Genomic DNA, 115,343 nt, shown 5'->3' with positions numbered 1-115,343 from the left:
GGCAGATTATCCTCAATCCTGGTAATATTTTCATCATTAACAAGGTGGAGTTTCTGCTGCATCTTTTCACTGAAAAGCCTGCGGTAATCTTTCCGGGTATATTTTTTCGTCATGGTATCCACCGGCAGCGGGAAATTGACCATTCCGCGCAAGGTAGTGTCGTGCACGCCATCGGAGAGCTCGCGTAATGAAGTAAAATAAGTGCGGAACTCCTGTTCTTCCGTACTAACGGCCGGCGGATTGGCGCCGGTGGTCTGCAGTGCGGAATCTTCCGTGGGCGCTACGGCCACGGTGTCTGTATGATCTTGCTGCTGGCGGCTGGCGCAGGCGGTTAACAGGGCTGCGCAGGCGATGTAAAAAATGGGTTGTTTCATAAACCGGAGAACACAATTACCGTACCACCAGCGCCTTTGCGCCTTCGGTAAAATAAACAGCCGTACGGCCATTGTGATCTTTGTACAATAAAATGGCCTCCAGGCCCGGCTCTTTTTGCAACAGCCGTTTGCTTCCTTCAAACCCCAATACAAAACAGGGGGTATCAAAACCGTCCGCCACCACGGCTTCCCGCGCGATGATCGTTACGCTCAGCAGGGAATCGGGCAGCGTGTAGCCTTTCCGGGGATGAATGATGTGGCCGAAAGTACGGCCTCCGGAAGAATAGGAATTCTGATAATTGCCCGCCGTGCTGGCCGCCGCATCGCGGAGTTGTAATTTGAAGAGATCTTTCCCCGGTTGTTGCGGATCTTCAACGCCGATCTGCCAGCTTCCTTTACATCTCGCTTCACCGCCCACTTCCACCATGTAGTGCTGAACGCCTTTCGTTTCAAGGTATTCCGCCAGCACGTCCACCGTATAACCCTGCGCGATACCGTCCAGGTCGAGGCGCACGCCGGGTTTTGTTTTGTGAACGGCCTCGCGGTCGAAAACGATGTACCGGAAACCGACGTATTGCAGCAGCGAATCCGCTTTTCGCGTCCAGTCGGCGCCATGGCGCTTTCCTTCGCGGTAAGCTTCCACGAGCGGCATTACAGTGGGGTCGAAAGCGCCATCCGTGGCTTTGTATACTTGCCTGGCGCGTTGCAGCACGTTAAAAAAATGACCGGACTGAAACCGCCAATCATCAAACTGGTTGAAGGATGATATTTCGGAATCAGCCCGGTAGGTAGACAATGCCCTGTCTATTTCAAGGAATATGGAATCGGCCTGCGCCCTGAAGTTCCGCTGGCCGCCGTCTTCATACTGAACATGCCACGAAGTGCCCTGTGCAAAGCCCTGCAGCTTTATTACCGGGCCGCTTTGCAGCAATATCCATATCGCGGCCAGGTACATCATTTGGTCGCCGGCGGGTTTTGCAGTGTTTGCTGCGGCGGCGTTTCATCTTTGATGATGCCCATCAGTTCGCCGAGATGATCGGTGTAAACGCCCCTCGGGGAAGTGTTGTGTTTTTTCGCCACCGCGGCCGCAAAACCAACTACCTCGCCCATCATGCCGCAGGTGCGCATTACACGCGTACTGCCGAACGCAACGTGTGTGGTGCTGATATTTCTTCCCGCCATGAACAGGTTGGAAATGTTGCGGCTGTAAAGACAGCGGTACGGGATCGTGTAGGGCGCTACCCTGATGTGTTTGGTGCCCGCAAAAAATTCCTGTCCTTCGAAATATTTGCTGTTTTCCTTATTCGGAAAATGCAGGTCGATCGTCCAGGTAGCGGTAACGGTGCCGTCCGGGTAAAATTTACCTTCCTGGATGTCCATCTGCGTAAGCACATGATCGCCAAGAATCCTGCGCGATTCGCGTTTGCCGCCGATGTAAGCCACCCAGGCCAGTTCGCGTTTCGCGTATTTTTCGGGTTTGTTCTTTTTGAGGTAAGACCAGTTGCCGTAGATCGCCCGGAGGTTGTGATCGCGGATCTTTTCGGCGTCGGTAATGGTGTTGAAGTTGCCGAAACCAGTTTCCCATTCCCAGTCGGACCTTGCTTCGTCGATGTGATATTCATCGGAGAACTGCAGCGCCCAGGGCGTTTCGGGGAAACTGGAAACGGTGTCCTTTTCCAGCGACGCCCAAAGGTTAGACGTGCCGAGCGTAAAATTGTCAGACTTTTCAGCGGCCAGCGATTCGCCGGTTTCCGCTTTGCTTTCGCGGCCCATCCTGAAATCGGCGCCCGCCAGGTAACCGACCGTGCCGTCGCCGGTGCAGTCGGAGAAATAAGTGCCGGAGAAACGTGTTTCTTCGTTGGTGGAAATATTCCGGCCGATCACCGCCGCGATCTTTTTGTCTTTCATTTCCACTTTATGCACATGCGTGTTAAGGAAAAGATGCAGGTTCCTTTCCGCTTTCACAATGGAGATCTTGCGCGCGTCGCCATATTCACTCGCATCGGGGTTGCCGTTGCCGGGGTCGCCGTTGTCCATTTCACGCACGATGCGGCCCAGTTTGGGATAATGATTTTTATCGATATCGCCTTTCAGGTGTACGCGCACTTCGGAGCTGTTGTTGCCGCCCAGCACCGGGCGGTCCTGTATCAGCGCGGTTTTCAGCCCCATGCGCGCCGCGGAAATAGCGGCGCAGGTGCCGGCAATACCGCCGCCGATCACAACGAGATCGAACTGGCCCGCGTCTTTCGGCGTGGCGGAAGTGTGCAGTACCTTGTGACGGAAATCGTTCAGCGCCTGCAATGTATTCGGCGGCGTGAATTTCAGCGCGTCGGTAAACAGGATCGCGTCGCAACGGCCGTTGAAACCGGTAAGGTCTTTCATCACCAGGTTTATTTCCTCTTTGGAAATATCCACCACACCCGCATCGTACCATTTCCATGCATCGTCTCCGCTGGCGCCCATCACCTGCCCGGCCTGCCGGCCGTCTATGCTGATGGTGAATTTGCCCGGGCCGGTGGGGAACGGCGCCCAGTCTTTGGTGCGCACCCACATGCGGTATTTGCCTTTAGACGGGAATTTCACAGTGGTGGAAGCGTCTTTTACGGGCTTGCCCATGCCGTGCGCCATGAGGTACGACGAGCCTATCACGACGAACGACTGCTGGTCCGTCACCCAGCCGCCTTTGTCCGTAAACGATTCCGCTTCCACTAATACATGTTGCTGGGCAAAAGCCGCCATGTTAAAAAGCAACAGGAGGAACAGGGTTTTTATTTTTGCCATATCATTCGTTTTTCTTTTCGTAAGCTGATATTTTTTGCCGGACAGACGCATCCGCCTGTTTCAGCTGCTTTAATGCCTGGTAAATGTCTTCCCCCATGCCGGGGTGCGACAGTTGCTCCGCCAGCAGCTGCTGCGTTTTTACGGGCAGCTTCGGCCGGGCGGACAAAATTTTCAGTTTCGCCTTCAATTGTTCGCGATTGCCCTCCGTGATGGTAGCGGCTATTTTATTACAGAGCTTATCCGTTACCGTTATATCCGACAGTTTTTTGAGGATGGTCATCTGCAGCGGGTAAGATGCCTTGTGATAAGCCGTCCACAGCCAGTCCTGGCGTTTCGAGGGTTCGAAATAATCCGGGTGTACCTTTTGCAGGGCATACCGCGCGGTGAAGATATTTTTCCCGCGGATCACGCCGGCGATGTCTTCTTCATAACCCGGTTGTACTTTCCCGTCCGCATCCATCACCTTGTCCATAGCCCAATATTGGTAATGATGATTGCCGCTGCGCAGGAAATTATGCAGCATGGCAGGCGTTTCCAGCGAATCCGTGATGTTTTTGATCTGTTCCGTTGTGCCGCCGTGCGCAAAATGCCAGAGCGTGTAACAGGTGAACACCGCGCCTTCGATCACTTCGTTGCGGATGGTTTTTAAAGTGGCGCCGGTGCGAACGTTGGCCGAATCGGAAATATTCTCCGTTCCTTTCACCACGAGGTCTTCCATTTTTAATTCGGAGAAGATGGAAGATTCTTTGGCGAGAATGTCCTGCAGCTTGCGGTAATCTTCTTCTTTAAAATCGCGGTGATCGGTTTTGGTGAGCACTTCGTCGCCGGGAAGGTCGTAGCGGAGGTAATTACCGAGCAGGTCCCAGTAAAGATTGATGTACACGGGCCTGCATTCGCCGGTGTTGCACACGGGCGTAAAAATGTTCCTGAAAAAATATTTCGGCCTGCCCGCGCGGTCCAGCGCGAGGTTGAGCGTATAAGCGGCCGTGTCGCCCTCCCTGATCTCGTACCGCCGGAGGGTATCTTTCAGGGAGGGCAACGTGGCAGCCGCTTCAGCGGTGAGCAAACATAATAATGTGAGCAAACAGAGCCGCATGGTATCGTTTATTTGTATTCTAATATTGCCGTCGCTTCGCAATCGCGGTTCCCGGTAAACCGTATCCAGCGCGCCTGGATGCCGTCCGGGAAATGATGGCGGAACGTTTCGCCGGGTTTTACGGTCACTTCTTTGTATTTCATCCACACACCATTGCCCACCGGGTCCATTTCGACCGTGAACGTAACGGCTGCATTGCCTTTTTGCGACAATTGCAGGTCACGCTGATCGTAAAACCCGATCAGGTACGGGTCTGAAGGTTCGCCGGCTTTGATGGCCGTGGAAAACCACGGACCGCCTTTGCCGACGGGTTTGCCCATTTTCCAGAGATCGTCGATCACGCCGGCCCAAATGGCCGCTTTGCCGTCTGCCGAACGGATGATGCGCGGATTTTTCGCCGCAGCGTCTATTCCCGTCAAAATAAGCAAACCGCGGTAAGATGCATAATCATTGATGCGGAAATTATGTGAAGCTACCGGGCGAATTTTGGCATAACCGTCCGCATTCTCAGCGGGCAGCTCGTAAAAAGTACCATGGCAGTTCAGCAGGTCCCTTTCCGTGGCCACTTCGCGGCAAATGCGCAACGCGCCTTGCTCCGTGAGGCCCGTAAAAGCTTTATTGCCCAGCGGCAAACGCCAGCGGCGGCCGTTGTCGTCCGCGATCAGCACAGAAGCGGCTTCCACTGTTACGGCCTGTTTGGGAATGGCGAACTTTTCTTTGATGAACGATAATGTTTTTGCATCGTCTTTCCGCTGCAATTCCATTTTCTCATTCAGCTCGTAATAACCGTCGCCGGCGGCCATGCCCAATGCCCTGCGGTTATCGCCAAGGCCGTACAACAGCCCGCCGGAAGTATTGCCGGACGTGGCTTTGGAAAGACCGTTGAAAATAGCGGCGGGTGAAATGCCGCGTGCATCTTTCCCGGCGTAGTTAAACTGCACTGTCGCTTTTGCATCGGCATTGGTTTTTACGCGCACCCATTCGCCGGGCGTGCTTGCGGGGAACACGATCTGCGTGGCTTCCCCTGCCTGCAGCTGCACCGTTTTTACATGCGACCATTTTTGCCGTTCACCGCTTTCGAATATGAAGGTTGCGCCTGCAGTTCCGTTGTTCTTCACCCAGGCCGCGCGCTGCGGCCAACCGGCGAAGAGAAAAGGTTCCGAAGGTTCGCCTGCTTTTACGTTCTCATTCAGCCATACCGCGCCTTCCGCTGAGTTCGGGCCGAGCTGGTCGGGCAGCGCGAACGAAGTGAACCAGAGGTTGGAATTGGATTGCCCCGGCCCTTCGATATTTCCTTTCGCCTTGCGTTTGTTGAGAAATTCTTTTTGTGCGGAATCGTCGCAGCCGAACACCAGCTGGTTGTTCCAGCGCGTAAAATCACCGATCACTTTCAGGTAGGCCGAGCGCGGGCGGATACCCGCCGTTTGCGTGCTGCTGAAGTTGCCCGGGAAATGCCAGAACAAACCGTGCATGGTCATGAGATATTCCGGTTTCCCCGGCGTACCGACATCGCGGATGCGCGGCCATTCCGTGTTCCAGCCGTGCGCGCCGTCGTAACTATGACTGGCTTTGGGCAAACGGAAAAAGTGCCAGCTGCCTTTGTCGCGCACGCCCAGCAGCACCGATTTATGGTCCCAGCCGGTGGCCCAGATCGGGTCGGAAGCGGGATTCGCATTGCCGTGAATGCCGCCCGGGCCGGTAATTTCCACGAACTGGTTGCGGCGCACCACTTTCCAGTTCTTTCCGTCCCACTCAGACAGCGAGCCGGCTTCGATATCGAATTGTTTCAAAGCCTGCGGCCCCGGTTCCCCGTTGTTCGAATACACCATCACGCCCTGGCCGCTGTACACGCCTTTGCCATGCGCGCCGGGCAGCAGTTCGCCGCGGTGATTGTTGGCTTCGTCTTTTTCTTTCTTTTGTTTCACATTCCCGTCTTCGTACAACAGCGTGGGCTGAAGCGTTTTTACATCCACTTCATAAAACCCTTCTTCCATCGTTGCGTAATAGATCTTCCCCGCCGGATCGCTGAGGTGGCGGGCATTTCCCGTATGCCTTCCCGGCATCGCCGTGTAGGGGATCGTACGAACTTTGCCGCTGCCGTCTATCGCATAGGGGCCGATGAACAGCTGGTTGCTTTCTTTGTGTACCATGCGGTTGGCAGGCGTTCCGCCGATGCTTTCCGGTCTTACGGTCTGTTGAAGGGAAGAGGAAACTTCATACAGCTTGTCCGACGAACCGAACGGCAAATGCGGGCCGTAGGTGATCACCCACAATTTCCCCGCCCAGGGCACTACCGCGCCGGTGCCGCATTCCCCTTCGTTGTTGTACATGGCCAGGTGCGGGTAAACGCCGCTGTAGGAAGGATATTTCTGTTGTGCCATAGCGGGCAGTCCTGCAAAAGGCAGCACCGCCAGCAATATCATTTTCAAACGCTTCATCAATAATTCGGGTTTTGTGTGAGGCCGCTGCTCAGCACCTCTGAAGTTGGAATGGGCCAGAGATACTGGCGTGTCTGGTCGAATTTACGCAAAGCGATCTGTTTGATGAGACCCGCTTCGTACATGGGTTTTAGGTTTGCGCTGCCATTTTCGTCAACGTCAGGCGTTTGCGGGAAGAACCAAAGGCCCGGCTGCACTACCTTTGTGCGGAGATCCGCAGGGTCTAGCAGGCCGTAGTTCGGCGTGTTCAGCACTTTCTCCGCAATCTTCCAGCGGATGATGTCCATATAACGCACGCCTTCCAGCGCAAATTCCATCCTTCTTTCCACGCGCAGGATGCTGCGCAGCGCGGTCTGGCCTGTTTCCGTCACGGCGGGATATTCCGTAGTGCTGGTAACCGGCACGCCATAAGCGCGGGCGCGCACGGTGTTGATGGCGTCCAGCACGGACTGGTCTATTTGGTTCTGCTCGATCTTCGCTTCCGCATAGATCAGCAGCACATCCGCATAACGGATGATGATCTTGTCCGGCTCCGCCGTCCAGGAATTGAGCAGCCAGTCGCCGTCCACGCCTTTTTTCCATACCAGCCCGTTGTAGGAGGCAAAGATGGCAACAGAACGGGTATCTTTATTTTCAACGTATTTCTGGTCGGATTCTTTCCAAACCTTCACCGAATCGGGATGCGGCTGGTAAATGTAGCCCAGGAGCGGTTTCTGGAATTCCTGGATAGTGGCGGCGCAACGCGGGTCGCGGTTTTGGAAAGGCTTGTGCGGGTCGTACATCGGCGATTCGTCTATCGGCAGGCCGTCTTTACAAAGGAATGCGCAAAACAGGTCCCATGAAGGGTTTTTCGCGCCCCAGCCGCCGGCGTTGCGCGGCACATAGTTTTGCAGGTCGCCCAGCGTTACTTTCAGCGCCACCGATCTCGGCAGGCCGAAAATGGTTTCGACGGAGTTTTTCGTTTTGGACAAAAACAGGCTGCTGAAATCCGCGTGCAGTTTATACACGTTCTGGTCCATGCAGGCCTTGGCAGCGGCAGCGGCTGTGGCAAAATCGCCCATCTGCAGCGCGAAACGCGCTTTCATGGCCAATGCCGCGCCGGATGCCGCGCGTTTCAGCTCGCTGGCGCCGTATGTTTTGGGAAGATTTAAAGCCGCTTCATCGAAGTCCGCATAAATTTTCGGCATCGTCACGGTTTTGTCTTCCTGTTTTAATTTCATCGCCTCTTCAATATCCAGCGCGGTTTCGGTGTAGATGATATTGCCGTAATGAGACACCAGCCTGGCGTTCATGCAGGCGCGCACGAATTTTGCTTCAGCCGTGTACCGGCTGATCTGCGCGGCACTCAGTTTGTCCGCGGCGCGCCCGATGCTGAATATTACGTTGTTCGCGCGGGCGATGGCTTTATAAGTATTCACCCACCAGGTTTTCACGAAATCCGTTTCCCCGTTTAGGGTAGCGCCGGTAATGGCCGTGCTTACGTCGCGGTACACAAAATCGTCCGACCAGTCGTCCTGGTCCCCGGGCCAGAATGCGTCTTTATAAAGACCGTTCAAAGACATCTCGATCTCTTCCGCGTTGGAGTTCCAGGTTTCGCTGGAGCCGTCAGACAGCGGGTTGAGATCCAGTTTTCCGCAGGCGCTCAGCAGAACGACGCCGATGCAGATCCATATTTTTTGTTTCATAATTCGCTGTTTTAAAACTTGACAGATACGCCCATTACGTAAGACGCAGTGATGGGATAACCGAGATACAGGTTCTCAGGGTCCCATCCGCGCGGCAGGCGGTGCACAGACAAAAGGTCTGTAACGGAGCCGTATATACGAACATCCTGGATATGCAGCTGCGTGAGCAGATGTTTCGGCAGGCTATAGCTCAGGTTGATGTTCTTCAGGCGGAAATACGCGCCGTTGACCATCCAGAAGTCGGACATGGCGTAGTTGTTGCCGGCCGAAGTGTTGGTATACCGCGGGTATTTTGCGTGCTGATTCTGTTCCGGCGTGTTGTATTTGCTCCAGCTCTGGCCGTCGAGTATCGCAGGGAATCCGCCGTAGTTTTCGAGCAGCGGCCGCACGATGTCCGTTGTGAGGCGAACGTTTTGTTTGCCTACTCCTTGCAGCACGATGCCGAGGTTCCAGTTTTTGTAACCTGCCTGGAGGTTGGCGCCCCACATGTAACGCGGCAGCGAACCACCCAGCAGCACACGGTCGTATTCCGGGGAGATCTTCCCGTCTGGCACGCCGGCAGGACCGCTGATGTCGCGGTAATGGATGTCGCCGGGGCGTACGTTAGCGTTCAGCTTGGCGGATTTGTCCACTTCATCCTGCGTCTGGTAAATGCCTTCGGCGCGGTAGCCGTACCATTCGTTGAACTCGCTGCCGAAAGTTTTGATCGTATCGCCTAAAAATACGGTGCCGCCGAGATCGCCCATCTCCGTGATAAAGTCGGACACGTTTACGGAAACGCTGTAGGTGAAATCGCCTTTTTTGTCGTACCAGCCCGCCTGCAGCTCCCAGCCTTTGGTGAACATCCTGCCGGTGTTCTGGAAGGGATTGTCGTAGCCGATGTAATCCGGTATTTCAAGTTCCAGCAGCATGTCGCTGGTGGTTTTCTGGAAGTAATCGCCGGTAACGCGCAGGCGGTTGCCCAGGAAATTCACGTCGGCGCCGATGTCGAACGAACGGGTTGTTTCCCAGGAAATGTCGCGGATGGCGTATTCCCATTGCGCGGCAGACTGTGCGCTCACCGCGCTGTTTCCTTTGTAGAACAGCGAATTGTTTTCGAAGCGGAGCAGCGCCTGGTACGGGTAATCGCCGATCCTTTCGTTGCCCAGCGAGCCCCATGAGGCGCGCACTTTCAGGAACGACAGCCATTCCGCCGTACGGTGCATAAAGTTTTCCTGCGACACGATCCAGCCCGCGGAAATGGAGGGGAACGAGCCCCAGCGATAACCCGGCGCAAACCGCGAAGATGCGTCGTAACGGATGTTCGCCTGCAGCAGGTATTTTTCATCGAAGCTGTACATCACGCGCCCAAACCAGGAACGGTAGGCCGTTTCCCAGGCCCGGCCGTTGTTGTCGCGGAATTCCAGCGGCCCCAGGTCCAGGTAAGGATAATTGCTCAGGCCGTACTGGCCGCGGTACGCGCCCAACTCTTCGTTAAAAGCATGAAAATATTCGTAACCCGCCAGCAGGTTGAAGTTATGTTTGCCCAGCGTTTTTATGTAGTTCGCCATGAACTGCATCGTATAACGGTAATTGTCGTTACGGTCTTCGTCCAGCTTGGTTTCCGTGGCGCCTTCGATGTAACCGGAAGTGGAGTTCGGGTTGTTCCACGAAGTGTAGGGAAGCCTGCGGGTGAAATGTTTGAATTTGTTGAAGTTGAGAAAAGGCGATACGACCCCGGAGAACTTCAATCCTTCGATCGGCGTGAAATCCACGCCTATTTTGCCGCCGATCTGGTTGTACCAGTCGTTGTAAAAACCGCCTTCTTTCATCAGCGCGTAAATGTTCGCGCCGTCTTTACCCGCGCCGATGCGCCCGTCCGACCACATGGCTGCGTAGATCGGCGGCACGATGCCCATTTTGTACATGGGATTGGTTACCGGCTGTTTGATGATGGTGCGGCGGAAATTGATATCCGCGCTGGCGGAGAGGTATTTGGAAATGGTGATGTCGTTGTTGATGCGCGCGGTCAGCCGTTCGTACGTACGGCCGGGATACAGCGCTTCCGACTTGTCGTACCCGAGCGATACACGCGTACGGATATTTTTGCCGCCGCCGGAAAGGCTCATGATATGGCTTTGGCGCGGCGCGCTGTTGCGGAGAATGAGGCCGCGCCAGTCGGTATTCGGGTATTCGTCCGGGTTCTGGGCGTTCAGTTCGTAGTAGTTGTCGACAATATTTTTAGCGTAGGTGGGATACTCGTTGGCGTTGTTGCCGTTATCGTTCCAGCGCAGCTCGTTGGTGAGCTGCATGTAACGCACCGCGTCTACATAGGCGGGAAGTTTCGTCGCCTTTTCGATGCCGTACTCGTAAGTGTAGTCCAGGCTCAGCTGCCCGTTCCTGGCGCGTTTGCTGGTAATGAGAATAACGCCGGCGGCGGCCCTTGAACCGTAGATGGAAGCTGAAGCTGCGTCTTTCAGCACGGAAATATTATCTACGTCGTTAGGATTGATGGTGTTGATATCGTCGATGGGCACGCCGTCGAGGATGTAAAGCGGGTTGGCGCCGGCGGGGCTGATGGTGGTGATGCCGCGCACCCTTACGGCAGGCGTGGCGCCGGGAGCGTTGCCCGAGCGGGTCACCATTACACCGGGCATCGCGCCCTGCAGTGCGGAAGTGATGTTGGTGGTTTTCCGCGCGGTGATCGCGTCTCCCTGCACGGCGGATACCGAGCCGGTAAGGTCGCTTTTCCTGATGGAGCCGTAACCTACCACCACCACGCCTTCCAGCGCGGTGTTATCCGCCAGTTTCATGCTGATATCCAGCCTGCGGCGGCCGTTGAGCGGCTGCTCCTGTTTTTCGAAACCGATGTAGGAGAACACGATCGTGGCGTCGTCTTTTACGTCGGGGAGTTTGAACTCTCCTTTTTCATCCGTGATGGTGGCGGTTTGCGTGCCTTTGATCAGCACTGTTACCCCCGGCAGCGGCGCGCCGGTATCGTCTACCACTTTGCCGGTCAGCGGCACGGCCTGCTGTGCGGCGGGCATCAGCAGCCCCGGCACGGGCGGCAATTTATGGATCGAAATGGTTTTGTCCGTAATGGAATAACTCAGTCCCTGCCCCTGCAGCGTAGCGGAGAGCAGCGCATCTACAGATACGTCTCTCAGCGCCACCGATACCGGCCGCGAGGTATTGATCACATTGTTGTCGTAAAACACCACGTACCCCGTTTGTTTACGGATCGCCGAAAAGATCGTGGTCAGTTTTACATTTTTACCGGAAAAACTGACTGTTTGGGAACGTACCGTAGCACTTACGTTCAGGAACAGCACCGTCAGGAAAAAGCATGTTAACTTCATAGCTAACAGTATTTTGGTTGAGCATCTCTGGCGGCCCGTGGCGGCCGCATCGCCCGTTTGGAACCGGCGCCGCCAGGGTATGGCAACGGCCGTCCGCCCACGCAAAGCGATAAGTTTAAATTGCATACATTTGCATTGTTTGGTTGAATAATTAGGCTGTCTTACCGATTGTTCTGATATTCCCCGCCAAACGTCCGCCAGAGATGTTCGCAGCATTTCTGGCTTTTTTTTGACCGGGCAGTCCGTTCTATTTCATAACGTATATATTTCTTCCTTCCAGTCTGAATTTCACATTGCTTTCTTCGAGTATCTTCAGCACCTGCGCCAATGGCAGCGAACGCTGGATGGCGCCACCGAAACTTCTTTCGGGCACGTTCCCTTCGTAGATCACGTTCACGTCGTACCAGTTCTCCAGCTGCCGCATCACGGCCGGCATGTCCGCATCGGTAAACTGGAACAGGCCGTTTTTCCATGCCACCACTTCATCCACGTTCACATTGTTTTTGATGTTCAGCCGACCGTTCCCCTGCAAACCCGCCTGCTGACCGGGTTTCAGCAAGGCCTCGCTCCCTCCGGCGCGCACTTTCACAGCGCCTTCCAGCAATGTGGTCCTTATTGTTTTTTCCTCCGTATAAGCGTTTACGTTAAAATGCGTGCCGAGCACTTCCACCGTCATTCCCGCCGTTTTTACACGGAACGGCATATCGGCCCGTTCCGCTACTTCAAAATAGGCCTCCCCGGTAATAGACACTTCGCGGATCTCGCCGGCGAACATCGTCGGGTAGGTGACAGACGATGCGGCGTTGAGCCACACGCGGCTGCCGTCCGGCAGCGTCAGGCGGTATTCGCCGCCACGTGGCGTGCGCATGGTGTTAAACAATATCTCAGCGGGGGCCTGCCCTTCGCGCTCGTACGCCAGCTGGCCGTTGGCGAGCTTCACTACCTTCACGCTGCCCTGCTGCGCCACCACGCCGTTACGGGAACTGTCCAGCTCTATCACCGTGCCGTCTCCGAGCGTAAGCACGGCTTTGCTGCCGCCCGGCGCCACGTCGTGCACGGGCGCTTTTTGCACCTGTGCCACAGACGGTTGCTGAACGCTGGCAGATTGTTCGCGGCTCAGCCACAGCCCGCCTGCCGCGAGCAGCAGCAATACCGCCGCGGCCGCGGCCATCAGGGGCCGGCGTTTGCGGACGGGCACCACGGGCGCACCGGTCAGCGCCCGCTGTATGCGGCCGCTCATCGCTTCGGGCATGGGACTTTCAGGCTGAAACCGTTCCCAGGTATCGTCCAGCACTTCTTTCAGCAGGTCGTCGTCCTGCTCCGTACCGATGAATTGCGCCAGCTCCCTTCGTTCATCCTCCGTACATGCGCCTTGAAAGTACCTTTCCATGAGGTACAGCAATCGTTCTCGCAACATATTGAGTGGTTTACCCGGTTATATAGACAATCGGGGAGAAAAGTATACCTGGTTTTTTCAGAAAAAATTTTCCAGGAAGCAGAAAATGAGGATGGTAAAGGCTTCCGGCCGGGCGGCGAGCTGCTGCCGGATAAGGCGCAATGCCTCGATGAGATGGTTGTTGACGGTGGAAGGGGAAATATCCAGGAACCGGGCTATCTCCTCGTGTTTCAGTCCTTTGTCGCGGCTGAGCGTGTACACCAGTTTCTGCCGGGGCGTGAGTTTTTCAAGCGCGGAATGCAGGTTTTTGTTCATTTCATGCACATTCAGCCGGTCTTCCGCGTCCGTTCTTCCGGCCTCGCGGGTTTTAACCAGCTCGTCGAGAATGAGGGTCTCCCGGGCCATACGTTTCAGGGAATTGATCACCTGGTTGCGGGCCGCCTGGTAAATATATCCTTCAAAATGGGTGATTTCGGGAAGCTTTTCGCGGTTCTTCCACAGGCGCAGGAAAATGTCCTGTATAATGTCTTCCGCCATCTCGGGCGCACCCGTGGCTTTCAGCAGGAAACCGTATAATTTGTCCTTATACAACCTGAATAGCGCCGCAAATGCCGTAGCATCGCCGGAAGCAGCATAACGTACCAGTTCGGTTTCATTGTTCATCGGTTCCATGGGAACGGCATGTGGAATACTTAGAGCATAACGTAGTCATCCTAAAAATAGGAAAATTTCGATTCGGCCAAAGGAAATTTTCAGGCCATCGCCTTTTCATTAACATTGCAACCGTTCCCAAAACCTTGTTGAACAAAATAAAAAGCCCGTTGTCATGGCGGCGACAGCGGGACTTTCGATATGAACGGGTTAGTTTGAACTAGTTTCCTGCGCGGCGGCTTTCATCCGTGCCGCTTTGCCTTTCTTTCGTTTCCATTTTGGTATTGCCGAAACGGTAGCTGAAAGCCACGTTCAGCGTACGGTTCTGCCAACGGTTGTTTACGCTCAGGTAAATATTGTTGAAATCGGCCACGCCGCGGAAACGCTGCGACGCGAAAATATCGTTCAGGTTCACTTTGATGGTGCCTTTCTTTTTGAGCACGGTCTTCTGCACGCCGCAATTCACGCTCCACATGGCTTTCGAACGCCAGATGCCATACACGTTCGGCGCTTCGAACCAGCCGCTCAGCTCGAACTTGAAGTCTTTCGGCAGCGTGAAAGTATTGGTGGAGTTGAAGTTCCATGCCACCTGGCGCGTCGTGAAATTGCCCAGCGAATCCAGGATCTGGTATTCGTTGTAATACACCGAAGCGTTGTTGCTCGTGTTCCACCATTTTACCGGGTCGAAGGGAAGGGTGAAGTTGAGTGAATAGGAATTTTGTTTGCCCAGGTTTTTGTTCGTGCTGATGGTCACTTTTGTATCCGGGTTCAGGATCAGGAACTCGTCGTACACATCGTTTACGCGGCTGTAACCCAGCGTGGCGATGTATTTGTTCTTGAATGTGTACGTCAGTTCCGTATTGTGGATGTACTCCGGCGTAAGATAGGAGTTGCCGCGGAAGTACGTGTATTTGTCCAGGAAAAACATGAACGGGTTCAGCATGCCGTAGCCCGGGCGGTTGATCCGTTTGTTGAACGTTATGCCCAGCTTGTGATCGTCGGAGAATTTATGATCGGCCGTGAAGTTGGGGAAATAATCGAGATAGGTCCTTTTCACATTGCTTTTAAGCGAATTGCTCGTGGCGTCGGAAATGGTCTGTTCCAAACGCAGCCCGATCACGAAATCCGTTTTTTTGAACTGTTTTTTATAGATCAGGTAAGCGGCCAGCACATTCTCGTCGTAGAGAAACTCATCGTATTGTTCGGACACGGGCTGATACGTGCCGTTCTTCAGCGAATCGTAACGCATGTTGTTCTGCGTGGTCACAAAGCTGGCTTTCACGCCGGCTTCTATCTTGCTGGTTTTGTTCAGCGCTCTCACCAGGTCGCCTTTAATGCTGCGGATGGTAATGTCTGTGTACGGCAGCGTGCGCACGGAGTTATGGTCTTTCACCATGTTGGCGGGCAGCAGCAGGATGCTGTCGGACATCCATGTTCTCATATTGTTGTCGAACTGCATGTAATCTGCGTCCATAGTGAACTCGGAGCCGGAGGTGTCGATCTTTATTTTATAGTTGAGGTTGTATGAAGTGCTGTTGAAACGGTTGTTGCCTTCCACGGAGGAATACAGCACGGAATCGATCGCTTTTACACCCTGCCTCGAGATCTGCGTGGCGCTGGGCGCATCGCGCCAGAACGCGTTGCGGTAGGCGTTCACCATAACGCCCAGGGTATGTTTGTCGTTGATGTACCAGTCGATACCCGCTTTGCCGGAGCGGTTGAGGAAGTGGCCTTTCTGGAATACGTTCTGCTGGAAATGCAGCGGCTCGTCGCCGGGCGTTTTGCGGATCAGCTCGCGGGTGTTGAAAAACTGGCGGTCCGCCCAGTTGAGATTCGTAAATACGTTGAATTTTTTGGTGCGCCAGTTCAGGCTGAGACCGGTGGAAAAGAACATATACCGCCCGCCCCCGCCGCTCAGGGTGAGCGTGCCGTTAGTGCCGGTCATCTGCCCTTTTTTGGTTTTGATATTGATGATGCCCGCCGTGCCGGCCGCATCGTATTTCGCGCTGGGACTGGTTATTATTTCGATCTGTGAAACGGATTCGGCGGTCATGCTTTTGAGCAGTTCCGCGAGCGCTTCGGCGGAAAGATAGGTGAGCTTGCCGTCGAGCATAACGGTAACGCCCTGTTTGCCTTTCATGACGAGGTTCTCGTCTTTATCCACGGTAATGCCCGGCGCGCGGCGAAGCAGGTCGAGCACGGTGTTTCCCGCGGCGGCCACGCTGCTTTCCACGTTCAGGATGGTTTTCCCTTCCGACCTTTCGATAAAAGGTTTCTGCGCGGTCACTTCCACGGCTTTCAGGCTTTTGGGAGCGGCTTCCAGCGTGATGATCTTAAGGTCTACCAGCGCGTTCTTCACCTGGAACACGGCGCTTTTTTTGGGCGTAAATCCCATCTGGGAAATATCGAGGTAATATGAACCGGGTGCGATCTTTTCAAAGAAACATTTGCCGTCCGCATCGCTCATCTGGCCTTTCAGCAGGCTGCTGTCCGACGATTTGCGCACGGCCACGCTGGCATATGGAAGCGGGTTGCCGGAGGCATCGCCGATCTTCACGCTCACGGAACCCTGTGCAAAAACGATATTGCTAAGGGCCGTCAATAGCAGGAGGATTAATATGGATCGTGTCTTCATAAGCGGTACTAGTTCTATAGTTAGTTAAGTCGTAATTTGGAGCCAGAGGTTAATGCCGTAAAGTTCGGAGATGCCCCGCACAATCCGTTCCCGCTCATCCCTATTCTTACGCACTGGAGTACTTTATTACAAACTTAATTTCTGGTACGACGATATTATTTCGTTTTATACAAGAAAGACGACTGGCTTGACCATTAGTTGCATCCACTTGATAAAAGGTAACGGACGGGGAGGAATGGCGGCTAACGGGTAACACCGGCAAGGGCCGGAATTTTGATGTTGAAAATGTCCGATAACGCACACTTTGCCGCGTAAAAACCGCACATGCCATGCACGCCGCCGCCGGGAGGCGTGGAGGACGAACAGACATAAATGCCCTTTGCGGACGTGCGGTACGGCGAACGGCGCAGGGCCGGGCGGGTAAATAGCTGGCGGATATCGATGATGCCTCCGTTGATGTCTCCGCCGATATAATTGGGATTGTAGTTTTCCAGCGCTTCGGTGTTAAAAGTATGCCGCGCTAAAATGGTATCACGGAAGCCAGGGGCAAATCTTTCCACCTGGTTCTCGATGGCGGCGGTCATGTCTTTGGTGGAGCCGTTCGGTACATGGCAATAGGCCCAGGCCGTGTGCCCGCCTTCCGGCGCGCGCGTAGGGTCCGTTTCGCTTTGTTGCGCGAACAGCACGAACGGCCGTTCGGGATGCTGACCGGCGGCGGTTTCCCGTTCCGCCTGCGCGATCTCGCCGAGCGTATTGCCGATATGTACGGTGCCCGCTTCGCGGCAGGCTGCATTGATAAAGGGAACGGGAGAAGAAAGGGCCCAGTCGATCTTGAACACGCCCATGCCGTAACGGTATTTTTTCAACTGCCATTTGTAGATGGAAGAAAAACGGTGACCGGCGATCTCCAGCAGTTGTTTGGGCGTAACGTCCAGCAACAGGGCGCGGTGCGGGGGAAGCTGCTCCAGCCGGCTGATGTAGGTATTGGTAACGATCTCGCCGCCCAGGGAAATAAAATACCCCGCCAGCGCATCCGCGATCTGCTGCGAGCCGCCTTTGGGCAATGGCCAGCCTTGCAAATGCCCGGTGATGGTCAGCACGAGCGCAATGGCGGAGGTGGCGATATTTTCGAGCGGCTGGATGGCATGTGCGCCCATGCCCGCAAGCAAGCCACGGGCAAAAGGATCTTTAAAACGGCGCGCCAGCGTGGTAAGCGGCTGCAGGGCCTTCAGGCCGAAACGCGCCATTTTGAACGGGTGCGAAGGAAAATGCAAAGGCCCGAGCGAGTCGTTCGCAATGTATGGCCAGTCGCGCAAAAGCGGCGCGATCAGCTTTTTATAGGTCTCCGCGTCTTTCCCCAATGTGCTGAGCGTAAAACCGAGGTCTTTGCTTAGCACCGCGGCATGCCCCCCATCGAAAGGATGCGCGGCAGCGTATGTTGGATGAAGGAATTGAAGGCCGTGATCTGCCAGCGGCAACGTCTGAAAAAAAGGCGAGCCCGCGGCAAGCGGGTGAATGGCGGAACAGATGTCGTGCAGGTAACCGGGAAGTGTGAGCTCCGCACTGCGCAAGCCGCCGCCGACGGTAGCCTTCCCTTCGATGAGCAACACCCTGAGGCCTTGCTGTTGCAGCGCGATGGCGGCCGAAAGGCCGTTCGGCCCCGCGCCCACCACTACGGCATCGTATTCCGGGTTTTGCATTTTGTAAATATACGGTAAACTGTTTTTGTTTACCGTCTGTTTTGTTACCATTCACAAAAAAGTCATCTCAAAAAAACATCTCCATGCTGGAATTTCACGAAATAATCTCTATTTTTCGGTAACGTACCCGAAAACCGGGTATATCGGTCAGAACGCACGCTCCTTTTACCTGAAAATATTTATCAGCCAATGACAACATCCTGGAATGTTTCGCTCCTGCTCGTATGTTTTGTTGCGGGAAGCGCCTGCCGCCAGCAACCACGGAAATCCTTTTCACAACCCACAGAAAGCGCGCTGGCACTGGATGCTACCGTGCTCGGCGTAAGTACGGTGATAGAAGACCTCAACGTTCCCTGGGAGATCTGCTGGGGACCCGACGGCCGCATCTGGTTCACCGAACAAAGCGGCAGCATCAGCGCGGTAACGCCCGAAACCGGCGAGCGTAAAGTGATGCTTACCATCCCCGAAGTGTACCGCCAGCGCTCGCTCGGCATGTTGGGCATGGCGGTTCACCCAACCGAGCCTTACGTGTTCGTGGACTATACCCACCTTAAAAAAGATTCCACCATCGTGTCTAAACTCGTGCGTTACACCCGTACGGCGGATACGTTGAAAGACCCGCTGCTGCTGCTCGAATTTCCCGGCAACACCGGCCACAACGGTTCCCGGGTGACCATCGCACCGGACGGGAAAGTAATGCTCGCCACCGGAGATGCGGCGCGTTATCCCAATGCGCCGGACACCGCTTCGCTGAACGGAAAAATACTTCGTATGAATACGGACGGTTCCGTGCCCGCCGACAATCCTTATCCCGGCAAACTCATGTGGAGCCGCGGTCATCGTAATATCCAGGGATTGGCGTACACATCGAACGGTAATTTTTTCGCGTCGGAACACGGCGATGCGACGGACGATGAACTGAACCTTATCCGGCCAAAAGGATATTATGCCTGGCCGCACATTGAAGGGTACGCAGACCGGCCGAAAGAAAAAACATACGCGGACACATTCGCGTTCATCCCGCCCGTATTCTCCTGGACGCCCACCATTGCGCCCGCAGGTATCGAACATTATATGTCCGGCGAAATTCACGAATGGAGAAACACGATCCTCATGGGCACGCTGAAGAACGCCAGTCTCCGCGTGATCAGGCTGAATGAGCGGCAGGATTCGGTGCTGGGAGAAACCGTTTATCTCACCGGCATTTTCGGCCGCCTGCGCGACCTTTGCGTTTCGCCTTACGGCGATGTGTACCTTGCCACCAGCAACCGCGACTGGAATCCCGGCCAGGGTTTTCCAAAGGAGCACGACGACCGGATCATCCGTCTCTCTCCCATCCAATCCGCCGGCAATCTAAAGATGCTGCCCAAGTCCGTAAACCGCAATACCGCGTCGCTGGCGAAAGGCGCAATGTTGTACGCCAGTTATTGTGAAGCCTGTCATAAACCGGACGGGCGCGGTATTAAAAAAACCTTTCCCGCGCTGGACAGAAGCAAAGTGGTAACGGGCGATGCCGCCGCCTTGGTGCAGCTTGTTCTAAAAGGAAGCAAAAAAAATACGGGAGAACAAATGCCAGGTTTTGCATTTATGCCTGATGAAGACCTGGCCGCCGTTACCAGCTACATCCGCGGCGCATGGCGCAACCAGGCGGACAGTATACCGGCTGCGGACATACGAAAAATAAAGGAACAGGAAGGTTTATAGGTCACGCTTCTTCGTTTTCCGGTTCCAGGTCGGTGAGCTGGTATTTGATGGCGTAGTGCAGGGGCTGGATGGGCTTGTTGCTGGCATTGGCCCATACGTTCGCGAAAGATGCGCCGTAATAAAAGATCAGGGCCACGTAAAACACGAACAGCAGCAGCAGCACCGTGGATGCGGACGCTCCGTAAATGCTGTTGATGTTGCTGTACGTGAGCAGCCAGCGCAAAATAAGTTTCCCGATATTAAACAGCACACTGGTAACCAACGCGCCGGTGAAGAGTATTTTCCAGCGCGGCCTGCCGTCCGGCAGCAGGAAAAACACCAGGGCAAACCACAGCGTAACGGTAACGATGGAAATGCCGTACCGTAAAACGCCGTTGAAATAAATAGAAAGCGCGGGCGCATAATGCGAAACGTATTTCCCGATAAAGCCCTGCGCGGAATCGGCGAGAATGCCCATCACGAAAAGCACGCCGGTAAGGAGGATCAGCGCCAGGCCGCGTAAACGGCTGAGCATGATATGCCTGAAATTCCCCGCCGCAATGGGCCTTACGCGCCACAGCTGGTTCACCGAGCTGGTCATTACTTTCAGCAAGGTAGTGGCTACAAACACCAGAAAAACAAACCCCGCGATAGCGATCAGCCAGTTCTGCGCGATGCCCCTGAAGGCTTTCAGCGTTTCCACCACTTCATGCGTCACTTCCGGCCCGATGATCTCTATCAGTTGCGCGAACAACCGGCGTGAAATGACGCGCGGCTCGAAAAGCAGGCGCAGCGCCTGAAGAATGATAACCAGGATAGCGGGAAGCGCGAAGGTGGTGAAAAACGCGGTAGCGCCGGCCATGCGCAGGGGGTCGTTAGCCTGCAATTCTGTGAACGCATCCTTAAAAGACCATAAAAATACTTGCCAGCGTTTGAGATGCTTCCTTTTCCTGTTTACCATATGCTCCATTCCCGGCAAATACCAGGCCCGCCAAAATTAAGCATACGTCGCAAGGATTTCGTGGCGCTCAAAAAATACAACAGACCGTTCCCCCTCTTCGTCCAAACAAATCGATTCAAAAACGCTACCACACTATAAGATAAATGAATCGACCGTTTCACAAATCACCGTCTCATTTTCATCAATCCTCGAAAAGTACAATTTTTACCGCTATCTGCACAAGATTTAAAAGCCGCATCGGCCTAACTTTATGGTATGAATACAACAGCATATGAAGCCGCGATCGTCGGCGGTTCTTCCGCGGGATTGGCGGCGGCCCTTACACTCGGCCGCTTCGGCAGACGTACGATCGTATTTGATACCGGCGCGCCGCGCAACAAACCCGCAGCGCACGCGCACAACTTCTTCACCCGCGACGGCGAACCGCCGGCGGAACTGCTGCGCATCGCCAGGGAACAGCTTCAGCCCTACCCTTCCGTAGAGCTGCAACAGCTTTCCATCGCAACTGCAGAAAAAACCACGCATGGATTCCTGCTCACCGCGCTCAGCGGCGAACGTTTCGAAACAAGAAAGATCATCATCGCCACCGGCGTAAAAGATATTCTGCCCGCTATCGAAGGCCTGCAGGAGCTTTGGGGCGAATCCATTTTTCATTGCCCGTATTGCCACGGCTGGGAAATAAAAGGCGAGCCTGTCGCCATCATCGCGAACGGCGATAATGCATGGCATTTCGCGCAGATCGTTTCACAGCTCAACAAAGACATCACTTTCCTCACCAACGGCCCGTCCGCACTAAGTTCCGAGCAAACAGGAAAATTGCAGCGCAAAGGATTTTCCACTATCGAAATACCGATTGCCTCCGTGCAAAAGGAAAAAGAAAACGGCGGCATCCGCATTACGTTTGCAGACGGCTCGTCCATTCACAAAACAGCGGCGTATTACCGCGGGGAAACCTTACAATACCATAATGAGATCGCCAAACAACTGGGCTGCGAATTGAGCGGGATGGGATCGGTGGTTGTGAATTTTATGTATGAAACCACTGTGCCCGGCGTATTTGCGGCGGGAGACGTGAGCCACGACAGGCTGCACCAGGTGTCTATGGCCGCAGCGGGTGGTCATGCCGCGGCAGGCAGCTGCAACGGCCAGCTTTGCGCGGAAGATTTTGAAAAAGACATTTAATATTCTTTCGCCACTTTGCGGATATCTTTTACTTCCAGCACTTTTTTGCCGTAACCATGCATCGTCACTTTGATCATCGCCTGCCCAAGCTCCGCCAGGGTTCCGGCAAAAGACGGTATCAACGGGCCTAACAGCGGGTAGAGCCAGGAAACGAACTTATATAAAGCAGGCACGTTCTTCGCCCCTTTCGTGGCGTACAGGATGCCGGGGCGGAACGCATACACCGCTCTGAAGGGGAGTTTCATGAGATCGTTCTCCGTTTTTCCTTTCACGCGCGCCCACATCACCCTGCCATTCTCACTACTGTCCGTTCCCGAACCTGAAATATAACAGAAAGCCATCTGCGGGCTGGCTTTGCTCATCACTTCCGCGACGTGCAGGGTGAGCGTGTACGTGAGCCGGTAATACGTTTCTTCGTTTTTGCCGAGAGAAGTAACGCCCAGGCAGAAAAAACACCCGTCGTAACCTTCCAGTTGCGGGGCCAGTGAAGTAATGTTGAAAAAATCTTCGTGGACGATCTCCTTCAGTTTGGGGTGACTGAAGCCGGAGGGTTTACGGTTGATGATCAGTACGGCTTCCACCGCCGGGTGCTGCAGACATTCGTGAAGCACGCCTTCTCCCACCATCCCGGTAACACCGGTAACGATTACGCGGATCTTGTCAGGCATATGCGGATGATTTGTACCGGGAAATTAGGACTTTTTCCCCAGACCGGTCAGGCGGTGCCGAGCGGTGCTTCCGGTCGGATGTTCCTCCGGCAAATGAGCAATACGGCCAGCGCAACGCTTCCCGTCACTGCCATCACCAAAGCCAGCGGCAGCGCGCTGTTTGTTTTATCGAGACTTACAAACACCGAAGCGAGCCCGCCCGCGCCCATTTGCAATGCGCCCAGTAACGACGATGCAGTTCCCGCATTTCTTTCGAACGGGGCAAGCGAAAGCGCGGCGGTATTGGGGTTCACAAAACCAAGGCTGCACAGCAAAATGAACAGCAACGCCAATGTGCTCCAAAGGCTCAACCATCCGCCAGCGGCAGCGACGGCAAAAAGCAGTCCCACGGAAGACTGTACGCCCAGCGCCACCGGCAGGATCTGCACGCTCGAAAATCTTCGCAGCAACAAAGTATTCACCTGGCTTGAACCGATAAATCCAACGGATAATGCAGCGAAAATCCAGCCGTAAACTTTCTCGTCTACATGATACACGTCCATAAAAACTTTCGGCGAAGCGGACACATAAGCGAACAAAGCAGAAAAAGCGATTGCGCCCGTTATCGCATAAGTATAAAACCGGGCTTCCTTCGCTACTTGCCAGAAACCCCGGATAATAGGCCCCGGCGCAAGCGAAAGCGCACGGTCCGGTTTAAAACTGCCCGGGAGCCAAAAAATACTGGCTAACAGCATCAGTATGCCCATGATCGTTAAAATGATAAAGATCGCGTGCCATCCGATGGAACTGGTCACATACCCTCCCACTGTCGGCGCGATCATCGGCGAAGCGCCTACAACGAGCATCAGCAGTGCGAAAACCTTTGCATTCTCGCTCACAGGGAAGAGGTCGCGCACCATTGCCATGGCGGTCACTGTCGCGGCGCAGCTGCCGATTGCCTGGAAGAACCGCAACGCGATGAAATGATCAATATTTTGGGTGATCACACAACCGGCAGAAGTAAGGATATACACCAGTAAACCGATGTAAAGCGGGCGTTTGCGCCCGAATTTGTCCAGCAGCGGGCCGAACAGCAATTGCCCGGCGAAAATGCCGAAGAAATAACTGGACAAAGTAAGACCAACGCTGGATACATCCGTGTGAAGATCTTGTGCGATAGCCCCGAAGCCGGGCAAATACATATCTATCGTGAAAGGGCCGAGGGCAGTAAGGCTTCCGAGGATCAGGATCAGAAAAAAATAGGTCGAACGTTTCAAAGCCGGGGAAATTTCACGCGAAGATCGTGAGAAAATCCGGCTTTGAAACATAAAATAAATTGATCGGCGTATAGTTAACGCTGGTATTGCAAAATACCGTACTCCAGCCCGCGCAGTTCCGCCAATCCCTTCAAACGCCCGATGGCGCTATATCCCGGGTAGGTTTGTTTGCCGAGATCGTCGAGCATCTGGTGACCGTGATCGGGGCGCATGGGCAGCGAAATTTTCCGCCGCTGCATTACCTGCGTAAGCTCGGATACCACGGCGAACATGTTCACGTCGCCGTCGAGATGGTCTGCTTCGTAGAAATTGCCGCTACCGTCGCGGCGGATGTTGCGGAGATGAATAAAATGAATATGATCCCCATGACGGCGCACGATGCCGGGCAGATCGTTGTCTGCACGCACGCCCAGCGAGCCGGTGCAATAACATAAACCGTTGGCGGGTGAAGGCGCGGCGCTGAGAATGGCTTCCAGGTCTGCTTCGGTGCTTACGATGCGGGGCAGGCCCAGCAGGGGATACGGCGGATCGTCCGGGTGAATGGCGAGCTGCATGCCGAGGGATTCCGCTACGGGCACTACTTCGCGCAGGAAAGCAAAAAGATGTTCGCGGAGTTTTTCCGCGTTGATGTGCGCGTATTTGTCGAGCGCTGCCAGCACGGCTTCGGGCGTAAAACGGTCGTCGCTGCCGGGGAGGCCCAGCAGGGCGTTGTGAAAAAGCGTTTCTTTTTCCGTTCCGGTCATCGAAGCAAGGCGTTTTTCCGCGGCTTCGATCTCTTGTGCCGTATAATCTTTTTCTGCTCCCGGCCTTTTAAGCAGGTACAGGTCAAAAGCGATGAAAGCGTTGCGTTCGTAATACAAAGCGCGGCTACCGTCGGGCATTACATAATTAATGTCCGTCCGCATCCAGTCCATCACCGGCATAAAATTGTAAGTGATCACGGTGATGCCGCAGGCGGCGAGGTTTTGCAGGCTGACCTTGTAATTATCGATATACCGCGCATAATCGCCCGTGCCGCGTTTGATGTCTTCGTGCACGGGCAGGCTTTCCACTACGGACCAGCGCATACCGGCGGCGGCGATCAGGGCTTTGCGGCGGTTGATCTCCGTAACGGTCCATATTTCCCCGACGGGCACCTGGTGGAGAGCGGTTACGACGCCGGTGCAGCCGGCTTGCCGGATGTCCCAAAGACTAACGGGATCGTTAGGGCCGAACCAGCGCATTGTTTGTTCCATTGGCATATGTGCGGTAAGTTTAAAACGCGGAATTTTTTAACGGCGGCAATATCTGAAAAAATATGAAACGGTTGTTATGCCGCCGGAGCTACATCGTTGTAATTCGTTATTTCCCCTCCGGCAGCCCGCATAAACGCAAGAGCCGGGCCTCGTCCGTGATCGCGATCTCTTTGCCGGAGATTACGACCAGGTGTTCCTGGATCATTTCCTGCAAGATCCTGAACGTGGTTTCGTAAGTGGCGCCGATGTAAGACGCAAGGTCCTGCCGCGAAAGCGTGAAGCCGATAAAACCGTTCTCATTCCTGCCGAATTGTTTTTCCAGCGACACCAGGGCCTGCGCGATCCGTCCTTTCACCGGCATATGCGCAAGGTTGCGCATTTTTCTTTCGGATTCCTGCAGCTCGCGGGCGTAGAACAACATCAGTTCGTACAATAAAGGCTGGTTGACCTTTAAAGACGCTTCCCAAAAAACAAGATCGAAATAACAGACCGTTACCTGCTCCAGCGCGGTAGCCGTAACGGGGTACACGGGCTGCAGACCGATCCCGCGGTGACCGACAATGTCTCCTTTCCGGGCGAAACGAAGGATCAGCTCCTTTTCTTCGTCCCAATGTTTATGCACTTTTACGCTGCCTTTGTAGATGAAAAAGATCCCTTTCACCGGATCTCCTTCCCTGAACAGCTCCTGCCCCTTGCGGTAAGTGAAATGTTTGCTGCCGGCTTCCACGGCGGGCAGCCATTCTTTCATGCACAAACGGCACACCATGCAGGTTTGGGTATCGCAACCCGGTTTATCTTTCTTCATATATATAATGACCTTGCGCGCTGGCCACGATGCCCGCCAGCTGCTCCCGCCACTTTACCACTTCGCCGATCACGATCACGGCGGGGTTGCCAACGCCCTGCGCCTCCGCTTCCGCCGCAATGCCAGACACTTTGCCGGTGAGGATCTTTTCCTGGTCGGTGGTACCGTTCTGGATCACGGCCACGGGTACGTTCGTTTTCCCGGCTTCTTTAAAAATGTCCATGATGGCGCCGATGCGACTCATGGCCATTAAAATGACCACGGTGGCGGTAGACCGGGCGGCGAGATAAACGTCTCCGGAAATGTCGCCGCTGCGGGTGGTGCCGGTGGTTACCCAGAAACTTTCGGCCACGCCGCGGCTGGTGAGCGGGATCATTTGCATGGCCGGTACGGAAAGAGCGCTTGAAATGCCGGGCACCACTTTTACGCGAATGCCGGCGCGGGAGGCCGCTTCAATTTCTTCCACCGCCCTGCCGAATACGAACGGGTCGCCGCCTTTGAGCCGCACGACATGCCCGTATTGTTTTGCGGAACTGATAATCAGCTCGTTGATCTCGTCCTGCGAGAGGGAATGGCAGCCGAAACGTTTGCCGACGAATTGGCAAACGGCCTGTTTGGGCGCATATTCAAGCAACTGCGGGTTTACGAGGGCATCGTACAGCACTACATCGGCGGAACCGAGGGCGCGGATGGCTTTTAAAGTGATCATTTCCGGGTCTCCCGGCCCCGCCCCGATCAAAGTTAATGCAGCTTCAGGCATAGAATATCACATTATGATTAAATATATATAACTATTATCAGACCAAACATACCAAAATTTAAAACATTTTGCCGTAAATTTATGATACAGATCATACACCTAATTCAATTTCTACGTTTTTAAAGCTGATAACAATTATATTAATTATTTATTAATATATCTATTATGAAGATCGTAGTAATTGGAAATGGCATGGTCGGCCATAAATTTTGTGAGAAAATCACACAAAAACTTGGCATAAACACCGCCCGTATCGTCATTTTTGGCGAAGAAACCCTCCCCGCGTACGACCGCGTTCATCTCAGCGAATACTTTTCCGGCAAAACTGCAGACGATCTTTTCCTCGCCCCCGCCGGCTGGTACGTCTCCCAGGGCATCACCCTTCATCTTGGCGATCCTGTCCATTCCATCGACCGCGTCAACAAAACCGTTACTTCCCTGAAAGGCATTTCCGAAACATACGACTTTCTCGTGATGGCCACCGGCTCCGCCGCTTTTGTGCCTAATATAGCAGGAACGGATAAAAAAGGCGTATTTATTTACCGTACCATCGAAGACCTGGAGCTGATGAAAAGCTACGCACCCCGCACCAGCCGCGGCGCCGTGATCGGCGGAGGGCTGCTCGGGCTGGAAGCCGCCAAAGCCCTGCTGGACCTCGGCATTGCCGACACCAGCGTGATCGAGTTCGCCCCCAGGCTGATGCCCCGCCAGATCGACGATAAAGGCTCCGCCGTTTTGCAGTCCAAACTCCAGCAGCTCGGCCTGCAGGTGCTCACCGGCAAAAATACTTCAGCCATCCTCGGCGAAGATACTATCACCGGTCTTGCCTTCTCCGACGGCACCTCGCTGAATGCAGACATGCTCGTGATCTCCGCCGGCATCAAACCACGCGACGAACTGGCCGCGGCCTGCGGCCTCGAAACCGGCCCGCGCGGCGGCATTGTGGTGAACGACCTGCTGCAGACCACCGACCCTTTCATTTACGCCATCGGCGAATGCGCCTTATATAATAATATGATCTACGGGCTGGTAGCGCCCGGGTATGAAATGGCCGAAGTAGCCGCCACGCATATCACCGAAACTTCCAGGCAAGATTCATCCGCGCTGAAATCCTTCACCGGCTTCGACATGAGCACCAAACTGAAGCTCATCGGCGTAGACGTGGCCAGTTTCGGCGACCCTTTCCCCGGCCAGGGCCATAGCATCGTGATGGAAGACAGCATCAGCGGCGTTTACCAGCGCATCAACGTGTCGCAGGACGGTAAATACCTGCTCGGCGGCATCCTCATCGGAAATGCGGACGCATACAACATGCTGCTGCAAACCTGCAAGAACAACATGCCGCTGCCCGCCAATCCTGCAGACATCCTGCTGGGCCCACGCAACGGCAGCGCATCCGCAGGCGCGGGCGTAGACGCCTTGCCGGACGAAGCGGTGATCTGCAGCTGTGAAAGCATCACCAAAGCCGCCATCTGCCAGGCCGTTACAGACGGCCAAGAAACGTTGGACGCAGTTAAAAAATGTACCAAAGCCGGCACCTGCTGCGGCGGCTGCACGCCGATGGTGAAAGACCTTATTTCCGCCACCATGAAGGCGCAGGGCAAATACATCCGCAACGTGGTATGCGAGCACTTCGATTATTCCCGCCAGGAACTGCTCGATCTCATCAAAGTAAAATCGCTCCGCTCTTTCGACGAAGCGCTGGACCATTACGGTCACGGCGAAGGCTGTGAGATCTGCAAACCCGTGGTCAGCTCCATTCTCGCCAGTTTATGGAACGACATGATCCTCGCCAAAGGCAACGACACCGCGCAGGACAGCAACGACCGTTATCTTGCGAACATCCAGAAAGGCGGCACCTATTCCGTGGTGCCCCGCATCCCCGGCGGAGAGATCACGCCGGAAAAACTGATCATCATCGGCACCATCGCCAAAGACTATAATCTCTACACCAAAATTACCGGCGGCCAGCGCATCGACCTCTTCGGCGCGCATCTCGGCGACCTGCCTGCTATCTGGGAAGCCTTGATAGCGGCGGGTTTCGAGAGCGGGCACGCTTATGGCAAAGCGCTCAGAACGGTAAAAAGCTGCGTAGGTTCTACCTGGTGCCGCTTTGGCCTGCACGACAGCGTGAGTTACGCCATCCGCATCGAAGAAAGGTACCGCGGGTTGCGCGCGCCGCACAAAATTAAAAGCGCGGTATCGGGCTGCATCAGGGAGTGCGCGGAAGCGCAGTCGAAAGACTTCGGCATCATCGCCACAGAAAAAGGCTGGAACCTTTATGTATGCGGCAACGGCGGCTCCAAACCGCAGCACGCGCTGCTGCTGGCGCAAGACCTCGACAGCGAAACCTGCATCCGGTATATCGACCGCTTCCTGATGTTCTACATCAAAACCGCCGACCCCCTCACCCGCACCGCCACCTGGCTCAACAAACTGGAAGGCGGCATCGAATACCTCCGCAACGTGGTGGTGAACGACAGCCTGGGCATTGCCGCATCGCTGGAAGCGGAAATGCAGTCGCTCGTGGACAATTACAAATGCGAATGGAAAGAAGTGGTGGAAAGCCCGGAACTGCGCAAAAAATTCTCGCATTTCATCAATGCACCCGAAGAAAAAGACCCGACCGTAAAATTCGAAACGCTCCGCGACCAGAAAAAAGCCGCGGATTGGAAATAACCAAACTTAACTTTTATGTCTACCATCAGCTCAACCGCCATCAACTGGTTTTTCGCCTGCAAAACAACCGATGTGCCGCATAACGGCGGCGTTTGCATCAAATACAAGGACGAACAGATCGCGTTATTCTATTTTTCGCGCAGCGATACCTGGTACGCTACGCAGAACCTTTGCCCGCATCGCCGCCAGATGGCGCTGAGCCGCGGCATGACGGGCACGCACCAGGGCGAGCCGAAGGTAGCCTGCCCGTTCCACAAAAAGACCTTTTCGCTGAAAGACGGGCGCTGTCTTACAGACGAACATGAATGTTCGCTGACGGTATATCCTGTAAGACTGGAAGACGACCGGGTGTACATCGGCATACAATCCGGCGTGGAGGTTGGCGTGCCGGTTACGGTGGAAGCGCTGTAAATGCGAAAACCCGGGCAGTTTGCAGACCGTCCGGGCTTCTGAATTTTAATATGATGGCTCACTTAAAATTTCTCAAATTTACATGAAAAATCCATTCCCGGAACCTTTGCGGAAACTCTCGCTTTTCAGCCTGGGCACGGTGCAGATGCGCACTTTTCACATCACCTGGCTGATGTTTTTCACCTGTTTCTTCGGCTGGTTCGGCCTGGCGCCGCTGATGCCCACTATCCGGGAAGACCTTGGTCTTACCAAATCGCAGGTCGGCAACGTGATGATCGCGTCCGTGTCGGGCACCATCATCGCAAGGCTCATCATCGGCCGCCTCTGCGATACCTGGGGGCCGCGCAAAACCGCTGTACGATTGCTTTTACTGGGCTCCATCCCCGTTTTTCTCGCGGGCCTCGCCCATGACTATACGACATTCCTTTTATTCCGCTTCGCTATCGGCGCCATCGGCGCATCGTTCGTCATCACCCAGTTCCACACCTCCATGATGTTCGACGCCAGCATCAAAGGCACCGCCAACGCCATCACCGGTGGCTGGGGCAATCTTGGCGGCGGCGTCACCAACATCGTGATGCCCCTCATATTCGCCACCATCATGGGTTTCGGGTATACCGCAGGTCAATCCTGGCGGCTGGCTATGATCGTACCGGGCCTAATGATGCTGGGCGTGGCTTTTTTGTATCACCGTTATACAAAAGACACGCCCGCGGGCAATTACGATGAAATCGAACGCGACACGAAAAAAAATAAAACCGACTGGTCGGTATTAAAAGACTGGCGCATCTGGGCGCTGATGCTCGCTTACGCCATGTGCTTCGGAATGGAGATCACTTTCGACAACGTAGCATCGCTCCATTTCGTGGACACGTACCATCTTTCGCAGGCCAGCGCCGGGTTCTGGGCGGGCGCCTTTGGATTGATGAACCTGTTCGCCCGCGCATTAGGCGGCTTCGTGTCTGACCGCATCGGGCTTAAACAGGGCCTGAAAGGCAAGGGCATCCTGCTGGCACTGGTGCTGCTGGCGGAAGGCGGCGGATTGTTGTTGTTCGCCGGCGCGGCCAACCTGCAACTCGCCATCGTCGCGATGATCGGCTTTGCATTATTCCTGAAAATGGCGAATGGCGCCACTTACGGCATTGTTCCCTTTATAGATCCGCGTAACGTAGGACTGGTGAGCGGCATCGTTGGCGCAGGCGGCAACCTGGGCGGCATGCTGTTCGGTTTTCTGTTCAAGGCAGACAACATTTCGTACGAGCAGGCATTCACCTGGATCGCTTATGCGGTGATCGTTACAGGCTGTATTGTACTGTTCACAGGATTTTCAAAAGAGCCCTCCGCGAGGAGGGTTCCAAAACTTATCACCCAATAATGATGTCCAGCTTCAAAACCACCTGCTGCTACTGCGGCGTAGGATGCGGGATAGTCGTGCATCGCGACAGGCAGGGGAAACTCAGCCTGGAAGGCGATAAAGACCATCCCGTAAACAGGGGCATGCTTTGTTCCAAAGGCATGAACCTGCACTACACCGTGACGGACACGAGCGACAGGCTGCTGCACCCGGAAATGCGTTACCATCGCAACGCTCCCCGGATGCGGGTTTCGTGGGACCAGGCGCTGGACAGGACCGCAGCGGTGTTTACCAGCATCATCCGGAAATACGGACCTGACGCGGTGGCGTTTTATGCTTCCGGGCAATGCCTTACAGAAGAATATTATGTCGTCAATAAACTGATCAAAGGTTTCATCGGCAGCAACAACATCGACACCAATTCGCGCCTTTGCATGAGCAGCGCCGTGGCGGCTTACAAAATGGCGCTGGGGGAAGATACCGTGCCAGGCACTTACGACGACATCGAACTGGCGGACTGCATTTTCGTGGCCGGGGCCAATCCCGCCTGGTGCCACCCGATCCTTTGGCGGCGGATAGAAGCCGCAAAAGCCGCCAATCCTTCACTGCGCATCATCGTGAGCGATCCGCGCGTAACGCAGAGCTGCGCTTCCGCCGATCTTCATTTGCAGCTCAACCCGGGAACGGACATCGTTTTACATCATGCCATCGGCCGTTTGCTCATCGAGCAGGGCCATACCGATAAAAATTTTATACACCAGCACACCGAAGGTTTCGCACGTTACCGCGATGCCGTAATGCAGCGCAGCATTACTGAAGCCGCGATCGTTTGCGGTATCCCGGAGCAGCAATTGTATGAAGCGGCCGCGATCATCGGCGCGTCAAAAGGATTCATGACGATGTGGACGATGGGGCTGAATCAAAGCGCGGTAGGCGTTTCCAAGAATCTCAGCCTCATCAACCTCCATCTCATCACCGGCAAGATCGGCAAACCGGGCAACGGGCCGTTTTCGCTCACCGGTCAGCCCAACGCCATGGGCGGAAGGGAAACCGGCGGCCTTGCCAACCTGCTGCCCGGCCACCGTTTGCTGAACGACCCGAAACACCGCGAGGAAGTACAGGCATTTTGGGGAGGAACGACGATCTCGGAAAAACCAGGCCTTACCGCCACAGACATGTTCGCCGCCCTGCAAAACGGCAGCCTGAAAGCCATCTGGATCATGGGCTCCAACCCGCTCGTGTCGTTGCCCGATGCGCGGGCCATGGAAGCGGCTTTGCAGAAAGCGAGCTTCGTGGTGGTGCAGGAAATTTCCTCGAAACCCGAAACGTTGAAATATGCGGACGTGATTCTTCCCGCCGCGGCATGGGCCGAAAAAGAAGGCACCATGACCAACGCGGAGCGCCGTATCAGCTATCTCTCGAAGATCACCGATGCGCCCGGCGAAGCGCTGCCCGATTCGGAGATCATCTGCCGGTTCGCCCAAAAAATGGGCTACAAAGGGTTCGACTATTCGCATGCGGGCGAGATCTATGACGAACATTGCCGTCTTACCGCCGGCACGCGCATAGACATCAGCGGGCTTTCCTACAAAATATTACAGGAGCGCAGGAGCATCCAATGGCCTTACCGGGACGGCCAGGGAACGGCGCGCCTTTTCACCGACCATCGTTTTTACACGCCGCATCAAAAAGCGGTGATCCATACCGTCAACGACGAAAATACATCCGAAGCGCCCTGCGAAGATTTCCCGCTCATCCTCACCACCGGCCGCATCCGCGACCAATGGCACACCATGAGCAAAACGGGAAAAGTGAGCAAACTGAAACAGCACATCGTTTCTTCATTTCTCGAAATTCACCCGGACGACGCGGAAGCGCGCCATCTCCGGCAGGACGACCTGGCGGAAGTGAGCAGCGCGCGCGGGCAGGTGCGCGTAAAAGTGAAGATCAGCCGGGACATTAAGCCGGGCGTGGTGTTTATGCCAATGCACTGGGGTAAGATATTGCAGAACGATCTGAACCGGGCGAACAATCTCACGAACAACCTGACCGATCCCATTTCGCGGCAGCCCGATCTGAAATTCGCGGCCGTGGAAGTGCGGAAATATGTGAAACCGCCGCAGAAGATCGTTGTGGTTGGTGCGGGCGCCGGGGCCTGCGGTTTTGTGCGCTCGTACCGCGCGTTGAACAGGGTGGACGCGATCACCGTATTCAGCAAGGAAGATTTGCCTTTTTATAACCGCGTTATGCTGCCGGACTACATCAGCGGCGCTCAGCAATGGGCGCAGCTGGTGAAGATGTCCGACGCGGAGGAAGCCGCGCTCAACATCACGCTGCACCGGGGCGTAAGCATCGAAAAGATCGACCGGGAAAACAAACAGGTAACGGACAGCAAAGGCGGCGTACACGATTACGACGTGCTGATCCTCGCCACGGGCAGCCGCGCCGCCACGCTCAAAGACGTACCGTCGCTGGAAGGCATTTTCACCATGCGCACGCGGAAAAACGCCGACGATTTCATGCGGCATATTTCGCCGGGCAAAGGCAAGGTGGTGATCGCCGGCGGCGGCCTGCTGGGCATAGAGCTCGCCGCATCGCTGCGCGAAATGAACATCGGCGTGGCGGTGATACAACGTACTTCGCGGCTGATGGACCGCCAGCTGGATGCGCTCGGCGCGCAGCTGCTCAGTGAAGAATTACGCGAACGCGACATCGAGATATTTTTCAATGACGAAATAGAACAATTCTCCGGCACCAGGCAGGTGGAAGGCATCCGCCTGAAAAGCGGGCGGTTCGTGGATTGCCAGGCCGTCGTATTTTCCATCGGCACCATTCCGAACATAGAACTGGCGCAGGCTGCCAAGCTGGAATGCAACCGCGGCGTAGTGGTAAATCCTTACCTGCAAACCAGCGATCCGTCCATCTATGCGATCGGCGAAATTGCGGCGTTCGAGAACATACTGTACGGCATCACCGCCGCAGCCGAGCAGCAGGCCGCGGTGGCGGCGCGTTATCTCAACGGCGACATATCGGGGTATTACGAAGGGTCTTTATTCATCAACATCCTGAAAGTGCAGGGCATGGACCTTTGTTCGCTCGGTATGGTGGAAACGCCCGGCGATCCCGCGTATGAGGAAGTCGTATTCATCGACAAAGCAAAACGCTATTATAAAAAATGCATTATTCACCAGGACAAGCTCGTGGGCGCGATCCTCATCGGCGATAAAAGCGAGCTGGCGGAGTTCCGCGACCTGATCCGCCAGAAAACCGAATTGTCGGACAAACGCCTGGAGTTGTTGCGTTCCGGCAAAAAAGGAGCGCCCGTGCTGGGCAAGCTCATCTGTTCCTGCGGCAACGTGGGCGACGGCAACATCAAAGAAACGATCCGCGGCGGGCATACGGACCTGGACGGCGTTTGCCGCGCAAGCGGCGCGGGCATGGGCTGCGGCAGCTGCAGGCCCGAAGTGCTCCGCCTGATCGAACAGGCGCTTCCATCCATTAAAACCATGCACCATGGCGAAACAATCACATCTGGTACGGTTTAATTTCACCGGCGGGATCATTTCGCCGGGTTACCTGCTGGAAATACTCGAAGCAGCGGAGGCCGCACGTGTGGAAGACGTACGGTTCGGCCTGCGGCAGCAGTTGTTTTTACAGGTGCCTTACAAACATTTTGACGTTTTTGAAAACGTATGCCGCGAAAAAGGCGTGGAATTCCAGCTGGAAGACGGAACGCCGAACATCACCAGCTCCTACCCTGCAGCAGGCATCTTCATCACCGATTCCTGGTTAACCGAAGGCACCTACAAAGATATTTTCGACGCGTTCGCGCAGCCGCCGAAACTGAAGATCAACATCTGCGACAGCCGGCAAACGTTCGTGCCGCTTTTCAGCGGGCACATCAACTGGGTGGCTTCACCGCAGCCGCATTACTGGTACCTGTATGTGCGTTATCCCGGTCAAACCGAAAGCTGGCGCTGGCCCCGGCTGATCTACACCAACAGCATCCCGCAGGTAACGGCGCTGCTCGAAACGCGGATACTTTCGCAGGAAGAGCCGGCGTCGCTGCTGAACACGCCGCTGGAATGTATTCACCGCGACATCGACAAAGAGCTGGAATTGCCGGCCTTCCGCCTTCCGTATTATGAAGGCTTTAACCGGCACAACGATCAGTACTGGCTGGGCATTTACCGCCGCGACGAAACATTCGACGTGGATTTTTTGAAAGATATGTGCTCCGTTTGCCTGGAAACCGGCATCGGGCAGTTTTACGCCACGCCCTGGAAGTCCGTCATCATCAAAAACATCGAGCCCTCGCACCGCAAGCTGTGGGATTATGTTTTGGGCAAACACGGCATCAACGTGCGGCACGCGGCCAACGAGCTGAACTGGCAGGTGGCGGACCATTGTGAAGACAGCCTGATCCTGAAACGTCACATCATCCGGCATTTCGACACGGCAGACGTGCGTACGTACGGCCTGTGTTTTAATATCAGTCTTGATGTGGGCAAACACCACTTCGGCTCCATCGTGATCAGGCGGCAGGAAAACAAACACCGCAGCAAACTGAAATATTTACAGCGTTACGACGTGCTGTACACGCCCGATTTCAACCCGAACACGCACCAGCTGATCCCTTACCGCAGCGAAGTGCTGAAGGAACATCTGGGGCCTTACATCGCGGCGTTGTGCAGGCAGTATTATGAAAAAGGAACGGAGTGGAATGTGCTGCAGGAATATGTTTCAGGGCAAAAGGCCGCAGCGGTGAGCATCAGCCCGGAGAAAACGGTGCATCAATGCCCTTCGTGCATGACGGTGTACGACGAAACGGCCGGGGATGCGGAACATGGCATTGCAGCGGGAACGCCGGTTGTATCGCTGCCTGAAGATTATGCGTGTTACATCTGCGGCACGCCTGTGAAAGAGTTTGCACCGGTGGCTTTGTCGGCCCTGGCTGCGCCGCTTACCTGATCTTCCAGACAGGGAACACCGCGCCTTCGGGAAATACGTTTAGCTCAGGCGGCAATTCCATAAACGCATCGGCATGCAGCAGGGAAGCCATATCGCCCGAGCCGCCATAGGTAACGGGCAAAGCGGTGAGACGTGCGCCCGGCGCGTGCTGCAGCTGCACCGGCAGGAAATAAGTGAGGGGTTTATCGAACTTCACTTCTTTTTCCAGCGAGGCGAATAATTGCTCTTCCGGCATATGCTGCATTGAAGCGAGCAGCCATGGCTGAATGTAGCGGTAATAACAAAGCAGTACGGACACGGGGTTGCCCGGCAACGCAAACACCACCGGCCCGTTATTGACAGTACCGAACAGGAAAGGTTTTCCGGGCTTCTGTTCAATTTTATGAAACACGCGCTGCATACCGCAGCGTTGCAATACCTGGGGAAGATGATCGAATTTACCGGCAGAAACGGCACCCGAACAAATCAGCACATCCGCTTTGGAAAGCAGCGGGCGGAGCTGTTGTTCCATACTGGCCGGTTCGTCGCGCAGGTGAATAACGGACGCCGGAATGCCCAGCAGGTGCAGCGCCGCGGCAATGCTGTATACGTTAGACATGCGCACCTGGTGTTGTTCGGGCGTAGCGCGGATCTCCACCAGTTCGTCACCCGTAGCCACCAGGCAAATGCGCGGCAGCGCACTCACTTTCACTTCCGCTTTTCCCACGCTGGCCAGCACGCCCGCTTCCGGCGCGCCGATACGCGTACCCGGGCCCAGCAACACTTTACCGGCCGGTACATCGCTGCCCATGCGGTGAATGTTCTGTCCGGCCACCACATTTTTCTTGATGGTGAAACGTTTGAACCCTTCATGTTCCGCGGCTTCAAGATGTTCGTAAGGGATCACCGCGTCGGTAAGGTCGGGGATCACGGCGCCGGTCATTACTTCCATACAATCCGCAAGGTTCATCAGCTGCTTGCGCGGCATACCGGCGGCCTGCACTTCTTCGACGCCAAACACGCGCTGGCCGCGCGCATAGCTGTCGAACGCAATGGCGATACCGTCCATCGCCACACGGTCGTACGGCGGAAACGGCCTGTCTGCCAGCACCTGCTCACGCAAAATACGGCCGGCAGCGGCTTCCAGCAGCACGGTGGTGATCCCCGTGTCTTTCACGGTAGCCATTACTGCTTTAAATGCTTCGGAGACGGGCAACATGAGCTTGCAATTTTTTGTTACGATAAATTTATTCAATTATGAGCAATGCGTCAAATACCGCTTTCACGCATCTTGACGAACAAGACCGCCCGCAGATGGTAGACGTGGGTTACAAGGCGGACACAGAAAGAACAGCCGTAGCGGAAAGCCGCATCTACCTGCCGTCTGCTGTGCGCGCGTGTATCAGCGGGCAGGAGCTGGTCACAAAAAAAGGCGCCGTGTTCCAGACCGCGACCGTCGCCGGCATTATGGCCGCGAAAAAAACGCCGGAGCTGATACCGCTCTGCCATACCCTGTTGCTGCATCATTGCAGCGTAGACATTACACTGGAAACGGAAGAAGCCGTGATCAGGTGCACCGTAAAAACGTATGGCAAAACCGGCGTGGAAATGGAAGCCCTTACCGGGGCAAGCGTTGCGGCGCTCACCGTGTACGACATGTGCAAAGCGCTTTCCATGGAAATGGAGATCACCGGCACAAAGCTCATTTCAAAAACAGGAGGGAAACATGGCGCTTAAAGGATTGGTGTTGTGCGGCGGAAAAAGCACGCGCATGCAGCAGGATAAAAGCAAGATACAGTATCATGGTCTTCCGCAGTGGCAATACCTCTACAACCTGCTGAAAGGTTTTGTGCCGGAAGTATGGCTTTCCGCGCGGGAAGGGCAAAAATTCCAGGGCTGCAAATTCATTATCCGCGACAGCGTGGACGGCGCGGGCCCTTCATCAGGCCTGCTCAGCGCGCACGCGCAGGACCCAGCCGCATCGTGGCTGGTGCTGGCCTGCGACCTGCCGTTGATCAGCACGCAAAGCATTGCGCTGCTGGTGGAAAAACGCGACCCGAAAATGAGCGCCACTTCGTTCATCAGCCCTTTCAACGACCAGCCGGAACCGCTCATCGCGATATGGGAACCGGCGGGGCTGCAGCAGCTGGCGGAGGATGTGGGAAACGGAAAGACCTGTCCGCGTAAAACGCTGGCCTCGCTGGAAGTTGCGCTGCTGGACAATCCTTTCCGGCGCGAGCAGTACAATGCGAATACGCCCGATGAAATGGACAATGCGATGGAAAAATTAAAATGATGTCAGGGATGTGCGGCTACCCATACGGCACCGTCTTCAAAAAATTCCCGTTTCCAGATGGGAACGGTTTCCTTGAGCGTGTCTATCGCGTACTGGCAGGCGGCGAAAGCGGCGCCGCGGTGCGGGGCGGCCACGGCGATCACCACTACTTCTTCGCCGGGCAGTTTTTCGCCGGTGGCGTGAATGATAGCGATGTGCTGCACGTTCCACTGTACGGCGGCCTGCCGCGCGATCTTTTCCATTTCGAGCAGGGCCATGGGCTCGTAGCTTTCGAAGAAAAGTTTCAGCACGGGTTTGCCCTGCGTCTGGTTGCGCACGGTGCCGATAAAAGTGACGATGCCGCCGCTTTCGGGGGATTCAACGAAACGGATGGCTTCGTCGGTTTGTATATGCGAAACAATTTTGATCAATGATCTCATACGCCAATTTTTATCCGCCGCTCAAAGGAGGAATAACGGCCACTTCGTCGCCTTCGGCAAGGGGCTGCGCATCTCCGGCGTATGTTTTGTTCACCGCGATCATCACGGCGCGCAGGTTTTTCATGGCCGGGTACCGCTCCATCAGCCAGCCGCGAAGCTCGCCTACCGTTGCGGGTTGCAGCGGCACATCGAGCGAAGGGCCGCCCGCCAGCTCTTTCGTGATACCGAAAAACATAATCTTCATAACGGCATAAAGCTACAATAAAACCATTCATACATAAAATATCTCGGCATGAAAATCAGGATCAGGGGAAACAGCATCCGTTACCGGCTCGACCAGGCGGACGTAGCGGCGGTACAGGAAACGGGAAAGGTGGAAGAACACACGCAGATCGGCGCGAAGGCGCTTCATTTCTGCATCCGTTCGCGCGGGGATCTGGCCGCGCCCGCCATTCAGCTGGAAAACGCGGGCCTGCACCTGGGCATCCCGGTAAACATGCTCGATGGCTTGCTGGGCACGGAAGAAACCGGCATTCAGTTCAGCATACCGAATGCGGACGGATCGATGTTAAAAATACTGGTGGAAAAGGATTTCAAATGCGTGACAGTGCGGGACGAGGACGACAGTCATGCTTTCGAGAACCCAAACGCCGGCCAAAACTGCTGATATGCTTACAGACCAACATGACCGCCGGATCAGTTACCTGCGCCTGGCCGTAACCGACCGCTGCAACCTGCGCTGCACGTATTGTATGCCGGAGAAGATGCAATTCCTCGGCCGCGCGTCGCTGCTTACTTTCGAAGAAATATCGCGGCTGGTGCGGCTGCTGGCGGCGGAAGGCATCGAACGCGTGCGCATTACGGGCGGGGAGCCTTTTTTACGGAAAGATTTGCTTTCGTTATTGGAGATCATCGCCGCGCATTGTGAAGTGGCGGTTACCACCAACGGCGTGCTCACGGCCCCGTTTGTGCCCGCGTTGCGAAAAATGGGCGTTAAAAAAGTGAACCTGAGCCTGGATACGCTGCACGCGGAGCGTTTTCAGCGCATCACCCGCCGCGACGGGTTCGCTGCCGTCATGAACACACTGCAAACGTTGCTTGAGCATGAGATGGAAGTAAAGATCAACATGGTGGTGATGAACGGAGTGAATACGGACGAGCTGCATGCCTTCACGGAACTGACCCGCCAAAACCTTTTATCGGTAAGGTTTATAGAAGAAATGCCGTTTAACGGGCAGGGAAACGGTTTTTCGGGCATTGAATGGCATTACCGCCGCATACTTTCACACATCGGTGAAAAATTCGAACTACAAAAACGGCAGGATGCGCCGGGGAGCACTGCTCTCTCCTACCGTATTCCCGGCCATGCCGGCAATATCGGCGTGATACCTGCTTTCAGCAGAACGTTCTGCGGAACCTGCAACCGCCTGCGCGTCACGCCCACGGGCGGCGTCAAAACCTGTCTGTATGGGCACGATGCGATGAATGTGCGGGACTTGATGAGGGACGGTTTTTCCGACGGATCGCTGATCAGCGCTATCAGGTCGGCCATTGCGGGCAAACATGCGGACGGGTTCAGCGCGGAGCGCGCCAATGCGCGGAAGATGCTGGAAAGCATGTCTGCCATCGGGGGATGATTTAAGTCATGCCGCGGCCAAACATTCGTATTGAAAACAACTAAATTATCTATTTCAGCAAAAGCCTGATCCCCGCATACAGGATCAGCACGGCGGTAGCCACTTCCACCCAGCGCGGCTTCAGCACCGCGGCGCTCAGCCGTGAACCGATCTGCCCGCCCGCGATCACCGCCGCCAGCAGCGGCAACGTTATCTCCGCGCGGAACACCACCGCACTTTTCGCCCATTGGCCCAGCAGCCCGGCCAGTGAATTCACGAGGATAAAAAAACTGCACAGTCCTGCGATATGTTTAGGCGTATCGTATTTCCCCAACCGTAAAACCGGCGCCAGGTAAATGCCTCCGCCGATGCCCGTGATGCCCGACAAAAAACCGATACCGCCGCCCACCGCCGCAAACCGCCATCCTTTCCGGGTTTCCGGGGTATATTGTCTTTCTTTCAACAACTTCAGCGCCATCAGCAAAGCCGCGGATACCAACGCAATGCCCAGCAACAGGAAAAAAATTTCCTGCCGCAACGGCATATAACTGCCAATAAACGCCATGGGAATACTTAAACCCGTAAGCTGCAACGCTTTTTTCCACGGCAATTGCCCGCTGGCATGAAATTGCCACACGCCGCCCGCTACCACAGCCACGTTGCAGATCAGCGCGGTAGACTTCACCAGCTGAAAACCAACGCCATACAGGGCCAGCAACGCCAGGTAACTCGATCCGCCGCCAAAACCGGCGGAAGAATAAATCAACGCGATGAGAAAAAATATTACGCAGAGCTCTACAATCATCCCGACAAAATACGGCTTTCTTCCCGCAGATCAAATGGTGGTATGAACATTGCGCAGTGTGTAGCTGTTATAGAGAATTTACAGGCCTGTAAAACCAAAACATGAAAATTTACGATGCAATTGTTATCGGCGCCGGGCAGGCCGGCGTTCCGCTCGCTAAAAAACTCGCCGCTTCCGGCCGCCGCACCGCGATCATCGAAAAAAGGCTGATGGGCGGCACCTGTGTAAACGACGGCTGCACCCCTACCAAAACCATGATAGCCGTTGCGCGCCTCAGTTATCTTTCCCGCAGGGCGCAGCAATTCGGCATTCCGTCCGATCCTTCGCAGCTGCGCATCAGCACGGTGACGGACAAAAAGAACCAGGTGGTGGAGCGTTCCCGTTCCGGCATCGAAAAAAGTCTCGACGAAACAAAAGACCTCGATGTATTTCACGCGACTGCCTCCTTCACCGGCGCCAACACGCTGCGCGTGAACGGGGAAGAGCTTTCAGCCGGGCTCATCTTCATCAACACCGGCGCAAGGCCTTCGATACCGCCCATTCCCGGTCTTGCGGACGTACCGTATCTCACTTCCACCACTATTCTCGACATCGATACCATTCCCGCGCATCTTGTGATACTCGGCAGCGGCTATATTGCCATGGAGCTGGGCCAGATGTTCGCCCGCTTCGGCAGCCGCGTAACGGTACTGGAGCGCAACGCCGCGCCGCTGGAGAAAGAGGACGATGACGTGGCTGCCGCGATCAGGCAGATATTGGAAGAAGAAAACGTTACGTTTCTGACAAACGTGGCGGTTACCAAAGTATCCCGTAAATTAGACGGTGAAACGGAGCTGACGCTCACGCAGAACGGGGAGGAAAAACGTATTACGGGCAGTCATTTGCTGGTAGCCGCCGGCAGAACGCCCAACACGGAAGAGTTGAACCTTTCCGTGGCTGGCGTCAAAACCGGCCCTCACGGGCACATTGAAGTGAACGACAGGCTGGAAACCTCCGCCCGTGGCATTTATGCGCTGGGAGACGTAAACGGCGGCCCGGCGTTCACGCATATTTCCTATAACGATCATCTTATTGTGGCCCGGAACATTATAGACAGACAACATTTGAGCATTAAAGACCGCATAACGCCCTATTGTATGTTCACCGACCCTGAGCTGGGCCGCGTGGGCCTCAGCGAAAAAGAAGCGCTGAAAAAAGGCTACCGCATCAAAGTGGCGCGGCTGCCGCTAAACAAAGTAGCCCGGGGCGTCGAGACGGGCGATACGCGCGGCTTGATGAAAGCCGTGATAGACGCGGAAACCAAGCAAATCCTGGGCGCGGCCATTTTGTCCGTGAGCGGCGGCGAGGTGATGAGCGTGCTGCAAATGGCCATGATGGGCGGGATCACATACGAACAACTGCGGGATAACGTATTCGCGCATCCCACATTTTCAGAATCATTAAACAATCTTTTCTTTACGCTCGATAATGATTGAAGTACGGCATCTCCGGAAAAATTTTAACGGCACGCCCGCCGTGCAAGACGTTTCCTTCACCGTCGGGGAAGGCGAAAACCTGATCCTGCTGGGCACCAGCGGCTGCGGCAAAACCACCACACTGCGCATGATCAACCGCCTGCTGGAGCCCGATGGCGGCGAGGTGTTTTTCCGCGGCACGAATACCCGCGACCTGCAGCCGGAAACGCTGCGGCGGCAAATGGGCTACGTGCTGCAGCAAACCGGCCTGTTCCCGCATTACACCGTCGAAGAAAATATCGCCGTGGTGCCGAAGCTCGAGCATTGGGACAAACAGCGCATCCACGAAAGAACGGGCGCCTTGCTTGCCAAGCTGGGCCTGAGCCGTGAAACGCACGCGCATATGTTCCCGCACGAACTGAGCGGCGGCCAGCAGCAACGCGTGGGCCTCGCCCGCGCCCTCGCGGCCAATCCGCCCGTGCTGCTGATGGACGAGCCATTCGGCGCGCTGGACCCCGTTACCCGCCACCGCATCCGCAAAGATTTCGCGGAGCTGGACGAGTTCCGGGAAAAGACCATCATTATGGTCACGCACGACATTCACGACGCATTTACGCTGGGCGACCGCATCTGCCTGATGGACAAAGGAAAGATCGTGCAACTGGGCACGCCCGAAGAACTGCGCAGCAACCCGGTGAATGAATTTGTAAGCAACTTCCTGAAAGGACAATATGAACCGCAATGAACGGATTTTTTGAATTCCTGGTTTCGCAGTCAGACAAACTGCTCCAGCAAACGCTCACCCACATCAGCCTGACGCTCATCAGCGTGGGCATTGCCATTGCCGTGGGCGTGCCGCTGGGCATCCTGATCGCCAAAAGGGCGAAAATAGCCGGCACGGTGCTGGGTTTTGCCGGCGTAATGCAGACCATTCCGAGCATTGCGCTGCTGGGTTTTCTCATCCCCCTGCTCGGCATCGGGCCGAAACCCGCCATCTTCGCATTATTCCTGTACGCATTGCTGCCCATCATCCGCAACACTTACACCGGCATCAACGGGGTGGACGCATATGTAAAAGAAGCCGCCAAAGGCATGGGCATGACGCCCCGGCAGGTGCTTTTCAAAGTGGAGCTTCCGCTTGCCATGCCCGTGCTGATCGCGGGCATCCGCACCGCTGCCGTGATCAACGTAGGTGTGGCCACCCTCGCCGCTTACATCGCCGCCGGCGGGCTGGGGGAATTTATTTTCGGCGGCATCGCGCTGAACAATACCAATATGATCCTTGCAGGCGCCATTCCGGCCGCACTGCTCGCTTTGCTGTTCGACTTCCTGCTGTCGCGCATACAAAAGACCGACTGGCGGAAATACAAGCTGCTGCTGGGCGGCGCGGGCATCGCCATATTGTGTTTCGCCATGCTGCCTGCCGCCACCAAAGGTAAGCTGCTCGCGGGTTTCACGCCGGAGTTCATGGGCCGGCAAGACGGTTATCTTGGCCTTAAAAGCGTGTACCACCTGCGCATCCCAACCGTGGTGATCAACGACGCGGTGATGTACCAGGCGCTGCATGAAAATAAGCTCGATGTGGTGAGCGGCTACAGTACGGACGGGCGCATTAGGGCGTACAACCTCGTGATCCTCGGCGACGATAAATTTATTTTCCCGCCGTATTACGCTGCGCCGGTGGTACGGCAGCCCGTGCTGGAACAATATCCCGAACTGGAAAACGCGCTCGATCTTCTCGCCGGGCGCATCAACGATTCGGTGATGACCTACCTGAACTACAGGGTGGATTATCTCAAGGAAAGCCCGGAACAGGTAGCCGAATCCTTTTTGCAGGAGCAGCGGCTGTTGCTTCCGCCCCGGGCCGGCAACAAAGGCGTGGTCCGCATCGGCACGAAGATCTTCACCGAACAATACATTCTCGGGGAAATGTACAAAATGCTCATACAAGGCCATACCGACCTGCGGGTGGAATCCAAAACCGGGTTAGGTGGCACGAAAATTTGTTTTGATGCATTAACGAACAACCAGATCGACCTTTATCCCGAATATACAGGAACAGGCCTGCTGGTAATATTACAAGCGCCGCTCACGGAGCGGCTCAGGAACAAAGACAGTGTTTACGCCTTTGTGCAGGAACAGTTCAGCGAGCGTTACAGGCTCAGCTGGCTGAAACCCATCGGCTTTAACAACGCATACGCATTAATGATGAGGAGGGAAAAAGCGGACGAACTGCAGCTTCGCACCATCACCGACCTTACGCAATTGTTGAATACGCAAAAAGATTAACATGATTACCATTACCACGGCGGCACCGCTGTTACAACAGTACAGGAGCGTTCGCCAATGGACGGAAGACATTTGCCGCCCGCTACAGAAAGAGGATTATGTGGTACAACCTGTGGAGTTTGTAAGCCCTCCCAAATGGCACCTCGGCCATTCCACCTGGTTTTTTGAAACATTGGTGCTCAAACAATTTATGCCCGGTTATACCGAATACGACCCGAATTTCAACTTCGTTTTCAACAGCTATTACGAAAGCCTCGGCGCCCGCGTGATCCGCACGCAGCGCGGTAACCTGAGCCGCCCTACCGTGGATGAGATCTACCGTTACCGCGCTTTTGTGGACGCGGCCATGGAACAGCTGCTCGAAAACCCGCTGCCCGCCGAAGCGAAAACATTGCTTGAACTGGGCTGTCATCACGAGCAGCAACACCAGGAACTGCTTTGGTACGACATTAAATACATTCTCGGTCACAACCCGCTTTTCCCCGCGTATGCGGGGGAAGACGGCAGTGGGCGCCCCGAAGCGCGGCAGCAGGGTTTTGTGGAAATGCCCGGGGGCGTCTATGAAGCCGGTTTTTCAGGCCCCGGGTTTTGCTACGACAACGAGCTGGGCCGTCATAAAAATTATTTGCAGCCTTACGCCATTGCAAAAGAACCGGTCACCAACGGCGAATACCTTGAGTTCATCAAAGCCGGCGGTTATCAGGAATTTTCGTACTGGCATGCCGAAGGCTGGGATTGGGTGAAGAACAACGATGTGCGGGCGCCGCTTTACTGGCACAAGATAGACGGCCGGTGGCAACATTACACGCTGTACGGCCTGCAGGCCGTGCAGCCGGAAAACCCCGTTCAGCACGTCAGCTTCTACGAAGCCGCCGCATTCGCCGCCTGGAAAGGCCTGCGCCTGCCCACCGAATTTGAATGGGAAGCCGCCGCGGGCCAGTTCAACTGGGGCCGCAGCTGGGAATGGACGGAAAGCGCATATCTCCCCTATCCCGGATTCGAACGCGCAGCGGGGCCAGTGGGCGAATACAACGGCAAGTTCATGGTGAACCAGAAAGTGCTGCGCGGCGCATCCGACTACACGCCGAAAGGCCACAGCAGGGCCACTTACAGGAATTTTTTCCATGCGCCCATGCGCTGGCAGCTGTCTGGCATACGGCTGGCGAAAAACATCCAATAACTACTGTAAAACTACCGAGATGAGAGCAGCACAGGCATTCCAACATAACACCATCGTTGAAAAACAGCAGCTGACATTTGAAAAAGACGTATTGGCGGGGCTGCAGCTGCAGCCCAAACGCCTGTATTCAAAATATTTTTACGACGCCAAAGGCGATGCCTTGTTCCAGCAGATCATGCATTGCCCGGAATATTATCTCACCCGCTGCGAGATGGACATCCTGCGGGGGCAATCCGAAAAGATCGTGCAGGCCGTGCGCCGGCATGCGCCCGGGTTCGACCTGGTGGAGCTGGGCGCGGGAGACGCATCCAAATCGTTTTTCCTGCTGAAGGAAATGCTGCGCATGGGTGTTACGGACACTTATTTCCCCATCGATATTTCGCCCAACATCATCACGCAGTTGCAGCAGTCGCTGCCCGCAAAACTGCCGGGGCTGCAGGTGCAGGGGCTTAACGGCGAATACATGGAAATGCTGCAGGCAGCGGGGCAGATCACCGCGCAACAAAAACTGGTAATGTTCATGGGCTCCAGCATCGGGAATTTTACGCCGGCCGAAGCCGTGCAGTTCTGCACGCGGCTGCGCCAGCAATTGCGCCCGGGAGACCTGGTGCTGATCGGCTTCGACCTGCGGAAAAACCCGCAGACCATCCTCGACGCGTACAACGACAAAGGCGGCATCACCCGCGCGTTTAACCTCAACCTGCTGGAAAGGATCAACCGCGAGCTCGACGGCAATTTCGATATTTCTCAATTCGAGCATTACCCCACTTACGACCCGGTTTCGGGCGCCTGCAAAAGTTTTCTTATCAGCAAACGCGAACAGGCTGTGGAGATTGCCGGGCAAACGGTGCGCTTTGGCGCCAACGAGCCCGTGTACATGGAAATATCGCAGAAATACGATATGGAGGAGATCAACGAACTGGCCAGCCGAAGCGGGTTCAGGCCGGTGGAATTTTTCTACGACAGCAAACGCTGGTTCACCGACGTATTGTGGCAATGCCGCTGACGGACTGCCCGTCAACGGCATTGCTGAAGTTATTGCGGTAGCGAAAAATATCAATCAATTTTCAGGCTCCGAACCGGGTTGCTTCGCGCGGCGCGCAACGCCTGGAAACTCACGGTAAACAGCGCGATCAGGATAGCCCCGATCCCCGCAATGGCGAACACCCACCAACTCAGGCTGATGCGGTACGCAAAATCCTGCAGCCAGGCCCGCACTGCGAAATATGTAATGGGCCACGCAATCAGGTTCGCGATCAGCACCAGCTTCACAAAATCTTTACTGAGCATCGCCACGATGTTTTCCACCGTTGCGCCCAGCACTTTGCGGATGCCGATCTCTTTCACCCTTCTTTCCGCCGCGAAAGACGCAAGGCCGAACAAACCCAGGCACGACACGATGATCGCCAGCACTGCCAGCATCGTTATCACGCCGCTTACCTGCTGGTCTGAATGATAGATCTGCGCAAAATGTTCGTCGAGGAAACTGTAGCTGAAAGGATGCGTGTTGCCGTGCTTTTTCCAGACGGATTCCACCAATGCGATCGCTTCTTTTGTTTTGCCGCCGCTGATGCGGATGGACATTTCGCTGAAACCCCATTCCACCTGGTTCGTCAGCGCCAGCGTTTCTATTTTGTGATGCAGGGAATTGAAGTTGAAGTCTTTCGCCACGCCCACGATCTTGCCAGCCGTATCGAGCCCGTTAAAATTAAAGCCGAACCTTCTGCCTACGAGCGATTCCAGCGATCTGCCCTTTTCATCGTTTTTCAGCAGCTCATGCGCCAGCGCTTCGTTGATGATATATTCTTTGCCGTTGCGCGAAACGTCCTGGGAGAAATTACTTCCCGCCGCCAGCGGTATTTTGTACAGCGTCACGAAATCTTTGTCTACCACCACCTGCGAAGTAATCAGCGAACGGACCGGCCCGTCGCCGTGATACGTCATCATGGTCTGGTGAAAGTTGTTGCCCATGCGCTGCTGTGAGCCGCTGACCTTGCCGATCAGCGAACTGTTCTGCAGGTCCTGTTTCATGGCGAGGTATTTATAATTCGCCGCATTGTCCAGCGGAACGAGCAATACCTGGTCGCCGTTAAAACCGCGGTCTTTGGTCTGCATGAATTTCAGCTGCCGCAAAGCGAACAGCGTGGCGATGATGAGGAACACAGCGCCGGTGAATTGCGTCACTACCAATATATTCCTCATAGCGCCTTTATTTTTCCCGGCGAGCACGGAGCCTTTTAATACTTTCACCGGTTGGAAAGAGGAAAGGTACCCGGCGGGATAAAGCCCCGCCAGGACCCCAACCAGCATGGTCCCGCCTATTGTAACAAGTAGCAGTGTAAAATTGGAAAAGATGGGAAACTCAAGCGGTCTTTCGCTGAAATTCACGATCCATGGGAGGCTGAGTTTCACGATCATCACGGCGAACACCAGCGCGATCAGCGACAGCATTACCGATTCGCCGACGAACTGCCAGGCCAGCTGCCTGCGGTGCGCGCCTACCGACTTGCGGATGCCTACTTCCCTGGCCCTTTCCGCGGAGCGCGCGGTGGAAAGGTTCACGAAGTTGATGCAGGCGATCACGAGTATCAGGATGCCGATGAATGAAAAGATGTAAGTATAACGTCGGTCGAATTTCTGGAAGTTGTTGTAATCGTGCGTGATATGGTTAGACGCGGCGTGTACGTCTGAAAGCGGTTGCAGGAAAAGCTCATATCCTTTCCAGGCATCGTTTCGCGCGAGGTATTTTTTGAGAAAAGCCGGGAATTTATTGTTCAGCGCCGTTATGTCGGCGTTTTTCTCCAGCTCGAGATAGGTCACCAGCCAGTTGCCTCCCCAATTCTGCTCCCATTCCGGCCTGTAGAGCGTATTCATCGCGATCAGCGCTTCAAACTGCAGGTGCGAATTTGCGGGCACTTCCATTATACCGGTTACGGTAAGGGCGAGCGTATCGCGGGAATAACGCATCACTGTTTTGCCCATCGGGTCTTCTTCTCCGAACAATTTTTTTGCCGCGTCTTTCGTAAGCACCATGCTCCCGGGCTTCATCAGCGCCGAACGGCGGTCGCCTTCCAACAGCGGAAAATCGAATATCTGGAAGAATGTGGAATCTGCCAGGTTAAATTTTTTGAGATAATGTTTTTTGTCTTTATACCCCAGCCCAAGGTCTTCCCCGCCGCTGACCCGCACGAAGTTCTTCACCTCGGGGTATTCCATTTTCAGCGCGGTAGCCATCGGGTACATGCTGAGTGCAACGTTCTGCGGCGCCGCCATTCCCTCCGGTTTCTGCACTTCGCAAAGCCGGTAAAGGCTCTTTTTGTGCATGCCGTCGAAGTTCTTTTCATAAGAAACGAACAGCATGATCACGATACAAGCCGCCATCCCGATGGCCAGGCCGGTGATATTGATCAGGGAGAAGGTTTTGTTTTTCAACAGGTTCCTCCAGGCGATTTTCAGGTAATTGGTGAGCATGACCGGTAGCGGACAAATTAAATACCAAGGGAACATATATTGATTTTCAACATCATACAAACTTTTCAAGGGCCGGGAATGTCCGGAAATGTTACAACAACTGTCCGATAACGGACACCCGGCAACAATTTTTCCCGCACGATCCTTGTTAGTTTTTTTGTCTAAACCATCAATGTTATGAGAAATACATACCGGCTGATGTTATTCGCCTGCATGACGCTGGCCGCATGCAGCACCACTACCCGCGTTACCGATTTCTACCGCAACCCCGACGCCCCGAAGAAATCTTACCAGTCCATTTTTATTGCGGCACTGGTGCATAATGTGAATGCGAAGAACGCTATCGAGACCAACCTCGCCAATGCCGCGCAGGCCAGGGGTTACAAGGCTATAAAAAGCGCGGACATATTCCCTCCCAATTTCACCCGCGACAAGATCCCCAATAAAGAAACCATCCTCGACAAGGTGCGCGAACTGGGCTGCGACGCGATCTTTACCGTGGCGCTGGTAGATAAGACCAGCGAAACCCGCTACGTGCCCGGCTCCGGCCCTTACCGCCCGTATCCCGCTTATGGCTGGTACGGCAGCTTCTGGGGATATTACAGCTATTGGGGGCCGATGATGTACGATCCGGGTTATTACACGACGGACAAAACTTATTTCATGGAAGGCAACATGTACGATGCGCAAACGGAAACGCTGCTGTTTTCCATGCAATCGTCTACCATGAACCCCAACAGCGTAGACGATTTCTCGAAAAGCTACACCGCCGCGCTGGTAGGGCAGCTGGAAAGGGAAGGTTTGCTGAAGAAGTAAAAAATAGAGGCTGAAGGAAAACCCGTTCAGCCTTTTTAATTTGTTTTGCAAACACGCTCACACGTGCTGCGTATAATCTTTCACCGGCACTGCGGCGGTTAATTGTTCGTATTCCATTTCGTTCAGCCGCGGCGTTTCCTTCGCCAGTTCCAGCAGCTGTTCCATTGTTCTGATGCCCGTCACCGCGCTGGACACCACCGGGTGCATCAGCGCATATTTCAACGCCGTCTGTGCCGGGTTGCGTTCTGCGCCGGAAACCGCTGCTATCGTGTCTTTCGCTTTCTGCACTTCCGCTTCGCTGTAATCGAGATAAGCAACGGCGGGTTTATTCACCAATATGCCTTTTGCAAGACTGCCCCGCGCCAGCACGCCGATGCCATGCTGCTGCAACACGCCGAAGCAGGATACTTCCGGCCGCCGGTCCAGCAGGCTGTACTGCATCATCACGGTTACGATATTGGAGCGTTTTGCGTATTCGCGGATCACATTGGGCCGGATGGAAGAAATGCCGTAATAAAGGATCTTCCCCTGTTGCTGTAACAGTTCAAACGCCCCGATGGTCTCATCGATCGGGTCGTCGATAGTGCCGCCGTGCAGCTGGTACAGGTCGATACGGTCGGTTTGCAGCCGCTGCAGGCTTTTCTCCACGCAGGCGATGATATACTCCTTACGCGGGTTCCAGTCCCAGCCGGAACCGTCTGCCCGCCACTGGTTGCCCACTTTCGTGGCGATCACCGCTTTTTCCCTTTTTCCTTTCAGCGCCTTGCCCAGCGAGGATTCATTGAATCCTTTATCGTACAGGTCCGCCGTATCAAAAAAGTTGATGCCTTCGTTCAATGCGCGGTGGATCAGCTTTTCGTTAGCCGCATCGTCCATCCCGAGAGACATGCAGCCGAACGCCACTTCGCTCACTTTTAGCGGCGAACGGCCCAGTGTATGGTACTTCATACTCCTAATATACGATAATCTCGTCCGTGAAAATAAAACCCTTCTGCGTAGGCGCTTTCACACGGATGTACCGCGCTTCTTTGCCTTTGAGGCCGAACACAAAATCTTTAAGAAACCATAACTATCATGAACCGGCCGCCTCCGGGAGAGGCGGCTTTTTTATCAGCGTATCAGCACGACGGTACCTTTTTTCTGCACTTTTTCGCCGAGCTGGTCCGTGTATTCGATCATCCAGGCGTAGGTGCCCACTTCCGCGGGAGAGCCGTTGATCTTGCCGTCCCAGCGTTTGAGCCAATTGTTCGTTTCGAATACCAGCTGACCGCCACGGGTGTACACGGCAAGGCGAAGATCGGTGACTTTGTAGGCGTTCACGGGATAGAAATAATCGTTCACGCCGTCGTTGTTCGGCGAAAACGCGGAGGGAATTTCCACGTAACAGCTGCGGGCCGCCTTGATCGTATGTATGGCGGTGTCGCGGCAATGTTTGTCGTTCTCCACGATCAGCCGGATGGTATAATCCTGGTCGCGGAGCTGCGGAAAATAACGCATGGGAACGGCTTCCCTGCCGGTGGATGTTGCGTTGTTTCCATAGTCCCAGGTCCAGCGCACGATATTGCCAGTGCTCTGATCAACGGGGCGTACCATTTCCAGCGGGCAATACGGCCCGTAATCAACGCTGAAGCCTGCCGTCAGTTCGCTGACGATCGTGATCGCCGTGTCTTTCCTTGCGCGGCAAACACCGTTGCTTACTTCCAGCGTCACTGTTTTGGAGCCGAAGCTGTCGTACACTTTTACGGGGTGTTGTATGCTGAAACGGTCTGTGCCGTCCAGCAGCCAGTTCCACGAATCGACGCCGTTGCGGCCGTGGTGATGGAAATTGGCGGTGGTGAGCTTGCAGTTAAAATCAAGACCGAAAGTGAAGTCCGCATTCACCGTATCCGCCGCGTTGAATACCGCGATCTGCCCGGTGGCGGCGGGTTGCCAGCATTCGCTGAACAGGGTGTTGCCGTCTGTGCCGGAAGCGGAAACCACTTCATACGTTCCGCCGGTTTGAATGGGCGCGCCGAAACGCAATTCAATTGAATCCGCCAACCCTTCCGCGTTACAAATGCCGGTAGCGCCGGCAATCCTTACGGATGCATTGCCGCGGATCGTGAAATCGCTGCCGTCCGCCGCAATAGAGCTGCAACGCACCGGAACGCTCAGCCCGATCTTTACGGCCGAAGGCTCGCAACCCACAACGGGAATGCCGCGCAGCAGCACGGGCGGTTGCGGGGGAATATCGAAATCCGCTTCGCCGCCGGGCAGGCTGGGAATATGGCATTCGCTGAGCACGCTGCCCGCCAGGCGCACGGTGTAAGTGCCGGGCGTAATGATCCGCGCGTTCAGCCTGAGCGTAACGGTGTTGGTCAGATCGTTGGCGGCGCAGGCGGTAGCAGCCGCCACGATGCTCACCGCCGAAGGGCCGGTGATGGTAAAGTCGCTGCCATTGGCCGCTACGGAGCTGCAGCGGATAGGGTCGGGAAATGCCAGCACGATCTCGTTGGGCCCGCAATCGGGCGTTTGCACTGCGGCCATGCGCGGCGCGGGGAACGCGGGCATGGAAAAATCCATGCTGTTGCCTGCCAGCATTTGTTTGCTGCACACGTTGAGCAAGGTATTGTTGTCGCTGCCATTGCGTACGCTTACGGTATACTGCCCCGGCGCGGGGGGCCCGGCCAGGAAGAGGGTGATCGAATCGAGATCGAAGCCGTTGCCGCAGGTCACGCCTCTCGCTGAAACGATGGCGGGCGCGCCGGCGGAAAGCCGGAAATCGCTGCCGTTGGCGGCAAGACTGCTGCAGAGCACTTTTCTGCTCAGTTTAATGCCCACGGAATAAGATGCACAGTCGTATTTTACGGAAGTGATCTCCGGCAACACCGGGTCGATGATCTCGGCCGTACCGCCGCCGAAAGACAATTCATAACCGCTTTGTGTATCGCTGAAATGGCTGATCAGCAACAGGTATTCGTGCCCTTCCGTAAGCTGCGGCATTTCGCTGAACAGGGCCTGCCCCCGGCCGCTGCAGACGGTAACGCTGGTGCCGTCTACCGAAGCGCCGGTAAGGCCGTATTCCCCGGACCAGTTCATGGCGACGTACATCGTGCGGTCGAAATACACGTTTTCGGGGTCTTTGCCGGTGATGTCGAACAGCTGCCAGTCGTAGTCTTCTTCGAGTATCAGCGGTTTGATCAGGAAACCGAGCGTGCCGGTTTTGTAGCAGGTGAATTTATACCAGTAAGGATTTTTATTCCTGTGCTGCCCGGCGCCCGGGGTGTTGCAGGTAGGGCCGGGCACCTGCTGGTCCCCGCAAATGGGAACGGAACGCTGCAGGAAGGTTTGATCGCCGCAAACGGGGAATGCGGTGGACGGGTTTTGTCCGAGTGCGGTGCAATCCTGGGCCTGGGCGCGGCCGACGAAGATCAGCAGCAGGTATAGTAATAATTTTTTCAGCATGAATCCATTTTCATCCTGGAGGACAGTGGCTAAATGTACGGATTAAAACCTGCCGTTCATCCATCAATATTTTCATTTTACACTTTTTTATTATATTTATATCCGTTAATTCAGGCAGCTGGTTTCCCTATAAGCACATTTTTACGCACAGCAGATTTTAAGAACCACTAGAAAAATGTATGGTATGACAGAAGAAAAAGACAAAAACAAACCGCTGGACATCATTGACAAGCTGAAGCTGGGGCCGCCGGCAGGCCAGGCGTCTTCACCGCCTAACCGCAATTGCCCGGCGTGCGGCGCGAAAGGCGTGAAACAGGCGGGGCTGACGCATTGCCCTTATTGCGGGCATGAATTCATCAAAACCCGTTAAAAATAACCGGAAGCCCGGCCTGCCGCGCCCGGTTTTTTTTCATGGAATACGAAATGCCCTCTCCCTGAAAACCAACGGGGCCGCGCATTGGCGGCCCCGTACCAGGTTGTGTATGGCGTTCCTTTTTATCCCCATAACATAAAATAAGCGCCCGCGGGGTCCTGCACCAGCACATAACTTCCCATTTCACCCGCTTTTCTTTTTTCGCTCATGATCTTTCCACCCAGTTTCTCTACCTGCGCCAGGCTGGCGTCGAGGTCTTCCACCTGGATGTACGCGAGCCAGACCGGCGGAAGGTCTTTATTGCCGCCGCGCGCATGGCAAACACCGGCTATAATGTCGCCGGTAGCGGGGTTTTTCATGAAATAATCTTCGTAATCCCCCATTTTCTGCGCGCCTATTTCCCAACCGATCACTTTATGATAGAACTGGCTGACGGTTTCCGCGTCGTTCACCGTGAGGTCGAACCCAATGAGGGTGCCGGGCTTTTTTTGCATAACAGGTGGTATTTACTGCTAATTTACAATCACCTGCAGGGATTTTCGGAGGGCAGGATGGTCAATTTACCGGGTCATTTATGCCAAAATTTTTAGTAACTTGCTAAACCATTTCACCTGATTATGAAAAAGCTTTCTGTAATCCTCAGCCAGCATTACCGTCCTATCAGTATTGCCGCCATACTGGACGTTTTCCAGACCGTGAATCAGTATTACCAGGAACATACCGGCCTCCCCTTCTTCGACATCCGGCTGGTAACGCTCGAAGGCCGCGATACAGCGCCTTCTTTCCACGAAATGTACGAGGCCGTGCCGCTCTGCGAAGTAAACCATTCAGACCTGGTGCTGATCCCCGCTTTTGTGAGCGGCGACATTCCCGCTTACGTGCGCGAAAACGCAGGGTTTATCGGCTGGATACGCCAGCAGGCAGACAAAGGCGCGGAAGTGGCCAGCTTTTGCACCGGCGCTTTTTTGCTCGCCGCCACCGGCCTGCTCAGGAACAAAAGGGCCACATCACACGTTACGGCCGTTAAAGAGCTGGCCCGTGCCTACCCGGACGTGATCGTGGAGCCGGACGTTGTGGTGACGGACGATAACGGCATCTACACCAGCGGCGGCGCTACTTCCACTTTCCATCTTTTGCTGCACATCCTCGAAAAATATTGCAACCGAAAAACCGCCATCCATACCGCCAAAGTTTTTGCCATCGATATGGACCGCGCGCAGCAATCCTATTTCGCCAACTGGTCACCCTCGCGCGAGCACCAGGACGAGCTGGTGTGCGAGGCGCAGCAAAGAATGGAAGAGCGCTTTCGCGACAGGCTCACCGTGGAAGAAGTGATACGCGGCCTGCCTGTGAGCCGCCGCAATTTTATCAGGCGCTTCAAAATAGCGACCGGCGTAACACCCATCGAATATTTGCAAAGGCTGCGCATCGAAGCGGCGAAAAGAATGCTCGAACAGAAACAGGAAAACATCACCGGCGTGATGATGCAGACCGGTTATGAAGACGCGAAGGCCTTCCGCCAGCTGTTCCGGAAAATAGTAGGCCTTTCCCCCAAAGAATACCGCGAAAAATACGCGGGCTGAACAAAAACAACGGAATCCTGTTAATCAATCAGTAACCCTCTAGCATCAATCAGCACTCGTTAAATTGATTTCATGAAAATGAAACAGGCATTGATATGCGCTTCTTTAACGATCTAACGGAAACGGGTATGCCGCAACGTATGTACGTGCCGGAAGGCAGATGAAACACCTGGCAATATTATTTTTTGCTGTCTGCGCAGCCAAGCCATGCGATGCAGAAAAAGATTTTGATTTGATATGGGATTTTGAATGAGTAACCCGCCAGGCTTGTGCCGGCGGGTTACAATTTTTCAGAGAAAACGTTCGCTCACCACGAGGTCCTTACTGCCCGCGGTATATTTATAAAACCCTTCGCCGCTTTTGGCGCCCAGGTAACCGGCGGTCACCATGTTCACCAATAAAGGGCAGGGCGCGTATTTCTGATTGCCGAAGCCGTCGTACAGCACGTTGAGGATAGACAGGCAAACGTCCAGCCCGATGAAATCCGCCAGCTGCAAGGGGCCCATGGGATGGGCCATGCCGAGTTTCATCACCGTATCGATCTCTTCTACGCCGCCCACACCTTCGTATAAGGTGTAGATCGCTTCGTTGATCATCGGCATCAGGATTCGGTTGGCGATAAACCCGGGGTAATCGTTTGCCACGCTGGGCACTTTACCGAGTTTTTTGGAAAGTTCCGTGATGTGTTCCGTCACGCTTTTTTCAGTTGCGTAACCGTTGATGATCTCCACGAGTTTCATCACGGGCACGGGGTTCATGAAATGCATGCCGATCACTTTTCCGGGTTTTTGGGTAACCGCGGCGATCTTCGTGATGGAAATGGAAGAAGTATTGCTGGCCAGAATTACGTCCGGGCCGGTATGTTCGTCCAGCTCGCGGAAGATCTTCAGTTTCAGCTCCACGTTTTCCGTGGCGGCTTCCACCACCAGGTCTACGTTCTGCACGCCGGCGGCGAGGCTGGTGAAGGTATGGAGATTGGAAATGGTCTGCTGTTTGTCTGCCTCGGTAATGCTTTCTTTGGACAACTGGCGGTTGAGGTTGCGGATGATGGTGTCCAGCGCTTTATCCAGCGCCTGTTGCGACACATCTACGAGGTGAACCGCAAACCCGTGCTGGGCGAATACGTGAGCGATGCCGTTTCCCATGGTGCCTGCGCCGATCACAGCTACTTTCTGCATAGAAGATCTATTTTGGTGGTTGATCAATGAGCGGCAATTTAAGGAAAAAGGCATTCCGGGCCGCACATAGCCGCAGGAGTTTGGATCAGGATAACCGTTGATGTTTAATCTTTGCGCTTGAAATCGCCGCGTTTCCACGATTCGATGAACTGGGCCCAGGCCAGCGGGTTAAAGATGTTCTGCGGCGGGGTTTGCCCGGCGTAGTAGAGCGATTGCTGCTGTTTTTGCATGAACACGTTATAGGCGCCGCCGCCGTCTACCGGTATGTAACGGGCCATGGCGCGCAATTTGGCCTGTTCGTTGTTTTTTCGGGCCACTTCGTACATATCGTTGGGGATGTCCATATTCACGAACATCTTTTCAAATTCGCGGCGGGTGGGATATGGATGGATCACGGTTTCGGCGAGGTAAAGCGTGTCTTCCGTCATCAATTGAATAAGGGAATAGCTGTTCCCGACCAGTTCCACCGGAATCCTGTAGTCTTTTTTACGGAAACCTACGGCGCTGAAAGTAAGGGTGTCGCCTTTGAAGGCCACGATGGAAAACACGCCCTGGCTATTGGAAATAGTGCCGCGGTTCTGGCCTTTCACGAGGATGCTCACCGCGGGGATCGCGCGGAGGCTGTCGGCCGTCATGGTAATACCGGAAATTTGTATAATGCTGTCTTTGAACGCTTTCAGCTGCGCTCTTAGCAAAAACGGCATAAACAGCAGGGAAAATAGTATGATCAGTTTCTTATGCATGCAGCTACTAAGATATATGTTCCTCCCGGAAACACGAATATAAAACCAACAAATTAAACATCAATTTAGGTTAACTTTGCAGATCGGAAACAATTTTAACATCAATTTATGATCACAAAAGAAAAGGTCCTCGAGGCACTGTCGAATGTGGAAGAACCCGATCTGGGCAAGGATTTGGTGACCCTTAACATGGTGAAGGACATTGAGGTCGACGGCAATAAAGTAAAATTCACGGTAGTGCTCACCACACCGGCCTGTCCGCTGAAGGAAATGATCAAAAACGCCTGTATAAACGCGATCGTTCACCTGGTGAGCAAAGAGGCTGAGGTAGAGGTAAAAATGACCGCAAACGTAAGCTCCAACCGTAAGGACGGCAAATCGCTGCTGCCGAACGTTAAAAATATCATCATGGTGGCCTCCGGCAAAGGCGGCGTGGGCAAATCCACCGTAGCGGCCAACCTGGCCCTTGCGCTCGCGCAGGATGGCGCCAAGGTAGGCCTGATGGACGCCGATATTTACGGCCCTTCCGTGCCCATCATGTTCGGGGTACGCGGCGAGCGCCCGATGATGGTGAACGTGGACGGCAAAGGCATGATCGTGCCGATGGAGAAATACGGCATCAAATTCATGTCTATCGGTCTACTGGTAGACGAAAAACAGGCCATCGTATGGCGTGGCCCCATGGCCAGCAGCGCGCTGAAACAATTCGTGAGCGATGTGTACTGGGAAGAACTGGATTACCTGATCATTGATATGCCTCCCGGCACCGGTGATATCCATCTTACGCTGGTGCAGACGGTGCCTGTTACGGGCGCGGTGATCGTAACCACGCCGCAGGACGTTGCCCTGGCGGACGCCAAAAAAGGTATCAGCATGTTCAGCAGCCCGCAGATCCGCGTGCCGATCATCGGTTTGGTGGAGAATATGGCGTATTTCACGCCGGCCGAGCTGCCGCAGAACAAGTATTATATTTTTGGCAAGGAAGGCGGCAAAAGGCTCGCTGAAGAACTGGAAATTCCCTTCCTGGGACAGATCCCGCTGGTGCAAAGCATCCGCGAAGGCGGCGACGAAGGCGTGCCCGCGGTTGCAGGCAACGATTCCGTTACCAAAGAAGCGTTCGCCGAATTTGCAGGCAATACCGCCCGCAGCATCGCGATGCGCAATGCCAACATCGCCCCGACAAAGATCGTGGAGATCGTAGTTTAAGCTCTTTTTATAATCATTACACTCCCGGCGCCGAGGTCATGAATGGCGCGGCGTTCGGGATTGGAATGAATCGTTAAAAAAGACAACCAGCCCAGCGCAGCCTTCAGTATATAGCGGATGTACGCCTTCCCCAAACAGATCCTCTTTCCCGGATCTTTCACGTCCCTCACCCGGATGCCGCACACCAGGTTGCCGGCGGTACAGGCGAAAGCCGTGCAAAGCGGCTCATATACGCCCCATACCGCGATAAAAAGAACGATATTCACCCAGTCGGGCCTGTCTTCACCCAAAGCCTCCAGCAGCTTGGAAGCAACCAGCATCAGCAAAATAATCACCAGGAAATCGGCGGTCGCCGACTGTATCCTTTTAATCAAAAGGGGATATTCGATAACTTCGAGGTCAGACGAATGTTTCATGGTACAGGTATTATTAAGGGGAATAGAAACGGGAAAACGATATCACTAACATACATAAAATCAAACACAACAAAAAATGTACGCTCCACGCCTTCACCAGGAACAGGATTGGGAAACCATCGCGGCGTTTATCCACCGGCATAGTTTTGCGCTGTTGATCAGCGTGCAGGACGGCCTCCCCACAGGTACGCACCTGCCGGTTGAGCTGGCGGAAAAATCTCCCGGCGAGTTCGTGCTCCGCGGTCATATCGCGAATGCCAACACGCAGGCCGCGGCTTTCACCAGCGGGCAAACTTTCCTCACGGTATTCTCCGACCCCCACGCCTACATTTCTTCTTCCTGGTACGAAAAAGATAAGATCCCCACCTGGAATTATATTGCAGTGCACGTATACGGCACACTCCGCATCCAGAGCGAAAACGAGCTTATCGAATCGCTCGGGGCGCTGATGAACAAATACGAAGCCGCCAGCCGGCGCCCCGTAACCATGTCAGACATCGGCGAAAAAGAGATCCGCAACAATCTCAAAGCCATTACCGGTTTCGAGATCGCTATCACGCGCATCGATACGCGTTTTAAGCTCAGTCAGAATAAAAGCGATAAAGATTATGCCAGCGTGGTGCAGCATTTACAGCAGCATCCCTCATCCGGCGCACAGGAGATCGCTGCTGAAATGATTAAACGGCGCAGCTAAAAAGAGATCATTCAAATTTTTATAAAAAGAACTTTGTCTTGCATTTCGGGGCAGGATGCACAGCTTTTTATAAAAATTTGAATGATCTCTTTTCCCCGGGGGAAATTCCATGAAAAAAGATGGAGGATGAAAATTCGTCATGCCACAAACATTCACCTGATTGAGATCCCCAATGCCAATGCAAAAAAAGAAAACACTCCCCCAACCCACCAATTTCCCCTGCTCCCACCAAAAAACACTAAAATTTTCCAACGCAGTCAAAAAAGAAGGGCCGGGTTGAAATATATATTTTAAGAAAATACTGAGCACGATAAAAAGAAACACACAGCCCAGTTTATTTTCTTAAAATATATATTTCAACCCGGCCCACCATAGCGCGGGGAAAATTATAGTGTAAACACCTTCCCTCCTACGATTACGTCTTGTTTGGCTTCGTCGAATGTTGCTTTCATGCCCGTTCTGTAAGCGGCGGTGCCCATGATGAGCGCGATGGAATGGGAATATGCGGCTTCGATGGGCGCATTCGTTTTCACGTCCTGTTTTCTTACGCATTCCATCCAGTTGCGCACATGCGCGTTCGTGGTATCGTCGCCGCCGGTGTTGGCGCCGGCTTCCACTGCAGCGGCGTTTTTGCTGAGGTCGAGCTCCGGCAGCAGGTTCGCCTTCATGCCCATTTCTTTCGCTTCCCTTTCGCGAAGGCCGCCGGTAGGACTGATCTTATTCGTGCTCATATCGATCATGCCGCCGTTGGAAAAATACAATTCCTTGGTGCCGCCTGCCGAATTGTGGAAGCGGGAGCTGTATACCACCTGGAAACCGTTGGAGGGGTCGTTTTGCGGGCCATAGTCGAACACTGCGGTGAGCGTGTCTGCGTTTGTGCGGCCGTCTTTCCACTGGTAGATGCCGCCGTTGGCAACGGCGCTGCGCGGGTGTTTGAGACCGCTGAACCAGTGGACCGTATCGATCTGGTGCGTCATCCACTGGCCGAAAATGCCGGAGGAATAAGGCCAGAATAGGCGGAACTCGAGGTATTTGCGCGGGTCCCAGCTGTCTTTGGGGCGCGTGCAGAGAAAACGTTGCCAGTCTACATCCGATTCTTTGATGGACCCCGTAAGGTCCGGCCTGCGCCAGCGGCCCGGCTGGTTTACGTTCCAGGTCATTTCCACCATGGTGATGGGGCCGAATTTTCCCTCTTGTATGAATTTGGCGGCGGCGTGATAGCTTGTCCCGCTTCTGCGCTGCGTGCCTACCTGGAACACTTTGCCGGATTCTTTCACTGCTTTGAGCGCCATCCGCGCGTCGGCCATGGTTTCGGCGAAAGGTTTTTCACAGTACACATCTTTTTTGTTATTAACGGCTTCGGTGGCATGAAAAGCGTGCTGGAAGTCTGCCGTGGCGATCATCACCGCGTCGAGGTCTTTGATCTTGTACAGTTCGTCGTTGTTCACGCAGGTCTGTATGCCGTGCCCCAGTTGTTTTTCAAGAATGGCTTTCCCTTCTTCGCGGCGCCTGTTCCAGATGTCGGACACGGCCACGATATCAAAGTTCAAATCTTTGCGGTTCCCCATAAAACAGGGCATAAGCGCCTGTCTGAAACGGTCTGAAAAACCCACCACGCCTACGTTTACCCGGTCGTTGGCGCCCATGATGCGGGCGTAGCTGCTGGCCGGCATCCCCATTGCGCTGAGTGCAACGCCCGCGCCGCCCATCAGGGACAGTTTCAGGAATTCGCGGCGGTCCTTTTTAACTTCGGTCATATCGGATCATTTTTTTGTTGTAGTGATTGTGCTATGCTGTGTTATTGATAGGCTTCTTTGAGCTGCTGCTGCATGAATACCAATGCGGGCCTGCATTCTTCCTTCATGTTTTCCCACCTGCATTCGATGGTGATGCGGCCTTTGTAGCCGGCTTTTTTCAGCGCGGCGAAATAAGGCCTGAAATCTTCCGGCAGCGTGCCCGGCGCGCGGCGGCCTTCTTTTTCGGCGATGTGGCAATGCACCAGCCAGGGCGCGGCTTTCACGATATGTTCCGGATCTTCCGATTCTTTTTTCATATGATAGATGTCTGCCGTGATCCTGAAATTCGGATGGTCCACGGCTTTCACCAGGCTGGTGACCATTTCGAGGGTGGTAAGGAAATTATCTTCCGTGCTGTTCAGGTTTTCAATGGCGATGATCCGGTCGTATTTAGCGGCCACCTGTGCCATTTTGCGGGAAATGGCGACCAGTTCTTTGACGGAAGTTTGCCGGTCCATGCCGTCGAGCAGTTTGCGGGAGCCGGCGCTGCCGAACACGATGATCTTGATGCCGGCTTCACGGGCGTGAGACATGAGGGTGTCCACATACCCGAGAATTTCTTTTTCGGGCGTGGCGCCGGGGCCGATGAGGCGGATGGTGCCGGGCAGGAAAAGGTTGCAGGAGCGTACTTCGAGCTTCATGGCTTTGAGGCGGGCCAGCTGGTGGCGGTAGGTGGAATCGGGCACACCGGGGGCAAGCAGTTTACGGGCTGATTCTTCGATATACACGTAACCGGCGCTGCTGAGCAGGCTGTCGTTGTCGAAAGAAGTGGCTACGCCGATCTGCGGCAGCGTTTGCGCATTCGATTGCAAAAAAGGCCATACGAGGGCGAATAACAGGCTGAACAACGCGGATAATTTCATGGGAATCTAGTTTTTACATACCGTGGCACAGCAAAAAATAAGCACTTAAATCGGAAAATCAAAATGGGGATTTGGCAAAAATGCCTGAAATTCGCTGCTAATTGCAAATTACACTATGAACAGACAGGAATTGGTGCAGCTCATCAGGGACAGGAAGTCTTATTTATGTGTCGGTCTCGATACGGACATTCACAAGATCCCCAAACACCTGCTATCCCACCCCGACCCGATGTTCGCCTTCAACAAGGCCATCATCGACGCTACAAAAGACCTTTGCGTTGCTTACAAGATCAACACGGCCTTTTATGAATGCCAGGGCATCCGCGGCTGGGAAAGCCTGCAGCGCACCGTGGAATACATCCCGAAAGACATATTCACCATCGCCGACGCCAAACGCGGCGATATCGGCAATACTTCCACTTATTACGCCAAAACCTTCTACGAAACCTACGGCTTCGATTCCGTGACCGTGGCGCCTTACATGGGCCGCGACAGCGTGGAGCCTTTCCTCGCCTTCCCGGAAAAATGGGCGATCGTACTGGGGCTTACCTCCAACGCGGGCAGCGCCGATTTCCAGAAGCAGACGCTGGGAAAGGAAAAATTGTATGAAAACGTGATGAGAACATGCGCCTCATGGGGCTCGCCTGATAATATGATGTTCGTGGTAGGCGCCACGCAGGCCAGCGCCGTGGCAGATATCCGCAAGGTGGTGCCGGACCATTTTTTCCTCGTTCCCGGCGTGGGCGCGCAGGGCGGAAGCCTGAACGACATCTCCGAAAAAGGGATGAACCAGGATGTAGGCCTGCTGGTGAACGCCAGCCGCGCGGTAATTTATGCGGGCAACGACGAGCGGTTTGCCGACGATGCGCATGCCGCCGCGTTGCAGTTGCAAAAAGAAATGGCAGGTTATCTCTAAAAAAGAAAGAAACAATATTCATGGGCGCCTCGCGATTGCGGGGCGCTTTTTTTAGCGGAACAGGCAGTTCTTCACCGTCCACCAGGGTTTGATCGTGTAGGTCAATCTTCCCGTCATTACCGCCGTATCCGAATCGATCAGCGAAACGGCTTCGAGGCTGTCTTTACAATTGAGAATAAAGATCCCGCGCAGGCTGTCTGCATGTCCGAAAGGCCCCGCGGCCAGCAGTTTGCCGTCCGCCGCCATTTTCCGGATGCCCGCGATGTGTTTTTCCTGGATAAGCGCGGTGCTGGCAGCGTCCTGCCCGCGGTTGGGCCCGGCTTCGAGAAATACCATCCAGTATTGTTTCACTTCCACCTGCGGTTCCGCATCGATACCGGCCACCGGCTGGTTTTGTTCGGCGGTAAAACGGAGGGTACGGGAAGAAAAAGTGGCGATCACGAAAGTCAGGAACACCGCCAGCAGGAACACAGGCATCAGTTTGGCCATACGGAACAGATTTGCTCTGCCCTAAGGTAGCAACTTTGGTGTAATTCCGTAAATTGGAACCATACACAAAATCTTTACCCATGCACCAGGACCTGTTTCAATCGCCGGACTATTATCAACTGGACGAATTGCTTACCGAAGAACATCAACTCGTGCGCGCTTCCGTGCGGGAATGGGTAAAGAAGGCCGTCACTCCCGTCATAGACGACTATTGCCAGCGGGCCGCCTTTCCCGAGCACATTTTACCCGGCCTGGGCCAGCAGGGCTGCTTCGGCCCTACGCTTCCCGTGGAATACGGCGGCGGCGGACTGGATTATATCTCCTACGGCCTGATGATGCAGGAACTGGAACGCGGCGACAGCGGCGTGCGCTCGACCGCTTCCGTACAGGGTTCGCTGGTGATGCACCCGATCTTCACTTACGGCAGTGAAGAGCAGAAACGGCGTTTCCTGCCCAAAATGGCCACCGGCGAGATCATGGGATGTTTCGGGCTTACCGAGCCGGATTTCGGCTCCAATCCCGCCGGGATGCTCACTTATTTCGACGACGACGGCGACCACATCCTGCTCAACGGCGCCAAAATGTGGATATCGAACGCACCCTTTGCGCATATTGCCCTCGTATGGGCCAAAGACCCTGCGGGAAAAGTGCGCGGGGTGATCGTGGAACGCGGGATGGAAGGGTTTTCCACCCCCGAGACCCGCAACAAATGGAGCCTGCGCGCCAGCGCTACCGGCGAACTGGTGTTGGACAACGTGCGTGTCCCCAAAAGCAACATCCTTCCCGGCGCTTCCGGGCTGAAAGCGCCCCTCTCCTGCCTTTCCAGCGCCCGCTACGGCATCGCCTGGGGCGCTATCGGCGCGGCCATGGACTGTTACGATACCGCGCTCCGTTATTCGAAGGAACGCGTTCAGTTCGGCAAACCCATCGGCGGTTTCCAGCTGATCCAAAAAAAACTCGCCGAAATGATCACCGAGATCACCAAGGCGCAACTGCTGAACTGGCGGCTGGGCGTATTGAAAAACAACAATAAAGCCACGCCCGAACAAATATCCATGGCCAAACGCAACGCCTGCGAAACCGCCTCGCACATCGCACGCGAAGCCCGGCAGATCCTGGGCGCGATGGGTATTTCCGGCGAATACCCGATCATGCGGCACATGATGAACCTGGAAAGCGTACTCACCTATGAAGGCACACACGAGATACACCTGCTCATCACCGGCATGGACATTACCGGTCAAAATGCATTTTCCTGACGATTTTATTAAATTGTGCGCATGAAGGGTTTATTATTGCTGCTAAGTATATGCATCACCGTTAGTTCGTACGCGCAAAAGGCCATCACCGTTTCCGGCAAAGCGCAGGGCACTTATTACGTGATCAAATACCTCAGCAGGGATACCGTTTCCCTGCAGCCGGAGATCGAAGGGCTTTTCAAACAGATAGACCGCTCCCTTTCCCTGTACCTGCCCAGCTCGCTGATCAGCCGCTTCAATAAAAGCGGCAAGGTGATCATGGACGATCATATGCGCACGGTGATCAAAAAAGCGCAGGAAGTATCGCGCGTAACCGACGGGCTGTTCGACATTACCGTGAAACCGCTGGTAGACCTCTGGGGCTTCGGTGTGGAACGGCACAACAACGGCAAACCCACGCCCGAGGCCATCAGGCGAACATTGCGGCATGTGGGCTATCAAAACCTTACATTACGCTCGCGGTACCTGCTTAAAAAAGAGCCCGGCGTTGAAATAGACTGCAACGGCATTGCGCAGGGATATACGTCAGACGTGATCGCCAAATTCCTGCTGTCGCGCGGTATCTCCAATTACCTCGTGGACGTGGGCGGCGAACTGGTGGCCTTGGGGAACAACGAAAAAGGACTGCCCTGGAGCGTGGGCATCGAAAGGCTGGAACAGGGGGCGGGCCATCAAAACCTGCTGATGATGACCAGCGGCGCGGTGGCCACCAGCGGCAATTACCGGCGTTTCTTCGACGAAGGCGGCACGCGTTTCGCGCATACCATCAATCCGCGCACCGGCGAAGCCGTCCACAACAACATCATCACCGTAACCGTAACCGCGCCAGACGCTATCACGGCCGATGCCTACGACAATGCGCTGATATTGCTGGGCGTGGAAAAAGGACTGGATTTTATCCGCGATCATCCCAAACTGAAACTCGGCGCCCTGTATATCTACAAGGATGCAGACGGGCAGGTGCGCGAAAAATATTCCGAAGGGTTCTTCGAACAACGGTAAAAAAATGGGGCCGCCCCTGGCAGCCCCTCACACTCACATGTTCCGTCAATTGTGGTTACTGGATATGGAACTTCACGCCAATATTTGCTTGTATCGAATTGAAGTTTGAGATCTCGTTCACTTTAAACGGCGCGTAATTGTACTGAACGTTTGCATTCAGCATTACCGGCGAATATTTTCCGAAAGGCACGTTAACGCCCAGTTCGGGGCTCACCTGGAACGCCCATTTATTTTCTTTCTCCACGAACTCGCCCCAGTATTTTTCGTAGTTCATGTTGGCGGTACCCACGCCCAGGCCGGCATACGGCATCACCCTTGCTTCGGGGGAAGCCAGCGTGTACTGCACGGTAGCGAGGATGGGAATGGTTTGCAGCGTGTGGGTTTGCATGGCGCTCACATCTTCGCCTTTGCCGGGATATACGGCGCGGGGCACTCTTTCATAAAAATCGCTGAAACCGGTTTTGAGGCCCAGCGCCAGGCGGTCGTTGAGCGCGTATTGCAGGCCTATCTGCCAGCCGCGGAAGCTGGTGTTTTTGGCGTAATCGCTCAGGGAGCCGAGCGGCTGCGCGATGGAATAGTTCAGGTTGAGCGACAACGGCGGCCTGCTGCTTTGCGCGAAAGCGCCGCTTACGCCCAGCGAGCCGATCAGCACGAGTATGATTGTTTTGATACTTTTCATTTTTCTTCTTTTTTAACTTTCACCAATCAGTTAGTTAGATGTTTTCAGGTACTGGCTCTGGTCGAACACCGCCTTGAGCATGGAATCAAGGTTATTGCCGTTCCACACGCCGGTGCCGCGCAGCTGCGCGTTCCAGATGGCGGTAAGCTGGTTGCCATGACTGGCCGCATTTTTCAGGTCCACAAGGTCTACCGCCACCGATTTTTCATTGTACTGGAATACGGTGTAATAAGACGGGAACCAGTAGTTCCAGCCCGGGTAGCCCCAATAGCCGGTATCCCAATACCCGGGCCATCCTGCCCAGTAACCGGGGTCGTAGCCCACCTGTGTGGTAGTGTTGTCGATACGGGTAACGTTCATGGCGAGATCGGGTTTCGCGCTTTTGTCTACCAGCGTGTACCCGCGCGACTGCATGGACGATTTAAGGTTCGTCAGCAGCGCCTGATCGTAAGCCGTCAGTTCTTTTGCGGCGCCCTGGCGGTTGCTGATGACTGCAACGGAATCTACTATGCTGAAAGTTTTGTAAGAGGAGAAATCGGCTTCTTCGTCGTAATTCGTTACATAAATACGGGATTCTTCAGCCGTCATGTCTTTGAGAGGGTCCTTCCTGCAACTGCTTACCAGCAATGCGCCCGCAGCCAACACGCTTAACATAAATCCTGTTCTTTTCATATGTGTTCAATTTTTATCCGGTTTTAGGGAATGGCCGGAAGATGCAGTCCGTTCACACACTGTTTCTACCCTGCATTACTGTCAATTTGGTAAACGGACCCACATCATTCTCCATATTCTCACGATATCAACGTCACTCCGGCTGTCTTTTTATTGAACGCTATAGACAGGAGAAAGTTACTGTTGGTTTACAGTAGAAAAGTTAAAATACCGCTAAAGAAATGTTAAAGCAAAAGCCGCCCTGGGGGCGGCTTGCATGGGGGATTTACCTTATATATTCTCGAAAATAAATGTTATGTTTTTGCGTTGTAGAACGCCGGAAAGGTCAGTTTAGTATGCCACGGCTGGAGAGTTCTTCCTGCAGTTGCGCGGGGCTGAGAAAATGGATGGATTCGATGCCGAATTCTTCAGCGGCTTTTACGTTCCTGGAATTATCGTCGATAAAAATGGACGTTGATTTATCGACGTTATAACGGTCGAGCAGCAGCTGGTAGAACGGGTGATGCGGTTTGCGGAGTTTTTCCTTTCCGGACACCACGATCCCGTCGAACCATTGCAGGAACTGGTATTCCATGAGGGCGATGGGAAAGGTTTCGTTGCTCCAGTTGGTGAGGGCGTAGAGTTTGAAGCGGCCGCTTTCCTTGAGTTTTTTGAGAATTTCCACGGTTTCCGGGATGGGGCCGCCCAGCATTTCCTTCCATCTGCCGTAAAAAGCGCGTATCTGCGCTTCGTACTGCGGGTGCTGCGCGATGAGCAGGTCGGTGCCTTCGGCGAGACTGCGGCCTTCGTCCTGGGTCTCGTTCCAGTCGGAGGTGCAGACGTTTTCGAGGAAATCTTCCACTTCTTCCGGCGTCGCGAAGATCTTGCTGTACAGGTAACGGGGGTTCCAGTCAACGAGCACGGCGCCGAGATCAAATATGATGGAGTGGTAAGCGTGGTTTTTCATTGAATCTTATCTTTATTGGTTCCGGGAACTGGGGCCCGGTTTCATAACGGTAAATGTATTGCACGGTTCGCTGGCAAGCAAGGCTTTATATCAATTTTTTTTATAAAATATCTAAGACTGGTCGTCCGGCTGCCGGCCGGGGCCTGTCAGCAGGGCATCGGCAGCTTCGTCGAGCAGTTGGAGGTCTACCGAGTCGCTGCCGGCGATGCCTTCGATGGAACCTTTGATGTGTGCGGCGTTGAGCAGCACTTTTTCCAATTGTTTTTCGCGGGCTTTCCAGAGTTTCTCCATGGCTTCGCGTTCCTTCTGGATAGAGGCTTTCATGGCGCGGAAACCTTCGCGGATGGCGCTCCATTGTTCTGCGAATTCGCCGCTGGTGAGGTAATGATAGAGGAGGTGCATCTTATCGCCTTTGTTTTCCTGGCTTTTGGCGGAGCTGTAGATCTTCAGGATGGCGTCGCGGAGCACGTAGGTGAGGCTTTTCACTTCGTGGAAAGAGCAGATCCATACGCCTTCCTTTTCGCCGAAGCGTTCGAAGCCGGGGGGCATGGTGCGGGTAACGAGCACGGCTACGTCGGCGCCCTGGCTGCGCATGTCGGCTTTCAGCTTTTCGATCCATTCAGGGGAAAAGCTGCTGGTGCGTTTGCTTTCGTAGATAATCTTTCCGCATTCCTGGCCGTACTGGTTGCGCACGGTCTGGATACAGTCGGCCCCGCGCACGCCTTTGCCCACTTCGCTGACGGCGTCGAAGGGGAAGGTGGCGCGCAGCATTTCTTCGAGCGCGAGCTCCTGAACTTCGCCCTGGAGCTGCATGGAGCCTTGTTCGGCTTTGCGGCGCATTTCTTCGGCGAGGCGGCGCTGGTCTTCCAGTTGTTTTTCCATTTCGCGGATGCGCATCTGGTGCTCGGTTTCTTTCAGGTTATTGCGTTCGGCCTCGTCTTTGCGGATCTGTTCGGTGAGGCGGGTACGTTCTTCGAGGATCCGTTTCTGGAGGGAAAGTTCGAGTTCCTGTTCGCGGTTTTGGAGGTCCTGCGCTTTTTTGAGGAATTCCAGCTCTTTGAGGCGGGCTTCTTTGAGTTTCTCTTCGTTGTCTTGCTGTGACTGTCTGAGCAGTTGCAGCTGGTTTTCGAAGTCGGCGGCCACGTCTTTGCGGATGGAAGCGGACATTTGTTCCTGCAGTTTTATTTTTTCGGCCTGGAGGCGTTTACCAAGCTCTTCGTCTTGTTGCTGGCGTTGCCGGAGGATGGTCTCGCGGTCTTGCGCGATTTGCTGTCGTTCTTTTTCCATCTGGTTTTTGGCGGCCAGTGTTTGTTGCTCTATTTCGTTTTTCTGCGCCTGCAGTTCATCGAGTTTTTTTCGCCATTCGGCGGCCATTTTTGTCCGCATTTCCCGTTCGATATCTGCTGCGAAAGCATCTTCCATGACGAAATGATGTTTGCAGGCCGGGCAGGTGATTGAAGTTCCCATAGTTCACATGATTAATAGCCGGTTTAAATCTCCGGCGGCGAAGCGCAGTGTATCTGCGTGCGTGGGTGTAAAGTTAGCCGATTTTTCAGTAATGCCGTTTCCCGCGGCGCCCTATTGCAAATTTCATTTTCCATCGCCTTTTCCGGGATATTCTATTCTAATCCGGAGATTTCCTCAGCCTGTTTTTCATGTTTTGATCCTTCTCCTTCCGAAATTTGGTTTCGGAATTTGGAAACAGAAAACAAAAGGACGAGGCATGTTTCCACATGCTGAAAGTCGCGATAATTAAATTACTGATTCATTTTGGGGAACTCTGACACGGGGGACCGTATCCACGGGCATACCCGGATTTTGGTAAACATTGTGCATTCTTCAACAAGTGCATTGGAAAATTAAAAACCAACCTGCTTTTCCTGGCGGGTTCTGTTTTGTTTTGTTGGAAGGGGTTAACACGGTTCTGTTTGTTTGATGGAAGGAGCTAACACGGGTTCTGTTTGTTTTGATGGAAGGAGCTAACAGGGGTTCTGTTTGTTTTGATGGAAGGAGCTAACAGGGGTTCTGTTTTGATAGAAGGAGCTAACACGGGTTCTGTTTGTTTTGATGGAAGGAGCTAACACGGGTTCTGTTTTGATAGAAGGGCTGAGTACAGTCTTGGGTTGATCACGATCCACCATAAAGCAAAGCTTTTCGTGCCGGCGCGGGCCAGCAGTGAATCCAGGTAGTCGTCGATAAGATCATTGAACTCCCTAAAACGATCCTTCCCGGAAGCGTTGTAATATAAAGCGTGCGTTTCCGCCGAAGTACCAGCCATGGAAGGAAAGGCATCAAAAAAAGCTTTCGCGCGGCTGCACGGCGTAAGCTGCGACATGGCCGGGCAACCGGTCAGAAAACAGAATGCAATGCATAATAAACGTAACATGAACTGTATTTTGATCAAAAAAATAGCGTTGTGCAAAGCCCAGCGGGCGGACGATAACCTGGAACGACCTATTCTACGTTCTGAATGTTGTTTAACGATGTTGGGATGAGGCAGGGTTGCGCGGACCTGTGCAACTTTTCCATTACCCGGTCGTCTTTATTGATAAAAGTTGTTTTACATGATAAAATATTACCTGGCGCTGGTAACGGGCGTGCTTTTAACCCAGAGCGCCAAAGCCCAGGCGCCTTACCCCAGCGATCCCGACAGCGCTGTTTTTATTACGAAAGACATCAATAATTTCTGGAAGGCCTTTGACCTGTTCAAACAAGACACCACAACCAATCCTTTTGGCAGCGCTTATATTGATATCGGCAGCGCCGGTGTGAAAGGATTTATACCAAACAGGATCAAAAGCGCGGAGCATTTACTGGAGGTAGTTAAAAAGCGGGAAAAAGATTACGGGAAAGTAAGGGACATCACCATGCAGATGACCACGAAAGAAAAACAATGCAGAAGTACATTTTATGCCTTGAAATATTGGTATCCCGAAGCAAGGTTCCCTCCCGTTTATTTTGTGATAGGCGCATTTAATTCGGGAGGCACGGCAGGTGAAACCGGCGTGTATATCGGTGCCGAAAAACAGGCTGATGCGGAGGGCGTTCCCTATGTTGTGGCACATGAGCTGATCCATTTCCAGCAAAAGAACTGGCCCGAAAACCCGACCTTACTGCAGCAAAGCATTATGGAAGGCGTCGCGGATTTTTTAGGGGAGCTGATCTCCGGCCGCGCCGGCGACGATAAGGCAATGGCATACGGCGATCAACATGAAGAGCGGCTGTGTGAAGAATTTGTCCGGCGGATGGATGGTACGGATTATCAAGACTGGCTGTATGGCGTTTCAGGGAAAGACGACCGGCCCAATGACCTCGGTTATTGGATGGGCTACAAAATTACGCGGCAATATTTCCGGAATTCCCCCGATAAAAAACAGGCGGTGCGTGAAATGCTCAACATTAAAGACCATAAAGACTTCCTGGACAAGAGCGGGTATTTGAAGAAATATATGCGGGCCGGCAAATAATAAATACCTACTTATGCACCAGCAGTTTGCAGCTGATCTGGATGTGCTGCACCGGGCGGCCTTCTTCCGGTATTTCTTCGTGGATCGTGCGCAGCAGCAGCCGGGCTGCTTCTTCTCCCATTTCGTACGAGCTTTCTTCTATGGACGCTACCGGTTTGTGATCGAGGTATTGCAGCAGCGGCAGGTTCCCGAAGCCGGCAAAATCGATCTGCTGCAACAGGGCCGGATGTTTCCTCTTGAGATATTCTATAGCGTCCAGCGCGATGTAATTTTTGAACGCGAAAAATGCCGTGGGCGGCGTCGCCATTTTCATGAAACGCCGCATGGCGGCAAACGTGGCCTCCTGCGTAAAATCGACGGACTTTACCAGCGCACCGTTGTACGGCAGCTTATACTTATCCAGCGCGCGGCGGTAGCCGTCCAGCCGCGTATAACTTACGGACATGGATTCCGGGCCCATAATGTACCCTATCTGCTTATGCCCTTTTTTGATCAAAAATTCGGTGGCTTTAAAAGCGCCGTGCTCATTGTCTGAAATAACGGCGTCAAAACCGTCTTCTTTCGGCGGGCGGGCGAAAAATATGACCGGGATACCGGTGTAAGCGGTTTTTTTGAAAACCGACATATCTTCTCTTTTTTTGGAAATAGCCACCAGCAAACCGTCTACACGATTGCGCAACATCAGGTCCACGATCTCATCTTCCCGCCCGGGGTCTTCGTGAGACTGTGCGATGATCACATTATACTGATGCTGGCCCGCCACTTTTTCCGCGCCGTTGATCGCCAGCGCATAATACTGGTCCATCAGGTCGGGAATGATGAGGCCGATGGTAGACGTTCTGCTGAGCTTAAAATGCCGCGCCGCTTCGTTCGGGATATAATTCCATTCATCCGCCAGCTTCTTTACCCGCGCCCTGGTCGGCAGGCTGATGGTGGGATCGTTGCTCAGCGCTTTGGACACCGTGGAAACAGACATATTAAGCTTACGGGCAATATCTTTCAGTGTAACGCCTCTTTTCATGTGGAATTATTTTACCGGTTATCTGACAAAAATATCCTAATTGAAACAGGAATATACCGCTACATTTTCAATTTCAATCGTTATAGTAGCCATTCAGCCGCTTCCTGCTGGTTTTCCACGGAGTTTGTACATAAATTAGGTTATCGGAATGCAACCAAAAATTACCGACCGGACTAATCTCACCATCATTATTTACTTATTTTAAACGATTGCCTATGTCGATCTCCGCCACGTTAAGAATTACCTTCATGGTATTGCTGATCATTCCACGGCTGGCCTTTTCGCAGACCACGCACATCAAAGGGCGGGTAGCAGATACGGATGGAAACTCCATCCCAGGCGCCACCGTGGCAGTTAAAGGCACTTCGTCCGGCACCACCACACAGCCGGACGGCACATTTTCTCTCCAGTTGACTAAAACAACCGGCGTTGTACTCGTTATTTCTTCCCTTGGTTTTGCGGAAAAGGAAATAACGCTTGGCAGCGGCACATTTTACGATGTGCAGCTCGAAAAATCCGAACAGTCCCTCAACGCCGTAGTGGTAGTAGGCTACGGCACGCAGCGCAAAAGGGATGTAACCGGGGCGGTAGCCTCCATCCCCAAAGAAAGATTGACGCAGCTCCCCAACACCAACGTAGCAGAGGCTTTGCAGGGCTCCGTGCCCGGCCTGCAGATCAATACCAACGCCGGCGGCGCCGAAGGTAACGATCTTTCCATACTGGTAAGGGGCCGCAACTCCATCAGCGCCAGCAACAGCCCGCTCATCATCTGGGACGGCATCCCCTATACCGGCGGTATTTCAGAGATCAATCCCAACGACGTGGAATCGATAGAAGTGCTGAAAGACGCGTCCGCAGCCGCTATTTACGGGTCAAGAGGCTCTAACGGCGTTATTCTTATCACCAGCAAACAAGGCAGAAAAGGCAAGGCGGATATTACCTACGACGGGTACTACTCCACCCAAACCCTCATCAACAAACCCCGGCTGCTCACCGGGCCGGAGTTCTACGAGTTCAAGACCACCCGCCTCAACGCTAATACCAACATATTGAGCCCACAGGAGCAGGAAGTGTACGACGCCGGCAAATGGGTGAACTGGTATGACCTGGCTACCCGGCAGGGCAGCAAAATGCAGCATTCTCTTTCTTTACGCGGCGGTACGGACAAAGTAACTTATTACGTAGGCGGAACTTATCTTGATGTAAAAGGCGTAGCGCAAAACGACCGTTTTAAACGTTATTCCTTCCGCCCGACATTAGACATTAAAATTACTCCGTGGCTCACCATGGCCACGAGCACACAGATTTCTTTCCAGGACCGTTCAGGCCTACCCGTAGAGTTCGACGACAGCCGCAATGCAGGCGGCGGGGCCAACTTCTTCAACCCGCTTACCGCGCCGTATAACGAAGATGGTACTATTGCCGTATATGCTTATCTTGATAACAAGCAGGCCCGCAACCCGCTGGGCAGCATGCTGGTGAAGAACCAGGATAATTCCTACCGCATCTTCAGCACCAACAGCCTGAAAATAGATGTTCCTTTTGTAAAGGGCCTTAGCTACAAGCTGAACACCGGTGTGGAATATGAGAACGTGTCGCGCAAAACCTATTATGGCAGGGACGTGGCCGTTGGACTGGAAAAGAACGGCAACGCCATCAATTACACTTCCCTCGGCCGGAACTTCACCGTCGAGAACATCTTGAACTACTCCCGCGAGTTCGGCGTGCACAGCCTCAACGTTACCGCGCTGTACAGCAGCCAGAGCGAGGATTTCGACCGCGATCAGCTCGAAGGCGTGGATTTTCCGAATGATGTGCTCACCAACTACCAGATGAACCAGGCCTCGCTGCTCACGCCATCGTCTACCAACTTCAAGCAGAACCTGCTCTCGCAAATGGTCCGCGTGAACTACGGCTACGACGGCCGGTACCTGTTAACGCTTACCGCCCGCCGCGACGGTTATTCCGCTTTCGGTAAGGACAAAAAATACGGCATATTCCCTTCTGCCGCGGTGGCCTGGAATATTTCCGAAGAAAATTTCATGAAGCAGGCGGAAGTTATCAGCAACCTCAAGCTGCGCGCTTCTTACGGCCTCAACGGCAACCAGGCCGTATCCAGCTACAGCTCGCTGGCTACCATGACCAGCGCGCCGTACATCAGCGGCACCACGTTGTACCCGGGTTATATTCCCAATAAATTATCCAACGAAAACCTCGGCTGGGAATCTACCCGCTCCTTTTCGCTGGGCCTGGATTTCGGGCTGTTCAACGGCCGCATCCAGGGTACGGTGGATATGTACTCGGCCCGCACGGAAGACCTGCTGCTGCTGCGGAGCATTTCTTCCGTACAAGGCATCACCGAGGTGCTGCAGAACATCGGCAAAACATCCAACAAAGGCATAGAGATCGGCATTACTTCCACCAACATCAAATCCAGGAACTTTAACTGGAACACGAACGCCAACTTCTCCAGCAACCGGAACAGGATACTGGACCTGTATGGAGACGGGAAAGACGATGTGCTGAACGGATGGTTCATCAACAAACCCATCCGCATGATCTACGCCCTGCAATACGACGGCATTTTCAAGTCTGAAGAAGAAGTGGCGGCCTCTGCCCAGAAAGACGCGCAGCCAGGCTGGGTAAGGGTGAAGGACGTAGACGGCAGCGGCACCATCAACACCGCCGCCGACCGTACCTTTATCGGCCAGCGCGATCCCAAGTTCACCTGGGGCCTCACCAACACTTTCCGCTACAAGGAATTCAGCCTGATGGTGTTCCTGTTCGGCGTACAGGGCGTTACGAAAGACAACCCGCTGCAAAGCGATAACGTATTTGCCGATACCCGCCGCAATACGGTGAAAAAAGACTGGTGGTCTCCCAAAAATCCCAACGGCACGCATTTTTCCAACGACGCCAATGCCAACAAGCTGAGCGTGCAGCAGTATGAGAACGGCAGCTTTATGCGCCTGAAAGACGTATCACTGGCCTACGAGCTGCCTTCATCCCTCAAAAAGAGGCTGCAGCTCAATGCCGCCAAATGTTACGTAACTGCGCGCAACCTGGCCACGGTTACCAGCTACAAAGGCCTGGACCCGGAGCTTTCAAACCAGTATGGCATTCCGCTTCAGCGGGAAATTGTAGTGGGTCTTACCATTGGGTTATAATCGGTTTTTTATCAGAAAACAATTGTTATGAACAAATTCACCAAGCTATCGCTTTCCATCATATTAGTCCTCAGCAGCGTGCAGTGCCGCAAGGGTTTTCTCGATGAAGAACCCAAAGCAATCATCGCGCCGGATAACCTGTATGTAAACAAGGCGGGTTTCGACGCGGGCCTGTACGGGCTTTACAGCCAGGTACGGTCAGAGCGCAAAGGTATCAACGGCGCCAGCAACGATCTTACCAGCACTGCTGCCATCATTGGCGTAGACAATGCTTACAGCCTCTACCCTGCTGGCGGCGCGGCGGAATCCGTATTCAACGATTTCGGCGTGCGGATGAACCCTACTGCCGGATACATACGCAACCTGTGGGAATATCTCTACCAGACCATCAACGCCGCCAACACCATCGTAGACCGGGCGGACAATCCCGATGTGGAATGGACGGAAGACGAAAAGAACCAGGTGCTCGCGGAAGCGCGCCTCATCAGGGCATGGGCGTACCGCCACCTCACCTACCTCTGGGGCAACGTGCCGTTAAACCTTCATGAATCCGACGGCAACAGCATCCGCACAGACTGGGAGAGAACGCCGGTAGCCGAAGTACGCGCCGCCATGGAGCAGGACTGGCTGTTCGCGGAAGCGCACCTGCCCGATGTACCCGTGATGGACGGCAGAGCCAGCAAAGTAGTGGCCCAGCACTATCTGGCGGAACTGTATCTCGCCATGGGCGAAAATGAAAAAGCCAGGGAAAAGGCGCAGGCCGTGGTATCCAACGGCAACTACAACCTCATCACCGCCCGGTACGGCGTAAACGCCAACCAACCCGGCACGCCCTTCACCGACATGTTTCTCGACAAAAACTCCAACCGCAGCGAAGGCAACCGGGAAGTGCTCTGGACCTTCCAGAACGAATACCTCACCGTAGGCGGCGATGTGAATATTATGAGAAGATGGTGGGTGAACCGTTACAACACCATCAAAGTAAACAATAAAACGCCCATTACTTTCTCCGTAGAGAACGGCGGGCGCGGCATCGGCCGGTTTGCCGCCACCAAATACGCGTTTTCCGTGTACGGCCCCGGCGACGACCGTGGTTCTTACCATGCATGGCGTTATTTCTACCTCATCAACAACCCGTCGTCTCTGCCCACGGGATCGAAGCCCACTGCCACCTGCGCCGCGCCTGGCTGGACCGGCTCCGCGCTGGGAGATACCATAAAGCTCAGCATCGACTGCGAGGAGCCGAACCCGAGCGCTACCACGGCACAGAACTGGCCGAGCACCCGCAAATGGGACTGGGCGCCGCCTCCGCCGGATGTAGAAAATTCTTCCAACTATAACGACCAGGTGTACCTCCGCCTGGCGGAAACATACCTGCTGCTGGCGGAAGCCCAGTTCAAGCTGAACGATCCTTCCGGCGCGGCTACCACCATCAATGCCCTGCGCAACCGCGCACATGCCACGCCTATCGACGCTGCGGATGTCAACATGAACTTTATCCTGGATGAACGTTCCCGCGAGCTGTTTTCAGAAGAGCACCGGCGTTACACATTGCTGCGCACCGGCACCTGGTTTGCCCGTACGAAACAATACAACCGGTTCACCGGCGCGAAAATAGCATTGAGAGACACGCTGCTGCCCATTCCGCAGAGCGTGATAGACGCAAACCTTACCAAGCCCATGGAACAAAATTTGGGATACGACCAATGATGATACAATATTCCTTCAAGCTGGCAGCCGCCTGTTGCATGGCGCTGCTGGCGCTAGTAAGCGGCATTAAAGCACAGCAGCGGACGGATTATGACCTTTACCTGCTGATCGGCCAGTCTAACATGGCGGGCCGTGGCGAAATAAGCGGGGCGTACCAGGCAGCGGCGCCCCGCCATGTTGTGATGTTTACCAAAGCCCTGCAATGGGTACAGGCCAAACACCCGCTGCATTTCGATAAACCGAAAGTGGCGGGCGTTGGCCCGGGCCTTTCTTTTGGGGAGGCCATGGCCCAAAAAAAGAAACGGAAAACCATTGCGCTGATACCCTGCGCCGTAGGCGGCAGCTCCATTGAATCGTGGACGCCCGGCGGCTTTGACAAACCTACCGGCACGCATCCGTACGACGATATGCTGACCCGGTTGCAGGAAGCCATGAAAAGCGGCACGCTGCGCGGCGTGATCTGGCTGCAGGGAGAGGCGGACACGAGCCCGGAAAAGACCAAAGCCTATCTCGCCAAACTGCAGGCGCTGATAACGCGCATCCGCACGGTAGCCGGAAACCCGCAGCTGCCCTTCGTGGCGGGGGAGCTGGGTGCTTTCCGGGAAAACTACCGCCAGTTCAATACCGAGCTGGATAAATTGCCGCAACTGGTACCCTTCACGGCGGTAGCCACTTCAGAAGGACTGAACCATAAAGGAGATAACACACATTTTGATGCCGCGTCTGCCACCGAATACGGCAAACGTTTCGCGGCAAAAATGAAAGCCTTGCAAAAGCACAGGTCTTAAAACGTAAAATTGATGAACGTATTCAGGAAACTGGCTTTGTTACACATGGCCCTTGTATTGTACTGCCAGCTAAGCGCCAACGGCGTGCCGCAGCGCATTACAACTTTTACCACGCTCAGCTCGGTGAAGCTCGAAGCCATTTTTGACGGATTACCCGCAGCTGGCGCGCAATACAGGATCAGGATAACGGACAGCCTCACGGGCACCACCATCTTTGACCAGGCGCTGACGCCTTCGGCCGTGCTGGCGGAAGAAAAAAAACTGGTCTTCCACACCGGTCATATCAACGCCAGGAGCTGGACGCCCTCCGTGCCAAACCTTTACCAGCTCAGCTTCACGGTGAGCGAACCCGGCAGGCAGGAACAAACGCTGCAACGGCGCATCGGCTTCCGGTTCTTCGAATCCCGCAACGGGCAGCTGTGGCTCAACGGCAAACCGGTGTTCCTCCGCGGCATCGCCATCAATCCCCCCGGCCGCGGTATTCCCGATTCCATCGAAAAAAGCCGCCGGTTTGCGGAAGAATACGTGCGGTTCATGAAAAGCCTGCACGTCAACATCATCCGCATTCCCAATAACGAAAACTGGTATGACGTATGCGACGAGCTGGGCATGATGGTATTCGGCGGCAACTACAGCAGCACCGTGATGGGAGAAAAACCGCCCGCCGCTTATGATAAAGCCGTAAACTGGTATAAGAACGAAGCCTATGCAGATATTGCCAGTCACCCCAGCCTGATGGTATACGCCATGACGAATGAAGTGCCCTACACAGGCGAGATCAGCGAACGCTGGGAAAAATTCCTGTCTTACGCCCATCCCGCACTCCGCCGCTGGGACAGCACGCGCCTTTACATCGCCAATGCCGGTTACGGCTACGGCAAATCCGGCGACATCTGCGACCTGCACCGTTACTGGGGCTGGTATTACTGCTCGCCTTTCAACTTCATCAACATCCGCAACAACGCAGCCATCGTGCCCTTTCCCAAAAAAGTGCAGCCTGTTACTTTTACCGAATGCGTGGGCAACTATACCGGTCCGGACGGTAAGTACAACCTGACGCCTGACCATAAAAATCCCGGCTCGCAGCTGAACTGGACGGGCCACGCACCCTGGAACGAACAGGCCAGGCTGGCGGACGAGCACCAGTCCTTTACCTTCAAAAAAGCGACGGAACTGTTCAGGCGCCTCCGTGTGATCAATCCCGAGCTGAGCGGCGTATTTCCTTTCACCATTCTTTTTTATAACTGGAACAATGTGCAGCAGTTCGTAGACATGGACCCGAAGCCCGTTACCCGGCAGGCCCGTCTCTCCTACCAGCCGCTGCTGGTAAGCTGGGAAAACTGGACCACGCAGGCATATGCCGGCGCTACCATTCAACCAGTGCTGCATGTGGTAAACGACGACGACCGGTTCGAAGACCTGCGTAACGCGAAGCTGGTGTATCAGCTGCGCAGCAACGGTCACATCACCATACTGAGCGACACGCTGCAATTACCTGCCGTGGCTTATTACAGCACCTGGCAGAAAAAGTTGTCCATTATTTTGCCTGCAACGCTGCAAAGCGGCAATTACGAACTGGTGGGAAAAATATTGCGGGAAAACAAAGTCGTATCAGAAAATTACGATGCATTATACATCGGCATCAAAAGCGCGACGCCAACGGTATCCAATATCTACCTCTACGACCCGTCCGGCAAAACCGCGGCCGCGTTTAACCGCGGCAATATCCCGTTCAGAAAACTTGCTTCCCTGCAGCAGCTGCCTGCGGGCGCTACCGTAGTATTAGGTGAAAACAGCGCGCAGACGCAGATGAGCAGTCTGCGTTCATTTGTGCGGGCCGGCGGCCGGGTGTTATGTCTCCGGCAGGATAGTGCGCACATGCCCGCATTGAACAGCCTGTTGCCCGTGCCGGTCAAAAATATCACCGCGCAGCTGGATGTGCCCACCTATCCGCCGCCACCGCGCCCTTCCCGCAACGGGCTTTACCTGAACCCTGAAAGACCGGAGCATCCTGTGTTTAACGGCATCGCAAGAGAACGTTTACGCGTATGGTCGGACTATACAGGCTGGAATGAATCCCAACCCGGTTTTCCCGCGGTGTACCCCGTTACCGATGGTTTTGTGCCTGTTCACAAAAAAGACCTGGAACATATTGCAGTGCTGGGCAACTACGGTGTTGCGCTGGAAGGCATGGCCCTTGCGGAATTCTTTGATGGCAAAGGCAGCCTGCTGCTCTGCGGCCTCGACCTCGCGGCCCGCGCAGGCATAGATCCTGTGGCGGACCGTATGCTGACCAACCTGGTGAACTACATGGCCGGCAAACCGGGCCACGACCGTTACCCGCTTATTACCGCGCCTATCGTGTGGGGAGACTATGATACTGAAAAAGGCGTACTGACGGGCGTTAACAGCGGCCTCATGGTACACGCCGTACCACGTGCGCCGGCCAATATCAAAAGCACGGTACGGGTCACCCGCGAAGGCAACCGTTTCCAGGGCGCCGGCGGCGGCTTCAACACCAGGCCCGGGGTGCAGTATGTGGCCAATGGCCGCCGTATGTACGGCCCTTATATTCTCCGCGGCTTTGGCAATGTGCCCGAACCGATCGATACCACCGGCAATATAGGCGAAGGATTTTTCTGGTGCCGTGTGCCGGAAGGCCGCAAAACCGCCGCCACACTGGTGTGGAACCAAGCGGACGAAGCTTTGCCGATTACCGTACAGGTAAACGGCCAGGCCCCCGTTCGCAAAGAAATTGCCGCAGGCGCCAGCACATGGGTGGATTGCCCGCTGAACAGCACTACCGTGAAGATGCAATACAGCGGGGACAGGAGGCTTGTATTGCTGGAAACCGCATTCAGATAAACGCGGCGTGTTATCATTCTTGAAAATTTCAGACAGTCACATGAACGCAAAAATTCTTTTTTTCTCATACAGCCTGCTGGCCGGTTTGCATGCTGCCGCACAGCAGCAGAACCTTGCCCTGCATAAGCCCGTGGCAGTTACTTCACAGGCTCCCGGCAGTTCCGCCGCCAATATCGTTGACGGGAAAATATCCCGCCATGCGCGCTGGGAGGCGGCCAACGGCAAAGCGCCGCACATCATCGAAATAGACCTGAAAAAATATTATAACATCAACGAACTTCGCATCCATACCGGTATTGCCGATGCGGAAAAGCGGCCCGACGAAACCACGCAGGCAGCAGGCTTCTGGTCGATGAAAAATTTTAAGATGCAATATTGGGACGATGCCAACTGGAGCGATTTCCCTAAAAGCGAAGTGCATGAAAACCGCCTGGTGACCGTGGTTTTCAAATACAGTCCTACCGTTACCACTTACAAAATACGGCTGGTATGCGACGACGGCGAGCCCGTGAACGTGATGGAAATCGAAGCCTTCGGCACACCTGCCGCCAATATGCCCGAACCGCCCGCCGCCACCTCTTCGCTGCAGGTGCAGGAAGTTTCCACCGCTCCCCGGCAGGCCGTTATCACCGTGAGCAACCAAATAAGCGGCGCTTCTCTTCAATACGTAGGTTACAACCAGGGTTATTACATGCCGCGCAGCAATGTATCCGGCTGGGTGGAATACTCGCAGGTAAACAGTTTCAGGGTATGGGCCTCGATGAATGCTTTTGTGCCGGAAAAAAGCGTGCAGGTAGATAAAACGCTGCAATCCGTAGAAGAATTCGATAAAAGAAAAGCAGAATTACGCGCCAACCCCGAGCACAATCGCTTCATCAAATGGGAGCAGTTGCTGCCGCTGTACGATCTGCCGGATTCTTCTTCCACCAACGCCATGGTGTTCAACTATGCGCTCACGGAGCTGAAACGGCTGGATGTTGACGTGGTGCTGCAAATGGGCAGTACCGACTTTAAAGACAACTGGGAAAATAAATGGAAACAATGGCAGCGTTATTATGCGCTGGCTTACCATGCCGCCCGCAAAGGCAACGTGGCGATGTTTGCCATGCAGAACGAGCCCAATCACCGGAACTCCGGCCCTATGCAGCTGGATCAGTGGATCATGGGCATGCAGGTCGTGTCCGATGCTATTCATGCGGCGGTGGAAGATGTGAACAAAAAATACGGCACACGCCTCGTACCTAAATTCGTAGGCCCGGTGACCGCCGGCCAGAATACAGACTGGTGGGCGGGTGTAGCGCGTGCTATCCGCACGGATTATCACGGTAAAAAAGTAGGGAAAGACCTGCTGGAAATTTTTTCCACCCATTCCTACAACTCCCCCGCAGTGGGTTACGCATCGCGCATCAATAATATCCGCAGCATTATACAGGAAAATCATCCCGCCGGTAATCCGTTGCCCATTGCCTACACGGAAATAGGCCGCTGGATGAACGCTTACCTCATAGACAAAGAAGAAACGATGGATTCCCCGTCCCTCTTTACCGAATGGGCGGGCATCTACACCAACAATATGAAAAACGGCGGTTACGGCATGTGGGCCTTCAAATTTGCCAATACCGCCAGCGGCCCCTATCCCAGGGGTATCAAATCCGGTCATCATTTCATCTGGCAGGGCCGGCGCATCGTGGAAGACGCATACCGCAACCTCGCGCTCAACAAGCCAGTACGCAGCTCCGGCGGCGATGCCGCAGCCGTAACGGACAACGACAAATCCAACCAGTCGGCATGGACCTCAGATTCCTCCGCTGCTGAAAAATGGCTGGAAATAGACCTCGGAACACCGCAAACGCTGGGCAGCGCCGTGATCTACACCGGCAGCGACGGCGGCGTATACACCGCGCCAGACCGCATCCGCAATTTCAGATTGCAGTACGCCGCGGCCGACGGCTGGAAAGATATTACCGGCACGGCGGTGGAAAATAACAAATACGCCCAGGTATTCAGTTCCTTCACCCAACCGGTAACCACCGGTAAAGTGCGTTTCATCAGCACAGACAAAGGCAGTCTCACCGTTCGTGAAATAAAACTGTTCGCCGCCGGCGACGGGCCTTCTTTACAACCCAACTACAACGTGTCCGGCATTCAGCGTACCGGCGAAGTGGTGCGCCTCTTCGCAAAAGGTTTCCGCGGCAGCAGACCGCTGTACGAAACCATCACGTCCGTGAACGACAGCGGCCTGGACGCCTGTACGGCTTACGATGAAAAAACCGGCAACTACTATATCTGGCTGGTACAACGCGGCCCGTTTGAATACCGCCTGCAACTGGATGTTTCCGCGCTGGGCATAACCACCTCCACGCCAGTCATCGCCGAAACCGTAAACGCCGAAAAATACGGCGAGGCCAGCCTGCTGGGACCGCTTGCCGCCAACAAAAAAATAGACGTGACATTACCGCCGCAAACGGTCATGCTGCTCACCATTCCCAAACATGCAAAAGCCGCGCGCCCGCTGAAAGCCGCGGCAGAAGCAGGCATCAGCATGCAGGGCGGCCCAAAACAATTGCAGGTGCAACTGGATGCCGCCACACCTTCCAACAACCAGGTAACTTACCTGCGTTTTAACCTCGCGGGCCAAAACATTCCACAGGCAGCACGCGTGTTGCTGCGCGTAAATGGCCGCAGCAGCGACAACAGCCGTCCGTTCCGGCTGCATGTATACGGCATCCCCAACAGCAAGTGGAGCGCCGCGTCACTAAACTGGCAAAATGCGCCGCTGCTGAACCGTAAGGAAGCGCTGGTAGAAGAAGTAGGCCGCAATGCTTTTGTGGCGGGCGAACTGGCGTTTACCGGCACTGCGGCAGATCATTGGCTGGACGTTACCGAACTGGTGAAAAAACACGCCGCATCGGACATTACGTTTGTACTGGTGCGGGAAACAAGACAGTTGGGAGACGATGAAGACAAGGGGCGCCGGGTGATTATAACGCCTGGCAGCGCAGAGATTTTTGTTTGGGGAAAGTGACGGGGCTGTTGTGTTAATGCATTGAAACGGGGGAGCCTTTGGGTTCCCCCGTTTTGTTATTTCGATAAGCCGGCGTTTGCATACATGCGGCAACTTAAACGAAAGATCCGCTACAGTGTCAAGCCGTAGCGGATCTCTGTTCCAAAAACTGCTATCCCTTTTTCACTTATGCATTCAGCTTGCTTTTCAGCACGCCCATTGTTTCACGCTGTTTATCTTCTACGAACTGCTGCCCCTTCTTTGCCAGCTGCTTTGCTGCGGCGGGATCTTTGGCCATGGCCAGTGCGGCGGGCAGTATTTTGGGGATGTCTGCCTCATTGTCCATATCAAACAGCCACTCGCCCAGGCCAATGTCCAGCCACATTACGCCTTTGCTGGTTTGTTCATGAAAGCGGCCTACCATGGCCGGAATGCCGTTGCCGATGCACATAATGGGAGAGTGCATTTCCAGCCCGAACATGCCGGCGGAGCGGCGGTAAGTGCTCACAGCTTCGTCTGTCAGCCAGTAACGGTCCCTCCAAACCACTTTCGCTTTTACATCTTCCGGCAATTTATCGTACAAAATTTCTTTACCCAGTTTTACCTGTGTTTCATCTTCGGGGCAGATGAGTATTTTCATGGGTGTTTGCCGCACCACTTCTACAATGGCTTCGCGTATGGGAGCGTTATCATGCTCTCTCATTTCCTGGTTGCGTGCGTTCTTTTTTTCGTCTAATGGCCGTTTTTTAGAAGGTATTTCCCAGTAGGGCGTGAAACGCTGCCGGGGTATCACGCAAAGGAACTGGCCTGCTTCCAGCCCGTGTGCTTTCATGAAAGCCTCTGCCGCTGCATCGTTCTGCAGGTCTACTGCAAAAGCGCCGTCTGGCGCAAAGCCCATAATGGGGCATTTCACGCCATGATCTTTCGCAAACTGCAGGGAAATGGAATCCCGGAAATAAGCAAACTGCGCTTTGGTGAGCAGCTCCACTTCCGTGGGGAAAGCTGCTTTGGTGGCGGCAGACGGCTCTCCGTAGTAGCCGGGAAATGTAATGCCGTAAATGCCGTAAGGCTTGCCGGTGGCGGCCCAGCGCGCTACGTCTTTACGAGCTGTCAGGGAAGGGCCGGAGCCATGCACCAGAAAATCAGACTGGGCAATGGCGGCTTCTATTTCTTCTTCACCCTGCACTATTTTTACTTTCGGGAAACGCAGCTCCAGCATTTCTTTCACGCCGTTATCTACACTGGAAGGCCAGAGTATGACGTCCGCATCGGGAATATGTTTTTCCAGCAGCGCGAGCACGCCGGGGGTATGGCCAATATCCCCGATGTTGACGGTTTGCCATGAAGAGCGGAGCAAGATGGTTTTCTTTTTGCTGTTGCAGGAGCTGGCCAGTGAGGGCAGGCCCGCCAGCAATGCCAGCATGGCCGGCGTTTGGGTCAGAAAGTGTCTGCGTGTATACATGATGTTGTTGTTTTAATGGATTAATAGCCTGGGTTTTGTTCCAGCGTGGGGCTGGCGTCCATAACAGACAGGGGGATGGGAAACAGTACATGGAAGGGTTGTATCTCCGCATTCCGGTTGTAGCTGTTCTCCGCTTTCACGGCGTCTAACAGCCTGCCCGTGCGCACCAGGTCAAAGCGGCGGTTGTTCTCAAAAGCCAGCTCCAGCCTTCTTTCCAGCCAAACGGCCTCTTTGAAAGCCTGGTAGCTCAGTCCGTTCAGGTCTGCCAGTCCGGCACGCGCGCGCACGTCGTTCAACGCGGTATAGGCTTCAACGGTAGGTGCGCCGTTAGCTTCATTGGCGGCTTCGGCGTATATGAGCAACACGTCTGCATACCGCAATACCGGCCGGCTGGTGCCTTCGCCTCCATTGGTTTTGGCGGTTCTGTCCCACAGCTTCTGGAAAGACACGGCTTTGCTGGGATCGGGGTCTGTGATGGAAAGATTGGTAGTAACGCCGTTGTAGGTATAGGAGGTCATGAAGGTAACAGGCTTCCGCTTGTCGTTAGCCGCGTAAGCGTTGAAGAGGCTTTCCGTGGGCCTTGCAATGGCAGAGCCGCCGCCGGGGAAAATAGGCGCTGCGCGCGGCCCATAGCCCCGCCCTGTGCCGTGACCGTAAACGTCTGTGAGGTATTGCACTTCCAGCATGTTTTCCTTGCCGCCGCGGGCGGTGAGTGCAAAGGCATCCGCAAAATTGGCGTGGAGGCCATACACCCCCTGGTCTATCACTTCTTTGGCCTTGGCGGCCGCCCGGGCCCAGAAGGGAGAGTTTTTGTCTGTACCCGCGCGGGTGAGGAATACTTTTGCCAGCAACCCTTTGGCGGCTCCTGAAGTCACCCTGCCGGCGTCCGCGGCGGGATAGCTGGGCGGCAGTACGTTTTCCGCTTCCGTGAGGTCTTTTTCTATCTGCGCATATACTTCGTCAACGCCTTTACGTGGTATGTCAAGCCCTTCCAGTGTAGTCGTTTCCGTTATAGTGACGGGCACGCCGCCATAGAGGCGTACCAGGTTGAAGTAGTGCAGGGCGCGCAGCACCTTGGCTTCGGCTATGTACCTGTTTTTCAGGTCTTCGTTCATGGGAATGCCGGGCAGCCTGTCTATCACCGTATTAGACCGGTTGATGCCTGCATACGCGCCGCTGTAAATGTTGATGAAAGAATTGGAAGGCGTGAGGTTGTACCGCCAAAGCAGCACCCTGTCTGCGGCGCCGGAAAGGAAAGGCACAGCGTCGTCTGTAGTCACCAGGTCCGGGAATGGGTCCAGCACGCCCATGTTCTTGTAACACACGCCCAGGGCGGACTTGGCGTCTTCCGCTGTTTTATAGTAGGTGGCGTTGGTGAGGTTGGTAACGGATGCAATGTCCAGCTGCTTTTCGCAGGCGGTGCCCGTCAATAGTATCCCCACCATCAGCATATATATTGTTTGTTTGATCATCTTCATAAGATTAAAATTTCAGGTTAATGCCTGCCAGTACGGTTTTGGCTGCCGGATAGGTACCATAGTCGAGCCCCTGGCTGAGAGAGGAGCTACCGAAGCGGTTCACCTCCGGGTCGTAGCCATTGTACCGGGTAATGGTGAACAGGTTCTGCGCGGCAATGTACACTTTCAGGGAGTTGACATGCAGACGGCCGAGCCAGCTCTGCGGCAGGTTGTAGCCCAATGAAATATTCTTGAAGCGGAGATAAGAGCCGTCTTCCACCTGGAAGCTGCTGAGCACGCGGGAGCCGCCTGCCGCGTTGGCGCGGGGCATGTTATTGCTGGGGTGCTGCGGCGTCCAACGGTCCAGCACGCGGGCGCTCTGGTTGTTGCCGGCGGTAAGGTTCAGCAGGTCAAAGTTGCCGTAGTTCAGTATCTCGTTCCCATAGTTGCCCTGTATGAACACGTTCAGTTCTATCCCCCTGTAAGTGAAAGTATTATTAAGGCCGCCGAAAAGATCAGGGTTGGAATTGCCGATAATGTCCCTGTCGTTATCATTGATCACACCGTCATTGTTGCCGTCTTTGTAACGGATGTCTCCGGGCTTGGCGGTTTTCTGGGCGGAGGCGTCTATTTCTTCCTTGTTCTGGAAGATGCCATCCATCACCAGCCCGTAAAAATTGCCAAGGGAGCTGCCTACCTGCAGCAGGATGGGATTGATGGCGGTGTTGAAAAGGCGGGCGTCTGCACCGGCGGTAAAACTTTCCCGGCCATCCAGCCGCAGTACCTTGTTACGGTTGAAGGTGATGTTGAAATCGGTGGTCCACCGGAAATCATGCCGGTCTATATTCACGCTGGCCAGCGCCAGTTCCACGCCCCGGTTGCGCACGCTGCCGATGTTCTTGAGCGTGGTGGTGAAGCCGGAAGAGGTGGGCACGCTCACGGAAAACAGCAGGTCAGCGGTTTTTTTATTGTAATAGTCGGCCGTGAGCTGAAGGCGGTTGTTGAAGAAGGCCAGGTCGATACCGGCATCGAACTGCGCGTTCTTCTCCCAGCGCAGGTCAGGGTTGGCAATGCCGGAGGTGTGGGCGGAAGACTGCAGGGTACCGCCCAGTACGTATTGGGAAATGACAATATTGGCCAGGTATTGATAATCCCCGATTTCCTGGTTGCCGGAAAGGCCATAGCTCACGCGCACTTTGGCGTCGGAGAAAATGGACTGCTTCTGCATGAAGCGCTCGTTCATCAGCTTCCAGGCCAGCGCGCCGGAGGGGAAGACGCCGAACTTGCGCCGCGGGCCGAAGCGGCTGGAACCATCACGCCGGGCGGTAAGGGTGAGCAGGAAACGATCGTCGAACCCGTAATTGACGCGCGCGATGTAAGAGATCAGTTTCCAATTGCTGGCGTCCGAACTGGGGGCTACGAGCGTAGAGCCCGCCTCCAGGTTGTTGTACCGGGCAAAGTCGTCAGAAAAAGTATTGGCCCTTGCCGTCGCGTTTTCTGTGCTCAGGCCCTGGATGGTATAACCCAGCAGTGCGTTGAGAGAATGATAACGACCCAGTTGGCGGGTGTAATGCAGTGTGTTTTCATTGAGCCAGTTGATGCTCTGCGAGTTGGCCACAGCGGCGGAGCCGCCCAGGGAAGCGCCGGCCAGGGCTTTGCGCGTGGTGTAATTGTTGGTTTTGGAGGCTTGCAGGTCTGCGCCAAGGCTGGTGCGGAAATGCAGCCCGTCAATGATCTCATAGTCCAGGTAAGTATTGGCCAGCAGGCGCAGCACGGAATTTTTGTTGATGATCTCGTTGGCAACGGCCAGCGGATTATCTACCCCGTACCCGTTCAGCGAGCCCTGGTTTTTATAATAACTGCCGTCTTCATTAAACACAGGAAAGGTAGGGGAATAGCTCAGGGCCGAGCTGGTAACGCCGCCGCCTTCTGTACCGTCTACATCCGTTTTGGCGCTGTTGCTCTGTGTGTAGGCGCCCTGCATGGAAAGGCCGGTCTTTACGCGGGAACTGATGTCGTTAGCGAGGTTCGCGCGCAGGGTATACCGTTTGAAGCCGGAGTTTTTGATGATGCCCTGCTGGTCGTAATACCCTGCTGAAATGGAGTAGCGGGATTTTTCAGAGCCGCCGCTCACGCCCAGCTGGTGGTTCTGGATGGGCGCATTGCGCAATATAACATCCTGCCAGTCTGTGCCTTCTCCGAAAGTTTCCGGCAGCGCCCTTTCCGGCGTGCTGCCGTTAAAGTAAGGCGCCGCGCCGTTGTTGGTCAGCGCTTCGTTCACGAACAATGCGAACTGCTGCGCGTTCAGCAGCGGAATAGTTCTGCGTGCGGATTGGGAGCCATAGTAGCCGTTGTAGCTCACCACGGCCTTACCCGGCCTGCCTTGTTTGGTGGTGACCATCACTACGCCGTTAGAGCCCCTGGAGCCATAGATGGCAGTAGCGGAAGCATCTTTCAGTATTTCGATAGATTCTACGTCGTCTGCGTTAATAGAATTAAGCCCGCCGGATACGGGGAAGCCGTCTATCACGTACAAGGGGTCGTTGCCGGCATTCACGGAGCCGGAACCGCGTATGCGGATGGTGGCCGCACCGCCTGGCCGCGCGGAATTGGTAGTAACCTGTACGCCCGCGGCGCGGCCCTGCATAGCCCTGTCTAAAGACGGGATGGGGGTTGATTTGATGGCCGCTTCTCCTACTTTGGCCACTGCGCCGGTGAGGTCGCTTTTCTTCACCGTGCCGTACCCTACCACCACCGTTTCGTTGAGGCTGCTGGCGGATTCTTTGAGCATAATGCTCACCCCGCCGCTGCGGGCCGCCAGCTCCTGCGGCTCAAAACCCAGTGAGCTGACCTGCAGCACTGCGCCGGGCGGCACGCCCTTCAGGGAAAAGTGGCCGTTACCGTCTGTGTTGGTGCCATGCATGGTGCCTTTCACCAACACGGTAGCGCCCGGCACCGGCTCGCCTTTGGAATCTGTAACCCTGCCGGTGGCTGTGATCAGCGAGTCTGCCGCGGCGGCCGGCGGCGCTTCGGGCGGGTTGCCGGCAGGCCGGCGTTTAATGATGATGCTGTTGCCTTCAAGGGTGTAGCTGAGCGGCTGGTCTTTTATACAAAGGTCCAGCACCTGCTTCAGTGAGGCGTTCTTAACAGAAAGCGTAACCGGCGCTGTATTGCGCAGCACCGTTTCGCCATAGATCACAGACACGCCGGTGCGCGCGGTGATTTCCTTGAACAGTTTTTGCAGCGGTACGTTTTTGACCGACAGCGTTACCTGCTGTGAAAGACCGGTTGCACTCACATGCATGCATGTTACAAAGAGGATAAATGCAGTGATCTTGATCATTTTACACAACGTAGTTAAAAGCCTGTGCCGGTGCAGGGCTTTTTCATTCGCATTAAAATACATACTTTAGCGGTGTTTGGTAGTCTAACAATAGTCCTTCTCAGATTATCGGGAATACCAGATGCAGCCGGGAGTGATGCAACCACTTCCGGTTTTTTTGTGTATTCCCGTAAAAGTTTTATTTACTGTTTTTATTTGGTTGAAGTAATTACGTGGCGTTTTTGTGTTGTTGTATGATTATGGCAGTACCGTTATATTTCTCCCTTCCAGTTGCAGGTGGTTAAATCCGCTGCCCTCCAGCATATGCAGTACGGCTTCCAGGCTCATGCTACGGCTGATGGCCCCGCCGTACAGCTCTGCGCTGGGTTTTACATGGTACACTACTTCTACATTGTACCAGCGCGATACCTCTCTTAATATCGTTTCAAGGTCCATGTTGTCAAACAGGAAAAGGCCGTTCTTCCAGGCAATGGCTTTGGCCGTATCTGCCTGCTGCACGGCAATGCGCGTGCCGCCGCCTTCCAGCACCGCCTGCTGCCCCGGCCGCAGCGTTTGTGCAGCCGCCGCGTTCCTTACCCTTACAGCCCCGCTCAGCAGCGTGGTGTTAACGGCCTTTTCATCTTCATAAGCCATCACGTCAAAACGGGTGCCCAGCACTTGTACCTCCATATCATTCACCTTTACCACAAAGGGTTTGGAATACGCCGGCGTTATTTCAAAATAACCCTGGCCTTTCAGCTCTACCACTCTTTGCTGCCCGGTGAAGGCGGTGGGGTAGCGGAGGGAGGAGGCGGAGTTGAGCCATACCTTACTGCCATCCGGCAGGGTGATGCCAAAGCGGCCCCCTTTAGGCGTTACCAGGGTATTGATCTGGGAAGCCTGGTCGCCCGCGGTATAATGCAGCTGGCCGTTGCTTTGACGGATGTTCCGGCGTATCTGCTGGTTGCCCGTACTGTCTAGCGGTACGGTGGTGCCGTCTGCCAGTACCAGCGTGGCCTGGTTGTAACCGGGATGTACCTTGCTGGTTACACTGCCGGTCTGCATCGGGGCCGCGGGCCGTTCCTGCCGCAGCATGTACAGCAACCCGGTACCCGCTATGGCCAGCACAGCGGCGGCTGCCAGCCAGTAAACAGGGCGGCGGCGTTCTGCGCGGCGCGCCCTGCGGAGGATCGCGCCGGCCAGCTCCGCTTCTTTTTCAGGGGGTAATGGTGGATGATCGGCCGTTTCCAGCAGATGCTGCACCGCGTCAGGGAGGCGCAGGTCTCGGTCTCTCATCAGTTGCAGGAACTCCTCCACCTCCGGCGGCGTAAGCGTACCGGTAATGTAGCCCTGCAGCAATATCTCGAATCTTGTAGGCATGTGTTATGTATAAAGACACATCCCGGCAGGGATATTACTAGTCTCCCGCAATTTTTTTTTCAGAAGCCTGCCTGTAACAGGCAGAAAAGCAGTAAGGTGCCCGTGGTGGCGCGTTCGAGGAAGTGACGAATATTCACCAACGCCTGGGCCAGGTGGTTACGTACGGTATGTTGGCTGATGTTGAGCCGGGCGGCTATCTCTTCCTGCTTCAGCCCTTTTTCCTTGCTCAGCCGGTAGATGAGGCGTTGCCGGTCAGGCAGGTGGGCAATGGCCTGGTGGAGAAAACCGCGGGACTCCTTTCTCAGCAGGGCCTGCTCAGGATTGTCCGCAGACTCGCTGAAGTATTCCAGTAAAGCATCGGTAAACTGCAGGTTGTGGGATTTTTTGCGCAGTTCGTTCAGGATATGATGCCGCGCGCTGGTATAGAGGTAAGCTTTCAGGTTTTCCACGCCGGCAAGGCTGGCGCGGCTGAGCCAGATCTTGAGGAACACTTCCTGCACCATGTCTTCCGCCAGCCCGGCAGATTTGGTCATGATAAAAGCAACGTTGTAAATGTGGTGGCTGTACAGGTGAAAGAACTCGCGGAACGCAGATTCATCACCTTCGGAGAGGCGTACGGACAATGATTCCGGGTGGTGATGACGGTCCATTTTCATAACGTTGCGTGGAGTACTAAAATATATAAAACTTTTCAGCATTCGGAATAGTCCAAAGAAAAAGTACCGTTCACGGCGTGCAGTTTGTCTATGGGAATGTGTACAAGTGGCGCCAACTATGATACTGAAACAATATCAGGCCAACAGGCGGGAAAAAATAGTGCTTCCTGACGCAGGAAAAAACACATGGGCTCGATACGATCGTGCGGCTGCAGGCACTCAGGAAACAACGCAACAACCTGTTGCATTCTCCGGTTGAACCGTAACGATGTGGTAGTGGCTCGTAAGAAACTGTTAAAAGATGGCATTGATGGAATTGACAATTTCTTAATTCGATTTATCCCGAAAAGTTGACTTTTGACGGACGAAATTTTCGAACTAAAAGAGTGAATGAGGCCATTCGGCTGATATATATGCTGGATATGGAATTCCGCTAAAAAGAAAACGAGACAAACAAGGATTTCCCTCATTTGTCTCGTGTGTGCGGAGGAGGAGATTCGAACTCCCAAGCCCTTTCAGGCACTACCACCTCAAAGTAGCGCGTCTACCAATTTCGCCACCTCCGCGCTTGTTTGTGGGTTGCAAAAATAAAGCCTTTTTAATAATAAGCAAATAAATTTATTTCCGGAGCAAAATACGGAACGTCGTGCCCTTGTTCGCCTCGCTCCATTTCACCGTCAGGCGGCCTTTGTGATAGTCCTGGATGATCCGTTTCGCCAGCGACAGCCCCAGCCCCCAGCCCCGCTTTTTGGTGCTGAAACCGGGATTAAATACCTTGTCCTGCAAACTTTTCGGTATCCCCTTCCCCGTATCCGTTACATCGATACAAATATGCGCCGGGTGATTTTCGATCAGCACCGTAATGTCTCCCTTCCCTTCCATCGCGTCCAGCGCGTTTTTCAGCAGGTTTTCCAGCACCCAGTCGAACAGCGCCGGCGAGATCATCGCCATTACTTCCTCCTCGGCCGACTGCAAAGTGAACCGCACTTTTTGCGGCGCCCGCTTGCGGATGTACGCCACCATATTCGCCACCTGCTCCACCACGTTGCGCTCTTCCAGGCTGGGCACGCTGCCGATCTTGGAAAAACGCTCGCTGATCAGCTTCAGCCGGTCTACGTCTTTGCCCAGCTCGCTGGCGATGGCGACATTTTCCTCTTTGTCTTTCAGTATTTCCAGCCAGGCCTCCATCGAGCTGAGCGGCGTGCCCAGCTGGTGCGCCGTTTCTTTCGCCATGCCCACCCACACCAAGTTCTGCGTGGCCCGGTTGGTGCTGGACAATGCGAAAAGTACGATGCCGATGAACAAAGCCACCACCAGCAGCTGTATGTACGGGTAATAACGCACCTGTTTAAGGATCAGGGAATCGCCGTAATAAATGTAGTAATTGGTTTTGGCGTCGATGGCCATAATGAAAGGCGGATGCTGCTTGCGGAAAGCGGTGAGCTGCCGCGGCAGGTACTCCTTGTCGTTCATCACCTTCGCCGAATCCATATTACGATGGTCGATGATCTGGCCGTGATCGTCCGTCAGGATCAACGGAATGGTGGTATTAGTGGTAACGATCCCCACGGCCAGGTTGAGGTTCGCGTCATCCGGGGCCTGCAGCAGTTCGCGGTTGGCTTCCACCCAGGTGGCCACGTTCTTCGTTTCTTCGTGCTGTATTTTCTCGGACAGGTTGTTGACAAACCAGATAGTGGTTACAATGATGACCACCGCCACCGCTACCAGGGTAAATTTCCAGCCTATGTACTGTTTAAACATCAGTGAGTTTATAAACCACAATCGGTACCGACTGTTAACAATGAACTAATTTAGTAATATTTGGAGGCTTTGTTGCATATTTGCAACGCTAAATTATTACGTCACGGATTAAACGGAACTCTTTTGACAGTATTGCCCTCGGTAGCGGTCGTGATCCTCAATTGGAACGGAAAAGCCTTTCTCGAACGCTTTCTTCCTTCCGTATGCGCTTCCGTATATGATGGCAACCTGGAGATCTACGTGGCGGACAATGCTTCTTCAGACAACAGCGTTGCTTTCACCGAATCCGCCTTTCCACAGGTAAAGATCATCCGCAACCCCACCAACAGCGGTTTTGCAGGCGGTTACAACGAAGCCCTCCAACATGTGAAGGCCGATATTTACGTGCTGCTCAACCAGGACGTGGAAGTGGAGCCCGGCTGGATACCGCCGGTGGTGGCGCAGATGCAGGCAGACGAGCGTATTGCGGCATGCCAGCCCAAACTGCGGGCTTACCACGACCGGGAAAGTTTCGAGTACGCGGGCGCGGCCGGCGGCTGGATGGACATTCTCGGCTACACTTTCTGCCGGGGCCGCATTCTTTATACAACGGAAGAAGATAAAGGGCAATACGACAATCCGCAGGATATTTTCTGGGCAACGGGCGCTGCGCTGTTCATCCGCTCGTCCGCTTTCTGGGAAGTGGGCGGCTTCGATCCTTATTTTTTTGCGCATATGGAAGAAGTAGACCTGTGCTGGCGATTGCAGCGGGCAGATTACCGGATATGTTTCTGCCCTTCGGCCGTGGTGTACCATGTGGGCGGCGGCAGCCTTCCGCAGGGCAATCCCCGCAAATTATATCTCAATTTCCGAAACAACCTGATCATGCTCTGCAAAAACCTGCATTTCGGCGAGCAATGGATCATCCTCACACAACGCCATGTGCTGGACCTGATGGCGGCTATTAAAAGCCTGGTATCAGGCAAACCGAAAGACATGATGGCCATCTTCCGCGCCTACCGCGATTATTACCGCTGGCGCAGAACGGAAGAAAAAAACATCCGGGACACGATCCCCCGCAAACGCCTGTTCGACCTCAACGGCGTGTTTCACGGGATCATGATCTGGCGCTATTATTTCCTCAACAAACGCACTTTTTCGACCCTTTGGCACCCGAAGAAGAAATAAAAGCGATTTGGACTTTAAAAATTTGCTTTGTAAGTTTGCAGAGCGAAAAAAATGAATATGGACCAGCATACAGTTGAAAATACGAACGATTTTACCCGCGACTGGGTATCTTCCTCCCGCTTCCTGTTTTATTTGAAAATTGCCTGCATCCTGGCATTCCTGGTAGGCGGAAGTTATGCGCTCTTCGGGCACCGTTATAAAGGCAAACCTAAAGTGGCCGTTCCGGAAAGCTCCCTGTACGATCCGAAATACAAATAAATTACAGCTAAGGATATTGAGAAAAGCTGCGCAATGGCGCGGCTTTTTTTGTGCCCGGAGGGGTTATATAAAGGATAATTTTAATTGCTTTTGTAATGAAAGGGAATGGTTGTTGAAATGGCTGTTTTTTTTTTGACAGGCCCCGGAAACAGGCCGCTCGCGGCAGATCTTAAAAATACTGCTGATGAAGAAGGTTAAATGCTGATTTACCCTGGGCCGTACAGCGTTGTTCTTTGTTGTGTTTCGGCATTAAATCGCATAAAAAAGCCCGGTTGCAACAACCAGGCTTTTTGTTTTTTGAGCGGAAGACCGGGCTCGAACCGGCCACCCCGACCTTGGCAAGGTCGTGCTCTACCAAATGAGCTACTTCCGCGCTTCCCGTTTTGGGATTGCAAAAATAGGAAACAGTTTGAAATCAGCAAATAATATTTCGGATTCACGCGAAAAATTTTCTCCAACACAATATAGGCGCGGTAATGTTGTTAAAATTAAACTTTATCATTGCAGTTCATTAACGACCATTCCACCGCTATCTCATGAAAAAATATGTGCTCTACGGCACACTGTGCCTGGCTGCCTGCGGCCCCCGCAAACAACCGGCACAGCAGCCCGCAACACAGCCGCAACAAACCATATCCAGGCCGGAGAACTTCGGGGCGGACGTTGCATTCCTGGAAGAACATACCGAAACCATCGTATTGACGGACAGCACCAGCAAATCCGCCATCGCCCTTGCGCCGGCGTGGCAGGGCCGCGTGATGACCAGCACCGCCGAAGGCGACAAAGGCAAAAGCCTCGGATGGATCAACCATTCGCTTATCGCGGAGAAAAAACTGCAGCCGCACATCAATGCTTTCGGCGGGGAAGACCGCTTCTGGCTCGGCCCGGAAGGCAGCCAGAACAGCTTTTATTTCGCGCCGGGAGACACCTTCGATCTCGCACACTGGCAGGTGCCCGCAGCATTGGATTCAGAGCCCTTCAACGTAACCGCCCGCAGCAAATCGGCCGTTACCTTCGAGCGCAACATGCAATTGCCCAATTACAAAGGCCATATCTTCGATATCAAAGTTACCCGCACCGTTACGCTCATCGCGCGCCGCGACCTGCGCAACTATCTCGGCACAGACCTTCACCGCAGTGTTCACGCCGTCGGCTTTCATTCCGCCAACACCATCGTAAACGCCGGGCAGCATAAGTGGGACACGGCTTACGGCATGCCCTCCATCTGGATTCTCGGCATGTTCCCCGCCGCGGAAAAAAACACGGTGATGATCCCGCTTCGTACAGGCGGTACCGTTAAGGATGATTATTTCGGGAAAGTGCCCGCAGAAAGGCTCAAAACCAACAAAAACATCGTTTATTTCCGGGCAGACGCCAACCACCGCAGCAAGATCGGCCTGCGCCGCCAGGCCTGCTACAACGTGCTGGGCAGCTACGATGCAGCCAATAAAGTGCTTACGGTGGTGCAGTTCACCATGCCTTCGGCCTCGCACCGATACGTCAATTCTTCATGGGGCATACAGGCGAAGCCTTTTGCCGGCGATGTGATCAATGCTTACAACGACGGCCCGGCAGGCGATTCAGGCGCACAAATGGGGCGTTTCTACGAACTGGAAAGCTCTTCCCCCGCGGCCGCACTCAAACCCGGCGGCCGCCTGGAACATTATCACCGCACCATCCATCTGCAGGGCAGCGAAAAACATCTCGATCCTGTCGTGAAAAAATTATTCGGGGTCAGCCTCAAAGAAGTGGAAAATGCTTTCCGGTAGTTACATCGCCTTCACCTCGAGGTTGTAAATATCCTTCAGGCGCAGGAGGCAAAGGTCCAGGCTGGATTTGGGGATGCCGATCTCCATGCTGCAGAACAACTGGATGTCCTGGTTGAGTACGGTGCAGTTGTTCTGTTTCACCACTATCATCACATCGTTCAGGATGGTATAATCGAACACCAGCTGGTAACGCGCTTCAACGTTTTTTTGTACGGCGGGTATCAGCTGCAGCACCAGCGCGCAGGACATTTTATAGGCGTTGATCAGTCCCGGCACGCCGAGCAGCGTACCCCCGAAATAACGCACCACTATCACCAGCACGTCCGTAAGCTGTTTGCTGTCTATCTGTCCCAGGATGGGCTTGCCCGCGGAGCCGGAAGGCTCGCCGTCGTCTACTGCGCGGTATTGCAGCCCGTCTGTTCCCAGCCGGTAAGCGTAACAATGATGGGTGGCTTTGGGGTGTTCTTTTTTCACTTCCTGCAAACACTCTTTCACCTGTTCGGTGGATTTTACGGGGAACGCGAAAGCGAGGAACTTGCTTCCCCGGTCTTTAAACTCCGCTACTGCCTTCTTTTCGATCGTATAATAAACTTCCATTTTCCTGTTTTTTATGCCGGCCGGCCATACACGGCCACTTCGTCTCCCGCCACGTCCAGCTTTTCCAGCAGCCGCACTTCCCCCGTCTCCGGCGCCCGCAGGCCCTGGCCCAAAGGCTGCTGCCCGGTGATCACCCTCATTTCGTCCCAAAGGCCGCTGTGGATGAATTGCTGTAAAAGGTTCGCTCCGCCTTCCACGAGAATACTCTGCACCGATTCCGCATGCAGCAGCGCCAATACCTGGGGCACGAGGGCCTTCGAACGGTCGATTTCGTTCGCGGTGAGGAAGATGGTGCGCACCGAACCGTCGTGCACGTGAAAATCGCGGGGTATTTTGCCCCCGAGGTCGAGAATGATGCGGACGGGGCTTTTACCCGGCCAGAGCCGCGTATTCAGCCTCGGATTGTCGTTCAAAGCGGTGCGCGTGCCCACCATGATGCCCGCTTCGCGGCTTCGCCATTGATGCACCAGCCTGTCTGCATAGGGCCCGGAGATCCTCACCGGCGCGCCGTCCGGCGGAGCGATATACCCGTCCGCGCTTTGCGCCCATTTGAGCACCACGTAAGGCCGCCGCTGTTCGTGGAAGGTGAAAAAACGGCGGTTCACCTGCCTGCATTCGTCTTCCAGCAGGCCGGTGGTCACTTTTACGCCGGCGGCCCGCAGTTTTTCGATGCCTTTCCCGGCCACTTCCGAAAAGCTGTCCACACAGCCGATCACCACTTCCGGAATGTTGCGGGCAACGATCAGGTCCGCACAGGGTGGCGTTTTGCCATGATGCGCGCAGGGCTCCAGGCTTACGTACATCACCGAATGCGGGATCAGCTCCTGCAATTCCGGCTCCACGCTGTTCACGCAGTTCACTTCGGCATGGGATTCGCCGTACACCCGGTGAAAACCTTCGCCGATGATCTTTCCTTCATGCACCAGCACCGCCCCCACCATGGGATTGGGCGCTACCATTCCTTCCCCGTTGAGAGACAGGCTGATACAACGCTGCATAAAAATTTCGTGCGGATGGGCGTGCATGATTGCGGCTGAAATAATAAGTTTGTGCAAAAATATCGTTTCAACGGCGATTTTCCCGTTGATCATCCGAATATCATGACTATTCAATCTGCATTCGCCGGGGTAACGGCTGCCATCAGGCACCTGTACGACGCCCGCGAAGCCGCGAACATCGGGCACTTGCTGATGGAGCACATCACCGGCCTTGGCAAGCTGGACCGCATCGTGCATAAAGACGGCGACCTTACCCCCGCCCAGGAAAACCTTTACCAGCAAGCGCTTGCCGACCTGCTGGCACACAAGCCCATACAGCATATCACCGGCAAAAGCTGGTTCTACGGCCTCGAACTGCAGGTAAGCGACCAGGTGCTGATCCCCCGGCCCGAAACGGAAGAGCTCGTGGAATGGATCCTCAAAGACCACCCCTCCCAGCCCGCCTGGCGCCTGCTGGACATTGGCACCGGCAGCGGCTGTATTCCCATCGCCCTCAAAAAACACTGGCCCGCGGCAGACGTGTGGGCCATGGACGTGAGCCCCGGCGCCGTCAGCCTGGCCACCCGCAACGCCAGCGCGCAGCATACGCCCATCCGCTTCGTTACGCAGGACGTGCTCAGCGCGGACGCTTCGCAGGTGCTTCCTTCCCTCAATATCGTCATCAGCAACCCGCCCTACATTCCCGAACAGGAACGCGCTGAAATGCAGCCTTTGGTCACGGAATTCGAGCCTTCCCTGGCGCTGTTCGTGCCCGATAAGGACCCGCTGCTCTTCTACCGGCGCATCGCGCAGCTGGCACAGGAAAAGCTGGAACCGGGCGGCAAATTGTATTTCGAGATCCACGAATCTTTCGGCAAAGCAGTAATAGACCTGCTGGAAAAAGAAAAGTTCAGGGAAGTGGCGCTGCGGCAGGATATGTTCGGCAAAGACCGGATGATAAAAGCCGTAAAAAAATAATCCCGGCAACGCGTGCCGGGACCGGTTATTTCCGTTTGTTATACTGACCTTTTATTTCGCCGTCGGCGCATTCTGCGGGTTGGCAGTGCCCAGCACGGTTTTGGCGCCCAGTTCCCTCGCGATCTGCATTACGCCTACCACCAGCCCGATGGGCACGGTTTCTTCGGCGTTGATCACGATGGTGGGGTCTACTTCTCCCGGCGGAAGTTTGGTAACCAGCACCTGGCGCAGGCTGGGGAAATCCACCTTATTGGTGCCCACGTAATATTGCTGCCCCGCGTCGATGCTTACCACTACCGTTTGTTTTGCTTTGGTATTGCTTTTGGCCTTGGGCAACATCAGCTTGATAACGTTGGGATTGGCCAGTGAAGACACGATCAGGAAAAACAGGAGCAGGATGAACAGGATGTCGTTCAACGCGCCGCTGTGCAGTTCCGCCGTACCTTTTTTAGTCCTCCGCAAATTCATATTTACCAGTTTCGAATTATCAATGAATTATTTAGAAGGCTCCAGCAGCACGTCGATGAACTCTGAAGACGAGCCTTCCATTTTATTGATCACCTTGTCTATCTGCGCCTGCAGGTAACTGTAGCCGATATAGGCCACGAGGCCGATGATAAGGCCCGCCGCGGAGGTCACCATTTTTACGTAGATGCCGCCCGCGATGGTGCTGAGGGTGATATCTGAAGTCTGGGAGATGTTGAAAAAGGTCTGGATCATCCCGGCGATGGTGCCCAGGAAGCCGAACATCGGCGCAATGCCCGCGATGATGGCGAGTATCACGAGGTTCTTTTCCATTTTATAGATCTCCAGCTTGCCAACGTTCTCCATGGATTTTTCGATGGCGTCCGTCGGTTTGCCGATACGCTGGATGCCTTTATCGATCATCCGCGCGATAGGCCCGGCGGTGTTTTTAGACAAAGAGCGCGCGGCGCTGATATTGCCGGAGGTGATGTGATCGCGCACCATCGGCATGAAATTGTTTTCCAGCTTACCTGCCCGGGAAATAGTGATATACCTTTCCACGAACACGTATACGGCTATCACGGAAAGTATGCCCAGCGGGATCATGAGGGGGCCGCCCTTTACGATCATATCCCAGAGTTTGATTTCCTGGGGCGCTGCGGCGGCCGCATTGATGCCCGCGGCCACGGTGTCCGCCTTTGCCTGCAAAAGCGTGTCCTGCATAACTGTAACGAGTCCTAGCAACATGTATTGAATTTTATCCTTTCAAATGTGTATACCCTGAAGTATAACAAGGGTTTAAAGTAATAATAAAAACGGATTTGCCCCTGAAAATATTATCAGCTGCGTTCTTCCCAAACCTGGACGAGTTGGATGATCGTATCTACGGCCTTCTGCATGTCCTGCACGCTGATGTATTCATGTTTGCTGTGCAAAGCCATTTCGCCGGTGAAGATGTTCGGGCAGGGAAGGCCCATGAAAGACAGCCTGCTGCCGTCCGTTCCGCCCCTGATGCTCATTTTCAGCGGATCGATGCCCGCCCTTTTTATCGCTTCCTCCGCATTGGCCACTACTTGCGGATACTTATCCAGCACTTCTTTCATGTTGCGGTATTGCTCCGTCACCCTGAACTCGCCTTTCGCACCGGGGTGTTTCGCCACTTCCGTTTCCATGATCCTGCGCAGGAAAAATTCATGCCCCTGCAGCTCAGCCGTGGTGAAGTCGCGGATGATAAAATCGATCTCCGCTTTTTCGGTGATGCCCTCGATGCGCACCGGGTGTATAAAACCCTGGCGGTCTTCGGTGGTTTCGGGAGACAGGATGTCTTTCGGCAGCGCATGCAATATGTCCGCCGCGATCTTGATAGCGCTCACCAGTTTGTTTTTCGCCGCACCAGGATGCACGCTTACGCCGTGGATCACGATCTTGACGCCGTCTGCGGAAAACGTTTCGTCTTCCAGCGCGCCCAGCTCGCCGCCGTCCATCGTATACCCGAAGTCCGCTCCCAGCTTTTCCATGTTCACATGTTCCACGCCGCGGCCCACTTCTTCGTCCGGCGTAAACAAAATCCTGATCTTTCCATGTTTGATCTCCGGGTGCTGCACAAGATATTGCGCGGCATCCATGATCTCGGCCACGCCGGCTTTATTGTCCGCCCCCAGCAGCGTAGCGCCGCTGGCGGTGATGATGTCGTCTCCCTTTTTTTCCGCCAGGTAAGGATGCTCCTTTACGGAGATCACCTGTGTGGCGTCGCCCGGCAGCACGATGTCCGTTCCGTCGAAAGCCTTATGCACAATGGGTTTCACGTTGGCGCCGCTGCAATCGGGCGCCGTGTCCATATGGGCGCAAAGACAGATCACGGGCACGTTTTTATCCGTGGTGGCGGGAATGGTGGCGTACACGTAACCGTATTCGTCAGTTTCCGCGTCGGAAATGCCGATCTGCTGCAATTCCTGTACCAACAAACGGGACAGGTCTTTCTGTTTTTCGGTGGAAGGGAACGTTTTGCTGAGAGGGTCAGACTGCGTATCGATCTGCACATAGCGCAGGAAACGCTCCGTTACTGAATACACGTAATCTTTGTTCATGGCGTAAAAATAAAAAAGAAAAAAGCAGGACGATGCCCGCTTTTTTACTTTCAATATTTGTGTTGAATTGAATGCACTAAACTATTTCCACCAGTTCGATCTCGAACACCAGCGCTTCGCCGGCGAGAGGGTGGTTAGCGTCGAGGGTGATGAACTCCGCGCCGATGGCCGCCACTTTCACGGGGAACACCTGGCCCTGGGGGTTGCTCATCTGCAGTTCCATGCCTACCTCAGGATTGAGATCAGCCGGGATGTTGGCTTTGGGGAACTCCATGATCAGCTCGTCGCTTTTCGGGCCGTACGCTTCTTCCACGGGGATGTTCAGCGTTTTTTTATCGCCTGGCTTCATATCCAGCACACCATTGTCGAACCCTTTGATCACCTGCCCGGAACCTACCGTAAACTCCAGCGGGTCTCTACCTTCCGAGGAATCAAAAGTGTTGCCATTTTGTAACCGGCCGTGATAGTGAACCCTAACCTTATCTCCGGACTTAACTTGTTGCATATAAAATATTTAAAATAAGATAATAGACAGTGAAGGTACAGATTTTGTTTTTGATTTACGGTTCAGCCTCGTTATTTTGTTGCATCCAACAACCGAACGTTATGAGGATCTTCGTTTGCATACTGCTGCTAACCAGCTGTTTAACCGCATTTTCACAGAAAACGCCGCCCGTCGTTACCGGCGCGCAACGTACTGAAGCCTATATGTCTTTCCTGGAAGGCAGACGTGTCGGCATGCTCGTCAATCAAACCTCCGTGATCGCTCCCGGAATGCATCTCGTGGATTCACTGCTGAAACGCAGGGTGAACATCGTGAAGATCTTCAGCCCCGAGCACGGTTTCCGCGGGCAGGCCGATGCAGGCGAAAAAGTGAACAACAGCACCGATGAAAAAACAGGCATCCCCATTATTTCCCTTTACGGCAAACACCGCAAAGCGGATTCAACAGATCTTGCGGATGTGGACGTGCTGGTGTTCGACGTGCAGGACGTTGGCACGCGTTTCTACACTTACATTTCCACCCTCCAGGAACTGATGGAATCCGCGGCGGAAAATCATAAACCGCTCATCGTGCTGGACAGGCCCAATCCAAACGGTTTCGCCGTTAGCGGCCCCGTGCTGGACACGGCTTTCCGTTCCTTCGTGGGCATGCAGCCCATTCCCATCATGCATGGCATGACCGTTGGCGAATATGCGAAGATGCTGAACGGGGAAGGATGGCTTTCAAACAAGGCGCAATGCGACCTTACCGTCATCACCTGCCAGCATTACGATCGCAGGCTTCCTTTCGGTTATGAGATCACGATACCGCCGTCGCCGAACCTTCGCACCATGAACGCCATTCATCTTTACCCCGGCCTTTGCCTGCTGGAAGGCACCGCCGTGAGCATGGGACGCGGTACGGATAAACCTTTCGAGGTATATGGCCATCCGTCTTTCCCGAAAAATCTTTATTCGTTCACGCCGCGAAGCACGCCCGGCGCCAAATCGCCGGTGCTGAAGGGTTCCGTCTGTTACGGCTACGATCTCTCCGTCCCGCGCAAGGCGATGGTAGCTGGCGTTGACCTGCAATACCTCCTCAACGCCTACAAACTTTTCCCCGACAAGGATAAATTCTTCAACGCGTTTTTCAACAAACTGGCGGGAAATGCGGAACTGCAGGCGCAGATCAAAGCGGGGAAAAGCGCATCGGCGATCTACAAAAGCTGGCAGCCGGGCCTTAAAGCGTTCAGGAAAATCAGGAAGAAGTACCTGCTCTATCCCGACATCAGCAAATTATAAAATACCTTTGCACCCATGAGGATCATTTTTATGGGCACGCCGGAGTTTGCGGTGGCCTCCCTGGATGCGCTGGTACGGCATGGTTACGATGTGGCCGCGGTGATCACCGCGCCGGACAAGCCCGCGGGCAGAGGGTTACAGCTGCAGCAAAGCGCGGTGAAACAATACGCCGTTTCGAAAAACATTCCCGTGCTGCAGCCCGAGAAGCTGAAGAATCCCGCTTTCCTGGAAGAGTTGAGATCGTATAACGCAGACCTGCAGGTGGTGGTGGCATTCCGTATGCTGCCGGAAATGGTGTGGAATATGCCGCGCTTCGGCACGGTGAACGTTCACGCTTCACTGCTGCCGCAATACCGTGGCGCGGCGCCAATCAACTGGGCGGTGATCAACGGGGAAAAAGAATCCGGCGTTACCACTTTCAGGTTGCAGCATGAGATCGATACCGGCAATATCCTGTACGCTTCCAAAGTGCCCATCCGCGACGACGAAACCGCCGGAGAACTATACGACGCGCTGATGAAGGAAGGCGCGAAAGTATTGATCCAGACCGTATCAGCGCTTGAAAAAGGCGATATTACGGGCACCGTGCAAAACAACATCCCGCCGGAAGAATTAAAACACGCGCCGAAAATATTCAAAGAAGATTGCCGCATCGACTGGGAAATGCCGGTGGAGCGCATTTACAACCTCATCCGCGGCCTCAGCCCCTACCCTACGGCGTTCACCGTTTTGCAGGATAAAACGCTGAAGATATTCAAAGCGGAAAAAGAATTATCGCAACATTCGCACGCGCCCGGCTCCGTGCACAGCGATCAGAAAACGTACCTGAAATTCGCCGCGCCGGGCGGTTACATCCATGTAACGGACATCCAGCTGGAAGGCAAAAAAAGAATGGGCGTGGTGGAGTTTTTGAGAGGGTTCAGATTTTAAACATTGCACGATCAGCATAAAAAAAAAACCGGCAACACGAATTGCCGGTTTTTTTATTGGATTACGATCTTGGAATTATTTTTCGTCGTACGCCAGCTCGCAATAAAACCTCGGTTCGGTGATGCCCAGCGCATCCTGCGCGGCGTCGCTGAGTTTGATGATGAGGTTTGCATTGGCTTTAAGCTGCGGGATGGCGTCCAGCACTTTGGCGTAGATGGAGCGGCCCGTAAGCGGATTGGTCACTTTTACGATGGTGCCGCGCGGCGCCGTGTTGTGCAGCGCGTAATATTTCCCGGAACCTATTACCGCGTTGCTTTTGAACCAGCTGCCGGGGCCTTTTTCGCCCACGATGTCGCGGCCGTTGTTGGTCTGCTGCAGGTATTGCTGCTCGAAACCGCCTTCGGGAATCGAGGGTGTTCTGCCTACGCTGGTGGTTACCGGCGTTTCTCTTTCGACAGGTTTTGTTTCGGGCTCGGCGGATTGCGTTTTGGCTACCGGCTTGATTTCAGGTTCCACCGACTGGGAAGGCCGGGTTTCCGGCGCGGCGGGTTGCGACTTTGCCGCGGGGGGCGTTTCGGGGGCAGCGGACTGCGATGTAGGAACGGGTTTGGTTTCCGGCGCGGCGGGCTGCGAAGGTTTAGGCGTGCTCGCGGCCACATCGGGCGCGGACTTTGTGGCGGAAGGCAAAATCACGGACTGGCCGTTGCCTTTTACGTAGCCTACCACCAGGTAAGCGTCTTTCTGCACACCGTCTCCCGAAAAATGGTTCCACTCGCGCACATTTTCCAGCGGCACTTTGCCGTATTTCACATGGATCCTGTACAGGGTTTCCTTCTCGATCACACGGTGGTACACGGGCCTTACGCCGGAACCTGCGTTTTTCGCCTGCACGAAATTATTTTTATTGAGCGGTATCGTCACCTGTTTGCCAAGGCTGAGGCCCTGATCCATCTGCATTTTGTTCCTTGCGGCAATATCTTTCGGGCTGAGGCCGTAGGCGCGGCCCAGGCTGTACCAGGTCTCCCCTTTCTTCACGGTGTGCGTCAAATACAGATCGGGTGAACTGCCCTGTACGATCAGCGTATCCTGTGCGGCTACACTCATTGCACCGGTCATCAATACACCTACCAAAGCTGACTTTAACATAATTTCTAATACTTTAACGGAACGAATATATGTGTTTAATATGAATTATTGTTTATTACTGAACGGCAAAAAACTGAATTTGTTGCAGCCTCCCAAACCTTGCGGGCACTATTTCTTCACATGTTTATAAATCGGGCGTGCCGGCTTTCAGGATGCGCAATTCTTTCGGGTAATAATTGTTGACGCGGTTGGGCAGCACTTTCGCCCAGCCCAGGTTTTTCCCGTTGAAACGCATGAGGTTCCAGCCTTTCGCGGCGTTTTCCAGCGCCAGGTCTTCCTTGCGGAGGTAACGCAAAGCCTGCTCCTGCGACAATTCCGCCGCGGGCAGCCCTTCCGCCACGCAATTGCTCACCGCCAGCTGGTGATCGGGCACCAGTTCCTTCGCCGTGAGCTGGCCCGCTTTTACGCCCGCTTTGCGGATGTACAATTGTTTTTGCAGCAGCGGCATTTCTTTCGCCAACGGCAGCGTGAGCGCGATGGCTTCGCCGTTGTGCGCCATCAGCGCCATTTCCGCGCCGTTCCGCAGCCAGGGCAGTACCAGTTCCGCTTCTTTTTTCGGCAACGCGCTGAAGCCCGCTTTGAATTTCTGCGGCGAGCCGGCCGTGCCTGGCTTGCGGAAACAGGCGATAAAAAATCCTTCCCCCTTCACCTGGTCGGGATAAAAACGGTAACCCTTCGCGTGGTGCTGCCCCGAGGCCGTTTCCACGATATGCCATCCGGGCCGCAGCTGCAGCGGGATGTTTTCCATTCCGAAATTTTCGACCAGCCAGTCCATGATCTGCTCGTCTTCCTCCACGGCATACGAACAGGTGGAATAAATGAGCACCCCGCCGGGCCTGAGCGCGGGAAACACATCCGCCAGAATCCTTTGCTGGCGCTGGCTGCAGAGCATCACATTGTCCTGGCTCCATTCTTCCACCGCTTCGGGGTCGCGGCGGAAAAGGCCTGAGCCGGAGCAGGGCGCATCCACCGCCACCAGGTCGAAATATTCGGGAAGGCGCGCAAAATCGCGGGGATCGTTGTTGGTCACCACCACGTTGGCCGCGCCCCATTTGGTGAGATTGTCCGCCAGCAGCGCCGCGCGGGCCTTGATCACTTCGTTGGCCACCAGCACGCTGTCTGCATGCAGAATACCCTGTATCAATGTGCTTTTGCCGCCGGGCGCGGCACAAAGATCGAGCGCTTTGAGCGGTTCGCCGCCGGTGGTTTGGCGGATGGCCTCTTCGAGGAACATCGAAGAAGCTTCCTGCACATAATATGCGCCGGCATGAAAATACGGATCGAATGTAAAGGAAGGGCGGCTGGAAAGGTAATAACCGCCTGAGGTCCAGGGCACGGGAGTGGTTTCCAGCTGAGGGAACAATTCCTTGACATCAGTTATTTTCTGCCGCTGCAACCGGATGGAGGTTACGCGTTCCGGCGATTCGTGCACCCGGAGAAATGTTTCTTCCCGGAAACCGGGAAGCCCTTGTAATGTATCTGTGAAAGCCTTGGGTAATGCTGGCAATGTCAGTTTTTGCGCAAAGGTACTGTTTTACGGTTAGAGCGCCTTCACTTCGGCCACCAGCTGCTGCAGCACGGTTTTAGCGTCGCCGAAAAGCATGGAGGTTTTGGGCTGGAAGAACAGCTCGTTCTCAATGCCGGCGTACCCTGGTTTCATGCTGCGTTTGTTCACGATCACCATTTTCGCCAGCTCCACTTCGAGGATGGGCATGCCGTAGATCGGGCTGGAAGGATCGTTCTTCGCGGCGGGATTCACCACGTCGTTCGCGCCGAGCACCAGCACCGCGTCGGTAGTGGGCATGGCGGCGTTGGCCTGTTCCATTTCCTCAAGTTTTTCATACGGCACGTCAGCTTCCGCCAGCAACACGTTCATATGCCCGGGCATGCGGCCCGCTACGGGATGGATGGCATAATTCACTTCCACGCCGCGGTCTTCCAGCAGCTTTTCCAGCTCGTGGCACACGTGCTGCGCCTGCGCAACGGCCAGCCCGTATCCCGGCACGATCATCACTTTGCCGGCATAACGCAGCACCACCGCCGCGTCGGACAAACTGATCTCTTTATAATTTCCCTGCACTGCCGTACCGCCGCCACTTTTGGCCGAAGCGCCGAACGAGCCGATGAGCACGTTTTTGAGGGAACGGTTCATTGCCTTGCACATGAGAATGGTGAGAATGGTGCCCGCCGAACCCACGAGAATGCCGCCGGTGAGCATCACGGGATTGTTGTACAGGAAACCGCCGCAGGCCGCCGCCACGCCGGTGAAGGAGTTGAGCAGCGAGATCACCACGGGCATGTCTGCCCCGCCGATAGGCATTACGAACAGCACGCCGTATGCGATGGATAAAATGAGGATGATATAAAAAAACGCGCTCAGCCCCGCCAATGCGCCGCCGCTGGTGAGCTGCAGGCCGGCGTCGTTTATCTGCAGGTCGATGGAATAGTCGGAAGTGCTGGTATGATGGGCGGATACGAGCAACCAGACCATGAGCACCAGGATCACGCCGAGCACCGCCAGGTTCACGATATGCTGGCCTTTGAATGCAAAATCTTTGATCTTCCCGTTGAGCTTGCCCCAGGCGATCACGCTGCCGGCGAAGGAAACGCTGCCGATGATAAGCCCGAGCAGGATCACCAGCAATTTGCCGGTAACATTGGTAAAAGCGTTGTATTCAGCGCCGGCCATGATGGCCTTGAAACCCGCTACGATATTCACTTCCGCGCCGCCGTGCACGAGGTGGTTGAACTCCACGATGGAAATGAGCATGGCGCAGGCGCCGCCCATACCGTTGAACATGCTCACCATTTCCGGCATGGCGGTCATTTTCACTTTTTTGGCCGCCAGTACGCCGACCACGGAGCCGATGGCGAGGCCGGCGAATATCCAGCCATAGTTCCCCAGTTTCCGCCCGTTCTCTTCGTACAGGAAAATAGTGCCCGCGATCGCGAGGAACATGCCGGCCGCCGCTATCAGGTTGCCTTTCCGCGCGGTAGCGGGATTGCTGAGCATTTTAAGGCCGACGATGAACGTTACCGAGCCGATCAGGTAGGCGATTGCCAGGATGGAAGAAGCGCTGCCCATATGATTATTTCTTCTTTTTAAACATTTCCAACATTCTGTCCGTCACCACAAAACCGCCCACCACATTGAGCGTTCCCAATATCACCGCGAGAAACCCGAGCACCAGTGCGAGGTAATTGTCAGGTTCGGCTTTTCCCATTACGATAATGGCGCCGATGATCACCACGCCGTGTATCGCGTTGGCGCCGCTCATCAGCGGCGTATGCAGCACGGAAGGCACGCGGCCGATCACTTCGATGCCGAGAAAAATGGAAAGGATCACGACATACACCATTTCGATGTGCAGTTGTAAAAAGTCCAGTACTGCGGTCATATGCAGGGTATTTGAGTTTGAAATTGTTATACTGCGGCGGGTTGCAGCTGTTTCACGCGATCGTTCACGATCTCGCCCTTGTGCACGATGCAGGCGCCTTTCACGAGATCGTCCTCGAAATTAAGGTGCAGGGCGCCTTCTTTGGTCAGTATCAGTTTGAGGAAATTCAGCACGTTGCGGGCGTAGAGTTTGCTGGCGTCTGCCGGGGCGGCGCCCGCGAGGTCTGAATTGCCGATAACGGTCACGCCGTTATGCACAACGGTGGCCGCATCTTTCGTGATTTCCGTATTGCCCCCGGTGGCGGCGGCCAGGTCGATAATGACAGAACCGGCCCGCATGGCTTCTATCATGGCTTTGCTTATCAATATGGGAGCGGGTTTGCCGGGTATCTGCGCAGTGGTGATGATGATGTCTGCCTTTGCGGCGCTTTCCGCGATCTTCGCGGTCTGGCGGGCCTGGTAATCAGCGGATTGTTCCACCGCGTAGCCGCCCGCTTTCGACGCGTCCGCCGCGCCGTCCACTTCCACGAACTTCGCGCCGAGGCTCATCACTTCTTCCTTCACGGCCGGCCGCGTGTCGAACACTTCCACCACGGCCCCCAGCCTTCGTGCGGTGGCAATGGCCTGCAAACCGGCCACGCCCGCGCCGAGGATGAGCGCTTTGGCGGGAGGAATGCTGCCCGCCGCGGTCATGAACATCGGGAAATAACGCCCATAGGTATACGCCGCGAGCAATACGGCCTTATAACCGGCGATATTGGCCTGCGAGCTGAGCACGTCCATGCTTTGGGCGCGGGTGGTGCGGGGAATGGTGTCAAGGCTGAAAACGGTGAACTTTTTTGCGGCCCATTGCTGCATGAGCGCGGGATGATACAGGGGCTGATAAACGCCCATCCAGACCTTCCCGGCGGGAACCTGCTCCCAGTCTTCCCGGTCGGGCTGGCGGAGGGACAGCAGAAGGTCTGCCTTCTGCAACATTTCGCCGCGGGGTTTGAGCAGCGCTCCTGCTTCTGTAAACATGGCATCCGGGTAAAACGCGCCTTGGCCCGCCCCTTCTTCCACCCATACTTCCACCTGCTGTTGCACAAGCTGTTTCACGACTTCCGGAACGAGCGACACCCTGTTCTCTCCTGATTTTTCTTTCAATACGGCCAGGATCATCGGAGTTGATTTTTGCTGATGGAATTTAAAGAAAAAAGCGGAGATACCGCCCGCCGCACATAAAAAAAGCCTGCGCTGATCGTGTATCCACAGCGCAGGCCTCGGTATTATCTTTTAAACGGCCTCAGACCGTTACTGCTTCCATCTTTTCGCGGCACAAATTGCCGAGGGCCTTTACCCATACGGGATGCGTGTTCATACAGGGGATCATCACAAAGCTGTCTCCCCCGCTGCTGATGAACGTATGTTTACCTTCCACGGCGATCTCTTCCAGCGTTTCAAGGCAATCGCTCACAAAAGCCGGGCATGCCACCAGCAGCTTTTTTTTGCCCTGCGCGGGCAGCGAACGGAACGTTTCGTCCGTATAAGGCCTTATCCATTCCTCACGCCCCAGCCTGCTCTGGAAGCTCATGCTCCATTTATCCCGCGGAATGCCCAGCTCGCGCGCCACCAGCTCTGAGGTAACGGTCACCTGGTGTTTGTAGCATTGCGTATGCGCGGCGCTGTTCACATGGCAGCAATCGTTCACTTTCATGCAATGCCCGCCGGTGATGTCTCCTTTTCGTAGGTGCCTTACCGGTACCCCGTGATAGCTGAACAGCACGTGATCGTATTCTTTCTCCAGGTACGGGCGCATGCTTTCGGCCATGGCGTGGATATAATCGGGATGTTTATAAAATGGCTCCACTATTTTCAGTTCGAAAGGATACCGTTTTTTACGGTGGACCACTTTCGCGTATTCCGCGGCGGTTTCGTAGCTGCTCATGGCGTAATGCGGGTACAGCGGCACGAGTATCACGTCTTTCAGGCCGGGATGTTCTTTCATGAGTTTGTCGAACGTTTCGGCGGGCGAAGGATTGCCGTACCGCATGGTGATCTCCACCGGGATTTCCAGGTCGTGCTGCAGGGCCTTTTGCAACTGTTTTGTGAGTACGATCAGCGGCGAGCCGTCTTCCCACCAGATGCTTTTATACGCTTCCGCGCTTTTTTCCGCGCGTTTCGGCACGATCACCCCGCCCACCAGCAGCTTGCGCATCAGCCAGGGGTAATCGATCACCCGTTTGTCCATCAGAAATTCAAGCAGGTATTTCTTCACATCCGGAACGGCGGTCGAATCCGGGGAACCGAGGTTCATCAGTATAATTGCAGTATCAGACTTCGCGACCATAAGACCTAAAAAATTGATGCAAAAGTAAGCGCTTTTGATGCTTTCTCCGTCATCTTCTGTCATCGAATTGTTAGATTCATTCTTTGAAAGCCCTTGTGCATGGCAGTGTTTGAGATGACAGGCATCACGTTTGAAAGGGCGGTTTATGTCATTGATTTGTTGTAACGCAATGCAGTACAGCGTATACGGACATATGACCAAAATCATTTTTTTGAAGCCCTCTTCACCAGGGGTAGAAATGACAGATGAGTGACAGCTATGGGCGTGGTTTTGAAGCGCAGGCCTGTATTTTTGCAACCGGAAGCTTTTTTAGAATAGAATCATGCAGGTCAATCAGCCCAAAGACATATCGAATTTTCATATCGTTGGAATCAACTATAAGAAAACTGACGCTGCGATCCGTGGATTATTTGCGATTAACCAGGACCAATATCAGCAACTTTTACACGCCGCCAAGGCAGCAGGCATGGACGATCTGTTCGTGCTTTCCACCTGTAACCGCACGGAAATATACGGTTTCGCCAGCGATCCAAAGGATCTGACGGCGCTGTTGTGCGCTGCGGCCGGCGGCAACCCGCAGGTATTCGCCGAAATGGCCTATCACAAATCCGGTGAGCAGGCCATCCGCCATCTTTATCACGTGGGCACCGGGCTGGATTCCCAGATACTCGGCGATTACGAGATCATCGGTCAAATTAAGGGCGCGGCCAAGTTCGCCAAGTCGCATGGCTGTGTGGGCACTTTCCTCGAAAGGCTCGTGAACAGCGTGCTGCAGGTTTCCAAGCTCATCAAAAACGAAACGGGGCTCAGCTCCGGCACCGTATCCGTCGCATTCGCCGCGGTGAGGCTGCTGGAAAACAAAGTAGCCGATATACAACAAAAAAAGATCGTGCTGCTTGGGGTGGGCAAAATAGGCCGCAACACCTGCAAGAACATGATGGAATACTTAGGCGTGCGCAATATCACGCTGCTCAACCGCACCACCGCGGTAGCGGAAGACTTTGCGGGGCAGCACGGCCTGCAATACGCGCCTTATGAGCAGATGGACGAAGTGCTGAAAAGCGCGGACGTTATTCTCGTGGCCACCAACGCGCCCAACCCCACCATCCTCCAATCGCATGTGGAAGGCCATTCCGCCAAACTGATCGTAGACCTTTCCATTCCGTTCAACGTGGCCCCGGAAGTGCGGGAGCTGGCGCATGTGGAAGTGGTGAATGTGGACGACCTGAGCAAAGTGCAGGACGAAACCCTTCAGAAACGCCTCAACGAAGTGCCCAAAGCCATGGGCATTATCGAAGAGCACATGGAAGAGTTCCTGTACTGGTTCAAAATGCGCAAACATGCCGTAGTGCTGAAGGCCGTGAAAGAAAAACTCACCGAGATCCACGCCCGCGAAATAAAAGAGCAGAAAAACGGCGCACACTACAAGCTGGAAGACATCGAAGAAGTATCTTCCCGCATCATCCAGAAAATGATCAATCTGATGGCCGGGAAAGTGCGCCGTGAAGCTGAATCCGACAAAGGCGACCAATACATCGCCATGATCAGCGAAATATTCGAGACAGGCAATAACCAGGAATAAGCAATGGACAAAGTTATCAGGATAGGTACACGGGAAAGCCAGCTCGCACTGTGGCAGGCTAACCTGGTGAAAGATCTTTTGACCGCTAACGGTCATTCCGCGGAACTGGTCCCCATCAAAAGCGACGGGGACATCGACCTCATTACCCCGCTTTACGAAATAGGCGTGCAGGGCATTTTCACCAAAAGCCTCGACGCCGCGATGCTCGCCAACCGGATAGACATCGCCGTGCATTCCTTCAAAGACGTGCCTACCCAGCTGCCGAAAGGCCTCATGAACGCCGCCGTGATCGAACGCGGCAACGTAAAAGACCTGCTGGTATACAAAAACGATACGGATTTCCTCAACGATACGGCATACACCGCCAACATCGCCACCAGCAGCATCCGCCGCAAAGCGCAGTGGCTCAGGCGTTACCCGCAGCACCAATTGCACAACCTGCGCGGCAATGTGAACACCCGGCTGCAAAAGCTGGCTTCCGAGAACTGGGACGCGGCCATTTTCGCCGCCGCCGGCCTGGAGCGGATCAACGTAAGGCCCGCCAATTCGGTGATTCTCAACTGGATGCTGCCCGCCCCCGCGCAGGGCGCCATTGTGGTAGCCTGCCGCGAAAACGACGGCTTCTGCCGCGAAGCCCTCGCCCCCCTCAATCATACTGAAACCGCACTTTGCACCAGCATAGAAAGAGCATTCCTCCGCACCCTTCTCGGCGGCTGCACCACGCCCATCAGCGCTTACGCGTATGTGAGCGATGGCCGGGTCGTTTTTGAGGGCAACCTTTGCAGCCTTAATGGCGACCGCAGCATCACCGTTACCCGGCAGGCGCCCGTGGAAACGGCCGGCGGCATCGGGAAAGACGCGGCGGAAGAAGTGCTGGCAAAAGGCGGCGACATTATCATTGAAGCCATCAGGAATGCCCAGGCATAAATACCGCATATTAAGCACAAAACCGCTGCCCCAGGAGCTGGTGCACATGGCCGCCGAACATGACATCGCCATACTGGCGCAGGCTTTCATCGACGTACAGCCGGTGATAACGCCGGATATGCGCAAACACATCCAGGAGCTGGCGTCAACTGGCACCGTGCTCGTGTTCACCAGTCCTAACGCCGTAAAGTTCGTCACCGGCGTGTGGATGCACGACGAAAACAGCCTGGCTGCACGCCACCGCGT

94 protein-coding genes and 2 tRNA genes (2 of these 96 only partly in view) are annotated in these 115,343 nt (G+C 54.5%); 39 read left to right on the top strand and 57 right to left on the bottom strand.

The genetic code is table 11. The features are described 5' to 3' along the window. From J7I43_RS03505 to J7I43_RS03455, 11 genes are all read right to left on the bottom strand, one after another. Positions 1-374 carry the 5' portion of a hypothetical protein gene (locus tag J7I43_RS03505; protein WP_209143288.1) on the bottom strand. It extends 133 nt beyond the left edge of the window, so only the first 374 of its 507 coding nucleotides appear in the window; the start codon lies at positions 372-374; its stop codon lies off the left edge, out of view. A 16-nt stretch (positions 375-390) separates the two neighbouring features. After that, positions 391-1,332 (bottom strand): FAD:protein FMN transferase, encoded by a 942-nt coding sequence (locus J7I43_RS03500; RefSeq protein ID WP_209143286.1) that lies wholly within the window; start codon positions 1,330-1,332, stop codon positions 391-393. Further along, positions 1,329-3,155 (bottom strand): FAD-dependent oxidoreductase, encoded by a 1,827-nt coding sequence (locus J7I43_RS03495; protein ID WP_209143283.1) that lies wholly within the window; start codon positions 3,153-3,155, stop codon positions 1,329-1,331. The genes J7I43_RS03500 and J7I43_RS03495 overlap by 4 nt, the downstream gene beginning before the upstream one ends. A gap of 1 nt (position 3,156) precedes the next feature. Next, complete coding sequence (locus J7I43_RS03490) at positions 3,157-4,251, bottom strand: hypothetical protein (protein WP_209143281.1); 1,095 nt, start codon at positions 4,249-4,251, stop codon at positions 3,157-3,159. Positions 4,252-4,259: 8 nt separating this feature from the next. Continuing rightward, the gene (locus J7I43_RS03485) at positions 4,260-6,689 is read right to left on the bottom strand and encodes a hypothetical protein (protein WP_209143279.1); all 2,430 of its coding nucleotides are present in this window, start codon (positions 6,687-6,689) and stop codon (positions 4,260-4,262) included. Continuing rightward, positions 6,689-8,374 (bottom strand): RagB/SusD family nutrient uptake outer membrane protein, encoded by a 1,686-nt coding sequence (locus J7I43_RS03480; RefSeq protein ID WP_209143277.1) that lies wholly within the window; start codon positions 8,372-8,374, stop codon positions 6,689-6,691. The genes J7I43_RS03485 and J7I43_RS03480 overlap by 1 nt, the downstream gene beginning before the upstream one ends. 11 nt (positions 8,375-8,385) lie before the next feature. After that, on the bottom strand, positions 8,386-11,712 hold the full coding sequence (locus tag J7I43_RS03475) for a TonB-dependent receptor (protein ID WP_209143275.1): 3,327 nt from the start codon (positions 11,710-11,712) through the stop codon (positions 8,386-8,388). A 247-nt stretch (positions 11,713-11,959) separates the two neighbouring features. Continuing rightward, complete coding sequence (locus J7I43_RS03470; RefSeq protein ID WP_209143273.1) at positions 11,960-13,129, bottom strand: FecR family protein; 1,170 nt, start codon at positions 13,127-13,129, stop codon at positions 11,960-11,962. Between the two features lie 57 nt (positions 13,130-13,186). Then, positions 13,187-13,780, bottom strand: coding sequence for an RNA polymerase sigma factor (locus J7I43_RS03465; protein WP_209143271.1), 594 nt, complete (start codon positions 13,778-13,780; stop codon positions 13,187-13,189). Positions 13,781-13,979: 199 nt separating this feature from the next. Continuing rightward, a complete protein-coding gene (locus tag J7I43_RS03460; RefSeq protein WP_209143269.1) occupies positions 13,980-16,394 on the bottom strand; it encodes an outer membrane beta-barrel family protein in 2,415 nt (804 codons plus the stop codon). Between the two features lie 242 nt (positions 16,395-16,636). Continuing rightward, a complete protein-coding gene (locus tag J7I43_RS03455) occupies positions 16,637-18,094 on the bottom strand; it encodes a phytoene desaturase family protein (RefSeq protein WP_209143267.1) in 1,458 nt (485 codons plus the stop codon). Positions 18,095-18,283: 189 nt separating this feature from the next. Between J7I43_RS03455 and J7I43_RS03450 the strand changes: the two genes are divergently transcribed. Next, complete coding sequence (locus J7I43_RS03450; RefSeq protein WP_209143266.1) at positions 18,284-19,798, top strand: PQQ-dependent sugar dehydrogenase; 1,515 nt, start codon at positions 18,284-18,286, stop codon at positions 19,796-19,798. A gap of 1 nt (position 19,799) precedes the next feature. Here the strand turns inward: J7I43_RS03450 and J7I43_RS03445 are convergent, their stop codons facing one another. After that, complete coding sequence (locus tag J7I43_RS03445) at positions 19,800-20,747, bottom strand: YihY/virulence factor BrkB family protein (protein WP_209143264.1); 948 nt, start codon at positions 20,745-20,747, stop codon at positions 19,800-19,802. A gap of 246 nt (positions 20,748-20,993) precedes the next feature. Here J7I43_RS03445 and J7I43_RS03440 point away from each other — a divergent pair, with 246 nt between their 5' ends. Beyond that, positions 20,994-21,920, top strand: coding sequence for an NAD(P)/FAD-dependent oxidoreductase (locus tag J7I43_RS03440; RefSeq protein WP_209143262.1), 927 nt, complete (start codon positions 20,994-20,996; stop codon positions 21,918-21,920). On the opposite strand, the gene J7I43_RS03435 is transcribed toward J7I43_RS03440, so the two are convergent. From J7I43_RS03435 to cobA, 5 genes are all read right to left on the bottom strand, one after another. Continuing rightward, complete coding sequence (locus J7I43_RS03435) at positions 21,917-22,588, bottom strand: NAD-dependent epimerase/dehydratase family protein (RefSeq protein WP_209143260.1); 672 nt, start codon at positions 22,586-22,588, stop codon at positions 21,917-21,919. The two genes, J7I43_RS03440 and J7I43_RS03435, sit on opposite strands and share 4 nt — an antisense overlap. 47 nt (positions 22,589-22,635) lie before the next feature. Further along, positions 22,636-23,844 (bottom strand): multidrug effflux MFS transporter, encoded by a 1,209-nt coding sequence (locus tag J7I43_RS03430; protein WP_209143258.1) that lies wholly within the window; start codon positions 23,842-23,844, stop codon positions 22,636-22,638. Between the two features lie 74 nt (positions 23,845-23,918). Then, complete coding sequence (gene uxuA, locus J7I43_RS03425) at positions 23,919-25,085, bottom strand: mannonate dehydratase (protein WP_209143256.1); 1,167 nt, start codon at positions 25,083-25,085, stop codon at positions 23,919-23,921. Between the two features lie 100 nt (positions 25,086-25,185). Beyond that, entirely contained in the window at positions 25,186-25,884 is a 699-nt protein-coding gene (locus tag J7I43_RS03420) for a Crp/Fnr family transcriptional regulator (RefSeq protein WP_209143254.1), read from the bottom strand. Then, on the bottom strand, positions 25,871-26,644 hold the full coding sequence (gene cobA / locus J7I43_RS03415) for a uroporphyrinogen-III C-methyltransferase (protein WP_209143236.1): 774 nt from the start codon (positions 26,642-26,644) through the stop codon (positions 25,871-25,873). The genes J7I43_RS03420 and cobA overlap by 14 nt, the downstream gene beginning before the upstream one ends. 165 nt (positions 26,645-26,809) lie before the next feature. Between cobA and nirB the strand changes: the two genes are divergently transcribed. The 5 genes from nirB (at position 26,810) to J7I43_RS24685 (ending at position 36,059) form a co-directional block, all read left to right on the top strand. Continuing rightward, positions 26,810-29,323, top strand: coding sequence for a nitrite reductase large subunit NirB (gene nirB, locus J7I43_RS03410; protein WP_209143234.1), 2,514 nt, complete (start codon positions 26,810-26,812; stop codon positions 29,321-29,323). A 15-nt stretch (positions 29,324-29,338) separates the two neighbouring features. Further along, positions 29,339-29,734: a nitrite reductase small subunit NirD gene (gene nirD, locus J7I43_RS03405; RefSeq protein ID WP_209143232.1), complete on the top strand. Its 396-nt coding sequence runs from the start codon at positions 29,339-29,341 to the stop codon at positions 29,732-29,734. A gap of 82 nt (positions 29,735-29,816) precedes the next feature. After that, the gene (locus tag J7I43_RS03400; protein WP_209143230.1) at positions 29,817-31,109 is read left to right on the top strand and encodes a NarK family nitrate/nitrite MFS transporter; all 1,293 of its coding nucleotides are present in this window, start codon (positions 29,817-29,819) and stop codon (positions 31,107-31,109) included. Beyond that, complete coding sequence (locus J7I43_RS03395; RefSeq protein WP_209143228.1) at positions 31,109-34,633, top strand: nitrate reductase; 3,525 nt, start codon at positions 31,109-31,111, stop codon at positions 34,631-34,633. Before J7I43_RS03400 ends, J7I43_RS03395 begins: the two co-directional genes overlap by 1 nt. Beyond that, positions 34,602-36,059 carry a rubredoxin gene (locus J7I43_RS24685; protein WP_236023284.1) on the top strand — a complete coding sequence of 486 codons (1,458 nt, stop codon included), beginning with the start codon at positions 34,602-34,604 and terminating at the stop codon, positions 36,057-36,059. The genes J7I43_RS03395 and J7I43_RS24685 overlap by 32 nt, the downstream gene beginning before the upstream one ends. Here J7I43_RS24685 and J7I43_RS03385 read toward each other — a convergent pair. Next, positions 36,052-37,257, bottom strand: a complete 1,206-nt coding sequence (locus J7I43_RS03385) for a molybdopterin molybdotransferase MoeA (protein ID WP_209143226.1) — start codon at positions 37,255-37,257, stop codon at positions 36,052-36,054. The genes J7I43_RS24685 and J7I43_RS03385 overlap by 8 nt on opposite strands. A 38-nt stretch (positions 37,258-37,295) precedes the next feature. On the opposite strand from J7I43_RS03385, the gene moaC reads away from it, so the two are divergent. Beyond that, entirely contained in the window at positions 37,296-37,775 is a 480-nt protein-coding gene (gene moaC, locus J7I43_RS03380; protein ID WP_209143224.1) for a cyclic pyranopterin monophosphate synthase MoaC, read from the top strand. Continuing rightward, positions 37,765-38,334 carry a molybdenum cofactor guanylyltransferase gene (mobA, locus tag J7I43_RS03375; protein ID WP_209143222.1) on the top strand — a complete coding sequence of 190 codons (570 nt, stop codon included), beginning with the start codon at positions 37,765-37,767 and terminating at the stop codon, positions 38,332-38,334. The genes moaC and mobA overlap by 11 nt, the downstream gene beginning before the upstream one ends. A 2-nt stretch (positions 38,335-38,336) precedes the next feature. Here the strand turns inward: mobA and J7I43_RS03370 are convergent, their stop codons facing one another. Next, the gene (locus J7I43_RS03370; protein WP_209143220.1) at positions 38,337-38,753 is read right to left on the bottom strand and encodes a molybdenum cofactor biosynthesis protein MoaE; all 417 of its coding nucleotides are present in this window, start codon (positions 38,751-38,753) and stop codon (positions 38,337-38,339) included. Positions 38,754-38,763: 10 nt separating this feature from the next. Continuing rightward, positions 38,764-38,997, bottom strand: coding sequence for a molybdopterin converting factor subunit 1 (gene moaD, locus J7I43_RS03365; protein ID WP_209143218.1), 234 nt, complete (start codon positions 38,995-38,997; stop codon positions 38,764-38,766). A gap of 48 nt (positions 38,998-39,045) precedes the next feature. Between moaD and J7I43_RS03360 the strand changes: the two genes are divergently transcribed. Further along, positions 39,046-39,420, top strand: a complete 375-nt coding sequence (locus tag J7I43_RS03360; RefSeq protein ID WP_209143216.1) for a DUF7009 family protein — start codon at positions 39,046-39,048, stop codon at positions 39,418-39,420. 1 nt (position 39,421) lies between these two features. Then, positions 39,422-40,390 carry a GTP 3',8-cyclase MoaA gene (gene moaA, locus J7I43_RS03355; protein ID WP_209143214.1) on the top strand — a complete coding sequence of 323 codons (969 nt, stop codon included), beginning with the start codon at positions 39,422-39,424 and terminating at the stop codon, positions 40,388-40,390. Positions 40,391-40,439: 49 nt separating this feature from the next. Here moaA and J7I43_RS03350 read toward each other — a convergent pair whose 3' ends face one another. Then, a complete protein-coding gene (locus tag J7I43_RS03350; RefSeq protein WP_209143212.1) occupies positions 40,440-41,174 on the bottom strand; it encodes a sulfite exporter TauE/SafE family protein in 735 nt (244 codons plus the stop codon). Positions 41,175-41,275: 101 nt separating this feature from the next. On the opposite strand from J7I43_RS03350, the gene J7I43_RS03345 reads away from it, so the two are divergent. From J7I43_RS03345 to egtD, 5 genes are read left to right on the top strand one after another with little or no spacing between them, the layout of a single operon-like run. Continuing rightward, entirely contained in the window at positions 41,276-42,649 is a 1,374-nt protein-coding gene (locus J7I43_RS03345; protein WP_209143210.1) for a mercuric reductase, read from the top strand. Further along, positions 42,642-43,373 carry an ABC transporter ATP-binding protein gene (locus J7I43_RS03340; RefSeq protein ID WP_209143208.1) on the top strand — a complete coding sequence of 244 codons (732 nt, stop codon included), beginning with the start codon at positions 42,642-42,644 and terminating at the stop codon, positions 43,371-43,373. The genes J7I43_RS03345 and J7I43_RS03340 overlap by 8 nt, the downstream gene beginning before the upstream one ends. Further along, a complete protein-coding gene (locus J7I43_RS03335) occupies positions 43,370-44,917 on the top strand; it encodes an ABC transporter permease/substrate-binding protein (protein WP_209143206.1) in 1,548 nt (515 codons plus the stop codon). Before J7I43_RS03340 ends, J7I43_RS03335 begins: the two co-directional genes overlap by 4 nt. Before the next feature lies 1 nt (position 44,918). Beyond that, a complete protein-coding gene (egtB, locus tag J7I43_RS03330; RefSeq protein WP_209143204.1) occupies positions 44,919-46,097 on the top strand; it encodes an ergothioneine biosynthesis protein EgtB in 1,179 nt (392 codons plus the stop codon). A 19-nt stretch (positions 46,098-46,116) separates the two neighbouring features. Beyond that, positions 46,117-47,103 carry an L-histidine N(alpha)-methyltransferase gene (gene egtD, locus J7I43_RS03325; protein WP_209143202.1) on the top strand — a complete coding sequence of 329 codons (987 nt, stop codon included), beginning with the start codon at positions 46,117-46,119 and terminating at the stop codon, positions 47,101-47,103. Between the two features lie 50 nt (positions 47,104-47,153). Here the strand turns inward: egtD and J7I43_RS03320 are convergent, their stop codons facing one another. After that, positions 47,154-49,568: an ABC transporter permease gene (locus J7I43_RS03320; RefSeq protein WP_209143200.1), complete on the bottom strand. Its 2,415-nt coding sequence runs from the start codon at positions 49,566-49,568 to the stop codon at positions 47,154-47,156. 177 nt (positions 49,569-49,745) lie between these two features. Between J7I43_RS03320 and J7I43_RS03315 the strand changes: the two genes are divergently transcribed. After that, the gene (locus J7I43_RS03315; RefSeq protein WP_209143198.1) at positions 49,746-50,384 is read left to right on the top strand and encodes a hypothetical protein; all 639 of its coding nucleotides are present in this window, start codon (positions 49,746-49,748) and stop codon (positions 50,382-50,384) included. A gap of 57 nt (positions 50,385-50,441) precedes the next feature. Here the strand turns inward: J7I43_RS03315 and J7I43_RS03310 are convergent, their stop codons facing one another. Both J7I43_RS03310 and J7I43_RS03305 read right to left on the bottom strand, forming a co-directional pair. Then, positions 50,442-51,332 (bottom strand): aldo/keto reductase, encoded by an 891-nt coding sequence (locus J7I43_RS03310; protein WP_209143196.1) that lies wholly within the window; start codon positions 51,330-51,332, stop codon positions 50,442-50,444. Positions 51,333-51,494: 162 nt separating this feature from the next. Continuing rightward, positions 51,495-53,828, bottom strand: a complete 2,334-nt coding sequence (locus J7I43_RS03305) for a T9SS type B sorting domain-containing protein (RefSeq protein WP_209143194.1) — start codon at positions 53,826-53,828, stop codon at positions 51,495-51,497. Positions 53,829-54,012: 184 nt separating this feature from the next. On the opposite strand from J7I43_RS03305, the gene J7I43_RS03300 reads away from it, so the two are divergent. Beyond that, a complete protein-coding gene (locus J7I43_RS03300; protein ID WP_209143192.1) occupies positions 54,013-54,198 on the top strand; it encodes a hypothetical protein in 186 nt (61 codons plus the stop codon). 125 nt (positions 54,199-54,323) lie between these two features. On the opposite strand, the gene J7I43_RS03295 is transcribed toward J7I43_RS03300, so the two are convergent. Further along, the gene (locus J7I43_RS03295; RefSeq protein ID WP_209143190.1) at positions 54,324-54,695 is read right to left on the bottom strand and encodes a VOC family protein; all 372 of its coding nucleotides are present in this window, start codon (positions 54,693-54,695) and stop codon (positions 54,324-54,326) included. Between the two features lie 123 nt (positions 54,696-54,818). Here J7I43_RS03295 and J7I43_RS03290 point away from each other — a divergent pair, with 123 nt between their 5' ends. Further along, the gene (locus J7I43_RS03290) at positions 54,819-55,784 is read left to right on the top strand and encodes a GlxA family transcriptional regulator (RefSeq protein ID WP_209143188.1); all 966 of its coding nucleotides are present in this window, start codon (positions 54,819-54,821) and stop codon (positions 55,782-55,784) included. A gap of 290 nt (positions 55,785-56,074) precedes the next feature. Here J7I43_RS03290 and J7I43_RS03285 read toward each other — a convergent pair whose 3' ends face one another. Together J7I43_RS03285 and J7I43_RS03280 are read right to left on the bottom strand one after the other, a co-directional pair. Continuing rightward, positions 56,075-56,962 (bottom strand): 3-hydroxybutyryl-CoA dehydrogenase, encoded by an 888-nt coding sequence (locus J7I43_RS03285; RefSeq protein WP_209143186.1) that lies wholly within the window; start codon positions 56,960-56,962, stop codon positions 56,075-56,077. A gap of 104 nt (positions 56,963-57,066) precedes the next feature. Next, positions 57,067-57,705, bottom strand: a complete 639-nt coding sequence (locus J7I43_RS03280) for a carboxypeptidase-like regulatory domain-containing protein (protein WP_209143184.1) — start codon at positions 57,703-57,705, stop codon at positions 57,067-57,069. A 108-nt stretch (positions 57,706-57,813) separates the two neighbouring features. Between J7I43_RS03280 and J7I43_RS03275 the strand changes: the two genes are divergently transcribed. After that, a complete protein-coding gene (locus J7I43_RS03275) occupies positions 57,814-58,911 on the top strand; it encodes an Mrp/NBP35 family ATP-binding protein (RefSeq protein ID WP_209143182.1) in 1,098 nt (365 codons plus the stop codon). Here the strand turns inward: J7I43_RS03275 and J7I43_RS03270 are convergent. Beyond that, positions 58,908-59,327, bottom strand: coding sequence for an RDD family protein (locus tag J7I43_RS03270; protein ID WP_209143180.1), 420 nt, complete (start codon positions 59,325-59,327; stop codon positions 58,908-58,910). The genes J7I43_RS03275 and J7I43_RS03270 overlap by 4 nt on opposite strands. 76 nt (positions 59,328-59,403) lie before the next feature. Between J7I43_RS03270 and J7I43_RS03265 the strand changes: the two genes are divergently transcribed. Further along, complete coding sequence (locus J7I43_RS03265; protein WP_209143178.1) at positions 59,404-60,021, top strand: FMN-binding negative transcriptional regulator; 618 nt, start codon at positions 59,404-59,406, stop codon at positions 60,019-60,021. A gap of 386 nt (positions 60,022-60,407) precedes the next feature. Here J7I43_RS03265 and J7I43_RS03260 read toward each other — a convergent pair whose 3' ends face one another. Together J7I43_RS03260 and J7I43_RS03255 are read right to left on the bottom strand one after the other, a co-directional pair. Beyond that, complete coding sequence (locus J7I43_RS03260; protein ID WP_209143176.1) at positions 60,408-61,778, bottom strand: Gfo/Idh/MocA family protein; 1,371 nt, start codon at positions 61,776-61,778, stop codon at positions 60,408-60,410. A 41-nt stretch (positions 61,779-61,819) separates the two neighbouring features. After that, the gene (locus tag J7I43_RS03255; RefSeq protein WP_209143174.1) at positions 61,820-62,680 is read right to left on the bottom strand and encodes a sugar phosphate isomerase/epimerase family protein; all 861 of its coding nucleotides are present in this window, start codon (positions 62,678-62,680) and stop codon (positions 61,820-61,822) included. 115 nt (positions 62,681-62,795) lie between these two features. Here J7I43_RS03255 and pyrF point away from each other — a divergent pair, with 115 nt between their 5' ends. Next, entirely contained in the window at positions 62,796-63,596 is an 801-nt protein-coding gene (pyrF, locus tag J7I43_RS03250) for an orotidine-5'-phosphate decarboxylase (RefSeq protein WP_209143172.1), read from the top strand. 51 nt (positions 63,597-63,647) lie between these two features. Here the strand turns inward: pyrF and J7I43_RS03245 are convergent, their stop codons facing one another. Then, the gene (locus J7I43_RS03245) at positions 63,648-64,085 is read right to left on the bottom strand and encodes a YciI family protein (RefSeq protein WP_209143170.1); all 438 of its coding nucleotides are present in this window, start codon (positions 64,083-64,085) and stop codon (positions 63,648-63,650) included. A gap of 80 nt (positions 64,086-64,165) precedes the next feature. Between J7I43_RS03245 and J7I43_RS03240 the strand changes: the two genes are divergently transcribed. Both J7I43_RS03240 and J7I43_RS03235 read left to right on the top strand, forming a co-directional pair. Continuing rightward, positions 64,166-65,344 (top strand): acyl-CoA dehydrogenase family protein, encoded by a 1,179-nt coding sequence (locus J7I43_RS03240; RefSeq protein WP_209143168.1) that lies wholly within the window; start codon positions 64,166-64,168, stop codon positions 65,342-65,344. Positions 65,345-65,365: 21 nt separating this feature from the next. Continuing rightward, positions 65,366-66,346 (top strand): FAD:protein FMN transferase, encoded by a 981-nt coding sequence (locus tag J7I43_RS03235; RefSeq protein WP_209143166.1) that lies wholly within the window; start codon positions 65,366-65,368, stop codon positions 66,344-66,346. Between the two features lie 55 nt (positions 66,347-66,401). Here the strand turns inward: J7I43_RS03235 and J7I43_RS03230 are convergent, their stop codons facing one another. The 5 genes from J7I43_RS03230 to J7I43_RS03210 all read right to left on the bottom strand — a co-directional run bounded on the left by J7I43_RS03230 (position 66,402) and on the right by J7I43_RS03210 (position 71,029). Then, positions 66,402-67,025 carry an outer membrane beta-barrel protein gene (locus J7I43_RS03230; protein WP_209143164.1) on the bottom strand — a complete coding sequence of 208 codons (624 nt, stop codon included), beginning with the start codon at positions 67,023-67,025 and terminating at the stop codon, positions 66,402-66,404. A gap of 30 nt (positions 67,026-67,055) precedes the next feature. Beyond that, complete coding sequence (locus J7I43_RS03225) at positions 67,056-67,697, bottom strand: DUF4136 domain-containing protein (protein WP_209143163.1); 642 nt, start codon at positions 67,695-67,697, stop codon at positions 67,056-67,058. Between the two features lie 325 nt (positions 67,698-68,022). Then, a complete protein-coding gene (locus J7I43_RS03220) occupies positions 68,023-68,643 on the bottom strand; it encodes an HAD family hydrolase (protein WP_209143161.1) in 621 nt (206 codons plus the stop codon). Positions 68,644-68,754: 111 nt separating this feature from the next. Next, the gene (locus J7I43_RS03215) at positions 68,755-70,110 is read right to left on the bottom strand and encodes a DUF2130 domain-containing protein (RefSeq protein ID WP_209143159.1); all 1,356 of its coding nucleotides are present in this window, start codon (positions 70,108-70,110) and stop codon (positions 68,755-68,757) included. 610 nt (positions 70,111-70,720) lie between these two features. After that, positions 70,721-71,029: a hypothetical protein gene (locus J7I43_RS03210; RefSeq protein WP_209143157.1), complete on the bottom strand. Its 309-nt coding sequence runs from the start codon at positions 71,027-71,029 to the stop codon at positions 70,721-70,723. A 178-nt stretch (positions 71,030-71,207) separates the two neighbouring features. Here J7I43_RS03210 and J7I43_RS03205 point away from each other — a divergent pair, with 178 nt between their 5' ends. Continuing rightward, on the top strand, positions 71,208-72,110 hold the full coding sequence (locus J7I43_RS03205; RefSeq protein WP_209143155.1) for a DUF2268 domain-containing putative Zn-dependent protease: 903 nt from the start codon (positions 71,208-71,210) through the stop codon (positions 72,108-72,110). 7 nt (positions 72,111-72,117) lie between these two features. On the opposite strand, the gene J7I43_RS03200 is transcribed toward J7I43_RS03205, so the two are convergent. After that, positions 72,118-73,131, bottom strand: coding sequence for a LacI family DNA-binding transcriptional regulator (locus tag J7I43_RS03200; protein WP_209143153.1), 1,014 nt, complete (start codon positions 73,129-73,131; stop codon positions 72,118-72,120). Between the two features lie 215 nt (positions 73,132-73,346). Between J7I43_RS03200 and J7I43_RS03195 the strand changes: the two genes are divergently transcribed. Genes J7I43_RS03195 through J7I43_RS03175 form a run of 5 tightly spaced genes read left to right on the top strand, consistent with a single transcriptional unit; the run spans position 73,347 to position 84,686 of the window. Continuing rightward, positions 73,347-76,298, top strand: coding sequence for a SusC/RagA family TonB-linked outer membrane protein (locus J7I43_RS03195; RefSeq protein ID WP_209143152.1), 2,952 nt, complete (start codon positions 73,347-73,349; stop codon positions 76,296-76,298). A gap of 27 nt (positions 76,299-76,325) precedes the next feature. Further along, entirely contained in the window at positions 76,326-78,008 is a 1,683-nt protein-coding gene (locus J7I43_RS03190) for a RagB/SusD family nutrient uptake outer membrane protein (RefSeq protein WP_209143150.1), read from the top strand. Further along, complete coding sequence (locus J7I43_RS03185) at positions 78,005-78,796, top strand: sialate O-acetylesterase (protein WP_209143148.1); 792 nt, start codon at positions 78,005-78,007, stop codon at positions 78,794-78,796. Before J7I43_RS03190 ends, J7I43_RS03185 begins: the two co-directional genes overlap by 4 nt. A 12-nt stretch (positions 78,797-78,808) precedes the next feature. Further along, a complete protein-coding gene (locus J7I43_RS03180) occupies positions 78,809-81,661 on the top strand; it encodes a glycoside hydrolase family 2 TIM barrel-domain containing protein (RefSeq protein ID WP_209143146.1) in 2,853 nt (950 codons plus the stop codon). 40 nt (positions 81,662-81,701) lie between these two features. Continuing rightward, positions 81,702-84,686, top strand: coding sequence for a discoidin domain-containing protein (locus tag J7I43_RS03175; protein ID WP_209143144.1), 2,985 nt, complete (start codon positions 81,702-81,704; stop codon positions 84,684-84,686). 166 nt (positions 84,687-84,852) lie between these two features. Here the strand turns inward: J7I43_RS03175 and J7I43_RS03170 are convergent, their stop codons facing one another. From J7I43_RS03170 to J7I43_RS03140, 7 genes are all read right to left on the bottom strand, one after another. Continuing rightward, the gene (locus J7I43_RS03170; RefSeq protein WP_209143143.1) at positions 84,853-86,127 is read right to left on the bottom strand and encodes a polysaccharide pyruvyl transferase family protein; all 1,275 of its coding nucleotides are present in this window, start codon (positions 86,125-86,127) and stop codon (positions 84,853-84,855) included. 20 nt (positions 86,128-86,147) lie between these two features. Continuing rightward, the gene (locus J7I43_RS03165; RefSeq protein WP_209143141.1) at positions 86,148-87,599 is read right to left on the bottom strand and encodes a RagB/SusD family nutrient uptake outer membrane protein; all 1,452 of its coding nucleotides are present in this window, start codon (positions 87,597-87,599) and stop codon (positions 86,148-86,150) included. Positions 87,600-87,609: 10 nt separating this feature from the next. After that, the gene (locus J7I43_RS03160) at positions 87,610-90,927 is read right to left on the bottom strand and encodes a TonB-dependent receptor (RefSeq protein ID WP_209143139.1); all 3,318 of its coding nucleotides are present in this window, start codon (positions 90,925-90,927) and stop codon (positions 87,610-87,612) included. Positions 90,928-91,164: 237 nt separating this feature from the next. Then, a complete protein-coding gene (locus J7I43_RS03155) occupies positions 91,165-92,286 on the bottom strand; it encodes a FecR family protein (protein WP_209143137.1) in 1,122 nt (373 codons plus the stop codon). A gap of 59 nt (positions 92,287-92,345) precedes the next feature. Beyond that, on the bottom strand, positions 92,346-92,942 hold the full coding sequence (locus J7I43_RS03150; protein WP_209143135.1) for an RNA polymerase sigma factor: 597 nt from the start codon (positions 92,940-92,942) through the stop codon (positions 92,346-92,348). Between the two features lie 482 nt (positions 92,943-93,424). Then, positions 93,425-93,508: transfer RNA gene (locus J7I43_RS03145), tRNA-Leu, on the bottom strand. A 52-nt stretch (positions 93,509-93,560) separates the two neighbouring features. After that, positions 93,561-94,703 carry a sensor histidine kinase gene (locus J7I43_RS03140; RefSeq protein WP_209143133.1) on the bottom strand — a complete coding sequence of 381 codons (1,143 nt, stop codon included), beginning with the start codon at positions 94,701-94,703 and terminating at the stop codon, positions 93,561-93,563. A 123-nt stretch (positions 94,704-94,826) separates the two neighbouring features. On the opposite strand from J7I43_RS03140, the gene J7I43_RS03135 reads away from it, so the two are divergent. Further along, complete coding sequence (locus tag J7I43_RS03135) at positions 94,827-95,870, top strand: glycosyltransferase family 2 protein (RefSeq protein ID WP_209143131.1); 1,044 nt, start codon at positions 94,827-94,829, stop codon at positions 95,868-95,870. 57 nt (positions 95,871-95,927) lie between these two features. Beyond that, complete coding sequence (locus J7I43_RS03130; RefSeq protein ID WP_209143129.1) at positions 95,928-96,128, top strand: hypothetical protein; 201 nt, start codon at positions 95,928-95,930, stop codon at positions 96,126-96,128. A 300-nt stretch (positions 96,129-96,428) separates the two neighbouring features. On the opposite strand, the gene J7I43_RS03125 is transcribed toward J7I43_RS03130, so the two are convergent. Further along, positions 96,429-96,501 (bottom strand) — tRNA-Gly (locus J7I43_RS03125). A 163-nt stretch (positions 96,502-96,664) separates the two neighbouring features. Between J7I43_RS03125 and J7I43_RS03120 the strand changes: the two genes are divergently transcribed. Continuing rightward, complete coding sequence (locus J7I43_RS03120) at positions 96,665-97,897, top strand: DUF6786 family protein (protein ID WP_209143127.1); 1,233 nt, start codon at positions 96,665-96,667, stop codon at positions 97,895-97,897. Here the strand turns inward: J7I43_RS03120 and J7I43_RS03115 are convergent, their stop codons facing one another. Together J7I43_RS03115 and ribD are read right to left on the bottom strand one after the other, a co-directional pair. Then, positions 97,898-98,494, bottom strand: a complete 597-nt coding sequence (locus tag J7I43_RS03115) for an IMPACT family protein (protein ID WP_209143125.1) — start codon at positions 98,492-98,494, stop codon at positions 97,898-97,900. It lies immediately after the preceding gene. Between the two features lie 11 nt (positions 98,495-98,505). Next, positions 98,506-99,492, bottom strand: coding sequence for a bifunctional diaminohydroxyphosphoribosylaminopyrimidine deaminase/5-amino-6-(5-phosphoribosylamino)uracil reductase RibD (gene ribD / locus J7I43_RS03110; RefSeq protein ID WP_209143123.1), 987 nt, complete (start codon positions 99,490-99,492; stop codon positions 98,506-98,508). 102 nt (positions 99,493-99,594) lie between these two features. Here ribD and prmC point away from each other — a divergent pair, with 102 nt between their 5' ends. Further along, positions 99,595-100,449 carry a peptide chain release factor N(5)-glutamine methyltransferase gene (gene prmC / locus J7I43_RS03105; protein ID WP_209143121.1) on the top strand — a complete coding sequence of 285 codons (855 nt, stop codon included), beginning with the start codon at positions 99,595-99,597 and terminating at the stop codon, positions 100,447-100,449. Between the two features lie 51 nt (positions 100,450-100,500). On the opposite strand, the gene J7I43_RS03100 is transcribed toward prmC, so the two are convergent. From J7I43_RS03100 to J7I43_RS03085, 4 genes are all read right to left on the bottom strand, one after another. Continuing rightward, complete coding sequence (locus J7I43_RS03100) at positions 100,501-100,917, bottom strand: ExbD/TolR family protein (RefSeq protein WP_209143119.1); 417 nt, start codon at positions 100,915-100,917, stop codon at positions 100,501-100,503. Positions 100,918-100,944: 27 nt separating this feature from the next. Beyond that, positions 100,945-101,661 carry a MotA/TolQ/ExbB proton channel family protein gene (locus tag J7I43_RS03095; protein WP_209143117.1) on the bottom strand — a complete coding sequence of 239 codons (717 nt, stop codon included), beginning with the start codon at positions 101,659-101,661 and terminating at the stop codon, positions 100,945-100,947. A 92-nt stretch (positions 101,662-101,753) separates the two neighbouring features. Further along, complete coding sequence (gene pepT, locus J7I43_RS03090; RefSeq protein WP_209143116.1) at positions 101,754-103,001, bottom strand: peptidase T; 1,248 nt, start codon at positions 102,999-103,001, stop codon at positions 101,754-101,756. Between the two features lie 76 nt (positions 103,002-103,077). Beyond that, positions 103,078-103,506 carry an FKBP-type peptidyl-prolyl cis-trans isomerase gene (locus J7I43_RS03085; RefSeq protein ID WP_209143114.1) on the bottom strand — a complete coding sequence of 143 codons (429 nt, stop codon included), beginning with the start codon at positions 103,504-103,506 and terminating at the stop codon, positions 103,078-103,080. A 101-nt stretch (positions 103,507-103,607) separates the two neighbouring features. Here J7I43_RS03085 and J7I43_RS03080 point away from each other — a divergent pair, with 101 nt between their 5' ends. Then, positions 103,608-104,786, top strand: coding sequence for an exo-beta-N-acetylmuramidase NamZ family protein (locus J7I43_RS03080; RefSeq protein WP_209143112.1), 1,179 nt, complete (start codon positions 103,608-103,610; stop codon positions 104,784-104,786). A 15-nt stretch (positions 104,787-104,801) separates the two neighbouring features. Beyond that, positions 104,802-105,716: a methionyl-tRNA formyltransferase gene (fmt, locus tag J7I43_RS03075; protein ID WP_209143110.1), complete on the top strand. Its 915-nt coding sequence runs from the start codon at positions 104,802-104,804 to the stop codon at positions 105,714-105,716. Positions 105,717-105,791: 75 nt separating this feature from the next. Here the strand turns inward: fmt and J7I43_RS03070 are convergent, their stop codons facing one another. The 6 genes from J7I43_RS03070 to hemH all read right to left on the bottom strand — a co-directional run bounded on the left by J7I43_RS03070 (position 105,792) and on the right by hemH (position 112,588). Next, positions 105,792-106,862, bottom strand: coding sequence for a LysM peptidoglycan-binding domain-containing protein (locus J7I43_RS03070; RefSeq protein WP_209143108.1), 1,071 nt, complete (start codon positions 106,860-106,862; stop codon positions 105,792-105,794). 124 nt (positions 106,863-106,986) lie between these two features. Then, complete coding sequence (locus J7I43_RS03065; protein ID WP_209143106.1) at positions 106,987-108,369, bottom strand: methyltransferase RsmF C-terminal domain-like protein; 1,383 nt, start codon at positions 108,367-108,369, stop codon at positions 106,987-106,989. 33 nt (positions 108,370-108,402) lie between these two features. After that, positions 108,403-109,947 (bottom strand): NAD(P)(+) transhydrogenase (Re/Si-specific) subunit beta, encoded by a 1,545-nt coding sequence (locus tag J7I43_RS03060; protein ID WP_209143104.1) that lies wholly within the window; start codon positions 109,945-109,947, stop codon positions 108,403-108,405. A 4-nt stretch (positions 109,948-109,951) separates the two neighbouring features. Continuing rightward, positions 109,952-110,260, bottom strand: a complete 309-nt coding sequence (locus J7I43_RS03055; RefSeq protein WP_236023283.1) for an NAD(P) transhydrogenase subunit alpha — start codon at positions 110,258-110,260, stop codon at positions 109,952-109,954. Positions 110,261-110,286: 26 nt separating this feature from the next. Continuing rightward, complete coding sequence (locus J7I43_RS03050) at positions 110,287-111,420, bottom strand: Re/Si-specific NAD(P)(+) transhydrogenase subunit alpha (protein ID WP_209143102.1); 1,134 nt, start codon at positions 111,418-111,420, stop codon at positions 110,287-110,289. Positions 111,421-111,544: 124 nt separating this feature from the next. Continuing rightward, a complete protein-coding gene (gene hemH, locus J7I43_RS03045) occupies positions 111,545-112,588 on the bottom strand; it encodes a ferrochelatase (RefSeq protein ID WP_209143100.1) in 1,044 nt (347 codons plus the stop codon). 322 nt (positions 112,589-112,910) lie between these two features. On the opposite strand from hemH, the gene hemA reads away from it, so the two are divergent. The 3 genes in view from hemA to J7I43_RS03030 are tightly spaced (at most 3 nt apart) and all read left to right on the top strand, a layout consistent with a single transcriptional unit that may run on beyond the window. Next, on the top strand, positions 112,911-114,170 hold the full coding sequence (gene hemA / locus J7I43_RS03040) for a glutamyl-tRNA reductase (protein ID WP_209143098.1): 1,260 nt from the start codon (positions 112,911-112,913) through the stop codon (positions 114,168-114,170). 3 nt (positions 114,171-114,173) lie between these two features. After that, on the top strand, positions 114,174-115,097 hold the full coding sequence (hemC, locus tag J7I43_RS03035; protein ID WP_209143095.1) for a hydroxymethylbilane synthase: 924 nt from the start codon (positions 114,174-114,176) through the stop codon (positions 115,095-115,097). After that, positions 115,084-115,343 carry the beginning of a uroporphyrinogen-III synthase gene (locus tag J7I43_RS03030; protein WP_209143093.1) on the top strand. Its footprint extends 472 nt past the window's final position, so 260 of the gene's 732 nt are visible here — the first part of the coding sequence; its start codon is at positions 115,084-115,086; its stop codon lies off the right edge, out of view. Before hemC ends, J7I43_RS03030 begins: the two co-directional genes overlap by 14 nt.

Origin of the sequence: Chitinophaga chungangae (assembly GCF_017742215.1) — a bacterium.
GTDB classification, from domain to species: Bacteria; Bacteroidota; Bacteroidia; order Chitinophagales; family Chitinophagaceae; genus Chitinophaga; species Chitinophaga chungangae.
This window is presented reverse-complemented; position numbering and strand designations above follow the sequence as displayed.

What these genes read in the sequence shown, in the direction of transcription:
- J7I43_RS03500 (WP_209143286.1), bottom strand. Translation starts at nt 1,332, where the DNA reads ATGATGTACCTGGCCGCGATATGGATATTGCTGCAAAGCGGCCCGGTA.
- J7I43_RS03495 (WP_209143283.1), bottom strand. Translation starts at nt 3,155, where the DNA reads ATGGCAAAAATAAAAACCCTGTTCCTCCTGTTGCTTTTTAACATGGCG.
- J7I43_RS03490 (WP_209143281.1), bottom strand. Translation starts at nt 4,251, where the DNA reads ATGCGGCTCTGTTTGCTCACATTATTATGTTTGCTCACCGCTGAAGCG.
- J7I43_RS03485 (WP_209143279.1), bottom strand. Translation starts at nt 6,689, where the DNA reads ATGAAGCGTTTGAAAATGATATTGCTGGCGGTGCTGCCTTTTGCAGGA.
- J7I43_RS03480 (WP_209143277.1), bottom strand. Translation starts at nt 8,374, where the DNA reads ATGAAACAAAAAATATGGATCTGCATCGGCGTCGTTCTGCTGAGCGCC.
- J7I43_RS03475 (WP_209143275.1), bottom strand. Translation starts at nt 11,712, where the DNA reads ATGAAGTTAACATGCTTTTTCCTGACGGTGCTGTTCCTGAACGTAAGT.
- J7I43_RS03470 (WP_209143273.1), bottom strand. Translation starts at nt 13,129, where the DNA reads ATGTTGCGAGAACGATTGCTGTACCTCATGGAAAGGTACTTTCAAGGC.
- J7I43_RS03465 (WP_209143271.1), bottom strand. Translation starts at nt 13,780, where the DNA reads ATGGAACCGATGAACAATGAAACCGAACTGGTACGTTATGCTGCTTCC.
- J7I43_RS03460 (WP_209143269.1), bottom strand. Translation starts at nt 16,394, where the DNA reads ATGAAGACACGATCCATATTAATCCTCCTGCTATTGACGGCCCTTAGC.
- J7I43_RS03455 (WP_209143267.1), bottom strand. Translation starts at nt 18,094, where the DNA reads ATGCAAAACCCGGAATACGATGCCGTAGTGGTGGGCGCGGGGCCGAAC.
- J7I43_RS03450 (WP_209143266.1), top strand. Translation starts at nt 18,284, where the DNA reads ATGACAACATCCTGGAATGTTTCGCTCCTGCTCGTATGTTTTGTTGCG.
- J7I43_RS03445 (WP_209143264.1), bottom strand. Translation starts at nt 20,747, where the DNA reads ATGGAGCATATGGTAAACAGGAAAAGGAAGCATCTCAAACGCTGGCAA.
- J7I43_RS03440 (WP_209143262.1), top strand. Translation starts at nt 20,994, where the DNA reads ATGAATACAACAGCATATGAAGCCGCGATCGTCGGCGGTTCTTCCGCG.
- J7I43_RS03435 (WP_209143260.1), bottom strand. Translation starts at nt 22,588, where the DNA reads ATGCCTGACAAGATCCGCGTAATCGTTACCGGTGTTACCGGGATGGTG.
- uxuA (WP_209143256.1), bottom strand. Translation starts at nt 25,085, where the DNA reads ATGCCAATGGAACAAACAATGCGCTGGTTCGGCCCTAACGATCCCGTT.
- J7I43_RS03420 (WP_209143254.1), bottom strand. Translation starts at nt 25,884, where the DNA reads ATGAAGAAAGATAAACCGGGTTGCGATACCCAAACCTGCATGGTGTGC.
- cobA (WP_209143236.1), bottom strand. Translation starts at nt 26,644, where the DNA reads ATGCCTGAAGCTGCATTAACTTTGATCGGGGCGGGGCCGGGAGACCCG.
- nirB (WP_209143234.1), top strand. Translation starts at nt 26,810, where the DNA reads ATGAAGATCGTAGTAATTGGAAATGGCATGGTCGGCCATAAATTTTGT.
- nirD (WP_209143232.1), top strand. Translation starts at nt 29,339, where the DNA reads ATGTCTACCATCAGCTCAACCGCCATCAACTGGTTTTTCGCCTGCAAA.
- J7I43_RS03400 (WP_209143230.1), top strand. Translation starts at nt 29,817, where the DNA reads ATGAAAAATCCATTCCCGGAACCTTTGCGGAAACTCTCGCTTTTCAGC.
- J7I43_RS03395 (WP_209143228.1), top strand. Translation starts at nt 31,109, where the DNA reads ATGATGTCCAGCTTCAAAACCACCTGCTGCTACTGCGGCGTAGGATGC.
- J7I43_RS24685 (WP_236023284.1), top strand. Translation starts at nt 34,602, where the DNA reads ATGGCGAAACAATCACATCTGGTACGGTTTAATTTCACCGGCGGGATC.
- J7I43_RS03385 (WP_209143226.1), bottom strand. Translation starts at nt 37,257, where the DNA reads ATGTTGCCCGTCTCCGAAGCATTTAAAGCAGTAATGGCTACCGTGAAA.
- moaC (WP_209143224.1), top strand. Translation starts at nt 37,296, where the DNA reads ATGAGCAATGCGTCAAATACCGCTTTCACGCATCTTGACGAACAAGAC.
- mobA (WP_209143222.1), top strand. Translation starts at nt 37,765, where the DNA reads ATGGCGCTTAAAGGATTGGTGTTGTGCGGCGGAAAAAGCACGCGCATG.
- J7I43_RS03370 (WP_209143220.1), bottom strand. Translation starts at nt 38,753, where the DNA reads ATGAGATCATTGATCAAAATTGTTTCGCATATACAAACCGACGAAGCC.
- moaD (WP_209143218.1), bottom strand. Translation starts at nt 38,997, where the DNA reads ATGAAGATTATGTTTTTCGGTATCACGAAAGAGCTGGCGGGCGGCCCT.
- J7I43_RS03360 (WP_209143216.1), top strand. Translation starts at nt 39,046, where the DNA reads ATGAAAATCAGGATCAGGGGAAACAGCATCCGTTACCGGCTCGACCAG.
- moaA (WP_209143214.1), top strand. Translation starts at nt 39,422, where the DNA reads ATGCTTACAGACCAACATGACCGCCGGATCAGTTACCTGCGCCTGGCC.
- J7I43_RS03350 (WP_209143212.1), bottom strand. Translation starts at nt 41,174, where the DNA reads ATGATTGTAGAGCTCTGCGTAATATTTTTTCTCATCGCGTTGATTTAT.
- J7I43_RS03345 (WP_209143210.1), top strand. Translation starts at nt 41,276, where the DNA reads ATGAAAATTTACGATGCAATTGTTATCGGCGCCGGGCAGGCCGGCGTT.
- J7I43_RS03340 (WP_209143208.1), top strand. Translation starts at nt 42,642, where the DNA reads ATGATTGAAGTACGGCATCTCCGGAAAAATTTTAACGGCACGCCCGCC.
- J7I43_RS03335 (WP_209143206.1), top strand. Translation starts at nt 43,370, where the DNA reads ATGAACGGATTTTTTGAATTCCTGGTTTCGCAGTCAGACAAACTGCTC.
- egtB (WP_209143204.1), top strand. Translation starts at nt 44,919, where the DNA reads ATGATTACCATTACCACGGCGGCACCGCTGTTACAACAGTACAGGAGC.
- egtD (WP_209143202.1), top strand. Translation starts at nt 46,117, where the DNA reads ATGAGAGCAGCACAGGCATTCCAACATAACACCATCGTTGAAAAACAG.
- J7I43_RS03320 (WP_209143200.1), bottom strand. Translation starts at nt 49,568, where the DNA reads ATGCTCACCAATTACCTGAAAATCGCCTGGAGGAACCTGTTGAAAAAC.
- J7I43_RS03315 (WP_209143198.1), top strand. Translation starts at nt 49,746, where the DNA reads ATGAGAAATACATACCGGCTGATGTTATTCGCCTGCATGACGCTGGCC.
- J7I43_RS03310 (WP_209143196.1), bottom strand. Translation starts at nt 51,332, where the DNA reads ATGAAGTACCATACACTGGGCCGTTCGCCGCTAAAAGTGAGCGAAGTG.
- J7I43_RS03305 (WP_209143194.1), bottom strand. Translation starts at nt 53,828, where the DNA reads ATGCTGAAAAAATTATTACTATACCTGCTGCTGATCTTCGTCGGCCGC.
- J7I43_RS03300 (WP_209143192.1), top strand. Translation starts at nt 54,013, where the DNA reads ATGACAGAAGAAAAAGACAAAAACAAACCGCTGGACATCATTGACAAG.
- J7I43_RS03295 (WP_209143190.1), bottom strand. Translation starts at nt 54,695, where the DNA reads ATGCAAAAAAAGCCCGGCACCCTCATTGGGTTCGACCTCACGGTGAAC.
- J7I43_RS03290 (WP_209143188.1), top strand. Translation starts at nt 54,819, where the DNA reads ATGAAAAAGCTTTCTGTAATCCTCAGCCAGCATTACCGTCCTATCAGT.
- J7I43_RS03285 (WP_209143186.1), bottom strand. Translation starts at nt 56,962, where the DNA reads ATGCAGAAAGTAGCTGTGATCGGCGCAGGCACCATGGGAAACGGCATC.
- J7I43_RS03280 (WP_209143184.1), bottom strand. Translation starts at nt 57,705, where the DNA reads ATGCATAAGAAACTGATCATACTATTTTCCCTGCTGTTTATGCCGTTT.
- J7I43_RS03275 (WP_209143182.1), top strand. Translation starts at nt 57,814, where the DNA reads ATGATCACAAAAGAAAAGGTCCTCGAGGCACTGTCGAATGTGGAAGAA.
- J7I43_RS03270 (WP_209143180.1), bottom strand. Translation starts at nt 59,327, where the DNA reads ATGAAACATTCGTCTGACCTCGAAGTTATCGAATATCCCCTTTTGATT.
- J7I43_RS03265 (WP_209143178.1), top strand. Translation starts at nt 59,404, where the DNA reads ATGTACGCTCCACGCCTTCACCAGGAACAGGATTGGGAAACCATCGCG.
- J7I43_RS03260 (WP_209143176.1), bottom strand. Translation starts at nt 61,778, where the DNA reads ATGACCGAAGTTAAAAAGGACCGCCGCGAATTCCTGAAACTGTCCCTG.
- J7I43_RS03255 (WP_209143174.1), bottom strand. Translation starts at nt 62,680, where the DNA reads ATGAAATTATCCGCGTTGTTCAGCCTGTTATTCGCCCTCGTATGGCCT.
- pyrF (WP_209143172.1), top strand. Translation starts at nt 62,796, where the DNA reads ATGAACAGACAGGAATTGGTGCAGCTCATCAGGGACAGGAAGTCTTAT.
- J7I43_RS03245 (WP_209143170.1), bottom strand. Translation starts at nt 64,085, where the DNA reads ATGGCCAAACTGATGCCTGTGTTCCTGCTGGCGGTGTTCCTGACTTTC.
- J7I43_RS03240 (WP_209143168.1), top strand. Translation starts at nt 64,166, where the DNA reads ATGCACCAGGACCTGTTTCAATCGCCGGACTATTATCAACTGGACGAA.
- J7I43_RS03235 (WP_209143166.1), top strand. Translation starts at nt 65,366, where the DNA reads ATGAAGGGTTTATTATTGCTGCTAAGTATATGCATCACCGTTAGTTCG.
- J7I43_RS03230 (WP_209143164.1), bottom strand. Translation starts at nt 67,025, where the DNA reads ATGAAAAGTATCAAAACAATCATACTCGTGCTGATCGGCTCGCTGGGC.
- J7I43_RS03225 (WP_209143163.1), bottom strand. Translation starts at nt 67,697, where the DNA reads ATGAAAAGAACAGGATTTATGTTAAGCGTGTTGGCTGCGGGCGCATTG.
- J7I43_RS03220 (WP_209143161.1), bottom strand. Translation starts at nt 68,643, where the DNA reads ATGAAAAACCACGCTTACCACTCCATCATATTTGATCTCGGCGCCGTG.
- J7I43_RS03215 (WP_209143159.1), bottom strand. Translation starts at nt 70,110, where the DNA reads ATGGGAACTTCAATCACCTGCCCGGCCTGCAAACATCATTTCGTCATG.
- J7I43_RS03210 (WP_209143157.1), bottom strand. Translation starts at nt 71,029, where the DNA reads ATGTTACGTTTATTATGCATTGCATTCTGTTTTCTGACCGGTTGCCCG.
- J7I43_RS03205 (WP_209143155.1), top strand. Translation starts at nt 71,208, where the DNA reads ATGATAAAATATTACCTGGCGCTGGTAACGGGCGTGCTTTTAACCCAG.
- J7I43_RS03200 (WP_209143153.1), bottom strand. Translation starts at nt 73,131, where the DNA reads ATGAAAAGAGGCGTTACACTGAAAGATATTGCCCGTAAGCTTAATATG.
- J7I43_RS03195 (WP_209143152.1), top strand. Translation starts at nt 73,347, where the DNA reads ATGTCGATCTCCGCCACGTTAAGAATTACCTTCATGGTATTGCTGATC.
- J7I43_RS03190 (WP_209143150.1), top strand. Translation starts at nt 76,326, where the DNA reads ATGAACAAATTCACCAAGCTATCGCTTTCCATCATATTAGTCCTCAGC.
- J7I43_RS03185 (WP_209143148.1), top strand. Translation starts at nt 78,005, where the DNA reads ATGATGATACAATATTCCTTCAAGCTGGCAGCCGCCTGTTGCATGGCG.
- J7I43_RS03180 (WP_209143146.1), top strand. Translation starts at nt 78,809, where the DNA reads ATGAACGTATTCAGGAAACTGGCTTTGTTACACATGGCCCTTGTATTG.
- J7I43_RS03175 (WP_209143144.1), top strand. Translation starts at nt 81,702, where the DNA reads ATGAACGCAAAAATTCTTTTTTTCTCATACAGCCTGCTGGCCGGTTTG.
- J7I43_RS03170 (WP_209143143.1), bottom strand. Translation starts at nt 86,127, where the DNA reads ATGTATACACGCAGACACTTTCTGACCCAAACGCCGGCCATGCTGGCA.
- J7I43_RS03165 (WP_209143141.1), bottom strand. Translation starts at nt 87,599, where the DNA reads ATGATCAAACAAACAATATATATGCTGATGGTGGGGATACTATTGACG.
- J7I43_RS03160 (WP_209143139.1), bottom strand. Translation starts at nt 90,927, where the DNA reads ATGATCAAGATCACTGCATTTATCCTCTTTGTAACATGCATGCATGTG.
- J7I43_RS03155 (WP_209143137.1), bottom strand. Translation starts at nt 92,286, where the DNA reads ATGCCTACAAGATTCGAGATATTGCTGCAGGGCTACATTACCGGTACG.
- J7I43_RS03150 (WP_209143135.1), bottom strand. Translation starts at nt 92,942, where the DNA reads ATGAAAATGGACCGTCATCACCACCCGGAATCATTGTCCGTACGCCTC.
- J7I43_RS03140 (WP_209143133.1), bottom strand. Translation starts at nt 94,703, where the DNA reads ATGTTTAAACAGTACATAGGCTGGAAATTTACCCTGGTAGCGGTGGCG.
- J7I43_RS03130 (WP_209143129.1), top strand. Translation starts at nt 95,928, where the DNA reads ATGGACCAGCATACAGTTGAAAATACGAACGATTTTACCCGCGACTGG.
- J7I43_RS03120 (WP_209143127.1), top strand. Translation starts at nt 96,665, where the DNA reads ATGAAAAAATATGTGCTCTACGGCACACTGTGCCTGGCTGCCTGCGGC.
- J7I43_RS03115 (WP_209143125.1), bottom strand. Translation starts at nt 98,494, where the DNA reads ATGGAAGTTTATTATACGATCGAAAAGAAGGCAGTAGCGGAGTTTAAA.
- ribD (WP_209143123.1), bottom strand. Translation starts at nt 99,492, where the DNA reads ATGCAGCGTTGTATCAGCCTGTCTCTCAACGGGGAAGGAATGGTAGCG.
- prmC (WP_209143121.1), top strand. Translation starts at nt 99,595, where the DNA reads ATGACTATTCAATCTGCATTCGCCGGGGTAACGGCTGCCATCAGGCAC.
- J7I43_RS03100 (WP_209143119.1), bottom strand. Translation starts at nt 100,917, where the DNA reads ATGAATTTGCGGAGGACTAAAAAAGGTACGGCGGAACTGCACAGCGGC.
- J7I43_RS03095 (WP_209143117.1), bottom strand. Translation starts at nt 101,661, where the DNA reads ATGTTGCTAGGACTCGTTACAGTTATGCAGGACACGCTTTTGCAGGCA.
- pepT (WP_209143116.1), bottom strand. Translation starts at nt 103,001, where the DNA reads ATGAACAAAGATTACGTGTATTCAGTAACGGAGCGTTTCCTGCGCTAT.
- J7I43_RS03085 (WP_209143114.1), bottom strand. Translation starts at nt 103,506, where the DNA reads ATGCAACAAGTTAAGTCCGGAGATAAGGTTAGGGTTCACTATCACGGC.
- J7I43_RS03080 (WP_209143112.1), top strand. Translation starts at nt 103,608, where the DNA reads ATGAGGATCTTCGTTTGCATACTGCTGCTAACCAGCTGTTTAACCGCA.
- fmt (WP_209143110.1), top strand. Translation starts at nt 104,802, where the DNA reads ATGAGGATCATTTTTATGGGCACGCCGGAGTTTGCGGTGGCCTCCCTG.
- J7I43_RS03070 (WP_209143108.1), bottom strand. Translation starts at nt 106,862, where the DNA reads ATGTTAAAGTCAGCTTTGGTAGGTGTATTGATGACCGGTGCAATGAGT.
- J7I43_RS03060 (WP_209143104.1), bottom strand. Translation starts at nt 109,947, where the DNA reads ATGGGCAGCGCTTCTTCCATCCTGGCAATCGCCTACCTGATCGGCTCG.
- J7I43_RS03055 (WP_236023283.1), bottom strand. Translation starts at nt 110,260, where the DNA reads ATGACCGCAGTACTGGACTTTTTACAACTGCACATCGAAATGGTGTAT.
- J7I43_RS03050 (WP_209143102.1), bottom strand. Translation starts at nt 111,420, where the DNA reads ATGATCCTGGCCGTATTGAAAGAAAAATCAGGAGAGAACAGGGTGTCG.
- hemH (WP_209143100.1), bottom strand. Translation starts at nt 112,588, where the DNA reads ATGGTCGCGAAGTCTGATACTGCAATTATACTGATGAACCTCGGTTCC.
- hemA (WP_209143098.1), top strand. Translation starts at nt 112,911, where the DNA reads ATGCAGGTCAATCAGCCCAAAGACATATCGAATTTTCATATCGTTGGA.
- hemC (WP_209143095.1), top strand. Translation starts at nt 114,174, where the DNA reads ATGGACAAAGTTATCAGGATAGGTACACGGGAAAGCCAGCTCGCACTG.